This is a genomic window from Phytomonospora endophytica, from assembly GCF_014202425.1.
GTDB lineage: Bacteria > Actinomycetota > Actinomycetes > Mycobacteriales > Micromonosporaceae > Phytomonospora > Phytomonospora endophytica.
Genome location: NZ_JACHGT010000004.1, coordinates 449,095 through 562,318, shown reverse-complemented (window position 1 = coordinate 562,318; position 113,224 = coordinate 449,095). Strand labels below are relative to the sequence as shown.

At 71.0% G+C, this 113,224-nt stretch carries 104 protein-coding genes, 1 tRNA gene and 1 pseudogene (1 of these 106 cut by a window edge); 53 read left to right on the top strand and 53 right to left on the bottom strand.

The window, feature by feature from the left end:
• Positions 1-899: the 5' end (the start) of a putative bifunctional diguanylate cyclase/phosphodiesterase gene (locus HNR73_RS11815; RefSeq protein WP_184787401.1), read on the bottom strand. 1,183 nt of this gene lie to the left of the window's left edge; only the first 899 of its 2,082 coding nucleotides appear in the window; the start codon lies at positions 897-899; the stop codon falls past the left edge of the window.
• A 96-nt stretch (positions 900-995) separates the two neighbouring features.
• A complete protein-coding gene (ligA, locus tag HNR73_RS11810) occupies positions 996-3,134 on the bottom strand; it encodes an NAD-dependent DNA ligase LigA (protein WP_184787450.1) in 2,139 nt (712 codons plus the stop codon).
• Positions 3,135-3,328: 194 nt separating this feature from the next.
• Here ligA and HNR73_RS11805 point away from each other — a divergent pair, with 194 nt between their 5' ends.
• A complete protein-coding gene (locus HNR73_RS11805; RefSeq protein WP_184787400.1) occupies positions 3,329-5,635 on the top strand; it encodes an excinuclease ABC subunit UvrA in 2,307 nt (768 codons plus the stop codon).
• Between the two features lie 26 nt (positions 5,636-5,661).
• Here the strand turns inward: HNR73_RS11805 and HNR73_RS11800 are convergent, their stop codons facing one another.
• The 8 genes from HNR73_RS11800 to HNR73_RS11765 form a co-directional block, all read right to left on the bottom strand.
• The gene (locus HNR73_RS11800; protein ID WP_184787399.1) at positions 5,662-6,144 is read right to left on the bottom strand and encodes a type III secretion system chaperone family protein; all 483 of its coding nucleotides are present in this window, start codon (positions 6,142-6,144) and stop codon (positions 5,662-5,664) included.
• 65 nt (positions 6,145-6,209) lie between these two features.
• Positions 6,210-6,749 (bottom strand): RNA 2'-phosphotransferase, encoded by a 540-nt coding sequence (locus tag HNR73_RS11795; RefSeq protein WP_184787398.1) that lies wholly within the window; start codon positions 6,747-6,749, stop codon positions 6,210-6,212.
• 132 nt (positions 6,750-6,881) lie between these two features.
• Positions 6,882-8,078, bottom strand: a complete 1,197-nt coding sequence (locus tag HNR73_RS11790; protein WP_184787397.1) for a S8 family peptidase — start codon at positions 8,076-8,078, stop codon at positions 6,882-6,884.
• Positions 8,079-8,336: 258 nt separating this feature from the next.
• Complete coding sequence (locus HNR73_RS11785; RefSeq protein WP_184787396.1) at positions 8,337-9,563, bottom strand: S8 family peptidase; 1,227 nt, start codon at positions 9,561-9,563, stop codon at positions 8,337-8,339.
• 116 nt (positions 9,564-9,679) lie between these two features.
• Positions 9,680-11,554, bottom strand: a complete 1,875-nt coding sequence (locus tag HNR73_RS11780) for a S8 family peptidase (protein WP_184787395.1) — start codon at positions 11,552-11,554, stop codon at positions 9,680-9,682.
• 325 nt (positions 11,555-11,879) lie between these two features.
• A complete protein-coding gene (locus HNR73_RS11775; RefSeq protein ID WP_373316647.1) occupies positions 11,880-13,442 on the bottom strand; it encodes a S8 family serine peptidase in 1,563 nt (520 codons plus the stop codon).
• A 344-nt stretch (positions 13,443-13,786) separates the two neighbouring features.
• On the bottom strand, positions 13,787-14,161 hold the full coding sequence (locus tag HNR73_RS11770) for a PH domain-containing protein (protein WP_184787393.1): 375 nt from the start codon (positions 14,159-14,161) through the stop codon (positions 13,787-13,789).
• Positions 14,162-14,260: 99 nt separating this feature from the next.
• Positions 14,261-15,178 (bottom strand): haloacid dehalogenase-like hydrolase, encoded by a 918-nt coding sequence (locus HNR73_RS11765; RefSeq protein ID WP_184787392.1) that lies wholly within the window; start codon positions 15,176-15,178, stop codon positions 14,261-14,263.
• A gap of 159 nt (positions 15,179-15,337) precedes the next feature.
• Between HNR73_RS11765 and HNR73_RS11760 the strand changes: the two genes are divergently transcribed.
• Positions 15,338-16,348, top strand: a complete 1,011-nt coding sequence (locus HNR73_RS11760) for a GNAT family N-acetyltransferase (RefSeq protein ID WP_184787391.1) — start codon at positions 15,338-15,340, stop codon at positions 16,346-16,348.
• 8 nt (positions 16,349-16,356) lie between these two features.
• On the opposite strand, the gene HNR73_RS39040 is transcribed toward HNR73_RS11760, so the two are convergent.
• Positions 16,357-17,184: a DoxX family protein gene (locus tag HNR73_RS39040; RefSeq protein WP_203686869.1), complete on the bottom strand. Its 828-nt coding sequence runs from the start codon at positions 17,182-17,184 to the stop codon at positions 16,357-16,359.
• 73 nt (positions 17,185-17,257) lie between these two features.
• On the opposite strand from HNR73_RS39040, the gene HNR73_RS11745 reads away from it, so the two are divergent.
• Entirely contained in the window at positions 17,258-18,136 is an 879-nt protein-coding gene (locus HNR73_RS11745) for a sigma-70 family RNA polymerase sigma factor (protein ID WP_184787390.1), read from the top strand.
• Here the strand turns inward: HNR73_RS11745 and HNR73_RS11740 are convergent.
• The 3 genes from HNR73_RS11740 to HNR73_RS11730 form a co-directional block, all read right to left on the bottom strand.
• Positions 18,133-18,924: a thioesterase family protein gene (locus tag HNR73_RS11740; RefSeq protein ID WP_184787389.1), complete on the bottom strand. Its 792-nt coding sequence runs from the start codon at positions 18,922-18,924 to the stop codon at positions 18,133-18,135. The two genes, HNR73_RS11745 and HNR73_RS11740, sit on opposite strands and share 4 nt — an antisense overlap.
• Before the next feature lie 154 nt (positions 18,925-19,078).
• Entirely contained in the window at positions 19,079-19,288 is a 210-nt protein-coding gene (locus HNR73_RS11735; RefSeq protein ID WP_184787388.1) for a hypothetical protein, read from the bottom strand.
• Between the two features lie 249 nt (positions 19,289-19,537).
• Positions 19,538-20,143 carry a hypothetical protein gene (locus HNR73_RS11730; protein WP_184787387.1) on the bottom strand — a complete coding sequence of 202 codons (606 nt, stop codon included), beginning with the start codon at positions 20,141-20,143 and terminating at the stop codon, positions 19,538-19,540.
• A 116-nt stretch (positions 20,144-20,259) separates the two neighbouring features.
• Here HNR73_RS11730 and HNR73_RS11725 point away from each other — a divergent pair, with 116 nt between their 5' ends.
• The 5 genes from HNR73_RS11725 to HNR73_RS11705 are packed head-to-tail and all read left to right on the top strand — an operon-like array spanning position 20,260 to position 25,247.
• Positions 20,260-20,619 carry an ArsR/SmtB family transcription factor gene (locus HNR73_RS11725; protein WP_184787386.1) on the top strand — a complete coding sequence of 120 codons (360 nt, stop codon included), beginning with the start codon at positions 20,260-20,262 and terminating at the stop codon, positions 20,617-20,619.
• A complete protein-coding gene (locus HNR73_RS11720; protein ID WP_184787385.1) occupies positions 20,616-21,245 on the top strand; it encodes an SRPBCC domain-containing protein in 630 nt (209 codons plus the stop codon). The genes HNR73_RS11725 and HNR73_RS11720 overlap by 4 nt, the downstream gene beginning before the upstream one ends.
• A 10-nt stretch (positions 21,246-21,255) precedes the next feature.
• On the top strand, positions 21,256-22,158 hold the full coding sequence (locus HNR73_RS11715) for a TolB family protein (protein ID WP_203686864.1): 903 nt from the start codon (positions 21,256-21,258) through the stop codon (positions 22,156-22,158).
• Between the two features lie 22 nt (positions 22,159-22,180).
• Positions 22,181-23,800: an Hsp70 family protein gene (locus tag HNR73_RS11710; RefSeq protein WP_184787384.1), complete on the top strand. Its 1,620-nt coding sequence runs from the start codon at positions 22,181-22,183 to the stop codon at positions 23,798-23,800.
• Between the two features lie 16 nt (positions 23,801-23,816).
• Positions 23,817-25,247, top strand: a complete 1,431-nt coding sequence (locus HNR73_RS11705) for an outer membrane protein assembly factor BamB family protein (RefSeq protein ID WP_184787383.1) — start codon at positions 23,817-23,819, stop codon at positions 25,245-25,247.
• 9 nt (positions 25,248-25,256) lie between these two features.
• On the opposite strand, the gene HNR73_RS11700 is transcribed toward HNR73_RS11705, so the two are convergent.
• The 5 genes from HNR73_RS11700 to HNR73_RS11680 all read right to left on the bottom strand — a co-directional run bounded on the left by HNR73_RS11700 (position 25,257) and on the right by HNR73_RS11680 (position 27,975).
• The gene (locus HNR73_RS11700; protein ID WP_184787382.1) at positions 25,257-25,499 is read right to left on the bottom strand and encodes a hypothetical protein; all 243 of its coding nucleotides are present in this window, start codon (positions 25,497-25,499) and stop codon (positions 25,257-25,259) included.
• Position 25,500: 1 nt separating this feature from the next.
• Complete coding sequence (locus HNR73_RS11695; RefSeq protein WP_184787381.1) at positions 25,501-26,703, bottom strand: hypothetical protein; 1,203 nt, start codon at positions 26,701-26,703, stop codon at positions 25,501-25,503.
• A 179-nt stretch (positions 26,704-26,882) separates the two neighbouring features.
• Positions 26,883-26,954 (bottom strand) — tRNA-Val (locus tag HNR73_RS11690).
• A 69-nt stretch (positions 26,955-27,023) separates the two neighbouring features.
• Positions 27,024-27,488 carry a peroxiredoxin gene (locus HNR73_RS11685; RefSeq protein WP_184787380.1) on the bottom strand — a complete coding sequence of 155 codons (465 nt, stop codon included), beginning with the start codon at positions 27,486-27,488 and terminating at the stop codon, positions 27,024-27,026.
• A gap of 58 nt (positions 27,489-27,546) precedes the next feature.
• Positions 27,547-27,975 (bottom strand): DUF3052 domain-containing protein, encoded by a 429-nt coding sequence (locus HNR73_RS11680; protein WP_184787379.1) that lies wholly within the window; start codon positions 27,973-27,975, stop codon positions 27,547-27,549.
• Positions 27,976-28,192: 217 nt separating this feature from the next.
• On the opposite strand from HNR73_RS11680, the gene aceE reads away from it, so the two are divergent.
• On the top strand, positions 28,193-30,931 hold the full coding sequence (gene aceE, locus HNR73_RS11675; protein WP_184787378.1) for a pyruvate dehydrogenase (acetyl-transferring), homodimeric type: 2,739 nt from the start codon (positions 28,193-28,195) through the stop codon (positions 30,929-30,931).
• An 84-nt stretch (positions 30,932-31,015) separates the two neighbouring features.
• Here aceE and HNR73_RS11670 read toward each other — a convergent pair whose 3' ends face one another.
• Positions 31,016-32,290: a hypothetical protein gene (locus HNR73_RS11670; RefSeq protein ID WP_184787377.1), complete on the bottom strand. Its 1,275-nt coding sequence runs from the start codon at positions 32,288-32,290 to the stop codon at positions 31,016-31,018.
• A 175-nt stretch (positions 32,291-32,465) separates the two neighbouring features.
• Between HNR73_RS11670 and HNR73_RS11665 the strand changes: the two genes are divergently transcribed.
• Positions 32,466-33,191, top strand: coding sequence for a VOC family protein (locus HNR73_RS11665; RefSeq protein ID WP_184787376.1), 726 nt, complete (start codon positions 32,466-32,468; stop codon positions 33,189-33,191).
• Here the strand turns inward: HNR73_RS11665 and HNR73_RS11660 are convergent.
• Positions 33,188-34,048 (bottom strand): GNAT family N-acetyltransferase, encoded by an 861-nt coding sequence (locus tag HNR73_RS11660; RefSeq protein WP_184787375.1) that lies wholly within the window; start codon positions 34,046-34,048, stop codon positions 33,188-33,190. The two genes, HNR73_RS11665 and HNR73_RS11660, sit on opposite strands and share 4 nt — an antisense overlap.
• Before the next feature lie 76 nt (positions 34,049-34,124).
• Here HNR73_RS11660 and HNR73_RS11655 point away from each other — a divergent pair, with 76 nt between their 5' ends.
• From HNR73_RS11655 to HNR73_RS11630, 6 genes are all read left to right on the top strand, one after another.
• Positions 34,125-34,664: a GNAT family N-acetyltransferase gene (locus HNR73_RS11655; RefSeq protein ID WP_184787374.1), complete on the top strand. Its 540-nt coding sequence runs from the start codon at positions 34,125-34,127 to the stop codon at positions 34,662-34,664.
• Positions 34,665-34,737: 73 nt separating this feature from the next.
• Positions 34,738-35,064, top strand: coding sequence for an ArsR/SmtB family transcription factor (locus HNR73_RS11650; RefSeq protein ID WP_184787373.1), 327 nt, complete (start codon positions 34,738-34,740; stop codon positions 35,062-35,064).
• The gene (locus tag HNR73_RS11645) at positions 35,061-35,270 is read left to right on the top strand and encodes a hypothetical protein (RefSeq protein ID WP_184787372.1); all 210 of its coding nucleotides are present in this window, start codon (positions 35,061-35,063) and stop codon (positions 35,268-35,270) included. The genes HNR73_RS11650 and HNR73_RS11645 overlap by 4 nt, the downstream gene beginning before the upstream one ends.
• 119 nt (positions 35,271-35,389) lie before the next feature.
• Complete coding sequence (locus tag HNR73_RS11640) at positions 35,390-37,531, top strand: MMPL family transporter (RefSeq protein ID WP_184787371.1); 2,142 nt, start codon at positions 35,390-35,392, stop codon at positions 37,529-37,531.
• A gap of 98 nt (positions 37,532-37,629) precedes the next feature.
• Positions 37,630-38,415 carry an NAD(+) diphosphatase gene (locus tag HNR73_RS11635; protein WP_184787370.1) on the top strand — a complete coding sequence of 262 codons (786 nt, stop codon included), beginning with the start codon at positions 37,630-37,632 and terminating at the stop codon, positions 38,413-38,415.
• 71 nt (positions 38,416-38,486) lie between these two features.
• Complete coding sequence (locus HNR73_RS11630; RefSeq protein ID WP_184787369.1) at positions 38,487-39,245, top strand: hypothetical protein; 759 nt, start codon at positions 38,487-38,489, stop codon at positions 39,243-39,245.
• A gap of 82 nt (positions 39,246-39,327) precedes the next feature.
• Here HNR73_RS11630 and HNR73_RS11625 read toward each other — a convergent pair whose 3' ends face one another.
• Positions 39,328-41,595, bottom strand: a complete 2,268-nt coding sequence (locus HNR73_RS11625) for an immune inhibitor A domain-containing protein (RefSeq protein WP_203686862.1) — start codon at positions 41,593-41,595, stop codon at positions 39,328-39,330.
• An 89-nt stretch (positions 41,596-41,684) separates the two neighbouring features.
• Positions 41,685-42,956, bottom strand: coding sequence for a Gfo/Idh/MocA family protein (locus HNR73_RS11620; protein ID WP_184787368.1), 1,272 nt, complete (start codon positions 42,954-42,956; stop codon positions 41,685-41,687).
• 58 nt (positions 42,957-43,014) lie between these two features.
• Between HNR73_RS11620 and HNR73_RS11615 the strand changes: the two genes are divergently transcribed.
• Positions 43,015-43,623, top strand: a complete 609-nt coding sequence (locus tag HNR73_RS11615; RefSeq protein ID WP_184787367.1) for a TetR/AcrR family transcriptional regulator — start codon at positions 43,015-43,017, stop codon at positions 43,621-43,623.
• Here HNR73_RS11615 and HNR73_RS11610 read toward each other — a convergent pair.
• Complete coding sequence (locus HNR73_RS11610) at positions 43,620-43,940, bottom strand: winged helix-turn-helix domain-containing protein (RefSeq protein ID WP_239122350.1); 321 nt, start codon at positions 43,938-43,940, stop codon at positions 43,620-43,622. The genes HNR73_RS11615 and HNR73_RS11610 overlap by 4 nt on opposite strands.
• Entirely contained in the window at positions 43,933-44,541 is a 609-nt protein-coding gene (locus HNR73_RS11605; RefSeq protein ID WP_184787365.1) for a hypothetical protein, read from the bottom strand. The genes HNR73_RS11610 and HNR73_RS11605 overlap by 8 nt, the downstream gene beginning before the upstream one ends.
• A gap of 160 nt (positions 44,542-44,701) precedes the next feature.
• Here HNR73_RS11605 and HNR73_RS11600 point away from each other — a divergent pair, with 160 nt between their 5' ends.
• Positions 44,702-45,169, top strand: coding sequence for an anthrone oxygenase family protein (locus tag HNR73_RS11600; protein WP_184787364.1), 468 nt, complete (start codon positions 44,702-44,704; stop codon positions 45,167-45,169).
• Here the strand turns inward: HNR73_RS11600 and HNR73_RS11595 are convergent.
• Positions 45,160-45,621, bottom strand: coding sequence for a YkvA family protein (locus HNR73_RS11595; protein ID WP_184787363.1), 462 nt, complete (start codon positions 45,619-45,621; stop codon positions 45,160-45,162). The two genes, HNR73_RS11600 and HNR73_RS11595, sit on opposite strands and share 10 nt — an antisense overlap.
• A 105-nt stretch (positions 45,622-45,726) precedes the next feature.
• On the opposite strand from HNR73_RS11595, the gene HNR73_RS11590 reads away from it, so the two are divergent.
• From HNR73_RS11590 to yaaA, 5 genes are all read left to right on the top strand, one after another.
• Positions 45,727-46,632 (top strand): cation diffusion facilitator family transporter, encoded by a 906-nt coding sequence (locus tag HNR73_RS11590; RefSeq protein ID WP_184787362.1) that lies wholly within the window; start codon positions 45,727-45,729, stop codon positions 46,630-46,632.
• Positions 46,629-47,120: an HXXEE domain-containing protein gene (locus tag HNR73_RS11585; protein WP_184787361.1), complete on the top strand. Its 492-nt coding sequence runs from the start codon at positions 46,629-46,631 to the stop codon at positions 47,118-47,120. The genes HNR73_RS11590 and HNR73_RS11585 overlap by 4 nt, the downstream gene beginning before the upstream one ends.
• A gap of 317 nt (positions 47,121-47,437) precedes the next feature.
• Entirely contained in the window at positions 47,438-48,979 is a 1,542-nt protein-coding gene (locus HNR73_RS11580) for an alkaline phosphatase D family protein (RefSeq protein WP_184787360.1), read from the top strand.
• A 148-nt stretch (positions 48,980-49,127) separates the two neighbouring features.
• Entirely contained in the window at positions 49,128-51,182 is a 2,055-nt protein-coding gene (locus HNR73_RS11575) for a cellulose binding domain-containing protein (protein WP_373316646.1), read from the top strand.
• 115 nt (positions 51,183-51,297) lie between these two features.
• Positions 51,298-52,077, top strand: a complete 780-nt coding sequence (gene yaaA, locus HNR73_RS11570) for a peroxide stress protein YaaA (protein ID WP_184787358.1) — start codon at positions 51,298-51,300, stop codon at positions 52,075-52,077.
• Here yaaA and HNR73_RS11565 read toward each other — a convergent pair.
• The 5 genes from HNR73_RS11565 to HNR73_RS11545 all read right to left on the bottom strand — a co-directional run bounded on the left by HNR73_RS11565 (position 52,074) and on the right by HNR73_RS11545 (position 57,372).
• Positions 52,074-52,394 carry an L-rhamnose mutarotase gene (locus HNR73_RS11565; RefSeq protein WP_184787357.1) on the bottom strand — a complete coding sequence of 107 codons (321 nt, stop codon included), beginning with the start codon at positions 52,392-52,394 and terminating at the stop codon, positions 52,074-52,076. The genes yaaA and HNR73_RS11565 overlap by 4 nt on opposite strands.
• 13 nt (positions 52,395-52,407) lie before the next feature.
• A complete protein-coding gene (locus HNR73_RS11560; protein ID WP_184787356.1) occupies positions 52,408-53,256 on the bottom strand; it encodes an amidohydrolase family protein in 849 nt (282 codons plus the stop codon).
• Positions 53,253-54,242, bottom strand: coding sequence for an aldo/keto reductase (locus HNR73_RS11555; protein ID WP_184787355.1), 990 nt, complete (start codon positions 54,240-54,242; stop codon positions 53,253-53,255). The genes HNR73_RS11560 and HNR73_RS11555 overlap by 4 nt, the downstream gene beginning before the upstream one ends.
• A gap of 183 nt (positions 54,243-54,425) precedes the next feature.
• Positions 54,426-56,978 (bottom strand): DUF4132 domain-containing protein, encoded by a 2,553-nt coding sequence (locus HNR73_RS11550; protein ID WP_184787354.1) that lies wholly within the window; start codon positions 56,976-56,978, stop codon positions 54,426-54,428.
• A 1-nt stretch (position 56,979) separates the two neighbouring features.
• Positions 56,980-57,372: a hypothetical protein gene (locus HNR73_RS11545; protein ID WP_184787353.1), complete on the bottom strand. Its 393-nt coding sequence runs from the start codon at positions 57,370-57,372 to the stop codon at positions 56,980-56,982.
• Between the two features lie 93 nt (positions 57,373-57,465).
• On the opposite strand from HNR73_RS11545, the pseudogene ybiA reads away from it, so the two are divergent.
• Positions 57,466-58,016: pseudogene (gene ybiA / locus HNR73_RS11540) on the top strand (riboflavin biosynthesis intermediates N-glycosidase).
• A 28-nt stretch (positions 58,017-58,044) separates the two neighbouring features.
• Here ybiA and HNR73_RS40675 read toward each other — a convergent pair.
• Together HNR73_RS40675 and HNR73_RS11530 are read right to left on the bottom strand one after the other, a co-directional pair.
• Entirely contained in the window at positions 58,045-58,845 is an 801-nt protein-coding gene (locus tag HNR73_RS40675) for a MerR family transcriptional regulator (RefSeq protein ID WP_203686860.1), read from the bottom strand.
• Positions 58,846-58,876: 31 nt separating this feature from the next.
• Positions 58,877-59,296, bottom strand: a complete 420-nt coding sequence (locus HNR73_RS11530; protein WP_184787351.1) for a GNAT family N-acetyltransferase — start codon at positions 59,294-59,296, stop codon at positions 58,877-58,879.
• A gap of 95 nt (positions 59,297-59,391) precedes the next feature.
• Here HNR73_RS11530 and HNR73_RS11525 point away from each other — a divergent pair, with 95 nt between their 5' ends.
• Complete coding sequence (locus HNR73_RS11525; protein WP_184787350.1) at positions 59,392-59,778, top strand: hypothetical protein; 387 nt, start codon at positions 59,392-59,394, stop codon at positions 59,776-59,778.
• 214 nt (positions 59,779-59,992) lie between these two features.
• On the opposite strand, the gene HNR73_RS11520 is transcribed toward HNR73_RS11525, so the two are convergent.
• Positions 59,993-60,535, bottom strand: a complete 543-nt coding sequence (locus HNR73_RS11520; protein ID WP_184787349.1) for a hypothetical protein — start codon at positions 60,533-60,535, stop codon at positions 59,993-59,995.
• A 125-nt stretch (positions 60,536-60,660) separates the two neighbouring features.
• Here HNR73_RS11520 and HNR73_RS11515 point away from each other — a divergent pair, with 125 nt between their 5' ends.
• From HNR73_RS11515 to HNR73_RS11470, 10 genes are all read left to right on the top strand, one after another.
• Entirely contained in the window at positions 60,661-61,419 is a 759-nt protein-coding gene (locus HNR73_RS11515; RefSeq protein ID WP_184787348.1) for a (Fe-S)-binding protein, read from the top strand.
• A complete protein-coding gene (locus tag HNR73_RS11510) occupies positions 61,416-62,870 on the top strand; it encodes a LutB/LldF family L-lactate oxidation iron-sulfur protein (RefSeq protein ID WP_184787347.1) in 1,455 nt (484 codons plus the stop codon). The genes HNR73_RS11515 and HNR73_RS11510 overlap by 4 nt, the downstream gene beginning before the upstream one ends.
• Positions 62,867-63,487 (top strand): LutC/YkgG family protein, encoded by a 621-nt coding sequence (locus HNR73_RS11505; RefSeq protein ID WP_184787346.1) that lies wholly within the window; start codon positions 62,867-62,869, stop codon positions 63,485-63,487. The genes HNR73_RS11510 and HNR73_RS11505 overlap by 4 nt, the downstream gene beginning before the upstream one ends.
• 121 nt (positions 63,488-63,608) lie before the next feature.
• Positions 63,609-64,469, top strand: a complete 861-nt coding sequence (locus tag HNR73_RS11500) for a hypothetical protein (RefSeq protein WP_184787345.1) — start codon at positions 63,609-63,611, stop codon at positions 64,467-64,469.
• Positions 64,470-64,578: 109 nt separating this feature from the next.
• Positions 64,579-64,926 (top strand): YbaB/EbfC family nucleoid-associated protein, encoded by a 348-nt coding sequence (locus tag HNR73_RS11495; protein WP_184787344.1) that lies wholly within the window; start codon positions 64,579-64,581, stop codon positions 64,924-64,926.
• A gap of 8 nt (positions 64,927-64,934) precedes the next feature.
• A complete protein-coding gene (locus tag HNR73_RS11490; protein WP_184787343.1) occupies positions 64,935-65,300 on the top strand; it encodes a YbaB/EbfC family nucleoid-associated protein in 366 nt (121 codons plus the stop codon).
• Between the two features lie 11 nt (positions 65,301-65,311).
• The gene (locus HNR73_RS11485; RefSeq protein WP_184787342.1) at positions 65,312-66,313 is read left to right on the top strand and encodes a hypothetical protein; all 1,002 of its coding nucleotides are present in this window, start codon (positions 65,312-65,314) and stop codon (positions 66,311-66,313) included.
• A 78-nt stretch (positions 66,314-66,391) separates the two neighbouring features.
• On the top strand, positions 66,392-67,552 hold the full coding sequence (locus tag HNR73_RS11480; RefSeq protein ID WP_184787341.1) for a PucR family transcriptional regulator: 1,161 nt from the start codon (positions 66,392-66,394) through the stop codon (positions 67,550-67,552).
• Positions 67,553-67,640: 88 nt separating this feature from the next.
• A complete protein-coding gene (locus tag HNR73_RS11475; protein WP_184787340.1) occupies positions 67,641-68,456 on the top strand; it encodes a glycoside hydrolase family 16 protein in 816 nt (271 codons plus the stop codon).
• Positions 68,457-68,520: 64 nt separating this feature from the next.
• Positions 68,521-68,961 (top strand): nuclear transport factor 2 family protein, encoded by a 441-nt coding sequence (locus HNR73_RS11470; RefSeq protein WP_184787339.1) that lies wholly within the window; start codon positions 68,521-68,523, stop codon positions 68,959-68,961.
• Positions 68,962-69,595: 634 nt separating this feature from the next.
• Here the strand turns inward: HNR73_RS11470 and HNR73_RS11465 are convergent.
• From HNR73_RS11465 to HNR73_RS11450, 4 genes are all read right to left on the bottom strand, one after another.
• On the bottom strand, positions 69,596-70,705 hold the full coding sequence (locus HNR73_RS11465) for a hypothetical protein (RefSeq protein WP_184787338.1): 1,110 nt from the start codon (positions 70,703-70,705) through the stop codon (positions 69,596-69,598).
• Positions 70,706-70,856: 151 nt separating this feature from the next.
• A complete protein-coding gene (locus HNR73_RS11460) occupies positions 70,857-72,935 on the bottom strand; it encodes a S9 family peptidase (RefSeq protein WP_184787337.1) in 2,079 nt (692 codons plus the stop codon).
• A 33-nt stretch (positions 72,936-72,968) separates the two neighbouring features.
• On the bottom strand, positions 72,969-73,268 hold the full coding sequence (locus HNR73_RS11455) for a cupin domain-containing protein (protein ID WP_184787336.1): 300 nt from the start codon (positions 73,266-73,268) through the stop codon (positions 72,969-72,971).
• Between the two features lie 39 nt (positions 73,269-73,307).
• Positions 73,308-73,850 carry an NUDIX hydrolase gene (locus HNR73_RS11450; protein ID WP_184787335.1) on the bottom strand — a complete coding sequence of 181 codons (543 nt, stop codon included), beginning with the start codon at positions 73,848-73,850 and terminating at the stop codon, positions 73,308-73,310.
• A gap of 63 nt (positions 73,851-73,913) precedes the next feature.
• Here HNR73_RS11450 and HNR73_RS11445 point away from each other — a divergent pair, with 63 nt between their 5' ends.
• Positions 73,914-74,624 carry an arsenate reductase/protein-tyrosine-phosphatase family protein gene (locus HNR73_RS11445; protein WP_239122347.1) on the top strand — a complete coding sequence of 237 codons (711 nt, stop codon included), beginning with the start codon at positions 73,914-73,916 and terminating at the stop codon, positions 74,622-74,624.
• 16 nt (positions 74,625-74,640) lie between these two features.
• Positions 74,641-76,155 (top strand): DUF1707 SHOCT-like domain-containing protein, encoded by a 1,515-nt coding sequence (locus HNR73_RS39035; protein ID WP_203686858.1) that lies wholly within the window; start codon positions 74,641-74,643, stop codon positions 76,153-76,155.
• Here the strand turns inward: HNR73_RS39035 and HNR73_RS11420 are convergent.
• Positions 76,152-76,673, bottom strand: coding sequence for a GNAT family N-acetyltransferase (locus tag HNR73_RS11420; protein WP_184787333.1), 522 nt, complete (start codon positions 76,671-76,673; stop codon positions 76,152-76,154). The genes HNR73_RS39035 and HNR73_RS11420 overlap by 4 nt on opposite strands.
• 41 nt (positions 76,674-76,714) lie before the next feature.
• The gene (gene hrpA / locus HNR73_RS11415; RefSeq protein WP_184787332.1) at positions 76,715-80,611 is read right to left on the bottom strand and encodes an ATP-dependent RNA helicase HrpA; all 3,897 of its coding nucleotides are present in this window, start codon (positions 80,609-80,611) and stop codon (positions 76,715-76,717) included.
• Positions 80,612-80,777: 166 nt separating this feature from the next.
• On the opposite strand from hrpA, the gene HNR73_RS11410 reads away from it, so the two are divergent.
• The 5 genes from HNR73_RS11410 to HNR73_RS11390 all read left to right on the top strand — a co-directional run bounded on the left by HNR73_RS11410 (position 80,778) and on the right by HNR73_RS11390 (position 85,783).
• On the top strand, positions 80,778-81,941 hold the full coding sequence (locus HNR73_RS11410; RefSeq protein ID WP_184787331.1) for an acyltransferase domain-containing protein: 1,164 nt from the start codon (positions 80,778-80,780) through the stop codon (positions 81,939-81,941).
• Positions 81,938-82,894, top strand: coding sequence for a beta-ketoacyl-ACP synthase III (locus HNR73_RS11405; RefSeq protein ID WP_239122346.1), 957 nt, complete (start codon positions 81,938-81,940; stop codon positions 82,892-82,894). Before HNR73_RS11410 ends, HNR73_RS11405 begins: the two co-directional genes overlap by 4 nt.
• 44 nt (positions 82,895-82,938) lie before the next feature.
• Complete coding sequence (locus tag HNR73_RS11400) at positions 82,939-83,181, top strand: acyl carrier protein (protein ID WP_184787329.1); 243 nt, start codon at positions 82,939-82,941, stop codon at positions 83,179-83,181.
• Positions 83,178-84,398, top strand: a complete 1,221-nt coding sequence (locus HNR73_RS11395) for a beta-ketoacyl-[acyl-carrier-protein] synthase family protein (RefSeq protein ID WP_184787328.1) — start codon at positions 83,178-83,180, stop codon at positions 84,396-84,398. Before HNR73_RS11400 ends, HNR73_RS11395 begins: the two co-directional genes overlap by 4 nt.
• A gap of 587 nt (positions 84,399-84,985) precedes the next feature.
• On the top strand, positions 84,986-85,783 hold the full coding sequence (locus tag HNR73_RS11390) for a hypothetical protein (protein WP_184787327.1): 798 nt from the start codon (positions 84,986-84,988) through the stop codon (positions 85,781-85,783).
• A gap of 44 nt (positions 85,784-85,827) precedes the next feature.
• On the opposite strand, the gene HNR73_RS11385 is transcribed toward HNR73_RS11390, so the two are convergent.
• The 5 genes from HNR73_RS11385 to HNR73_RS11365 all read right to left on the bottom strand — a co-directional run bounded on the left by HNR73_RS11385 (position 85,828) and on the right by HNR73_RS11365 (position 91,069).
• Positions 85,828-87,399, bottom strand: a complete 1,572-nt coding sequence (locus tag HNR73_RS11385) for an ABC transporter permease (protein ID WP_184787326.1) — start codon at positions 87,397-87,399, stop codon at positions 85,828-85,830.
• Positions 87,396-88,301: an ABC transporter ATP-binding protein gene (locus tag HNR73_RS11380; protein ID WP_184787325.1), complete on the bottom strand. Its 906-nt coding sequence runs from the start codon at positions 88,299-88,301 to the stop codon at positions 87,396-87,398. Before HNR73_RS11380 ends, HNR73_RS11385 begins: the two co-directional genes overlap by 4 nt.
• 369 nt (positions 88,302-88,670) lie before the next feature.
• Positions 88,671-89,303 carry an MBL fold metallo-hydrolase gene (locus HNR73_RS11375; RefSeq protein ID WP_184787324.1) on the bottom strand — a complete coding sequence of 211 codons (633 nt, stop codon included), beginning with the start codon at positions 89,301-89,303 and terminating at the stop codon, positions 88,671-88,673.
• Between the two features lie 9 nt (positions 89,304-89,312).
• Entirely contained in the window at positions 89,313-89,867 is a 555-nt protein-coding gene (locus tag HNR73_RS11370) for a hypothetical protein (RefSeq protein WP_184787323.1), read from the bottom strand.
• 53 nt (positions 89,868-89,920) lie between these two features.
• Entirely contained in the window at positions 89,921-91,069 is a 1,149-nt protein-coding gene (locus HNR73_RS11365) for an FAD-dependent monooxygenase (RefSeq protein ID WP_184787322.1), read from the bottom strand.
• Positions 91,070-91,168: 99 nt separating this feature from the next.
• On the opposite strand from HNR73_RS11365, the gene HNR73_RS11360 reads away from it, so the two are divergent.
• Entirely contained in the window at positions 91,169-91,777 is a 609-nt protein-coding gene (locus tag HNR73_RS11360) for a TetR/AcrR family transcriptional regulator (RefSeq protein WP_184787321.1), read from the top strand.
• A 453-nt stretch (positions 91,778-92,230) separates the two neighbouring features.
• Here HNR73_RS11360 and HNR73_RS11355 read toward each other — a convergent pair whose 3' ends face one another.
• Positions 92,231-92,563, bottom strand: coding sequence for a hypothetical protein (locus tag HNR73_RS11355; RefSeq protein WP_184787320.1), 333 nt, complete (start codon positions 92,561-92,563; stop codon positions 92,231-92,233).
• Between the two features lie 534 nt (positions 92,564-93,097).
• Between HNR73_RS11355 and HNR73_RS11350 the strand changes: the two genes are divergently transcribed.
• The 3 genes from HNR73_RS11350 (at position 93,098) to HNR73_RS40670 (ending at position 95,952) form a co-directional block, all read left to right on the top strand.
• Positions 93,098-93,589, top strand: coding sequence for a DUF3145 domain-containing protein (locus HNR73_RS11350; RefSeq protein WP_184787319.1), 492 nt, complete (start codon positions 93,098-93,100; stop codon positions 93,587-93,589).
• A 140-nt stretch (positions 93,590-93,729) separates the two neighbouring features.
• A complete protein-coding gene (locus tag HNR73_RS11345; protein WP_239122345.1) occupies positions 93,730-95,259 on the top strand; it encodes a glycoside hydrolase family 3 protein in 1,530 nt (509 codons plus the stop codon).
• A 57-nt stretch (positions 95,260-95,316) separates the two neighbouring features.
• Complete coding sequence (locus HNR73_RS40670) at positions 95,317-95,952, top strand: hypothetical protein (RefSeq protein WP_184787318.1); 636 nt, start codon at positions 95,317-95,319, stop codon at positions 95,950-95,952.
• A gap of 48 nt (positions 95,953-96,000) precedes the next feature.
• On the opposite strand, the gene HNR73_RS11335 is transcribed toward HNR73_RS40670, so the two are convergent.
• Complete coding sequence (locus HNR73_RS11335) at positions 96,001-96,579, bottom strand: TetR/AcrR family transcriptional regulator (RefSeq protein ID WP_184787317.1); 579 nt, start codon at positions 96,577-96,579, stop codon at positions 96,001-96,003.
• 77 nt (positions 96,580-96,656) lie between these two features.
• Here HNR73_RS11335 and HNR73_RS11330 point away from each other — a divergent pair, with 77 nt between their 5' ends.
• Entirely contained in the window at positions 96,657-97,073 is a 417-nt protein-coding gene (locus HNR73_RS11330) for a VOC family protein (protein ID WP_184787316.1), read from the top strand.
• A 1-nt stretch (position 97,074) separates the two neighbouring features.
• Here HNR73_RS11330 and HNR73_RS11325 read toward each other — a convergent pair whose 3' ends face one another.
• Positions 97,075-98,325, bottom strand: coding sequence for a glycosyltransferase 87 family protein (locus HNR73_RS11325; protein WP_184787315.1), 1,251 nt, complete (start codon positions 98,323-98,325; stop codon positions 97,075-97,077).
• A 248-nt stretch (positions 98,326-98,573) separates the two neighbouring features.
• Here HNR73_RS11325 and HNR73_RS11320 point away from each other — a divergent pair, with 248 nt between their 5' ends.
• Positions 98,574-99,185, top strand: a complete 612-nt coding sequence (locus HNR73_RS11320) for a carbonic anhydrase (RefSeq protein ID WP_184787314.1) — start codon at positions 98,574-98,576, stop codon at positions 99,183-99,185.
• Between the two features lie 74 nt (positions 99,186-99,259).
• Here the strand turns inward: HNR73_RS11320 and HNR73_RS11315 are convergent, their stop codons facing one another.
• The 3 genes from HNR73_RS11315 to HNR73_RS11305 form a co-directional block, all read right to left on the bottom strand.
• Complete coding sequence (locus HNR73_RS11315; RefSeq protein ID WP_184787313.1) at positions 99,260-100,186, bottom strand: carbohydrate ABC transporter permease; 927 nt, start codon at positions 100,184-100,186, stop codon at positions 99,260-99,262.
• Positions 100,183-101,166 (bottom strand): carbohydrate ABC transporter permease, encoded by a 984-nt coding sequence (locus HNR73_RS11310; RefSeq protein WP_184787312.1) that lies wholly within the window; start codon positions 101,164-101,166, stop codon positions 100,183-100,185. Before HNR73_RS11310 ends, HNR73_RS11315 begins: the two co-directional genes overlap by 4 nt.
• Before the next feature lie 72 nt (positions 101,167-101,238).
• Positions 101,239-102,567, bottom strand: a complete 1,329-nt coding sequence (locus HNR73_RS11305; protein WP_184787311.1) for an ABC transporter substrate-binding protein — start codon at positions 102,565-102,567, stop codon at positions 101,239-101,241.
• A gap of 270 nt (positions 102,568-102,837) precedes the next feature.
• Between HNR73_RS11305 and HNR73_RS11300 the strand changes: the two genes are divergently transcribed.
• The 3 genes from HNR73_RS11300 (at position 102,838) to HNR73_RS11290 (ending at position 105,695) form a co-directional block, all read left to right on the top strand.
• Complete coding sequence (locus HNR73_RS11300) at positions 102,838-104,199, top strand: GH1 family beta-glucosidase (RefSeq protein ID WP_184787310.1); 1,362 nt, start codon at positions 102,838-102,840, stop codon at positions 104,197-104,199.
• Entirely contained in the window at positions 104,200-105,201 is a 1,002-nt protein-coding gene (locus HNR73_RS11295; RefSeq protein ID WP_184787309.1) for a LacI family DNA-binding transcriptional regulator, read from the top strand.
• Between the two features lie 125 nt (positions 105,202-105,326).
• Positions 105,327-105,695, top strand: a complete 369-nt coding sequence (locus tag HNR73_RS11290) for a nuclear transport factor 2 family protein (RefSeq protein WP_184787308.1) — start codon at positions 105,327-105,329, stop codon at positions 105,693-105,695.
• A 109-nt stretch (positions 105,696-105,804) separates the two neighbouring features.
• Here HNR73_RS11290 and HNR73_RS11285 read toward each other — a convergent pair whose 3' ends face one another.
• Positions 105,805-106,386: a dihydrofolate reductase family protein gene (locus tag HNR73_RS11285; protein ID WP_184787307.1), complete on the bottom strand. Its 582-nt coding sequence runs from the start codon at positions 106,384-106,386 to the stop codon at positions 105,805-105,807.
• 195 nt (positions 106,387-106,581) lie between these two features.
• Here HNR73_RS11285 and HNR73_RS11280 point away from each other — a divergent pair, with 195 nt between their 5' ends.
• On the top strand, positions 106,582-109,227 hold the full coding sequence (locus HNR73_RS11280; RefSeq protein WP_184787306.1) for a helix-turn-helix transcriptional regulator: 2,646 nt from the start codon (positions 106,582-106,584) through the stop codon (positions 109,225-109,227).
• On the opposite strand, the gene HNR73_RS11275 is transcribed toward HNR73_RS11280, so the two are convergent.
• Positions 109,224-109,721, bottom strand: a complete 498-nt coding sequence (locus HNR73_RS11275) for a GNAT family N-acetyltransferase (RefSeq protein ID WP_184787305.1) — start codon at positions 109,719-109,721, stop codon at positions 109,224-109,226. The two genes, HNR73_RS11280 and HNR73_RS11275, sit on opposite strands and share 4 nt — an antisense overlap.
• A gap of 72 nt (positions 109,722-109,793) precedes the next feature.
• Between HNR73_RS11275 and HNR73_RS11270 the strand changes: the two genes are divergently transcribed.
• Entirely contained in the window at positions 109,794-112,913 is a 3,120-nt protein-coding gene (locus HNR73_RS11270) for an ATP-binding protein (protein ID WP_444544131.1), read from the top strand.
• Positions 112,914-113,224 lie beyond the last annotated feature (311 nt).

Below are 113,224 nucleotides of genomic sequence, written 5' to 3'. Positions count from 1 at the left end.
GCGTGCCCCATCGCGTCGTTGACGGCCTTGAAGCGGTCCAGGTCGCAGACCAGCAGCGCCACTCCGCCACCGCGCTCGCGGTACCAGGCGATCTCGGCGTCGACCCACCGCTGGAGGGCCGTGCGGTTCGGCAGACCCGTCAGCGGGTCGGTCCGCGACAGATCCTCCATCTCGTTGGACAGGCGCGCGTTCTTGTACACGCCGTACAGCGGCAGCGCGATCAGCGGCGTCAGCCAGACGTTGTTCATCGCGGCCGTCAGCAGCACCGGCCCGAGCGCGAGCAGGGCGGCGTCACCGAGGGTGTCGTTGCCCAGGTGCCCGAGGAATCCGCGCCAGAACGGCCGCCCGAAGCGCAGCCACACGGCCAGGCTGACCATCGTGTGGTTCACCAGCAGCCACGCCAGGGCACTGGCGACGACGGCGACGAGCGTCTCCGGCTCGATCGGCAGCGCGACGTTCGGCGCGACCATGTCGCGCCCGTTGATCGCCACGAGCACCAGCCAGGCCGCGCTCAGCGAGAGCGTGTACTGGGCTGCGTTGAACCCGGCGCGCCAGACGGTGTAGCGGCAGCGCCAGGAGGACACGGCGGTGGCCAGGATCTGCACCACGATCGCCGGCCCGAGCCCCCATCCGAAGATGATGGCGTAGCTGAAACAGGTCGACATCACCACGATCGCCGACTGCCGCGGACCCGGCGGCGACAACGGCAGGGCGTCGACCACCACCGCCAGGATCGCCAGCGCCCAGAAGGCGGCCGGAGCGGTCGCCACGACATCGGAGATCGACGGCGTGGTCAACGCCAAGATCACCGCACTGGCCGCCATCACCAGACCGACGTACCCGAAGAAGACCCCGGCTCGGTTCGGTGGGGCGGTGTTGCGGAAGTTCATCGACGTCATAAGCCCCTCCCAGACGTCGAAACCGGCAACTGACACGCGTCAGCCAGGATCGTGCCTCCTAGTCCTACCGCGATTCCCCCCATTGAGCAACGACGATCATTCCGCCTGGTGACGCGCGAGTCGCGCGGCGGCCTCCGGCCCCTCGGTCAAAAGAGCCGTGAAACCGGCCTCGTCGAGGACGGGAACACCGAGCTTGAGCGCCTTGTCGTATTTCGAACCGGGGGACTCGCCGACGACCACGAAGCCGGTCTTCTTCGACACCGAACCCGACATCTTTCCGCCCGCCGCCTGCACCAACTCCGTGGCACCGTCCCTTGAGTACTGTTCGAGGGTACCGGTCAAGACCACCGTGACGCCCTCCAGCGAAGGGCCGTCGGACTCCACCCGTTCGTCTTCGGTTCGCACGCCCGCCGCGCGCCATTTCTCGACGATCTCGCGGTGCCAGCCGACGGTGAACCACGCCGCCAGGGACTCGGCGATGCGCGGTCCGACACCGTCGACGGCGGCCAGCTCCTCCACCGAGGCGTTCATGATCGCGTCGAGCGAGCCGAGCTCGCGCGCCAGGTCCCGCGCCGCCGAAGGCCCGACGTGCCGGATCGACAGGGCCACCAGGACCCGCGCGAGGGGAACGCTCTTGACCTCTTCGAGGTTGGCCAGGAACTTCTGGCCGTTGGCGCTGAGCCTGCCGTCCTTGGTGACGAACAGCGGGCAGGCGAGCAGCTTCTCCTCGGTCAGCGAGAACAGGTCACCCTCGTTGGCGACGACTCGTGAGTCGAAGAGGGCACCGGCCGACTTCTCCCCCAGCACCTCGATGTCGAAGGCGCGGCGGGCGCCGACGTAGAGGATCCGCTCCTTGACCTGCCCGGGGCAGGACTCGGCGTTCGGGCAGCGCTGGTCGACGTCGTCGGCCTTCTCCCGGTGCAGGGTCGTCCCGCACGACGGGCAGGTCGTCGGCATGACGAAGGGCCGCTCGGCGCCGGTGCGGGCCTCGGTGACGGGCCCGACGATCTCGGGGATGACGTCGCCGGCCTTGCGCAGGACCACCCGGTCCCCGATCAGGACGCCCTTGCGCTCGACCTCGTCGGCGTTGTGCAGGGTCGCGTAGGTGACGACCGAACCGGCGACCTTCACCGGCTCCAGCACGGCGTAGGGGGTGACCCGGCCGGTGCGGCCGACGTTGGTGCGGATGTCGATCAGCGGGGTCGTGACCTCCTCCGGCGGGAACTTCCACGCGATCGCCCACCGGGGCGCCTTGCTGGTCGACCCGAGACGGCGCTGGATGGCGACCTGGTCGACCTTGACGACGACACCGTCGATCTCGTGGACCAGGTTGTGCCGCTTCCTGGCGTACTCGGCGATGTAGGCGCGCACGCCCGCCAGGTCCGGGACGACCTTGAAGTACCCGCTCGTCGGCAGGCCCCAGGCCGTCAGCGCGGCATAGGACTCCGACTGCGCCGAGGGCGTGAACCCGCGGGCGGCGCCGACACCGTAGACGGTCATCCGCAGCGCGCGCCTGGCCGTCACACGCGGGTCCTTCTGCCGCAGGCTGCCCGAGGCGGTGTTGCGCGGGTTGGCGTAGGGCGGCTTGCCCTCGGCGACCAGGGCGGCGTTGAGGTCGGCGAAGTCGGCGACCGGGAAGTAGACCTCGCCGCGGACCTCGATGAACTCCGGGACCGGGAACTCCTCGGTGCCGGTCAGTCGGTCGGGGATCCCGGCGATCGTGCGGACGTTGGCGGTGACGTCCTCGCCGACGCTGCCCGTGCCCCGCGTGGCGCCGCGCACCAGGCGGCCGTTCTCGTAGGTGAGGTTCAGCGCCAGCCCGTCGATCTTGAGTTCGCAGAGGAAGTCGACCTGCGGGATCTGGGCGTGGATTCGCTCGGCCCAGGCGGCGAGCTCCTCGTCGTTCATCGCGTTGTCGAGGCTGAGCATGCGCTCGGCGTGCGTGACGGAGGCGAAGTCGGTGGTGAATCCGCCGACCTTCTGGGTCGGCGAGTCCGCCGTGACCAGCTCGGGATGGGCCTCCTCGATGGCGGTGAGTTCGCGCATGAGGGCGTCGAACTCCGCGTCGGAGATGAGCGAGGCGTCCCGCACGTAGTAGAGGTAGCGGTGCTCGTTGATCTCGGCGGCGAGGGCGGCGTGGCGCGTGCGCGCGGCGTCGGCGTCCCGCGGAACCGGCGTGCCGGCGCCCGCCGCCTGGTCCGGGGTGGAGCTCGCATCACTGTTCACGCCGAACATCATCGCAGGAACGTGCGACATTTCGTACCGCCCGTGGCCTGGGCCTCAGCGTTTCCGGGCGCCTCGTCGGTCCCTGTACGTGGCATTCGGAGCCCGGGGAGGCGAAGCTCACCCCTCGCGGAGACCGGAAAACTACTTCGTACGGTGTACGATCGAATTTTGCGATCACGCAGGCAACCAGCGAGAGGACCCCAGTGACCGCCACGCAAGGCTCCCCCGCGAGTTCCGGGCACGCCGACATCCGCATCACCGGCGCCCGGGTGCACAACCTCAAGGACGTGTCCCTCGTCGTCCCGGCGAACAAGATCACCGTGTTCACCGGCGTCTCCGGCTCGGGCAAGTCCTCGATCGTGTTCGACACGATCGCCGTCGAGGCCCAGCGGCAGCTCTACGGCACCTTCAGCTGGTTCATCCGCAACCAGCTGCCCAAGTACGAGCGCCCGCACGCCGACACCATCGAGAACCTGACGACGCCGATCATCGTCGACCAGAAGCCGGTCGGCGGCAACGCCCGCTCCACCGTCGGAACCATGACCGACATCTACGGGATGATCCGGGGTCTGTTCGCCAAGTGCGGTGACCCGGTCACGAACAACGTCGGCATGTACGGCTTCAACGACCCGCAGGGCATGTGCCCCGAATGCGACGGGATCGGCCGCACCATCCGCCCCGACCTCGACCTCATGCTCGACCGCTCGAAGTCCCTCGACGAGGGCGCGATCCTGCTGCCCGGCTACAAGGTCGGCGGCCTGGAGTGGCAGGCCTACGGCAACTACGAGGGCCTCGACCCTGCCAAGCGCCTGAGCGATTACCGCGAGGAGGAGTGGAACACGCTCCTGCACGGCTCCACGGGCAAGGTCGAGCTGCGCATGAAGAACGGCAACTTCAAGGCCAACTACGAGGGCGTGTACGCCAAGTTCGTCCGCCAGGGCGTCAAACGGGACCTGAGCGGCCTGAGCGAGCGCACCCGCGAGAACATCCAGAAGTTCCTCACCGAGGGCGTGTGCCCCGCCTGCGACGGCGCCCGCCTCAACCCGCAGGCCCTGGCCACCACCATCGGCGGCCGCAACATCGCCGAGTGGTCGCGGATGCAGATCACCGACCTGATCGAGGTCCTGGCGGCCATCGCCGGACCGCCGGAGGCAGCGGGCCCGGCCGGCCCCATCGCCGAAGGCGCGCGAGTGCAGCTCCAGCGCGTCGCCGACATCGGCCTGGGCTACCTGAGCCTCGACCGGGCGACCTCGACGCTGTCGGGCGGCGAAGGTCAGCGGCTGAAGATGGTCAAGCACCTGGGCAGCAGCCTGACCGCGGTCACCTACATCTTCGACGAGCCGAGCACCGGCCTGCACCCGCGCGACGTGGGCCGCCTCAACGACCTGCTGCGGGCCCTGCGGGACAAGGGAAACACCGTCCTGGTCGTCGAGCACGACCCCGACGTCATCGTCATCGCCGACCACGTCGTCGACGTCGGCCCGGCGGCCGGCGCGCACGGCGGCCGGATCGTCTTCGAGGGCCCGGTGGCGGCGCTGAAGGAGGCCGACACGCTCACCGGGCGCGGCCTGAGCCGCGCGGGAGCGGTGAAGGCCGAGGTGCGGCGGCCCACCGGCAAGCTCAGTGTCGACAACGCCGACCTGCACAACCTCAAGAACGTGTCGGTCGCGATCCCCACGGGCGTGCTCACGGCCGTGACGGGCGTGGCCGGGTCGGGCAAGAGTTCGCTGATCTCGGAGGTCTTCATGGCCGCCTACCCCGAGACCATCTTCGTCGACCAGTCGGCGATCGGCGCGTCCTCGCGGTCGACCCCGGCGAGCTACCTCGGGATCATGGACCCGCTGCGGAAGGCCTTCGCGGCGGCCAGCGGAGCGGCGCCCGGCCTGTTCAGCTTCAACTCCACCGGCGCGTGCGAGCAGTGCCAGGGCAAGGGCGTGATCATCACCGAACTCGCCTACATGGACCCGATCACGACCCACTGCGACGGCTGCGACGGGCGCCGGTTCAAGGAGTCGGTGCTGGAGCACCGGCTGCGCGGCAAGTCGATCGCCGACGTGCTGGAGCTGTCGGCCGAGGACGCCGTCGGCTTCCTCACCGAGAAGCCGATGCTGACCAAGGCGCGCACGCTGGTCGACGTCGGCCTGTCCTACCTGAGCCTCGGGCAGCCGCTGAGCACCTTGTCGGGCGGCGAGCGCCAGCGCATCAAGCTGGCCACGCAGCTGCACCGCACGGGCGGGGTGTACGTGCTGGACGAACCGACGACCGGGCTGCACATGTCCGATGTGGACACCCTGCTGGCGTTGATGAACGGCATGGTGGACAAGGGGAACACGGTCGTGGTGATCGAACACAACCTGGACGTGATCCAGCAGGCCGACTGGGTGGTGGACCTGGGCCCCGACGGCGGCAAGGACGGTGGGGAGGTCGTGTTCACCGGCACTCCGGCCGCGCTGCTGGAGTCGACGGTGTCGCTGACCGGCGAGTACCTGCGCAGGTACCACGCGGCCTAGGCGCGGCGGCCGGGGCCTGCGGTGGTCTAGCAGGTCCCGGGCGTGCCCGGGCCGAGCTTCTCCTGGAGCATCTCGTCGACGTCGAGGCAGGCGCCGATCCAGCGCTTCAGGCTGTGCTCGATGTGGTCGCGGGTGACGCCGAAACCGGCGTAGAGGAAGATCTCGCCGACGCAGCTGAGGGTGCCGTCCTCGAAGGTGTGCGTGTGGACCTTCGGCCAGAGGGTCCGGCGGTTCCAGTCGTCGACGGCGCTGAGCAGGCGGCGGCGGTCGTCGGCCTCGTAGCGGCGGTCGTAGAAGGTGCGTACGGAGAAGACACGCTCCTCGCCCTCCTCGCGGAACATGAAGTAGACGCGGACGTCGTCCCAGTAGGCGAGGACGTCGCCGTCGTCGTCGACGGCGTGCTTGATGTCGAAGCCGGTGAGCAGTTCGGCGACCGTCTCCTGGTCGAGGTAGATCGCGCGTCCGGTGTGGCCGGCGGTCGTCGGGGACAGGGGGTGATCGTCGTTCACGGGTGTTCCTTCCGGGGGGATCGGTCCATCTTCGCCGATCCTGTCAAAAGGGTCCGACAGTGCCCTCAGGGTGCCCGCAGGTACGTGGCGGGTACGTGCTCGGCGAGCCAGACGCCGTTGGCCGAGACGTAGAACTCGTGGCCTTCGGCGGCCATCATCCCGGCCAGGACGGTGAGCACGACGGGTTTGCCGTGCCGGGCGCCGACGCGTACGGCCGTGTCGGTGTCGGCCGACAGGTGCACGTGGTGGCGTCGCCCGCGGTCAAGTCCTTCGGCGAGGATCGCCTCCAGGTTGCGGGTCGCGGTGCCGTGGAAGAGGAGCGCGGGCGGTTCGGTGGCGGCCAGGGCGAGGTCGATCGCGATCGAGTGGCCCTGGTTGGCGCGGATGCGGCCGTCGGCGATGGTGAAGCGGCGCTTGTCGTTGCCTTCAACGACCTCGTCGAGTTCGGCGCGGGTGAGGGGTCTGCCGCGTGTCTCCAGTGCGGCGAGGAGTTCGTCGACGCCGACCCAGCCCTGCGCGTCGAGGGTGAGGCCGAGCCGGGAGGGGTCGTGGCGGAGGGTCTTGGACAGCATCTTGCTGGTGGAGATGAGTCTTTTCGGTTCCATGCCGTCAGATTAGGGAGCGTGGCCACGGTGGCGCGAGGGAAAATCGCGTCCACTGTGGACGGCGGGGTCGCGGCACGAGGGCGGCGGCCCGCGCGTGCGCGGGCCGCCTCGTCTCATCGATCCCTCGCGGGCCTAGATGAAGCCGGTGTACAGGAGCTTGTTCGGCGAGCCGGCTCCGGGGTTGGTCACGACACCGTTGGTGGCGTTGTTGACCAGGGCGTTGCGGACCGTCGCCGGGGAGGCCGACGGGTTGTTCTGGAGGTACAGCGCGGCCGCGCCCGCCACGTGCGGGGACGCCATCGAGGTGCCGCTGATGGTGCTGGTGGCGGTGTTGGACCCGATCCACGACGACGTGATCCCGCTGCCGGGGGCGAAGATGTCGACGCAGGTGCCGTAGTTCGAGTACGAGGCGCGCGCGTCGGTGCTGGTCGTCGCGCCGACCGTGATCGCCGCCGGGGTGCGGGCCGGCGAGTAGCTGCACGCGTTGGCGCTGGAGTTGCCCGCCGCGACGGCGTAGGTGATGCCGGCGTTGATCGACGCGTTGACCGCGTTGTCGATGCTGGTGCTGGCACCGCCGCCGAGGCTCATGTTCGCCGCGGCGGGACGGACGGCGTTGCTGGTGACCCACTGGATCCCGGCGACGACGCCGGCGGTCGTGCCGGAGCCGGAGCAGTTGAGCACACGCACGGCCACCAGGCGGGCGGCCTTCGCGACGCCGTACTGGCTGCCGCCGATGGTCCCGGCGACGTGTGTGCCGTGACCGTTGCAGTCGGTGGCGTTGTTGTCGTTGTCGACGGTGTCACGCCCGTGGGTGGCACGCCCGCCGAAGGTCGTGTGCGTCGTCAGAATGCCGGTGTCGATGACGTACACGCGCACGCTGGAGGCGGTGTTGTTGTAGGTGTAGCTGTTGGTCAGCGGGAGGTTGCGCTGGTCGATGCGGTCGATGCCCCACGACGGGACGGGCGACTGCGTCGCGGCCGTGGTGACGACCTGGTCGGCCTCGACGAAGGCGACGCGCGGGTCGGCGGCCAGGCGCCGGGCCTGCTGCTCGGTCATCTTCGCGGCGAAGCCGCCGAGCGTCGTCGGGTAGGTGTGGGTGATCTCACCGGCGTAGCGGTCGGCGAGCGTCGCCGACATCGCGTCGACGCCCGCCGAACGGGTGTCGGCGAGCTTGACCAGGTAGTGGCCTTCGATCACGCCGGGGTTCTGGGCTCCGATGACGACGCCTTCGGCCTGCGCGGGCGCCGCGCCCATGAGGGCCGCCGCGACGATCGCCGTGACGGCGACGCCGAGGCCGGCGGTTAAGCGACGGAGTGCGGTTCGAGACATTGTGGTCCTCCTTCGCGGCCCGGCTGGGGGTGCGCCGGGCACTGCCAGCAGGCTATTGGAAACACACAGGTGCGACAAGAGGTGACAGTCAGCTGATTTGTGACAGATTCGGCGCTCACCGTGTGCTATCCCCCGCAAAAGGGCACAGTGGACGGACCCCTGACGAAAGGGGTCCGTCCATGGTGTGCGCTCGCCGGCCGGGTTCGGGCCGCGACCGCCCGAGCCGGGGCGGTGGCCGCGGGCCGTCGCCCGGCGCGGTCAGCCGCTCGGCGTGGCGATGGGATCGGGTGGGATGAAACCGATGTAGAGCAGGCAGTTGGGCGAGCCGGTGCCGGCTCCGGTGATGACGCCTCTGGTGCAGTTGGCCGACAGTGCCGCCGACACCTGACCGGGCGTGGCGGTCGGGTAGCGGTGCAGGTAGAGCGCCGCCGCGCCGGTCACGAAGGCCGCCGACATCGACGAGCCGCTGAGCGTCGCCGTGGCCGTGGTGCTCCCGATCCAGGCCGAGGTGATCGACTGGCCGGGCGCGAAGATGTCCAGGCAGGTGCCGTAGTTGGAGTGCGAGGCACGCGCGTCGGTGTTCGTGGTCGCGCCGACGGTCATCGCGGCCGGGACGTGGGCCGGTGAGTAGTTGCAGGCGTTGGCGGCGCTGCCGCCCGCCGCGACGGAGTAGCCGACGCCGGACGCGATCGAGTTGTTCACGGCCGTGTCGAGGGCCGCCGACGCTCCCCCGCCGAGGCTCATGTTCGCCACGGCCGGCTTGATCGCGTTCCGCGTGACCCAGTCGATCCCGGCGATGACGCCGGCGGTGGTGCCCGAGCCGTTACAGCTCAGGATCCGCACCGGAACGATGGTGACCTTCTTGGCCACGCCGTACTCGGTCCCGCCGACGATCCCGGCGATGTGCGTGCCGTGGCCGTTGCAGTCGTCGGGATTGCCGTCGTTGTCGATGAGGTCGACACCCGCGGCGACGCGCGTCCCGAAGGTCTTGTGTCCCCTGTAGACGCCGGTGTCGAGGATGTAGGCCCGCACGCCCGAACCGTCGTTGGGGTAGCGGTAGTAGCCGTCGAGCGGAAGACTGCGCTGGTCGATGCGGTCCAGGCCCCAGTTCGGCGGGTTGGGCTGCACGCCCTGCGCGGTGACCGTGCCGTCGGCCTCGACCGAGGCCACCGCCGGGTCGGCGGCCAGCCGCCGCGCCTCGGCGTAGGTCATCGCGACCGAGAAGCCGCGCATCGCCGCGGTGTAGGTGCCGGTGACCTCGCCACCGTATCGAACGGCGAGGCCGTTCGCCGAACCGGCGACCGCGGTCGCCGCGGTGCCGGCGGCGAGCGTGACGATGTAGTGCCCGCCGATCGCGGTGGGCCCGCCGGCCCCCAGAACCTCGCCTTCGGCCTGTGCCGGGCCGGCCAGGAGCGCACCGGCGATCGCCGCGGCCGCGGCGATGCCGAGGACGCGCGTGGCGCGGCCGGATCCCTTGTGTGTCATGTGTTCGCCTCCCGTTGACGGGCCGGACCGGGATGTCCGGTCCCGGCCCGTCGTCGTGGCGGGCGGCGGTCCCGTGGTCGCGGGACCACCGCCCGCGCGATCGTGCGCCGAGCCCCTTAGAGGGTCAGCGTCCAGGTGTTCAGGCGGCCGGAGTCGCCGGAGTAGACGTCGCGGACCCGCAGGGTCCACGTGCCGTTGCCGGCCTCACCGGAGAGGTTGACGGTGTAGGTCGCGATCACGTTGTCGGCGCCGTCGAACAGGCTGCTGTTCTTGAGCCGGTAGGCGGTGCCGTCGGGGGCGATCAGGTCGATGACCAGGTCACCGCGGTAGGTGTGGGTGATGTTCACGGCCACCTTCGACGTCGCACCGCCGTTGCGGTTGCAGTTCGAGATCGGGATGGTGCTGTTGACCGTCGCCAGGTCGGCGATCGGTGTGGCCGTGCCGTTGGTGCCCGAGCAGCCGCCGCCGCCGGTGCCGTTGACGGTCAGCGCGTAACCGGCGCTGTGCGTCGCCGCCGTGCCGGTGCCGGTCAGCGTGATGTTGGCCGTGCCGGTCCCGGCGGTGGCCGAGGCGCTGAAGGTCACCGTCGAGGTCTGGCCGGAGGTGATCGTCGACGGGCTGAAGCTCACCGTGACGCCACTCTGCTGGCCGGACGCCGACAGGGTGATGCTCTGGGCGCTGCCGTTGGTCGTGGCGGTCGTGATCGTCGCCGTCGTCGACTGGCCCTGGTTGATGGTGCCGCTGGTCGGTGAGACCGACATGCTGAAGTCGTCACCGGGCGGCGGGCCGCCGATGAATCCGGTGTACAGCAGCTTGTTAGGCGAGCCGGTGCCCGGGCTGGTGACGACGCCGTTGGTGGCGTTGTTGACCAGCGCGTCGCGGACCTGCTGCGGTGTCGCCGAAGGGTTCGCCGACAGGTACAGCGATGCCGCGCCGACGACGTGCGGTGTCGCCATCGAGGTGCCGGAGATCGTGTTCGTCGCGGTGTTGGAGCCGATCCAGGCCGACGTGATCGACGAGCCGGGCGCGAAGATGTCGACGCAGGTGCCGAAGTTGGAGAACGACGAGCGGGCGTCGGTGTTGGTCGTGGAGCCGACCGTGATGGCGTTGGCGACCCGCGCGGGCGAGTAGTTGCAGGCGTTGGCGTTGTCGTTGCCGGCCGCGACACCGTAGGTGACGCCGGAGGCGATCGACGCGGTGACGGCGTTGTCGAGCGTGGTGTCGGCGCCGCCGCCGAGGCTCATGTTGGCCGAGGCGGGCTTGATCGCGTTCTGCGTGACCCACTCGATGCCCGCGACGACACCGGCGGTCGTGCCGGAACCGGAGCAGTTCAGCACGCGCACGCCGACGAGCTGGACGCTCTTGGCGAGGCCGTACTGGCTGCCGCCGACGGTGCCGGCGACGTGCGTGCCGTGGCCGTGGCAGTCGGTGGCGTCGTTGTCGTTGTCGACGGTGTCACGCCCGGAGACGGCCCGGCCGCCGAAGGTCGTGTGCGGGAAGTTGATGCCCGTGTCGATGATGTAGGCGTGCACGTTGGCCGCCTCGTTCGGGTACGTGTAACTGCTGTCGAGCGGCAGGTTGCGCTGGTCGACGCGGTCGAGTCCCCACGACGGCGGGTTGGGCTGCACGCCGTCGATCGTCACCGTCTGGTCGGCTTCGACGTAGGCGACCGCCGGGTCGGCGGCCAGGCGCCGGGCCTGCTGCTCGGTCATGGTCGCGGCGAAGCCGTGGACCGTGGTCGGGAACGTGTAGGTGACCGTGCCCTCGTACTCACCGGCGAGGGCCGCCGCGCTGGCGTCCACACTGGACACCGACACGTCGCGCAGTTTGACCAGGTAGTGCCCGGGAATGACGTCGGGCTCGTGGATGCCGAGGATCGTGCCTTCGGCCTGTGCGGGGGCCGAGCCGAGCATCGCCGCGGTCAGCGCCGCGACGGCGGCCAGGCCTAAGCCCGCGGCTAAGCGGTGCCTGAGGGACTTCGTTTCTCGCATGGGAGGGTCCTCTCCGAGTGGCGCGTCCGAAACGGGGTGGATTCGGGCGTCGACAGCAGACTATGAGAACGCGCGGGAGTGGACAAGAGCTGACGCAAAGTCAACTTTCACCGGACAGTGAATCCGTTCGGGAACTTTTCGATGACCATGGGTGGCGGCGGCCTCGACCCTCGCGGCCGTGAGGGTTTCGGCGTCCGGACCGCAGGAACGGCGGTCCCGCGTCGCGGGACCGCCGTCTCGTGCTCACGCCGGCACGGTTTCCGGAGAACTTTCGGGGCTTTCCATCGGCGTGCCGGCGTGCGTCACTCCCGTGTGGACTCGGGCGCTACAGCGCCAGGGTCCAGGAGTTGAGGGTTCCGCTGTCACCGGAGTAGGCGTCGCGGACCCGCAGGGTCCACGTGCCGGCGCCGGCCTCACCGGACAAGTCGACCGAGTAGGTCTCCTTGACGTTGTCGGCGCTGTCGAAGCCGCTGTCCTTCAGCGTGTACGACGTGCCGTCCGGCGCGACCAGGCTGATCACCAGGTCGCCGCGGTAGGTGTGGGTGATGTCGACGGTCACCGTGGAGGTGGCCGCGGCGTCACGGTCGCAGGTGACCGCGACGGTGCTGTCGGCCGTCGCGGCGTCCGGCAGCGCCTTGGCCGTGCCGTTGGTGGCGCCGCAGTCACCCGGCTCCGGGTCGGGGTCGCCGCCGCCGTCACCGGCGACGTTGAGCAGCTGGTTGATCGAACCGGCGCCCGGGTCGGTGACCTTGCCGCTGGAGGCGGAGTCGACCAGGGCGTCGCGGACCTGCTGCGGGGTGGCCGTCGGGTTCGCCGAGAGGTACAGCGCGGCCGCGCCCACGACGTGCGGCGTCGCCATCGACGTGCCCGAGATCGTGTTGGTGGCGGTGTTCCCGCCGATCCACGAGGACGTGATGTCGCTGCCCGGGGCGAAGATGTCCAGGCAGGTGCCGTAGTTGGAGTACGAGGCGCGCGCGTCGTTCGACTCGGTCGCACCGACGGTGATCGCGGCCGGGGTGCGGGCCGGCGAGCTGCCGCAGGCGTCGGCGTCGTCGTTGCCCGCGGCGACACCGTAGGTGACACCGGCGTTGATCGACGCCGTGACGGCGTTGTCGAGGCTGGTGCTGGCACCGCCACCGAGGCTCATGTTCGCCGCGGCGGGCTTCACCGCGTTCTGCGTGACCCACTCGATGCCGGCCACCACGCCGGTCGTCGAGCCGGAGCCACCGCAGTCGAGGACGCGCACCGCGACCAGCTGGGCGGCCTTGGCCACGCCGTACTCCGAGCCGCCGATGGTCCCGGCGACGTGCGTGCCGTGACCCTGGCAGTCGGTGGCGTCATCGTCGTTGTCGACGGCGTCGAAACCGGAAACCGCTCGCCCGCCGAAGGTGCCGTGGGTGAGGTTGATGCCGGTGTCGATGACGTAGACGTGGACGTTGGCCGCGTCATTGGGGTAGGTGTAAGCGCCGTCCAGCGGCAGGTCCGTCTGGTCGATGCGGTCGAGACCCCACGACGGCGGATCGGTCTGCGTGCCGGTCAGCGACACCTTCTGGTCGGCCTCGACGTACTCGACGCGCGGGTCGGCGGCCAGGAAGCGGGCCTGCTGCTCGGTCAGGGTCGCCGAGAAACCGCCGAGGGTGTTCGGGAACTTCGCGGTGACATCCCCGTCGTACCGGGAGACGAGGGTGTCGGCCGCGGCGTCCACTCCGGACACCGACATGGTGTCGCGCAGCTTCACCAGGTAGTGCCCGGCGATCACGTTGGGCTCGTTCATGCCGAGGATGGTTCCCTCGGCCTGGGCGGGGCCGCCGCCGAGAACGCCGGCGGCGAGCGCGGCGACGGCCGCGAGCCCGAGACCGGCCGTTAAACGGCGGCGAAGGGACGAAATGTCTCTCATCCGAAAGACCTTTCTTCTAGGGGGCGCCCGGCATGGGCCATCCGGGCTGTGCCGAGATTAGGGGCGCCCGGGTGGCTTGTACAGACGTGTCCGCCACTTCGTTACCGGCGAGTAGCTTTGGGCCGGACGTTTTCGCACGCCACGGCACGAAACCCCGGAGGCGGCTGTGACTCGAATCACTGCAACCGAAACGATGGTCGAGTCGTCCACAAGCGACCGTCCACCTTGTTGCCGGGCCGGGATCGCGACGACACCCCCGATCCCGCCGACCGTCCCCTGTGGACGGCGAAGGCCCGCACGCGATACGCGTACGGGCCTTGATGCCGGGGATCCGGCTACACGGTGATGTAGTGCAGGATCACGTTGTGGGCGTGCTTGGTCTTCTTGTCACCCCGGAAGTCCACCTCGTAGATGTGCTGCCCGACGTGGACCGCGATCGAGCCCGAGGAGAAGAACTGCCCGGCGATCGAGCGGTTGCTCACCACGCTCACCGAGCTGATCTTCGAGTAGGGGACGCTGGTCAGCGCCTCCTTCTTGCCGACGAAGGACTTGTCCATCACGATCACGCGACGGTCGGTCAGGCCGATGAAGCCCGTGCCGAGACCGATCGCGTCGTAGACCGCGATGATCTGCTCGCCTTCGAGGAGCGCCTCCTGGACCTGCTTGAGCTGTTCCTTGCGGTCGTAGATCGGCTCCACCTGCGTGGTCATCGCGCACCCTCTCGTCGCCCGGTCAACCGCGCCACCGTACTTTGGGCGCGCAAAGGGCGGCAACCGCTGTGCGTGAAGGGATGCGCACTCCCGGCTCGGTCAGAAGACGGTGTCCCAGTCGTCGCGCACGCTGATCAGCGTCCAGCCCTCGGTGTTCGCGTGAGCCAGGGCGTCCTCGGCGCCGACGGTGTAGGAGAACTCGCGGGCGGCGTCGTCGTGGTCGACGAGCAGGCGCAGCGCCGGCAGGCCCTCCCCACCGGTGAAGCGCAGCAGCGGGATGTCGCCGTTGGAGTTGCCGACGGTCAGGATCGGCCGCCGCCCGACCCGGCTCCAGAAGCGGCCCGGCTTCTTCGCGCCCTCGTCGAGGAACTCCATGCCCTCCTTGCAGAGCCGGCGCCCGTCGTCGCGGTAGCGCACGCCGGAGGTCCCGCCGACGACCCGCTCGGGCGGGACGCCGTGCAGGCGCGCGGCGAGGGGCCGCGCGAAGTCGCGGTCGCCACCGGCGGCGATGTAGCAGGTGAAGGCGTTGGAGTCGAGGTACCGCAGCAGTTCCCGCATCGGCGGATAACCGCAGTGCAGGTACGGGCGCTGGAGCACCGGGTGCGCCGCCGAGGACAGGAAGAGCGCGACCTCGTCGGCGAAGGCGCCGACATCGACGCCGTCGAAGGCCGTGCCGACCGCTTCGGCCACAGTGGACAGGTCGGTGTCGTCGCCCCGGTAGTGCCGCGCGACGGCCTCACCGAACCAGGTCAGGTCGTTCTCGGCGGCGGCCCGCCAGGGCTGCCTCCCCCGCACCGACGGGTCCTGTTTCGCGCGCTCGACGAAGCGGCGGGTGAGGAAGTCGAGCTGTACCGGCAGCGGCTTCTCGCACCAGAGCGTCCCGTCGCTGTCGAAGGCCGCCACCCGCAGTTCGGGCTCGACGAACTCGCGCGAACCGGGCGTCGTGACCCGCGTGACGAAGCCCGTGATGGCCAGCCACGCGACACCGTGTCGCCAGCCGTTGCCGAGTGTGTTCATCGCCGGATCCCCCATGACGTTGTGTGCCCCAGCCCTCCTCCATCATCCACAATCGACGGCCGTGGCGGGCACGGTCGGCGCGGCGGGCGAAAAAGCGCTCGCCCTCCCCGCCGCCGTCCCGCAGGATCGGTCGACGTTCCCACGCGACCGAAGGACCCCATGGACATCCGCCAGATCGACCCGCACGACGACGCGACCTTCACCGACTGGTACGCGGCATTGCGCTCCGGGCTCGTCGCCGGCCGTACCGCACCCATCGTGTTCGCCCGCGAAGAGGTATCCGCCTCCCTGCGCTCCCCGAGCCCCACCAAGAAGCGGCTCCCCTTCGCCGGATTCCACGACGGCCGCATCGTCGCCGGGATGATCCTCGACCTCCCGCAGGCCGAGAACCTCGATCTCGTCGAATGGACCCTCGCCGTCCCGCCGGAACATCGCGGGCACGGGCACGGCGCCGCCATGTTCGCCGAGGGCCTCGCCCACGCCCGCCGCCTCGGCCGCACCGTGCACAACAGCGAGGTCGACGTGCCCGCGGGCCAGGCCCTGGAGGACAGCCCCGGCTCCCGTTTCGCGCTCGCCCACGGCTTCGCCAGCCTGCACACCGAGGACCGGCTCGTCCTCGACCTGCCCCTCGGCGACGGCGAACTGGAGCGGCTGCGCGTCCACTCCGCCGTCGCCCACGACGACTACGAACTGATCACGTGGGTGGGCGCCTGCCCCGACGAGCTCATCGACGGCTACGCCGAGATGCGCACCATCATGGGACACGAGGTCCCCACCGGCGAGATCGAGCACGAGGTGATCGTGTGGGACGTCGAGCGGCTCCGGACCGGCGAACGACGCCTCGCCGCACAGGGTTTCGCGTCGATCACGACCGTGGCGCGGCACACGAGCGGCCGCTTCGCCGGTTACAGCCTGATGTTCGCCGGCGAGCACAGCCCCGAAGGCGTCTACCAGGACGACACCCTCGTCCTCGACGGCGACCGCGGGCACCGCCTCGGCGCGGCCTTGAAGGTCCGCAACCTCGAAGAACTCGCCGCGCGCTTCCCCGAGCGCCGCCACGTGCACACGTGGAACGCCGAGAGCAACGACGCGATGCAGCACATCAACGCCGACTTCGGTTTCCGCGCGGTGGAGACGATGCACGAGTTCGAGCTGCGCGACGAGGGGTGACGAGGGCGTCAGGCACGGCCGGTGCGCACATCACCGAGCACGCGGTCCGGCGGGCGCGCGGCCCACGAGACGAGCACGGTCAGCGCGAACAGCGACGTGTACACCACGTGCCACGACGCCGACCCGGAGAACGCGTGCGACACGGCGGCGCCGGTGAAGTTGAAGAACGCGCCCGCGTAGGCCCATTCCTTCAGCCGCCCGAACCCCGGCGCGAGGAACGCCGCCGTGCCGAGGACCTTCCACGCCCCGATGATGTAGAGGAAGTAGGGCGGGTACCCCAGCGCCACCATCCCCGCGAGGGTCTCCTCGCGATGGAGCAGGTCGGCGATGCCACCGCTGAACAGCGCCCCGACGAAGGCCACGGTCGTCACCCAGTAGACGACCGTGGTCGCGGTACGGCGGGCCGGGGCCTTCGGCAGGAGACGCGCGAAGGCCCGCCCGTACGGCGCCGGATCCCGCCGGGACTCCGGACGCAGCGCCCACGACACCGCGGTGATCAGGGCGAAACCGAGCGGCCCGAAAGCCGCGGCGGTCTCGCCGACGGCCAGGTGCGAGACGAAGGCCCCCGAGTATACGAACACGACGCCCGCGTAGACCCACTCCTTGAGCCGCGGCAGTCGCGGCAGGATCAGCACGATCGCGCCCGGGATCTTCCAGACCCCGAGCAGGACCGCGACGTACCAGGGATAACCGAGCCGGACCTCCAGCACGTCACGGACGTAGTCGGTGCGCAGGACGTCCCAGACACCGCCGAGGGCGGACTCCGCGGCGATGATCAGTGTCGCCGCCCAGTACCCGTAGGCCCGGAGGCGCGAACTCTCCACTGCTTCGATCATGATTTGCTTGGCTCCTGTCGGTCGCGATGTGGACGCTCACCCCACTGACGAAGCCCGACGGGAGAACCAGACCGTGCACGAGAAGGAATTTCTGGCGGCGCGCCTCGACGAGCAGCGCGGCCACCTGCGGGCCGTCGCCTACCGGATCCTCGGCTCCCTCAGCGAGGCCGAGGACGCCCTGCAGGAGACCTGGCTGAAGGCCTCCCGCGCCGAACTCGGCGAGATCGACAACCTCCCCGGCTGGCTCACGACGGTCCTCGGCCGCGTGTGCCTCGACATGCTGCGCGCCCGCAAGGCCAGGCGGGAAACGCCCCTTGACGACGAGCCCGCCCCCCTCGTGCGGCTCGTCCACCGCGCCGACCCCGAGGAGGAGGCGCTGCTCGCCGACTCCGTCGGGCTGGCGATGCTCGTCGTGCTCGACACGCTGTCGCCCGCCGAACGGATCGCGTTCGTGCTGCACGACATGTTCGCGGTGCCCTTCGAGGAGATCGCGCCGATCGTCGACCGCGGCACGGCCACGACCCAGAAGCTCGCGAGCCGGGCCCGGCGGCGGGTGCGCGGCGGCGACGCCGGACCCGACCCGGACCTGGCCCGGCGCCGGGCCGCGATCGCGGCCTTCCTGGCCGCCGCGCGGGACGGGAACTTCGCCGCCCTGCTGGAGATGCTCGACCCCGACGCGGTCTTCCGCGCCGACGCGACCGCCGTCACGCTGGGGTCCCGCGCCGAGCTCAAGGGCGCGGCCGCCGTCGCCGAGGCATTCTCCGGCCGGGCACAGGGCGCCTGTGCGGCCCTGCTGGGCACGGCCGCCGGCATGGCCGCCGGTGTCGTCGTGGCGCCGCTGGGCAGGATGTCCATGGTGCTCGCGGTGACCTTCGCCGGCGACCGGATCACCGCGTTCGACGTGATCGCCGACCCCGCGCGCCTCGCCGGCGTGACCGTCGCGGCGGGCTAGGACGAACGCGGCCGGATCGTCAGCGCCTGCCTGGCGTAACCGAAATGGCCGCGTGTGTCATGCAGCGCGCTCGCCGTGACGCCGAGTCCGGCGGGCCCGAAGACGACGGTGGTGTCGAGGCCGAGCCACTCGCCGGACGGCTGCCGGAAAAGATGGATCGTCAGGTCCAGGTTCGGGAACAGCCACACGTCGGGGCTCTCCCGCACCGACAGCCCGTTGGCCGTGTCGACCAGGCCCATGAGCCTGGCCAGGTCGCTCACCGGCTCCCCGGCCACGATGGACGCCGAGGTCCGCACCCAGGAGGTCCCACGTCCCGGTTTGGGTACGGCGACCGGGCGCACGTCGAGGGAACGGATGTACCCGCCGGGCCACACGCCGGTCAGGTCGAGGGGTTCGAGCGTCTCCGGGGCGGGCAGCGGATCGGCCTCGCCACCGGCCACGGCGGCGGTGTCGGTCACGATGGAACGCCAGACGCGGGCGTGCACGGCGCTGCGCCCACCGGACACGACCGTGACCTCCAGCAGTTCGATGGTCCGGCCCGGGCGCACCACGTCGACGGTGACCTCGAAGTCGTCGAGGTCGAGCACACCGAGGATGTCCACACCGACGCGGCTGATCGCCATGCCGTCGTCGCCGCGCCCGGCCCGGAAGCGCTCGACGGCGTGCACGATCAGGCCGTTCATCGGGCTGATGTGCTGCTCGGTCGTCCGCCAGGCGCCGCCGGTCAGGGGAGTCGGGCGGAACCGGCGCTCGTCGAGCCGGACGAAGTAGGCGTCGTCGGTGGTCACGGTGTCTCCGGTTCGGTCGGACGGTCGCTCGACCGAACGTATGCGAACGCGGCCCGCCCCGGGCGGATGTGTCGCCCGAAGCACAACGACCGGCGCGAGAAAAAACGCGCGGCCGGGCTCACGCCCGCGCCACGCGTCGTCGTTTACCGGCTCGTCAGCCGCGCTCGTCCCGGCCGGCCGTCTCCGGCCCCACCGCGTCGAGCGGCGTCGGCGGGGTCGTGCGGAGCTTCTCGCCGATGGCCTTCTCGGCGCGCGGCGACTTCTTGCGACGCTTACGGTGCTTGGCGACGTACGCGCCGGTGCCGACGGCCGCGGTGCCGAGCACGGCTCCGGCGACGACGGCCCACCACTTCTTGACCTTCAAGACTCGGCCCCCTTCGTTCAGCGCCAACGTACCGCCGACCTGCGACATCCGCCGGACGTCCGGACGAGGCGGCCTCCGCCGCGAGAACCGGTACATGCTGACAAAAGGGCCCGCCGAGAACAGCCTTCCCGGAGAGGTTTCCGCAGGTCAGGCGAGTGTCAAGGTCAACTTCGCGAAGACGTCGGCCGAGCCGGGCCATAGCTGAACCTCTGTGCCCGATGTCACCGGTCCGGGGGACCGCCGATAGAGCTAGATCACTCCCGCGAGCAGTGTCCGCGCGGTTTCGGCGACCGCCTCCCCGGCCTGTTCGGCCGCGCCCGGATGCACGTAGTAGTCGACCCAGAACAGGTCGGCGCCCCTCCGCGCGACGACCGACCCGTGCGCGGTGCCGCCCTCGCCCTCGTCGCTGTAGGCGGCGCACGCTTCGTCCCCGAGGCCGGGCAGACCGCTGCTCGGCCCCGCCGTGAACCCGGCGGCGCACTCGCTCACGAAGGTCTCCCCCGCCCGGTCGGGCCCCGAGGTGAAGCCGATCTGGCCGTAACGCAGCAGCCGCGCGCGCAGGAAGCCGTAGTCCTCCGAACCCGCCGGACGACCGTCGGCGGTCGAGTGGACACAAGAGGCGTCGGGGCCCGAGGTGTAGGTCGCCTCGGCCTCGACCTCGTCATGCGGCACGAGACGCACGGGCAGGTCGCCGAGCACGACGCACAGGTCGGGTGCCGCCGCGGGCGGATGGTCGCGCTCGGCGTCGCGCTGCACCAGAAGGTAGACGGCGAAGGCCGCACCGACCACGACGACCACCACCAGGGGGATCAGGCATCCCCACCGGGGACGTATCGGTTTGCGCGTGCCGGGCATCTCGCCCCTTTCGTCAGGGAGAGCCTAGGGCGGGGCGGCAAGGCCGGTGGTCGTGTGGGCACAACCAACTCTTCTAAGCCGTCACTTATATAAGTGAGCAGTGATACAGTGCCTTCATGCACGCCTTCGATGTGCTCGGCGACCCGGTTCGGCGACGCATCCTCGAACTGCTCGCCGAGGGCGAGCTCAGCTCGGGCGCCGTCTGCGCGGTCATCCGCGCGGAGTTCGGCATCTCGCAGCCGGCCGTCTCGCAGCACCTGCGGGTCCTGCGCGACAACGGCTTCGCCGTCGTCCGGCCCGCCGGCACGCGTCGCCTGTACGCGGTCCGGCACGAGGCCCTCCGCGACGTCGACGAGTGGCTGGAGCGCTTCCGGCGCTTCTGGACTCCGCCGCTGGCCGCGCTCGCCACCGAAGTCGCCCGGGGTAAACGTCGGCGGCGCCTCGCCGCCGAGGACAACGAGAAGGAGACACCATGAACGTCGACGTCGACACGCAGATCAGCGCCGTGACCCGCAAGCTCGGGGACCGTCCCGGTGAGGACGGGGAGCTGCTGGAGATGACGATCAGCCAGGCCTACGACACCGATGCCGCCGACCTGTGGGACTGCGTCACCAACGGTGAACGCATCGCCCGCTGGTTCATGCCGGTCAGCGGGGATCTGCGGCTCGGCGGGAAGTACCAGCTCGAAGGCAACGCCGGCGGCACGGTCGACAGGTGCGACCCGCCGCGCTCGTTCAACGCGACCTGGGAGTTCGGCGGCGGGGTGAGCTGGATCGAGGTCGTGATCACCGCCGAGGACGACGGCCGCAGCCGCTTCACCCTCGTCCACACCGCGAAGGTCGACGAGCAGTTGTGGGACGTCTACGGGCCGGGCGCGGTCGGCGTCGGCTGGGACGGGATGGTTCTGGGGCTCGGGCTCTACCTGGGCTCCGGCGAGGCGAACGACCCCGCGGAGGCCGAGGCGTGGTCGGGCACCGACGAGGGCAGGCGCTTCACGCGGCTCAGCAGTGACGCGTGGGTCGAGGCGGCGATCGCCTACGGCCGCGACCCGGAGAAGGCACGCGCGGCGGGCGAGAAGACGGTGGAGTTCTACACGCCCTAAGGTCGTGCGCGTGACGACCGGAACGAACATCCGCCCCCTCCGTCCCGGGCAGCGCGCCCGCCTCCTTGTCGGCGACGTCGAGGGCGGTCCCACGAGGCTCGTCCACGAGTGCGCGGGGAGCGCCCTCGAAGCGCCGAACTGGTCGCCGGACGGGCGGTGGCTCGTCTACAACCACGACGGGCTCCTGTACCGGATCGCCGCCGACGGGTCGGGCGGTCCGGAACGCATCGACACCGGCGGGGTCACCGACGCCAACAACGACCACTGCCTCTCCCCCGACGGGGCCACCGTCTACCTGTCGGCGGGCGACTGGCACATCCACGCCGTGCCCTTCATCGGCGGGGAACCCCGCCGGGTCACCAACGAGCACGCGCCGGGCCCGTTCCGGCACTTCCTGCACGGTGTCTCCCCCGACGGTTCCACGCTCGCCTACGTGGGCGTGGAACCATTCGAGGGCGACGAGTGGGGCTACCGCAACATCTTCACGATTCCCGCCGGGGGCGGCGCCGACACGCGCCTGACCGACTCCGCCGCACCCGCCGACGGACCCGAGTACAGCCCCGACGGCGAGTGGATCTACTTCAACTCCGAGCACGGCGCGAAGGCCCCCGGGCACGCGCAGATCTTCCGGATGCGGACCGACGGGTCGGGGCTCCAACAGCTCACCGCCGATGAGCGCGTGAACTGGTTTCCCCACCTGTCCCCCGACGGTTGGCACGTCCTCTACGTGAGTTTCCCGCCCGGGACGCTCGGGCATCCCGCCGACGTCGAGGTGATCCTGCGCGTGATGGGCCCGGGCGGTGAGGACCCACGGGACGTCGTCGCGCTGTTCGGCGGGCAGGGCACCCTCAACGTCAACGGCTGGGCCCCGGATTCGCGCCATTTCGCCTTCGTCGACTATCCGGCGGTGTGATCGAACCCCCTAGGATTTCGCGGTGACCGCAACGCGATTGGCCGTCGACTACGGCACCTCCAACACCGTCGCGATGCTCGATTTCGGTGACGGCCGGATCCGGCCGCTGCTGTTCGACGGCTCCCCACTGCTCCCTTCCGCGGTCTACGCCCAGGCCGACGGCGACGTGCTGACCGGCCGGGACGCGCTCCGCAGCGCCCGGCTCGAACCCGCGTGCTTCGAACCGAACCCGAAACGGCGCATCGACGACGTCGAGGTCCTCCTCGGCGAGCGCTCCTGGCCGGTGCTCGAACTGGTCGCGCGGACTCTCGGGCGTGTCGCGGCGGAGGCGACGCGGACGGCCGGGCCGGTGTCGTCGCTGGTGATGACCTGCCCGGTGGAGTGGGGTCCGGTGCGGCGGCGGGTGCTGGCCGAGGCGGCCGAACGGGCGGGGCTGCCCCGGCCGGAGCTGCTGGCCGAGCCGGTCGCGGCGGCGGCGTACTTCGCGGCGAAGCTCGACCGGGAGGTCACCGGCGGGCGCAGCGTCGTCGTCTACGACCTCGGCGGCGGGACCTTCGACGTGTGCGTGGTCCGCCGTGACGGGACGGGTTTCAGTCCTCTCGCCTACCGGGGTGTCGACGACTTCGGCGGCGTCGATCTCGACGCGCTGGTCGTCGAGCAGATCGCCGGTGCGATCCGGCCGGCCTCGCCCGAGACGTGGAGCCGCCTCGCCGCGCCGGGAAATGCCGCCGACCGGCGGCATTTCCGCGCCCTGTGGGACGACGCGCGCGACGCCAAGGAGGCCCTGTCGCGGCAGTCGAGCGCGCAGGTCTTCGTGCCCCTCGCCGACCGTGACGCGCAGGTTTCCCGCGAGGCCTTCGAGTCCTCGGCGAGCGAAGCGCTCGGCCGGACCGTCGAGGTCACCCTCGCGACCGTCCGCGAGGCGCAGGTGCGGCCCTCGGACGTGGCGGGGCTGTTCCTGGTCGGCGGTTCGACGCGCGTGCCGATGGTGGCGACACTGCTGCACCGGCGGCTCGGGATGGCGCCGACCCTCCTGGAGCAGCCCGAGACGGTCGTCGCCGAAGGCGCGCTCGTCGCGACCGCGACCGCGACGGTGACGGCCTCGGCGGCCGTGGAGGCCGCCCCGCGGTCGCGTCCCGCGCCGCTCCCCCTCGCGCCCCACTACGCGCAGCCGATCCCGCGTCAAGCCGCGGTAACCGAGCAGGACCCACCGGTGGAGGCCCCTCGGGTGGCCGGTCCCGAAGGTCCCCCGCGCGAGGAACGAAAGCTCTCGCGCTGGATGGTGCCGTCCATCGGCATGGCCTTGGCCCTCATGGGCGGGACGCTGCTCATGGGCACGCCCTGGGCGCCCGGGGCCGGGCAGGTGCCGCTCATGATCGCCGGCTGCGCCGTCGGGTCCACGTTCTTCCTCGCCGGCGGGATCATGACCTGGTTCACGCCGAGACTGCCGTCGGGGGCGCGCTTCTGGGTGCCGGCCGGATACCTGCTGTTCGCCGCCTTGTGGCTCGCCGCTCCGCTGCTGGAATCCCGGCTCCCCGCCGGTGCCCTGCGGGTGTCGGCGGCGATCCTGGCCGGCACCGGCGCGGTGCTGGCGCTGGTCACCGCGGCGACCCTGAAGGCGGGCCGCGAAGCACGACGTTGAGATCTACGATGCGTGGATGCCCGAAAGTCACATCGACCTCGACGTGCGCGAACCCGACGCCGAGACGCCCGGGCGACGTCGGCCGCTGATCTTCGCCGCCGTCGGCTTACTGCTCGCCGGAAGCGTCGCCTGCGGCCTGGCGCGCCGCCCGCCGGAGGAACCGGAGACCGCGCACCTGGTCGAGGCGGCCCCGCTGTGGACGGCCGCCGTCGACGAGGCCCTCGGGGAACCGCACGTCGCCTCCTTCAGCGAGGAAACCGTGCTCGTCACCGCACAGCGGGGGCTGGTCGCCTACGACCGCGCCACGGGTGCCGTGAAGTGGCAACGGCGGCTGGAGGAGCTCATCGCCTCGCCTTACGACGGCGAACTGAACCGGGACGCGGCCGCCCGTGTGGCGACGGTCGTCGGCGACGCCGTCGTCCTCGACGCGCAATGGGCCCTGGAGGCCGGGTGCAGCGACTACCTGGTGCTCGACCTTGCGACGGGCGCGGTCCGTTTCGCCCTGAAGCCCGGTGACGACGCCCAGTGGTTCCAGGGCCGGGTCACCTCCGGGGGAATCGTGTCCGTCGACTGCGACCGCGACGTGTGCGTGACCTCCGCACACGACCTCGCCGACGGGTCGGTGCGCTGGGCGCTGACGCACGCCGCCGGCACCCAGATGGCCTGGCCGGCGCGGTACCCGGCGTGGGAGCACCACGCGCCCGGCGGGCGGATCCAGCCCGACGTGGCCGCCGTCGGCGACGAACCCTCGTACCTGCTGTTCGTGGACCCCGAGCGGACCGCCCACGTCGAGGCCGTCGACATCGCCACCGGCGAACTCGCCGGTGAGTGGACCACCGACGTGGACACGGCCTCGAACTACGTCGTCGTGGGCGGCGCCGTACTCGACGCCCGGCCGGGGCGGGTGCGGCGGATCGACCCCGTCGACGGCGGCGAGCTGTGGCGCATTGACACCTTCCGCGAGGACTCCCTGCTAAGCACCGACGGGGTCCTCCTCGCGGGCGGGAAACTCCTCGACAGCGCCGAGGACGGCACGCGCACCCGCTGGATCGACCTCGCCGACGGCACCGCCGGCCCCGCGTACGCCGCCGAGCACCCCGTCGTGCTGCGCTCGGGTGTCGGCGTCGTCTCCGACGCGGCAGGCGTCACGGGCGTCGACCTCCTCACCGGCACGACCCTCTGGCACACCGCCGTCCGTCCAGGACCATGGGAGACCTTCCGCGAACGCGACGCCTTCGCCGATGACGACACGCTCGTCCTCGTCGGCCGCCTCGGCGCCGAACAACGCGCGACCCGCTGGATCTACACCGTCGATCTCGCGACGGGACACGTGCGCGGCTTCGGTGGCGCCACCGCCGTCGGCCACGACGGCGGGCAGGCGCTGACGTCGAGTTTCCCGTGGGAGCGGCCCACGGAGTACACGGTGAGGCTGGTGGAGGTCGGGTAGGCCCGTCCGTCAGCTGAGCGGCCGCAGGCCGAGACGGGAGCGGGCACTCGACTGGAGCAGCCACAGCAGTTCTTCCGTGCGCGCGGCGGCGGCCTCGTCGGTCACCTCGGCCACGTCGCCGGATCGCCACGCCGCGAGGACCGCCTCGCCGATCTCCCGCGGAGTCCGGTCCACGAGCCGGTCGGGGTTGACGGCCAGGGTCGGCAGGCCGTCGGAGCCGGTGCGCAGGCCGGTGTCGATGTCGTCGGTCATGTCAGTTCGTCCACAGCAGCGGCGGGAAGTCGCGGTCGCTCAGGCTCTCCAGGCAGAGCTTGATCGCGGGCTGGACGCCGTCGGTGTACCGGTCGACCGCCCTCTTGACCGACAGGCACCCCATGACGAGGAGTTCCAGGCCGTTCCACAGCAATCCGAGGGCCGCGGGGCCACGGATCCGGTCCCACAGCGCCGACGCCGCCAGCGCGCCCTTGACGGCGTTGTACAGCGCGGTGCCGTCGGGGGGTTGCCCCAGCGGCCGCTCAACGCCGGGGATCGAGGTTACGACGGTGATGAAGGGGACCAGCTCGTTGCCCGCGACGATGGCGGCCAAGCCCGCCTTGAACTGGAAGGCCGTCATCGCCGCACAGAACGCGATGTCGTCCAGGGCGGCGAGCGAGTCGGTGTTGAGGCGGCCGAATTCCGGGTAGCCCTCGTTCTCGACGGAGACCTCGAAATTGCCGATGTGGATCCGGGCCAGCTCCGCGGCCGAACCGTCCCAGGTGACCTGGACGTCGTCCATGCCCCGGCCCGTGTTGTCGGCGACGGCGGCCGTCGCGGCCCGGAACAACTCCCCCGCGGCCACGGCGTTGGCCAGGCCCTCCCACGGGCCCTGGTAGGCGAGGATGTGGTCGTCGAGGTCGATCCCGCAGCTCTTCAGCCAGTTCTTGGCGTCGGCGAACGGCCCCCCGCTGCCCATGGCGGTCAGCAGCCCGTCGAGGGGAATCCGCGGATCGCTGTGGTAGATGCCGGCGTAGGCCTCGTCGTAGTCCCCCGACCGGTGCTCGAACGGTCGCGAACTCTGCTCGGGCGCGTTCCGCTGCGCGTTGTCGTTGTCGTCTTGGCCTTCGGCGTAGACGTCGTCGACCTTGCGGCGGTTGTCCTCGTCGGCGTCGGCGTAGGCCTCGGCGATCTCCTTCAGAGCGAGCGAGTAGTCGCGCAACCTGGTCTCCGCGGCGTTCAGCGTCTTGCGCATCTCGCCGAGCAACCGGTCGTGGTCGGCCGCCCAGACGGACGTGATGTGCCCGTGCATGCCCAGGACGTGCTCGGCGCCGCCGCCGTCGCCGCCCCCGGCGCTGTTCCAGGCCAGGTCGCCGAGGTACCCGAAGACGCGGGAGGCGTCCGCCTCGCTCGTCAGCTTGAGCTGCCGGGCGTAGGCCTTGAGGTCCAGTAGATCGACCGCGAAGGCTCCATCGGTGGGCATCGCACGGCTCCTTTCGGTTCGTCCGGCCTCGACGATCTCTTGGAGCGCCACAAATACGCCACATTCCGGCCACGATGAACCACGACGTCCGGGAGACGACGGGCACAAAAAGGCCGCCGCCTCCATCTATCGAGGTCAACGGCCGTGCATACCCCACTCACGGATGCTGGGGGAAAGTGTGCGCGCGGCAGGTTTCGAACCTGCGACCCTCCGCTTGTAAGGCGGATGCTCTCCCACTGAGCTACGCGCGCCGGGGTCGGACAAGCCTACCCACCGGCTCCCGGGCGTCGCCGCCTGGGAGCCGGTGGGTGGCCGGTGGTTCAGGCCGTGAGCTCACCCAGGGCCTTGGTCCAGGCGGTCTGGTCGCGAGGCTCGCCGGGGAGGTTCATCTCGGCGAAGCGGACGACGCCTTCCTTGTCGATCACGAAGGTCCCCCGGTTGGCGAAGCCCTTCTCGTCGTTGAAGACGCCGTAGGCGGTGGCGACTTCGCCGTGCGGCCAGAAGTCCGACAGCAGCGGGAAGTCGAAGCCCTCGCGCTCGGCCCAGACCTTGTGCGTGAACGGCGAGTCGACGCTGACGGTGAGCACCGCCACGTCGTCGCTCTGGTACGCCGACAGGTTGTCCCGGACACCGCACAGCTCGCCCTCGCACACACCGGTGAAGGCGAGCGGGTAGAAGACCAGCAGGACGTTCTTCTCACCGCGGTAGCCGGCGAGGTTCACCTCCTGGTTGTTCTGGTCCTTGAGCGTGAAGTCAGGGGCCTTTCGGCCCACCTCGATCGGCATGCTCACTCCTCTGGGGGATTCGGTCGTCGGTCACGGGGGAGCCTACGTCCGGCGCCGGTCAGCGCCGTCCGCCTTTCGGGCTCACCAGACGCGTCGCGATCCAGTCCTTGCCGGCGTTGACGTTCGAGGTCTGCTGGAGACCGACCGTCTGCGCCGCCTCGGCGATATCGCTGGGCTCGATGTGGCCGTCACGTCCCGCTTTGGGCACGAGCAGCCATACGACGCCCGACTCGGCGAGGGACGTCCGAACGTCGACCAGCACGTCAACGAGGTCGCCGTCTTCGTCCCGCCACCACAGGAGCACGGCGTCGACGACCTCGTCGGTGTCCTCATCGACGAGCTCCTCGACCCGTTCGATGATCGCGTCGCGGAGGTCTTCGGCCACGTCATCGTCGTAGCCGACCTCCATAACGACCTGTCCCGACTCGATGTTGAGCCGGTCCGCCAGGCTCTGGACTTCGCCCGCCTGGCCAGCCGTCGCGCTCACAGTGTGGTGCCTCCTTCAAGTACGCATGGGTTCTTTCGGTCATCGCGCGCCCTGAGAATAGCGAAAGACCGCCCATGCGTGGTTGAGGAATGCCCGCCAGCCCGACGTGTGGTCGCCGTCCCAGTAGATCGGGTCCTCACGCTACCGGTCGCGGCCACAAGAGGCAGGATGGGGAGCGACACCGTAGTCCACATCGTCGAGTAATGAGGGAACGCCCGTGTCCACCGAACGTAAGCGCCCGGTTATCAGCGACGGTCTGCCAAGCCAGCTGCCCGACATCGACCCCGCGGAGACCGCCGAATGGCTGGAATCCCTGGACGGCCTGCTCGACGAGCGCGGCCGGCAGCGAGCACGGTACGTCATGCTGCGGCTGCTGGAGCGTGCACGGGAGCGTCAGGTAGGCGTCCCCGCGTTGACCAGCACCGACTACATCAACACGATTCCGCCGGAACGTGAACCCTGGTTCCCCGGGGACGAGCACATTGAGCGCCGGATCCGTGCCTTCATCCGCTGGAACGCCGCGATGATGGTCCACCGCGCGCAGCGCCCCGGCGTCGGTGTGGGCGGTCACATCTCCACGTATGCCTCCTCGGCGAGCCTGTACGAGGTCGGTTTCAACCACTTCTTCCGCGGCAAGCAGCACCCCGGCGGCGGCGACCAGATCTTCATCCAGGGGCACGGCTCCCCGGGCATCTACGCCCGCGCCTATCTTGAGGGCCGGCTCACCGAGCACCAGATGGACGGTTTCCGCCAGGAACTGTCCCACCCGGGCGGCGGCCTCCCGTCGTACCCGCACCCCCGCCTGATGCCCGATTTCTGGGAGTTCCCGACGGTCTCGATGGGTCTCGGCCCGCTGTCGGCGATCTACCAGGCGCAGTTCAACCGCTACATGCACCACCGCGGCATCAAGGACACCTCTCAGCAGCGCGTGTGGGCCTTCCTCGGCGACGGCGAGATGGACGAGGTCGAGTCGCTCGGCGCGATCCACCTGGCCTCGCGCGAGGAGCTCGACAACCTGACCTTCGTCGTCAACTGCAACCTCCAGCGCCTCGACGGGCCGGTCCGCGGCAACGGCAAGATCATCCAGGAGCTGGAGTCGATCTTCCGCGGCGCCGGCTGGAACGTCATCAAGGTCGTCTGGGGCCGCGAATGGGACTCGCTCCTGGCCGCCGACACCGACGGTGCGCTGGTGAACCTCATGAACACCACGCCCGACGGCGACTACCAGACGTACAAGGCCGAGTCGGGCGGCTTCGTCCGGGAGAACTTCTTCGGTCGCGACCCGCGCACGAAGAAGATGGTCGAGGCCTACTCCGACGACGAGGTCTGGGGCCTCAAGCGCGGCGGACACGACTACCGCAAGCTCTTCGCGGCCTACAAGGCGGCGACGGAGCACACCGGTCAGCCGACGGTCATCCTCGCCAAGACCATCAAGGGCTGGACGCTCGGTTCGCACTTCGAGGGCCGCAACGCCACCCACCAGATGAAGAAGCTCACCGCCGACGACATCAAGACCTTCCGCGACCGGCTGTACATGCCGATCCCGGACTCGGACCTGAGCGACCCGTACCTGCCGCCGTACTTCCACCCGGGCACCGACTCCGACGAGTACCAGTACGCCATGGAGCGCCGCAACGCGCTCGGCGGCTCGGTCCCGTCGCGCAACACGACGGTGATCCCGCTGAACCTGCCCGAGAAGAGCGTCTACGACGTCGTCAAGCGCGGTTCGGGCAAACAGAAGGTCGCGACCACCATGGCCTTCGTGAGGCTCCTCAAGGACCTCATGAAGGACAAGGAGACCGGGCAGCGGTGGGTGCCGATCATTCCCGACGAGGCGCGCACGTTCGGTATGGACGCGATGTTCCCGACGGCGAAGATCTACTCCCCGCACGGCCAGAACTACCTCTCGGTGGACCGGGACCTGTTCTTGTCGTACAAGGAGGCCGAGAAGGGGCAGATCCTGCACCTCGGCATCAACGAGGCCGGGTCGACCGCGGCGTTCACCGCGGCGGGGACGTCGTACGCGACGCACGGCGAGCCGATGATCCCGATGTACATCTTCTACTCGATGTTCGGGTTCCAGCGCACCGCCGACTCGCTGTGGGCGGCGTCGGACCAGATGACGCGCGGTTTCCTGCTCGGCGCCACCGCCGGGCGGACCACGCTCAACGGTGAGGGTCTCCAGCACGAGGACGGGCACTCGCTGCTGATCGCGGCGACGAACCCGGCCGTGGTCGCCTACGACCCGTCGTTCGGGTTCGAGATCGCGCACATCGTCGAGGACGGCCTGCGCCGCATGTACGGCGAGAAGCAGGAGAACGTCTTCTACTACATGACGGTGTACAACGAGCCGATCTTCCAGCCGGCCGAGCCCGAGGGCACCGACGTCGAGGGCATCCTGCGGGGCATGCACCTGTACGCGCCCGCCAAGGGGCACCCGAACCTGCCGCGAGTACGCCTGCTCGCGTCCGGGACGGGCATGCAGTGGGCGCTGAAGGCGCAGGACCTGCTCGCCGCCGACTGGGGCGTGGCCGCCGACGTGTGGTCGGTGACGTCGTGGACGGAACTCCGCCGGAACGCCGTGGAGTGCGAGGAGCACAACCTCCGCCACCCCGACGTCGACGCGAAGGTGCCGTACGTGGCGCAGCGCCTGGCCGACAGCGACGCGCCGGTCGTCGCGGTCAGCGACTTCATGCGGGCCGTGCAGGACCTGATCGCGCCGTGGGTGCCCGCGCCGTACCTGTCGCTGGGGACCGACGGCTTCGGCCAGTCCGACACGCGGGGTGCGCTGCGCAGGCACTTCAACGTCGACGGCGAGTCGATCACCGTGGCCGCCCTGCAGCAGCTGGCACGGGCGGGCGTCGTCCCGGCCGAGGCGGCCGTGCAGGCGGCGAAGAAGTACGCGATCACCGACGTCACGGCCGCGGACGCGGGCGAGACCGGCGGGGATTCGTAGGCGGGTCTCGCGAGGCCGCGCGCGTGCGCGGGCGCGGTGAGCGGTAGTGGTTGCGGAGGGCGGTCCGGGAGGGCCGTCCTTCGCTTATGTTCGGCGCCGGTTCGAATGTGCGGGGAGGACCGTTGTCATGTCGTTGATCCATTCCGGCTCGCTCGGACCTCGTCGTGGCGGATCGGCACCCTCGTACTTCCACTTGTCGTTCGGTGCGGCCGCCGCCCCAATGCCGAAACACCACCCGGTGACAGTCCGGCGCCAGGCGTACCACGACTGGCCGTCGTCGGAAACAACGAGTGTGAGGTCAGGCGCAACCGGGAGACCTTCACCCGAGTAATCCTCTGGGTGCCGGTCGACCAGATCGGCCAGGTACCTCTGACCATTCCGGTAATGCCCCAACTGACGGTTGAACAGCAAGGTCAGCACCCGCTTGGTGCGGTCGAACTCACGACGGTCGAGCCTGCGACCGCGCTCATCGAGCTCATCTGTACCCGCGTACCTCTCGGCGCGTCGAGCCTCTTCTTCACGTTCGTGGCGTTCACGCGCGGGCGCCGCGCAGAAATCGTCGATCACAGCCATCGCCTCCTTCCAGCCGGTGGCGCGCCCGAGCTCGTAGGCCCAACGATGACGGAATGCCGCGATCCGGCGAAGCCTCAGATGGAGCCGGACGATGAACGCGAGTCGCACGGTCCAGGGGATGCTCTTCCTGCCCGTGGATGCCTTGGCGTGGCTGAACGCCACCCCGTGCTCCAGATAGATGGCGAGCGGGAAGACGAACGGGATCAAGGCGACGCCGAGCCAGATGGGAAGGACGAACTGCTTCCAGGTGGTCTCCCAGTTCACGGTGGGCCACTGGGCGATGAGCTGGAGGATTGAATAGGCCAGCATTGCCCCGAAGATCAACAGCAGAATGTTCTTGGCCGATCTTTTCGCCGCGAGTCCCACTGACGGTTCGAACATCATCAACACGCAGCAGATCGCTACGACCTGAACGACGAGCTCGACGGCCGGCGGGAAGACGAAAACGCTCACCAGCGCCACGGCCATCGCTGAAAATCCCAGCGGGTCGAGTGTCAGGCGAAGGAAGTACCGGCCGTCCTTTGCCGCTTTGACCGAGCTCAGAAATATGCCGAACCCACTGAACAGCAGCCAGAACAGAGTCGCTCCCCAGAAATCCCAGCGCCACAAGCCCGTCCGCAGGCCGAGGAGTACCTCAAGTGTGAAATAGCCCAGGAACAGCAGAACCAGGGGAAGGACCTTGACGAAGGCTCGGCCCAGAACGCGCGGTGGCCCACCACGGACGAGCCCGAACGCGATCAGAACGGCGATGAGGAAGAGGGCGACGATTTCACGGTGGTTCGGCATCAGACCTCGCAGGCACCGGGAATCCAAACGTCCCCCATGCCTGCCTCACCGCCTCGTGTGATCGGCCGGTCCTCCGGGCAGCCGAGCAGCCCTCATGGCCCCGAAAAGCCCCCGCACGCGTCTTCTGCGCCCCCGGAACCACCCTCACGACCGCGAACCCGCATAACATCCCCCCATGCCCCTGCGCCCCGTCCAGGTCAACGTCAAGGCGCGCGAGGCCGCGGCCCTCGGCCGGTTCTGGGCGGACGCCCTCGGCTGGCGCGCCCATCCCGGTGAGACGGTCTACGTCGCGCCGCCCGGGCCGTTCGTGTGGCCGGACCCCGACGGCGGCATCGGGATCGACGTCGTCGGCGTGCCGGACGTCAAAGGGGCGGCGAAGAACGGCGTCCACCTCGACCTCGCGTCCGCCTCCGCGACCGGCCAGACAGCGCTGGTCGCGCGGTTGCGGGCGCTCGGCGCCACGCCCGTCGACGTCGGCCAAGGCGATGTCCCCTGGGCCGTCCTGGCCGATCCGGAGGGCAACGAGTTCTGCGTCCTCGAACCCCGCGACGTCTACCGTGACACCGGGCCGATCGCCGCGATCGTCGTCGACTGCGCGGATCCGCGCGCGATGGCCCGGTTCTGGGGTGCCGCGATCGACTGGCCGGTGCACGAGGTCAACGACGACTTCGCGTCGCTGCGCTCCCCCGTGGCCGTCGGCCCGTACCTGGAGTTCCTGCGCGTGCCCCATGACCGGGCCCCGAGCCGTCTCCATCTCGACCTGCTGCCGTACCCGGGGAGCGAAGGCGAGGTCGACCGGCTACGCGCGCTCGGCGCCACGCCCGTCGACGTCGGCCAAGGCGAGGTCCCGTGGACCGTCCTGGCCGACCCCGAGGGCCACGAGTTCTGCGTCCTCGCCTAGACCGCCTGCGTCACCGGCGCCCAGACGCGGGCGTCGCCGGGCACGTCCACGCCGTCGAGGCTCATGTACGTTCCGTCGAAGCGCGGCGCGATGCCGTGCGAGGCCGTCCACCGCCGCAGCCCGGAACGCGAGTGCAGGACGTCGACGCGGAGTTCGGCGTCGGCGGCCAGCGCGATGTCGGCGATCAGGACCGTCGCGGTCGCCAGGTCGTCGGCGACGACGGGCCCGATGACGAGCTGGTGGGTGTTGCGCCAGGCGGCGGCGTAACCGCGCACGCGCCCGTCCTCCTCCACCACCCGGAAGGCCTCGGAGCGGCGGTGCAGGGCCGTCAGGAGCGCCGTACGGTCCAGGCCGTGGGCGTCGCGGTCGTAGGCGAGGATCTCGGCGACGTCGCGCACCGGCCGGGTCGCCGGTCCGTCGGGCCGCGGGCCGGTGAAGTGCCCGTAGTGCGAGCTGTTGACGTCGATCGCCTGGAAGCCGAGTTTCTCGTACAGCGGCCGCCCCATCTCGGTCGCGTGCAGCGACACGACACCGTCGGCGACCGACAGCGCGTGCGTCATCATCCGGCGCCCGAGTCCGCGTCCTTCGAACCGCGACGCGACGAGCACCATCCCGATCGCCGACGCCTCGGCGCCGTAGCGGGTCAGGGTGTAGCAGCCCGCGAGGCCGCCGTCGGGGGCGTCGACGCCGTAGACCTCGCAGGCGTCGAAGAGCAGGTGCCACTTCGGCTCCTCGCGTCCCCACTCGCGGTCGGCGGCCAGGTCCATGCAGGCCTCACGGTCGTCTTCACCGGTGAGGCGGCGGACCGGCACGGTCGCCGGGTCGGTCCACAGCGTCCGCAGTGGGTCTCGCTCCACGTCGTTCTCCTTCTGGGTCGGCAATGGCGAGAATAGAGCTCCCCACTCGCTTGATCCACTCGATTAGGAGTGCCCCATGGAGACCTACGGCGCCGACATCCTCGACATCGCCGACGAACTCACCGACACCTACGTCGAGGTGTTCACGGCCCCGCCCTGGGACGACCGCGATCCCGAAAAGACCCGCGCGGCCTTCCGTGAACGCATGGAGACCGACGTTCCCCGCCCCGGTTTCCGCGGTTTCGTGGCCCGCTCGGCCGACGGCATCGACGGTTTCGCGACCGGCTGGACCACCCTCGCGCCGTTCCGCACCGACCGCTCCTACGGCCAGGTCACCGAACTCCTCGGCGAGGAGCGTGTGTCGAAGCTCATCGTCGGCGCCTTCGAGGTCGACGAGCTGGCCGTGCGCGAACGCGCCCGCGGGACCGGGCTGGGCCGCCGGCTCCTGGAGACCCTGATCGCCGACCAGCCGAGCGGCGCCTGGCTGCTGACCGCGCGCAAGGCCGTCGACACCATCGCCTTCTACGAGCGGGTCGGCTGGCACCGTCCCGAACCGCTCCCGGGCGTCGTCAACGACATCGTCGTGTTCCTGTCCCCCGGGCACCCCGGGCTCTGAAAGCTCGGGGTCATCCCCGATGTCCCCCGGCCCGGCACCTGCTAGATTCTCTTGGCATGTGCCGGGTTTTGCTATGAGCGATCTGTCGCCGACCGGCGACGAGCTCGCGCGCCTGCTCGCCACGCTCGCCAATCCGCACCGGATGCGGGTCGTGGCCGCGCTGGCGCGCGAACGCCACTACGTCTCCGACCTCGCCCGGAGGCTCGGCATCAGCCGTGCCCTCCTCCAGCTCCACCTCAAGAAACTGGAGGCCTGCGGCCTGGTCACCTCGACGCTGGAACTGTCCGGTGACGGCAAGGCGATGAAGTTCTACGAACTCGCCCCCTTCGACATCCACCTCACCCCCGAGACGGTCGCGCGGGCGGCCGAGGACCTCGCGCAGGAAGGAAGCCCGGAATGACCGGCAACGACTGGATGGAGGTCATCGGCGCGATCGGCGTGTTCACGCTGCTGATCTCGACGGTCCTGGTGACCGTCTGGCAGATCAACGCCAACCGCCGGGCCAGGCTCGCCCTGGCCGCCCAGCGCGAGCGCGACGACAAGGAACTCACCGAGCTGCGGACGCGCCTGGAGCGCGTCGAGGACATCCTCAGGCAGGTCGACTGAGCTCCTGACCAGGCCGGTCCGCCGAGTTGCAGCTCGGCGGTCCGGCGGCGAAAGGGATCCACCCCGCCCTCGGGCGGGTCTTCAACGCGTCACCCCTCCACCTGGAAGGACAGCACCTCATGCTGCCCGAAAGCAAATCGGGCGCCGTCCTGGCGCCGCCACGCCCTCCCGCCAAGGAGGCCTTCGTCGACCGGATCGCCGGCTGGTCGGTGCGCCACCGCGTCGTCGCCGTCACCGGATGGTTCGCGCTGGTCGTCGTGGCGCTGCTGGCCGGTGCGCTCGTGCCCGGAGAGAACGCCAGGGCGACCGATCCCGGCGAGTCGGGCGTCGCGCAGGACGTCCTGCGCGACGAGAACGTCGACGACCCGCCACTGGAGAGCGTCCTCGTGCAGCCGCTGAACGGCTCGCAACCCGACCTCGCGGCCGTCACCGAGCTCGCCGACACCCTCCGCGCCCGCCCCGACCTGGCCGCCGACGTGCGCGCACCCCTCGAAGGCGCCCACCCCGACCTCCTCACCGGCGCCTCGGCCCTGGTCACCTTCCGTGTCGCCGGTGCCCCCGAGGCCGTCCGCGACAACTTCGAGGCCGCGACCGCGCTGGTCGGCGACGTCGCCGCACGCCACCCCGGCACCCGGCTCGCGCAGGCCGGGGACATGAGCCTCTCCACGATCGTCGACGAGAAGCTCAAGGAGGACATGCGCAGTTCCCAGCACTTCTCGCTGCCACTGACCCTGGTCATCCTGTTCCTCGTCTTCGGCGCGCTCGTCGCCGCCGCGATCCCGCTGCTGCTGGCCGCGAGCGTCGTCGCGACCGGCTTCGGGCTGCTCGCCGTCCTCGACAACTGGATCCCCGTCAACAGCGCCAGCTCGGTGATGATCATGCTCATCGGCATGGCCGTCGGCGTCGACTACGCCCTGTTCTACCTGCGCCGGGTCCGCGAGGAGCGGGCCGCCGGACACGGACTCGACGCCGCCCTCAAGACCGCGACGCGAACCTCCGGCCGCGTCATCGTCGTCTCGGGCCTGACGGTGATGCTCTGCCTGGCCGGCCTGCTGTTCACCGGCCTCGACAACTTCCGCGGCCTCACCCTCGGCACCGTCCTGGTCGTCGGCCTCGCGCTGCTCGGCTCGGTGACGGTGCTCCCGGCGACACTGTCGCTGCTCGGCGACAGGGTGAACCTCGGCCGCCTGCCCTGGATCGGCCGCCTCCGCACCGGCGCGGGCGAGTCGCGCGCCTGGGCGGCGATCGCGCGGACGGTCGTGCGCCGGCCGCTGTGGTGGGGCACGGCGGCCGCGCTCGTGCTCATCGTCATGGCGCTGCCCGCCCTGAGCATGCGCCTGCAAAGCCCGGCGCCCACGGAGAGCCTCCCGTCGAGCGTGCCGACCATCGACGCCGCCGAACGCATGCGGGAGGCCTTCCCCGGTGCCCCGACGCCCGCGCGGATCGTCGTCTGGGGACCGCGAGCGCAAAGCGCCCTCACCATCGAAGCCGTCGAAGACCTTCGCGAACGCCTCGGCGTGCCCGTGACCACCGCCTCCGTCGGCGACGTGCTCATCGTCCGAGTCCCACTGCCCGGCTCCGGCAGCGACGAGGCGTCCAACACCGCCCTCGACCGGCTTCGCGCCGAAGACCTGCCCGCCACCCTCGGACGGGTCGACGGGGTCGAGTTCGCCGTCGCCGGCCGAACCGCGCTCGCCCGCGACTTCGCCGAGCGGGTCGGCGAGCGCATCTGGCTCGTGTTCGGGTTCGTGCTGGTGCTGGCGTTCGTGCTGCTGCTGATCGCGTTCCGCTCGGTGGCGGTCTCGGTGGTGTCGATCGTGCTGAACCTGCTGTCGATCGGCGCGGCCTACGGGATGCTCACCTGGGTCTTCCAGGACGGGAATCTGGCCGCACCGCTCGGGTTCGAGCCTTACGGCGGGATCCTGGACTGGTTGCCCTTGCTGTTGTTCGTGCTGCTGTTCGGGTTGAGCATGGACTACCACATCTTCATCCTCAGCCGGATCCGTGAGCGGCTGACGGCGGGCACGCCGGTGCGCGACGCCGTGGTCGGCGGGGTGGCGAGCAGTGCCGGGGTGGTGAGCAGCGCGGCGGCGATCATGGTGGCGGTGTTCACGGTGTTCGTGGCGCTGTCGGCTATCGAGTACAAGATGCTCGGGGTCGGGATGGCCGTGGCGATCCTGATCGACGCGACCCTCGTGCGCGGGGTTCTGCTCCCGGCGGCGATGGCGCTCGTCGGGAAACCGGCGGCTCGTCCGTCATAGCGGGGTGACGGGGGCGCGGCCGACTCCTCACCTCACGGCCGCGCTCCTGGCGCCGTTCGGCGGTTTGTCTTGGCCGCGCGACGGGAGACAATCGCGGCATGCCTTTCGCCCCCGTCACCGCCGCCAGCCGCCAAGCCCTCCCCGACGACCTCTGGATCCCCGTGCGCGGAAAGGACGTCGGTCATCTGCCCGGCGGTGGCTGGCTGACCGTCGCCGACGCCGGGGACGCCACGATGGTCTGCGTGGGGACCGTCGGCGAGCGGCTCGTGTGGGCCGGTGAGGCCGCGGCGGTCGGTTCGTACACGCCGTGGTCGGCGCTGGCGGCCGATCCCGCGCACGAGGCGGGTGCGGTCGTGCGGGCGGTGCAGATCGTCGCCTGGCGGGCCGCGCATCGTTACTGCGGTTCGTGTGCGGCGCCGCTTCTCGACTGCGCGGGTTTCCTGTCGCGCCGATGCCCCAGCTGCGAGCAGCTGTACATGGTGCGGCTCGGGCCGGTCGCGCTGGTGCTGGTGACGTCGGGCGACAGGGCGCTGCTGGTCAAGCACGGCTACATGGCGCACGACATGTGGGCGCTGGTGTCGGGTTACCTGGAGTCGGGCGAGTCGATGGAGGACGCCGCCCGCCGGGAGGTGGCCGAGGAGACCGGGCTGGCGTTGACGTCGCTGACCTACGCCGGGAGCGCGCCGAGCGCGTTCGGTGACCCCGATGTGCTGCTGGTCGGGTTTCGGGCCGAGGCCGCGTCGGCCGAGCTGCGGATCGATCCCGCCGAGATCGCCGAGGCGCGGTGGTTCGGGCGGGCCGAGATCGGCGCGCTCGGGGCCGAGGCCCTGCCGCCGGCGGGTTCGCTGGCCCTGGCGCTGATCCGGAACTTCGCCGCGATGTGATCCACCCCGCCCTGGACTTCCCGAGAGCATTAGCTTAGCCTCACCTTAGCTTCTGTTCCGTGAGGAGTCCGATGACCGTTCTCGCCGCACCGCCGACGCTCGCCGAGCGCATCGCCGCGCAGCTGCCCTTCCCCGCCGTGATGGCGGTGCCGGACGGCGAAGGCGAATGGGTCGGCTTCGACGACCTCCTCACCGGCGACGCCATGCGCGGGCAGTTCGCGCGCCTGGCCGAACGCGCGGGCGCACCCGCCGAGGTCCAGGTGACGCACGTCGTCGGCTGGCTGGCCGCGGCCGTCATCAACCCGCTCGTGGTCGCCCGCAGGACCGCCGGCGTCGTGCCGCTGCTCGACCCCGCCGAGACGATGGTCCGCTGCGACCCCGGCGGCTGGTTCAACGCCGTCGCGATCGGCGACCCCACACCGGCCACCGAAGGCGACCTCGACGCGGTCCTGCTGCGGCACCTGACCGAGCTCTTCGCGCCCGTCGTCGCCTTCGCGCTGCCGCACTCGCGGCTCGGCCGCCGCACGATCTGGGCGGTCATCTCCGACCGCGTCGTACAGGCCCTCTACCCCGCCGACCCCGCCGACCCGGGCGTCCACGAGGCCCGGACGGGACTCGAAGCCCTCTTCGCCGGCTGCGGTCCGCTGGAGCAGCGCCGCCGCTGGACGAGCGTCGTGCTGCCCGCCGGGCGCGAGGCCCTCGCGCCGGTCGCGGCGGCCTGCTGCCTGTCGTACAAGAGCGACGAGGGCGTGTACTGCGAGCGGGTGTGCCCGAAGACGACCGAGGCCGAGCGGGCCGCGGAGATCCGGGAGTTCTGCACGGGTAAGTGACCGGCACCCCGATCCGCGCCACGCTCCTCCGACGAAAACGGCCCCCGGCACGAACACCGGGGGCCGTTCGGCGTACTTCGCGCTAAGACCTCGTCACCGAGATCAGCATCGGCGTCAGTTCCGATCCGTCCCACAGGATGCGGATCTTGACGCCTTCACCGGCCACCTTCACCGAGTGCTGCGGGGACGCGGGGTCCCAGTAGGCGTCGGGGTTGGTGTCGTTGAAGACCGGCACGCCCTTCTGCGACGGGAAGATGACCTTCGCGCCGTTGTTGTAGAAGGTGATCTTGTCGGTCTTGGCGTTGCCGAAGGTCGCGTCGAGCGACTGGTGCGTGTTCGACAGCCGCGTCCCGTCGGGGAACTTCAGGGGCGCGACGCGGGCGTCGACCGGCAGGACCAGGCCGCGGCCCGGGTGCTGGCTGACGTCGTTGTTGCCGACCGTCGTGTCCACGTACCAGATCAGCGCGCCGTCCTGGTACGGGTAGTGGTTGACCTTGTCGAAGGCCGTGTCGAGCCAGCCGCGCTGGTACGGCCCGGTCTTCAGGGTCTTGTCGTAGGACACGTACTTCCGGTTCTCGACCAGATAGAACCGCGCGCTGCTCTCGGTCTCGGTTCCGGTGGTCCGCTTCCAGTTGTAGGCGGTCCAGCCGTTGTCGGCCGACTCGACGTCATCGGTCCAGGTCACCGCACCGTCGGCGGTGACGGCGATGTCGTCGAGGAACACACCGGTGCCGTGGGTGTTGGCGTCGGTGGTGTAGCGGTAGCGGAACTTGACCGGCTGACCGGCGAAGGGCGACAGGTCGTGGGTGACCGCGACGAAGCCGCCGTTGTCGCCCGAGAGCTTGTTCCCGACGTTCTTCCACGTGCCGCCACCGTCGGTGGAGACCTGCGCGAAGAAGTAGTCGTAGTCCTGCTCGGTGTCGAGCCGGACCTTCGCCGTGATCGAGGCGCTGGTGACGCCCGTGAGGTCGATGTCGCGGGTCAGCGCGGCGTTGATGTCGTCGCCGTCACCGCCCATCCACTCCCACGAACCGCTCGCCGGCTTGGTGTACTCCCTGGTCACGTCAACCGGCGGGAGGTTCACCAAGGTCGCCTCCTTGAAGGGGCTGGTGCCCCCGGCGGCGCCGAGCAGGTTGTACGACAGGTTCGTGTCCAGATCGACCACGTCGTAGTCGAGCCAGCCGAGGTACAGCTTCTCCCACGGCCCCATGAAGCCCGGGATCTCGCCGATGCGGTCCTTGCCCGCACCGAGCCACGAACCGGCCGACATCAACGTCCAGTTGCCCGTGCCGTTGTTGCCGCCCTTGGTGTCGTACAGGTCGGGCAGGCCGAGGTCGTGGCCGTACTCGTGCGCGAACACGCCGAGACCGCCGTTCTCGGGCTCGGTGGTGTAGTCGCCGAGCCAGATACCGGTGTCACCGACCGGGACGCCGCCGCTGGGGTTCCAGTCGGGACCGGCCAGGTCGGACTGGGCGAACCAGCTGTGCGACCAGATCGCGTCCTCGCCCTGGGCACCGCCACCGGCCTCCTCGCCTTCACCGGCGTGGATGGCCTGGACGTGATCGACGTAGCCGTCGGGCTCGTCGAAGTTGCCGTCGGCGTCGTAGTCGTAGCGGTCCCACACGTCATAAGGCGCGAGGTAGGCCTTGATCTGCGCCGGCGTCTTGCCCGCCGCGATCTGAGCGTCGTACCAGGCCTGCGCCGTGTCGCGGACGAACGCCCCGTACGCCTCGGCCTCGTCGGCGTTGTAGCCGTAACGGGCCTCGTTGTACGGCAGCGTCACCCAGTCCTCGACGTGCCCCTCGACCGTGTAACGGCCACTGGACTGGCGCAGGTAGAAGTCCGTCATGGACGGACCCTTCTTGCTGAAGAGCATGTCCTGGTAGTAATCCCGGTCGTAGTCGGGCTCCCAGGCCGTGGTGTTGTCCACGTCGCGGTCGGGCTCGGGGATCTCGTTGACCACCGGTCCCGCCTCGCCGCCGTGCTCGGTGACCTCGTCGCCGAACTGGGCGAGCAGCGTCCAGATCTTCTCGGTCTTCGGCTTGCCCCACTGCACCCAGGTGCCGTCGGGAAGCTGCACACCGCTGGACTCGCCGCGCTTCTGGATCGCCGCGTCTCCACCGACGACGGCGTTGATCGCCTCCATGCGGTTGTCGCGCTGCTCTTGCTGTTGCGGGGTGGGGGGCAGCGTCTCGCCCCTCACCGCCTCGGGCTTTGGCGTCGTCCGGAAAGCGCTGACGTCCGCCGTGGTGTCGTCATTGGACGGTGACGCCTGGGCAGGCGTCACCATCCCGAAGGTGAGTACTCCCACCGCGGTGACCGCGGTCAGGAGACGTGTGCGTGGTCGCACCGGGCTCCTCCCCTACTAAGGAACTAGGCTGCTGCAACACCTTCCCGTATGGATCACCGCGAGCGCAAGCTTTTCGGGCACGGGCTTGCCTACAACGCCACGACCTCTCCGGAGGTGCGGGAACGTTCCGCGGCGAACACGATGCGGTGGGTCGCGAGGCTCTCGGCGACGTCGGTGAGGATGAGTTCGGGCCGACCGGCCGAAAGCGCCTCGACGAAAGCCTGCATAAGCCCCAGATCCCCGCCGCCGTGGCCGCCGGAGGCGGAGTGGTCGGCCGGCGCGGTGTCGTGCACGGTCGTCTCGCCGGTGCGGAAGTCAGTGATCTCAATGCGATCCGAGTCGCCGAAGAGCTCGCCGTGGGTGCCGAAGAAGGTGGTGCGACGGCCGGCCATCTTGGTGAACGCGGTGACGGTGAAGGACGCGGTGACGCCGCCCTCGTATTCGAGGTTGACGACCTGGTGGTCGGCGACGTCGTTGTCGCATTTGTAGACACAGCGGCCGTAGGGGCTCACCGCGAGCGCCTCGGTGATCAGTTCGGGGGTGGGTTCGCGGCCACCGAGCATTTTGGACAGCGCGAAGGGGAGGCGCCCGATCTGGTAGATCTTGCGGGCGTCGTACTCGCAGTCGGTCAGCGGGCAGGCGACGCAGGTGTCGGCGGCCGTCGCGGGCTGGTTGCCGGCCTTGAAGTGGTGCAGGCCGCCGAAGGACGACACCCGTTCGGCGGGCTTGCCGATGACATAGGAGAGCCAGTCGATGTCGTGGCAGGACTTGGCCATGAGCATCGTGGCCGCTTCCTTGGTGGTGCGCCAGGGGCCGCGGACGTAGGAGTGCGCGAAGTGGTCGAAGCCGATCGGCTCGACGTGGTCGACGCTGACGATGTCGCCGATCACGCCCGCGCGCAGCAGTTCGACGAGCTTGGTGGTGTACGGGGTGTAGCGCAGGACGTGGCAGACGGCGATCGAGACGCCGTGCTTGACCGAGGCCTGCTCGATGGCGACGCACTCCTCCTCGGTGATGGCCATGGGCTTTTCGAGGAGGATGTCGTAGCCGAGTTCGGCGAAGGCGACGGTCGGTTCGAGGTGGTCGGCGTCCTGGGTGGCGATGATGACGGCGTCGGCCATCCGCGGCCGCGCGGCGAGGTCGCGCCAGTCGGCGTAGAGGTGCTCGGCGGGCACGCCGTGATCTCTTCGCAGGGTCTCCAGGCGGATCTCGTTGGCGTCGGCGGCGGCGGTGATGCGCGCGGGGACGTCCAGCAGGTCGTTCATGCGCGCGTACTGGCCGCCGCGGCCGCCGGCACCGGCGATCGCGATCGTCAGGGGACGGTCGAGGACTGATTTTGAAAGTAGGTTGTGAAACTCCATGCGGCGGAAGCGTAGTCGCGAAGATCACCGAAGGGAAGACGTAAGAGAGGATGTCGTCATGACGGATGCGGGCCGCAGGCGTGGGCGCCCGAGCACGGGCGTGCGCGAGGCCGTGCTGGCCGCGACGGAGGCGATCCTCGGCGAGTCGGGAGTGGCCCGCCTGTCGACGAAGGAGATCGCGCGGCGGGCCGGGGTGGCCGAGTCGAGCATCTTCTACCACTTCGGCGACCGGCTGGGGCTGCTCCAGGCCGTGGTGGCGCTGCATCTGCCGCGTTTCAAGGACGTCGCCGACGGCCTCGTGCCGGGCGAGGGCGGGCTGCGGGCGAACCTGGTGGCGCTCCTCGACGGGCTGGTCGCGTTCTACGCGCGGGTCGCGCCGATCCTGGCGGCGGTGCAGGCCGACGCCGAGTTGCGCGCGCGTTTCGCCGACCGTGGCGCCGGCGAGGTCATCGGCCCGCGTCGCGGGGTCGCGCCGATCGCGGCCTACCTGGCGGGTGAGCGCGAGCTCGGGCGGGTGCGCGCCGATCTGGACGTCGAGGCGGCCGCGATGGTGCTGCTCGCGGTCGCGCATCAGCGGGCGGTGCTGGGGCGCCTGAGCGACGGTCCGGCGCCGGGCGGCACCGGCGACGCCGTGGACGTGTTGCTGGCGGGACTGGCGGCGGGCTAGGGACGGTCGTCGGCGGGGGCCTGTGCGCGGGCGCGCATGAGGTCGAGTTGGTCCCAGTGCCGGGCGGTGCGCTCCCTGCCCTCGGCGGTCAGGGCGACGCTGGTGTTGGGTTTCCTGCGCACGAAGGTCTTCTCGATCGCGACCAGGCCGCCGTCCTCCAGTTTGGACAGATGACTGGAGAGGTTTCCCTTGGTCAGGCCGGTGGTGCGCTGGAGGAAGACGAAGTCGGCGGACTCCACCGAGGACAGCACGGTCAGGATCGCCAGCCGGGCGGGTTCGTGGATCAGCCGGTCGAGGGCCGGTTCGTCGTCACGCATCTCCATGATTGTTCCCGAAGTCGAGATCACGGTACGACCGGAAGGTGAGCACGAGGCGCCGGTGGTCGAAGAGTCCGGCGACCACCGTGGCGGCCGCGATCGGGAAGTAGGCGACGGCGTCCTTGTCGGCGCCCATCGTCCAGAGCGGTAGCAGCGCCGCCACGAAGACCGTCACCCAGATGACGACGTGGTGGGCGCGCAGTCCGGCGGCGATGGCGTAGAAGACCAGCATGCCGACCGCCCACGCGGCGGCGGTGGTGCTGACCGGCTCCAGCGGCGGCCGGCCGAGGACGGCCCGGCCGAGCTGGTCGGCCCCGACGTAGACGGCGAAGCCGACGAGAGCGGCGGCCAGGTACCTCGTCTGCCTGCTGCGCATGTGGACGACCTTTCCGAAACGGTGCCGGTAGTACCGGGCGACCCCGAAGAAGGCCGCGACGGTGAGCAACGGCCCGATGATCCCGATCCAGACGAGCACGGGCGGGTCGGTCAGGTTGGTCAGCCCGACGAGGGCCATCGCCATGCCGAACGGGATCCCGTAGAAGCCCTGCAGGTAGGCGTGCGGGTAGCCGGCCCCGGCCGACTCAAGTTGGCGCCGATCCATGGCATTCCTCCGCAGACTGGTTTGTGCTACAGACCGTACACGCCGAATCAGCTTCCGCAAACTGGTCTGCGATGCCAACCTTGTGGCCCCGCAACGGAAGCGGCTCCCACGCGGTCGGGTACCTTTTACTGAGTCATCACTCAGCAATTGGAGGATCTCCGTGCTCGTCCGTTACGTCAAAGCGCTCGCACTGCTGTCATCGGGACTGCTCGCGGGCGCGTTCATGTACGGGGCGACGAACGTCGCACCGACCTTCCGCGCGGTCCCGCTCGACGTGCGCCTGACCTTCCACACCGCGCTGATGCGGATGAACGGGCCGGTCATGCAGACGCTGATGGGGCTGACGTTCGTCACCGCCGTCGCCCTGGCGGTGCTCTCGCGGGGACGGACGCGGCTCATCGCCGCCGGGGCGGGTGTCCTGGCGCTGGTGTCGTTCGTCGTCACGCGTTTCGGGAACGTCCCGATCAACACGCGCATCAAGGTCTGGGCCGTCGAAGGCGCCCCGGCCGACCACGCCGAGATCCTCGCACGCTGGGACGCGTTCAACTACGTGCGGACCGCGGCGGGCATCCTCGCCTTCGGGCTGCTCATCTGGATCGCGCTGCGGAGACCGTCCACTCAGGACTGAGTGTCGCGGGGGCCGGGCGGCTGCCGGCCCCGCCCGTCCTTCGGCCGCAGGTCGCACAGCTTGACCAGCGCCTCGAAGCCGTCGTCGGTGCCCGGCCAGTGCGCACGGACGGCGGTGATCCCCGCACGGCGGACGACGCCGCGCAGGACCCAGGTGGCGATGATGGCGTCGTCGGCGTAACCGAGGACGGGGATGAAGTCGGGGATCAGGTCGATCGGCAGGGCGAGGTAGACCAGCAGGAGCGCCAGCCGGATCCGGACGTCGCGGGGCATGGCGCGGTCGGCGGCGAGGCGGCGGACGAGGCGCAGGGCGTCGGGCAGCAGCCGCAGCGACTCCTTCAGCAGGCCGCCGCGCGGGCGGACGAGCACCAGCGCGACGACGAGCGCCAGCCAGGCCAGCAGGAGCGCGGCGGCGACACCGATGGCGAGGTCCCACCAGAAAGAGCCGGTCATGGTGCCGCACGGTACCCCGGGTTGACGAAAGCGCGAGGCATCGCCTACCGTCTGATTCATGCAGACATTCGCATGTGATTACATGAGCCGGGGGGCCGTCGCGTTATGGGACACGGCCACGACCACGGAGCCGGCCACGCCGGCGGCCGCCACGCCTGGCGGCTGGCGGTCTCCTTCGGGCTGATCGGCGCCTTCTTCGTCATCGAGCTCGTCTTCGGGCTCGTCTCGGGCTCCCTCGCCCTGCTGTCGGACGCCGGGCACATGGCCGCCGACGTGATCACGCTCGGCACCGCGCTGCTGGCCACACGCCTGGCGACGCGGCCCGACTCGACCGGCCGCCGCACCTACGGCTCCTACCGGGCCGAGGTCTTCGCCTCCGGTTTCGCCGTGCTGGTGATGCTCGGCGTCGCGGTCTACATCGTCGTCGAGGCGATCGGGCGCGCCGGGGACGGCGGCGAGGTCTCCACCGGGCCGATGCTGATCGTCGGCGCGCTCGGCCTGATCGTCAACATCATCGCGATGTTCCTGCTGCGCGCGGGCGCCGGTGAGAGCCTCAACGTCAAAGGCGCCTACCTGGAGGTCGTCGCCGACACCGTCGGCAGCGTCGGGGTGATCGCCGCCGGCGTCCTCGTCGGCCTGACCGGGCAGACGATCTGGGACACCGTCGTGGCGCTGGCCATCGGCGTCTTCGTGGTCATCAGGGCGATCCCGCTCGGGCGCCAGGTGCTCGCCGTCCTCGCCCAGCACGCCCCGCCCGGGATCGAGCCCGGTGTCGTCGGCTCCTCGCTGGCCGACATCGACGGCGTCGCCGACGTCCACGACGTGCACCTGTGGACGCTGACGTCGGGGATGCACGTGGCCACGGCGCACCTGGTCACCTGCGAGGACGCCGACTCCCACGCCGTCCTCGACCAGGCGCGCGACCTACTGCGCAAGGACTACCAGATCGCCCACGCCACGCTTCAGGTCGAGCCCGGGACGCACCGCGGCTGCGACGAGCCGGGCTGGTGAGCGTGGACCGCGCGCTCCCGCGACCGGCAGCCGCACCCGACCTGTCGGCGCTGCCGTTCTTCCTGCCCTTCGCCGTCTACATCCTGCACACCCTTGAGGAGCTGCCGGGCTTCGCCGCCTGGGCGACCCGCCACTTCGGGCCGGAGACGACCTCGACGTTCGCGGCCTACCACGTCCCGCTGATCCTCCTCGTCGGCTACTGCTCCTGGCGTGCGGCCCGCGCCGGGCACGGCGGCGTCTGGATCGTGCTGGCGACGGCGTTCCAATGGCAGTTCGCCATGAACGCACTGTTCCACCTCACGACGTGGATCGCCCTCGGCGAGTACTCACCGGGCGCGGTCACCGCCGCGACGGTGTCGATCCCGGCGACGGGGCTGTACTTCGCGTGGATCCGGCGCACCGGACGGGCGACGACGCGGGAGCTGGTGCTCGGTGTCGCGGCGGGGACGGTGATCGCGGCGGGCGCGGTGGGGTTCTTGTTCTTGTAGGGCGGGGACGGTCGGCCCGGTCGCTTCGGTGGCCGGGCTCCTCGCCGCCGAGGGCGGCCGCCCGCACGATCCACGGTCCGCGCGGTGCCGTAGGCCCGTGTCCCGGCACCCCGCGCGACCCGGCGCCGAGAGAGGCTTCTGCGCGCCGCCGGGTCTCACAAGCCGATGGGCCGTACGCCCCCTCGCGCGATATCGCCCGAGCCCGCGCGCCTCTTCGGTGCCCGAGCCACCGTCGTTCACCTTCCGGACACCTCCACGCCGTCCCCGCCCGATAGAACCGCCTCAACGCACTCGATCTCTATCGACGGGAACCCCTCATGACGACCATCGACCGGCGACGGCTCCTCACCGGCGGTGCCGCCGCGATCGGCGGCGGCGTGCTGCTCGGCACCGGGCTCGGTGCCGGCGCCTACGCCGCGCCCGCCCTCCTGCGCGGGCGCCCCGAACTCACCCACGGGGTCCAGAGCGGCGAGGTCAGCGGCGACAGCGCCGTCATCTGGACGCGCGCCGACCGCGAGTCGCGGATGTGGGTCGAGCTGAGCCACCGTCCCGACTTCAGGCACGCGCGGCTCGTCCGCGGCCCGCGTGTGACCGCCGCGACCGACTTCACCGGCAAGGTCCACGTCGACGGCCTGCGCGCCGGCCGGACCGTCCACTATCGAGTGTGGACTTCGGACGGTCGCCGGGAGAGCGCGTCCGCCACCGGTTCCCTGCGCACCAGCCCCACGCGGCACCAGGACGTGCGCTTCGTGTGGTCGGGCGACCTCGCCGGACAGGGCTGGGGCATCAATCCCGAGCTCGGCGGCTTCCGCATCTTCGACGCGATGGCCGCCGTCGACCCCGACTTCTTCCTCTGCAGCGGCGACTTCAACTACGCCGACGGCGCCCTCGCCGAGACCGTGGCCCTGCCCGGCGGCCGCACCTGGCGCAACCTCGTCATCCCCGAGAAGACGAAGGTCGCCGAGACCCTCGGCGAGTACCGGGGCCAGTACAAGTACAACCTCCTCGACGAGAGGCTGCGCGCCTTCGCCGCCGCCGTCCCGATGCTGCACCAGTGGGACGACCACGAGGTCACCAACAACTGGTACCCCGGCGAGATCCTCGAAGACGCCCGCTACACCGAGAAGCGCGTCGACGTCCTCGCCGCCCGCGCCCGTCGCGCCTTCGCCGAGTTCACGCCCAACCGGCTGTCGGCCGACGGCGAGGGCCGCATCTACCGCAAGATCTCGCACGGTCCGCTGCTCGACGTCTTCGTCCTCGACATGCGCACCCACAAGAACGCCAACGACGCCAACAACGACCCGCACACCCGCTCCGGCGTCCTCGGCCGCACGCAGCTCGACTGGCTCAAGCGCGAACTGCGCCGCTCGACGGCGACCTGGAAGGTCCTCGCCGCCGACCTCCCGCTCGGCCTGATCGTCCCCGACGGCACCGCCCAGGAAGGCCTCGCCCAGGGCGACAACGGGGCACCGCTCGGCCGCGAACGCGAAGTCGCCGAACTCTTGTCGTACGTCAACCGCGCCGACGTCACCGGCACGGTGTGGCTCACCGCCGACGTGCACTACACCGCCGCGCACCACTACGACCCGTCGCGCGCGTCCTTCAAGGACTTCAAGCCCTTCTGGGAGTTCGTCTCCGGCCCGATGAACGCCGGCGCCTTCGGCCCGAACGTCCTCGACGGCACCTTCGGCCCCGAGGCCCGCTTCGTCAAGGCTCCCCCGGCGGCCAACACCTCGCCCGCCGACGGCTTCCAGTTCTTCGGCGAGGTCGTGATCTCGGCGGCGACCAAGGCGCTGACGGTACGGCTGCGCGACCTCGACGGCGCCGTCCTCTTCGAGGTCGAGCTGCCCGCCGAGTAGGCCGGTGCGGGGCCCGTGGGGTGCGGGCCCCGCACCATTTCATCCCCTGGCACGCAAGGCCTCCAGTGGCGTGACGGTGGCTTGACACGTCGTCGCGGGAAGCGGAACGATGATGCGATTCATCGAAACGCTTCGATTGGAGCTCGTGTTGAGAACTCATCGCATCCCCTTAGCCGCAACGGCTCTGGCCCTCGCCGGGGCCGGGCTCTTAGCCCCGGTACCGGCCGCCGCGGCCCCGGCTGTCTCGGTCACCGTCAACGCCAACGGGGGCCTGGCGACCATGCCGGAGACCGGACTCGGCCTCAACCACGCCATCTGGGACGCCGAACTCGCCTCCGACGCCACCGCCGACCTGCTCGGCGCCGCCGGGGTTCGGATGCTGCGCTACCCGGGCGGTTCCTACGCCGACATCTACCACTGGGAGACCCACACCGCCCCCGGCGGCTACGTCGCCCCGGGCACCGACTTCGACGCCTTCATGGCCGCCACCCGGCGGACCGGCGCCGAACCGATGATCATCGCCAACTACGGCACCGCCTCGGCGGCGGAGGCCGCGGGCTGGGTCCGCTACGCCAACGTCACCAAGGGATACGGCGCGAAGTACTGGACCGTCGGCAACGAGAACTACGGCAACGGCCACTACGGCTCGGCCTGGGAGGCCGACGAGCGCCCGCGCAAGGACCCGGCGTACTACGCCGCCGAAGTCGTCGCCTACTCCCGGGCGATGAAGGCCGTCGACCCGACCATCAAGGTCGGTGCCGTGCTCACCATGCCCGGCAACTGGCCCGACGCGATCACCGCCGGCGGCGACGAGGGCAGCTGGAACCAGGTCGTCCTCGCACTGGCGGGTTCGGCGATCGACTTCGCCGACGTGCACTGGTATCCCGGCGGCGGCACCGCCGCCGAATCGCTGACCCGGGCCGAGCACATCGCACCGGCGATGCGCCTGCTGCGCGAACAGATCGCCCGCCACGCCGGGCCTTCGGCCTCACGCATCCAGATCAGCATGACCGAACTCAACGTCGGCGTCGGGCAGAACACCCAGCCGGGCGCGCTGTTCCTCGCCGACGCCTACAGCGGGCTGCTCGCCGAAGGCGTGTTCACCGTGAACTGGTGGAACGTCCACAATGGCATCGGCACCGTCTCGACCGTCGCCGGGCAGACCGACTACGGCGACTTCGGCCTGCTGTCGAGCGGGAACTGCACCGCCGACGGATCGGTCTGCGAGCCCGCCTTCAACACGCCCTTCGCGCCCTACTTCGGGCTATCCATGATGGACAGGTTCGTGCGGCCCGGCGATCGCTTCGTGGCGGCCGGATCCAGCGATCCGCTCGTCTCGGCGCACGCCGCCCGCCGCCCGAACGGCGACCTCGCGGTCCTGCTGCTCAACAAGGATCCCGACGGCCCGCGCTCGGTCGACGTCACCTACACCGGTTACACCCCGTCGGCCGCCGCGCCGACGGTGTTCACCTACACCAACGGCGGCACGTCGGTCACCGAGTCGGCCGGCGGCAGCGCCACCGCACGCACCCTGCCGCCGTACTCGCTCACCACGCTGGTCCTGCACCCGTCCCGGCCGAGCACCGGGGCACCGGGCGCGCCCGGGCAGCCCGTCGCGAACGCGGTCACCGACCGCTCCGCGACGATCTCCTGGCCGCCGAGCGCGGCGGGCGCGGCCCCGGTCGCGAAGTACGAGCTGCACGGGCGCAACGGCGCCGTCGACGAGCAGCTCGGCGAGACGGGCGGCACGTCGCTGACCGTCGGCAACCTCAATCCGGGAACCCGTTACACCGTCAACGTTCTGGCGAGGGACACGGCGGGCCGCGTCTCGTGGGCGTCGCCGCCGCTGAGTTTCACGACCGGGACACCGACGCGCAGCACGTGCGCCGTGCGCTTCACCGCCGGCGGGGACTGGGGCAACGGCTACATCGGCGGGATCGACATCGTCAACACCGGCCCGGCCGTGATCGACGGCTGGACCCTGACCTACGCCTGGGCGAGCTCCTGGCAGCGGATCGACGGTGGCTGGAACGGCGTCTGGGCGCAGGACGGCCGGGACGTGAAGGTCACGCCCGCCGAGCACAACCGGGTGCTGGCGCCGGACGGCGGCGGTACGAATGTCGGCTTCGTCGGGAACTACGGCGGCCCGAACGTGCTGCCGACGGTGTTCAGGCTCAACGGGACCGTGTGCAGCGCGGGTTGATGGGTTAGGAGCCGGACGGGGTCCGTGTGGGAGCGCGCCCCGGCTTCGGCCCGACCCGTCACACCCGCCCCCACCTGCCCATCCCCGTCGCCCTCGGCCCTCATAGACTTTCGGCGTGCTGATCCTCCTGCCGCCCTCCGAGGGCAAGACCGCCACGAAGCGCGGCGCTCCGGTCGACCTCGCGGGGCTGTCGCTGTCTTCGCTCACCGACGCGCGACGGGAGGTCGGCGAGGCCCTGGTACGGCTCGCGACGGACGTGGACCGTGTCAAGGCGCGCGAGGTGCTCGGCATCAGCGAAGGCCAGGACGGCGAGCTCGACAAGGACGCCGCGTTGTTCACCGCGCCGGCGCAGGCGGCGTCGAAGCTCTACTCCGGGGTCCTCTACGAGGCACTGGACCTGTCCACTCTGGACGCGGCGGCCAAGCGCCGAGCGACGGCCAGCCTGCACGTCTTCTCCGGTCTGTGGGGCGTCGTGCGTCCCGGTGACCGGATCCCGCCGTACCGCCTGTCGATGAGCGTGAATCTGCCCGGGATCGGTTCCCTGGCAACGTATTGGCGCAAGCATCTGGCGGCCGTGCTGCCCGGGCTCGTCGACGGCCGGGTGGTGCTCGACCTGCGTTCGTCGCCCTACATCCCGGCGTGGCGGCCGGGTCCGGCCGACGGCGAGGTCGTCACCGTGCGGGTGCTGCACGAGCGGATCATCGGCGGGAAACCGGCACGGACCGTCGTGAGCCACTTCAACAAGGCGACCAAGGGCCGCATCGTCCGCGACCTGCTGATCGCGGGCGCGCGGCCGAGGAAGGCCGCGCAGCTGCTCGACGTGCTGCGCGACCTCGGCCACACCGTCGAAGGGGATGGGCCGGGCCGCGCCGACATCGTCGTGAGCGAGCTCTAGGAGTCCTGCTCGCTGAGCGACCAGACGTGCGCGATACCGGAGTCGCGCCCGTCGTAGTTGTCCTTGACCTCGTGCAGCGGCCCGACCTGTTCCTGCCACGCGACGTTGGCGGGGTGTTCGCGCAGGGCCGCGCGCATCGCCTGGTAGTCCTCGACGTCGATGAGGTGGAACAGGTGGGTGCCGTCGCGCCAGATGCGCCAGTCGCGCACGCCGGCCTCTTTGAGGGCGGCGGCGAGCTCGGCCGGGATGGTCTCGTGGACCTTGTCGTAGTCGAGTTCGCGGCCCGGGTTGAGTCGGGTGTGCAGGGCGATTTCCATGGTGCTCGCGGCCTCAGCCTTCCAGTCCGTAGACCTCGGCGGCGGTTCCGCCGAGGATCCTGCGCCGCTCGGTCGGCGCGAACTCGTCGATGAGCTCGTTGGTGACGTCCAGGACGCGCTGGTATTCGGCGGCGAGGGTGCAGACCGGCCAGTCCGAGCCCCACATGAGGCGTTCTGCGCCGAAGGTCTCGACCGCGCATTCGAAGTAGGGCCGCAGGTCCGCGATCGTCCACTGTGTCCAGTCGGCCTCGGTGACGAGTCCGGAGATCTTGGCGACGACGTGGGGGTGCGCGGCCAGAGGCGCGAGCGCCTCGCGCCAGGCCTTGAAGCCGTCGGCGCCGATCCCCGGTTTGCCGAGATGGTCGAGGACGAACAGGGTCTCCTCGACGGCGCCGGCGAGTTTGGCGACGTAGGGCAGCTGTTCGACGCGGACGAGCAGGTCGAAGGTCAGTCCGGCCTCGGCGACGGCTTGGACGCCGCGGACGACCTCGGCGCTGGCGCAGTCGGCGGGGAAGGGGTCGTCCTGCAGGTGGTCGCGCACGCCGACGAGCTTGTCGGCGCCGGGCAGTTCCCTGTACTCGGCGAGGGTGCGGGCCAGACCGGAGTCGCGGATGTCGGCCCAGCCGACGACTCCGGCGACGGTGTCGTTCTTGGCCGCGATGGCCAGGAACTCGGCGACCTCACCGGTCTTGCCCAGCCCGGCTTCGACCAGGACGGTCTTGCCGACCCCGGCGGGTCCGGTGACCGCGACCAGGTCGTCCACCGTGTACGGACGGCGCAGCGGTTCCAGTTCGGGCTTGGCGTCGAGCCACTTGTAGCCCTTGTCGTACTGCCACAGGTGGTGATGGGCGTCTATGATCATGGGACGGGTGCTTTCTCGTCGAGCATTCCGGCCCGGTGCAGGTCGGACCACAACTCAGCGGGTATGTCGTGGCGGGCCATCGCCACGTTGTCGGTCACCTCTTCTGGACTGCGCGCACCGACGACGATGGCGCTCACGGCCGGATGGGCCAGCGAGAACCGCAGCGCGGCCGCACGTAGCGGCACATCGTAGCGTGCGCACACCTCGCCCATCGCGCGAGCTTTGGCCAAAGTGCCCGCATCGACCGTTGCGTAGTCGTATCGGGCGTCTTCCGACGGATCGGCCAGCAGCCCGGAGTTGTACACGCCGCCCAGGATGACGCCGATGTTCTCCTCGGCGCACAAGGGAAGCAGCTCGTCGAGGCCCGACTGGTCGAGGAGCGTGTAGCGCCCGGCGAGCAGGACGCAGTCGACGGCGTCGGCGCGGACGAAGCGGGTGAGCATCGCGGCCTGGTTCATGCCCGCGCTGACGGCCCCGATGACGCCCTGGTCGCGCAGTTCGCGCAGGGCGACGGCGGCGCCGTTGATCGCCTCGTCCCAGTGGTCGTCGGGGTCGTGGATGTGCAGGACGTCGACGCGGTCGAGGCCGAGGCGGGTGAGGCTGGCCTCCAGGGAGCGCATGACGCCGTCGTAGCCGTAGTCGAAGACCGGTACGAGCCCGGTGTCCTCGGCCCAGGCCTCCTGCTGCCCTTCGCTTCCGGAGACGAGCTGCCGCCCGACCTTGGTGCACAGGACGTATTCGTCACGCGGGCGTTTCCGCAGCGCCTCGCCGGAGCGGATCTCGGAGAGCCCGGCGCCGTAGAGGGGCGCGGTGTCGTAGAGCCGGATCCCGGCGTCCCAGGCGGCGTCGACGGTGTCGGTGGCGGTGTCGGCGCCGACCTCGGCGTAGAGGCCGCCGATCGGCGCGAGGCCGAGCCCGAGTCGGGTCACCGGCAGGCCGCTGCGGCCGAGGGGGACGCGGGCGGTGGGCTCGTACGGGTTCGGCATAGCGCCACAGCATAGGCGCAGGCCGGGACGCCGGTGGAGGCACCCGAGAGACCGGCCCGACTCCGGCGCCGAACACGCCGGCATCCGCTCGGGCGTCCTGGCCCGCGAGGTGGCGCGGGATCGTGGCGGCGAATCCGGGCTCGGCGGTGTCGCCGGGCCCGATACGAGCCCGGCGGTCGTCGATTACACCAGCTGCCTGGTGATCGTCGGATCGGTGATCTTGTCGTCGGCGGCCAGCAGGAACACCTTCGACAGGATCACCCCCAGCATCCCGTCGGCCTCCTCGAAGGGCAGGAAGAGCTGCTTTCCGCCGTGCGGCTTGGCGACGATGCACAGGTAGGAGTCGTTCGGCTCCATCAGGATGTTGCCCGATCCGATGTGGACCTTGAAGGTGCGCTTGTTGCCGCGCACGCGAACGAAACGGTCGCCGATCTCGACCCGGTCGGCGATCTTCGTCCGGGGCAGCAGCCTGCGGAGGGCCTCCCGCCGGATCTGCGCGGCGGCGCCGAGATCGGCGGTGCTCGCGCGACTCCAGTAGTCCCAGTGGTCGCTGTCGCGGCCCGTGTCGGCCCAGGTCGGGTCGGTCGCGATGGAGGTGACGCCGACGGCGAGGTCGCAGTCGCGGAAGGCCTCGGACAAGACCAGGGCGGGAATGTCGCGCAGGGCGACGGACACGCCGTCGAGGGTGAAGTGGACCCGGCCGGTCGAGCAGAGCGCCGGGTTGCCGCCGTCGGTCTCGGTGGCGATGAGGGTGACGTCGAAACTCGCCCGGAACTCGGCGCCACCGGCCTCGTCGCGGTAGACGCGGACGGCCGCACCCTCGTACCCGCCGTCCCAGTAGCCCAGGCTCGGCGCGGACCAGCCGCGCGAGGTGAGCAGGGCCCGCGCCTGGCCGTAGCGCAGAACGTGGGCGGCGAAACGGTTCGAGTGGTCGTGTGTGGACTCCTCGGCGGGGGTGAGGAGGTAGATCTCGCGGTAGGCCTGCTTGAAAGGCTGCCGCAAGCGCTCCTCGGCGAACCGATCGCGCCAGGCGGCGACCTCGTCACGGTCGGCACGGACCGGGTGCCACAGGCGGACCCGGGCGTCGGCGGGCACCACGAGAAGACCACCGTCCACCATGGACAACTCACCCTCGGCGGGCAGCCCGGCCCGCCAGCTCGCGCCGCCGTCGGTGGAGATCTCCCAGATCAGCGCCCGGGTGATCCGGCCCGTCACGGGATGCTCCAGGCAGTACGCGCGCCACTCGGCACCGTCCCAGACCCGGCCCGACCCGAGCGCCTCCTCGATCCGGAAACGCTGCGTGGGCAGCATCTGCTTGAGCTCCTTGACCTCCCGGCGCAGGTCGGCGAGGACGTCGGCGTGGTCGGCGCGAACCGCCATCGGCACCCCGGCCAGGCGCCTGCCGGCGGCGTCGGCGAAGACCAGGCTCACCCCGTCGTCGGTCAGCGCGAGAACGGCGGTGTGCTCGCCGACCGCTTCGCTGCGGACACCGTCGGCGTCGAGGCCGTAGTCGGGGACGGTTCGGTCGAGGAGACGCTCGCGGCTGATCCCACCGCGTTCGGCCACTGTGGACAGTGCTTTGTCGACGGACTTCAGCATCGTCTTACGGCGCAGGCGGGAACGGATCCGCGACAGCTGCGCGACGGCCGCGTCGTCGGCGCGCTCACCGAGCGAACCGATGGCGGCGTTGACCAGGCGCTCACTGCGCAGCTCTCCCCAGCCACCGGCCATCCGGACCGCCGCGGTGACCGCCAGATCCCCCAGCAGCGAGGGGACCCACGCCGCGTCGAGGGTCGCGACCGCCCACACCAGGCCGCGCGCCATGTCGAGATTCCCGCCGTCGAGGTAGACGGGAAAGCCGTAGTCGCCATGGCTCGACGGTGAGACGACGAGTTCTTCGCGGTGGGCGACGAGGACGGTGAGAATCTGGCGGACGGCCTCGTGGACGGGTTCGGCGACGAGCCGGGCGGCCTGCTTACGCCAGGAGGCGGTCGGCCGGGCTCCGCTGCTCACGCCGACGGCGTGTTTGAGCAGCGCGATGAGGGCCCGGTCCTTGACGCGTTCACCGAGGGCCTCGCGGACCCGTGGGCCGAATGCGTCGAGGTCGTTGAGGATCATCGCGGGGAGGTCGTCGGCTTCGTGGCCGAGTCGGCCGGCGAGCTGCTCCAGTTGTTTGACGGTCGTGCCACGACGGTCGGGGTTCATGTCCTCGAAGCACTCGGCGGCGCGCGTACGGGCGGCCAGGATCGGCTCACGGAGGGCACGCAGCTCGTCGTCACCCAGGCGGGCGGCGGCCGACACGGGGAGCTTCAGCACGACCGGCAGGTGGTAGGAGTTCCGGTAGCGGGCGGCACAGTCGAGCAGGACCGAGATCTCCCGCGCCGTCCAGGCGAGCCTGCGCACCGCCACGACGTCGGTGACCGCGTTGCAGAGGTCGAGGTGCGTGCGGTCGGTTCCGCCGGTCCAGCGGTAGAGCATCGCCCACAGGCCCGCCGCGCGAAGGTCCTCGGTGGGCAGTCCGGCGAGCACCTCACCGGCCTTGGTGTCCTTGAGGGGGTGGTTCCAGGCGTAGCGCCGTCCGATCGACGCCTTCCGCAGCGCTTCACCGACCTCGACGACGCGGGTGGACACCGCGGGCCAGTCCGCGAAGCGGTTGACGGGGACGCGGATCGACTCGGCGAGCAGTTCGGCGGCCTCGGGGTCGAGGGGGCCGGTGCCGATGAAGGAGTCGCCCATGTCAGCCGCCCACCAGCGGAACGAGCCGGACGAAGGCGACCAGCGGCTCGGCGTCGAGGTCGATCTCCTCCTCGGGGGACTCGACCTGGCGATCACCCACCAGGACGATGAAACCGTTGCGGCCGAAGGCTTCCAGGGCCGCGTCGGCCTGCTTCTCCCAGTCCAGGCGACGGGGTTTGTCGAGACGGTAGCCGTTGAGCTCGACCTCGGCGTCGGTCGGTTTGACCAGCCCCTGGAAACGTCGCGAAGGGGCCGCGTTGTACCGGGCGACCTCTTCGCGGACGCGCAGGCGGATCAGTTCGCCGACGCTGATGCGGCTCGGCAGATCCGGCACGTCGAACTCGGCCAAGGTTTTCCCGGTCATGCTCTCGTCCCGGAAAGTCACGGTCGCCATGCGTCCCTCCAAAGTAGATTTCGTCGGGCATGATGGCACGCGGCTGGGACATAACCGGATGCCGCCGTCACAGGCCCGTGCCACGCTGTGGGCGTGAACCAGCCGCCGCGTGACCTCGCCGCCGCCGTCGCCGCCGAAGCGGCGGGCGTCCCCGTGAGGTTCCTGCATTTCTGGGGACACGCGCCGTCCGCCGACGGCACCGTGACGGCCTCGTGCCTGAGCCAGTGGTGGCCGGCACCGTTCACCGTGGACGGTGTGACCTACCGGACCTGTGAGCACTACATGATGGCCGCCAAGGCCAGGCTCTTCGACCACGCCGAGATGGAGGCGAAGATCCTCGCCGCCGGGCATCCGCGCACGGCCAAGGGCTTCGGGCGGCAGGTGCGCGACTTCGAGCAGGACCGCTGGGAGACCGAGCGCTTCGAGATCGTCGTGGCCGCCAACGTCGCGAAGTTCGGGCAGCACGCCGATCTGGGCGCCTTCCTGGCCGGGACGCGCGGGCGTGTGCTCGTCGAGGCGAGTCCGACCGGATCTGGGGCATCGGGCTCACCCGGGACGATCCCCGCGCGGGGCTTCCCAGCCGGTGGCGCGGGGAGAACCTGCTCGGCTTCGCGCTGATGGAGGCCCGGGAGCGGCTGTCGTGAAGCGGTACCCGGAGACCGCCGGCGAGGACTAGCCCCAGGTCGCCGTCTCCGGGTCGACGCCGTTGGCGCGCGCGTTGGCGAAGATGACCTCGCGGAGCCACACCACCAGGCCCGGCGCGAGGCCCTCGTAGTAGGCCGCGTAGCCCGGTTCGTCGGCGAACATCCGGCCGAGGCAGACCTGCATCGCGTGCGTGGTGTCGAAGTAGCCCGACATCAGCGCGCGGTGCCGCTCGGCGAGCGCGTTGGCCGCGGGTGAGCCGGGCGCGACGCCGTCGCGCATGGCGGTGGCGAAGTCGGCGTTGAGTTCGGCGGTGGTCGCGGCGGTGTCCTTCCAGTCCTGCGGGGACATGGTGGCGGCCCGTTCGGCGTACTGGGCCCACTGTTCGCCGTCGCCCCAGCGTTCCTCGGCCTGCGCGGTCCAGGCCGGATCCCAGTCGTCGCCGAAGATCTCGACCTGTTCTTCGGGGGTCAGCCGCATGCCGCCGCCGGTGGCGGTGAGCATGCGGTCGACGGCCCGGACCATGTCGGCGAGGCGGTCGGCGCGTTCGACGAGCTGCGCCCGCTGACGCCGGAGGTGGGCGCGGGCGTCGACGGCGGGGTCGTCGAGGAGCCGGCCGATCTCGGCGAGCGGGAAGCCGAGTTCCCGGTAGACCAGGACGCGGTGGACGCGGGCGACGTCCTCGCCGGAGTAGACGCGGTAGCCGGCCCGGGTGCGGCCGCCGGGGCGGACGAGGCCGACGGCGTCCCAGTGGTGGAGGGTCTTGACGCTGACCCCGACGAGGGCCGCGGCCCGGCCGACGGTGAGGGCCGTGTCGTCTTCGCTGCTCACCGGGTCAGTGTCGCGCACGCCGGGGCGGAGGTCACGCCGATTCCGGGCCGTCGAGACGGAGCAGGCCCGCTGTGGTCGGGCGGAAGCCGCAGGAGCGGTAGAAGCCTTCGAGGTGGGGTTCGTAGTCGACGTGCAGCCAGGCCGCGCCGCGCGCCCGCGCGTCGGCGACGGCTTCGAGGACGAGACGCCGTCCGAGCCCGGCGAGGCGCAGGTCGGGGTGGACGGTCGTGTCGAGGAGGAAGGCGTGGGCGCCGCCGTCGGTGGCGACGTTGACGTAGCCGACGGGGTCGCCCTGGCCGCCGTCCCGGCGGGCGATGACCCAGGTGAGGCTGCGGGCGTGGATCGCGGAGAAGTCGATGGGCCGGTGCTCGCCGGGCCAGGAGGCGGCGAAGAGCTCGTTGAGTTCCTCGTCGGTGGCGGGGCCGCGCGCGTGCAGCTCAAGATCGCTCATCGGACAAGGGTCGCATTCGCATACGGCGGGTTCCCGTCACGTCCGGGCCGGGAAATCGACAGAACGTACTTTTGTCGACATTGGTACGAATAGGGATGTTACGGTCTGAGGCGTTGCGGGCGGGCCGCGTCAGCGGCTCGCCGTCCGTCGACCAGGGGGTGGATGTGAACTCGGGCTGGAAGTTCGCGGCCGTCAGCGCCGTCATGACCGGGGCGGTGATCGGTGGTATCGCCGAGGCCGCGGCGGCAGAGCCGCCGATGATGCCGGAGCAAGGAGTCGCCGCCGACCGCGGCGAGGGCTGGCCGGTCGTCCCGTCGGGCTCACCGTCGGGTTCGGGCTCGGAGTCGCCGTCGACGGGGCCGTCGGAGTCGGGCGGTTCGCAGGTCGGGATCGTGGGCGTCGCCGCTCTCGGCGCCGGTCTGATCCCGCTGGGGGCGTGGGTGTGGCGCCGCCGGCGGGCACGACGGGAGGAGCGCGAGTAGGGGTGTGAGGGCGCGGCGTCTCGGGGGCGCCGCGCCTTTCTGTGCGCCGAGCACGGCTCAACGGCGAAGAGGCGCGTACCGGAAGGCTCTGGGTGTGTTCGCGACCATCGAGCTCCGCGACTCCTTCTTCGGCAACGGCGTCACCGTCGCCCTCACGTAGGCGCCGCCGGGCGGGACCAGGCGCGGGAGCGGTGAGGTGAGGATGCCACGTCCCCTACACCCCCTCCCCCCGTCCGAATCCCCTCAGCGCCAGCGATGCCGCCATCGCGATCTCCGAGCCGGCGGGGCGCGTCACGCCCGACAGCCACTCGAACAGCTCCTTGCGCGACTCAGGCCGCGCGTGGCGGAGCAGGGCCCCGACGGTGCGCAGGATGGTCAGGCGGATCACCGGCTCGGGTTCGTCGAGCCAGCGGGTCCGCAGCGCGAGGCACACGTCGTCGGCGAAGTACCGCGCGTCGGCGAGCATGAACACCGCGAGGCGCCGGACCTGCGGATACTCGTGCTCGGCGAGGGTCAGCACCGTCGACAGCGACTGCCGCCAGGTCCGCTCCCAGTACGGCTCCAGCTCTTCCGGGTGTGCCGCGGCGTGGCCGACGACGGCCGCCACCGCCAGCCCCAGGACGCGTTCCCGGAAGGCCGGGTCGGCGTGCACCGCCTTGGCCAGGAGGGCGGGGATGGCCGCGAGAACGGTCGCGTCGGCGACGTCGTGGTTGGCTCGCAGGCGTTGCTCAAGGTCGGCGAGTGCGTCGGGGTACAAGGTCGTCGTCCTTCGGGGGTTTGCCGGGTGTGGTGCGATGATGCCCTACCGGCGCATCCCACGTTTCGGAACCCGCCGGGCACCACCGGCCAAGATCACCGGCCCCGTCGGGCAGGATGACGGCCATGCGCATCGCCCTGTTCATCACCTGCGTCAACGACCTGATGTTCCCCGAAACGGGCAAGGCCGTGGTGCGGTTGCTGAGGCGGCTGGGCCACGACGTCGACTTCCCGGCGGAGCAGACGTGCTGCGGCCAGATGCACGCCAACACCGGCTATCGCGCCGAGGCGGTGCCCTTGGCGAAGCGTTTCGCGGGCGTCTTCGACCCCTATGACGCGATCGTGTCGCCGAGCGGTTCGTGCGCGGCGATGGTCCGTGACTCCTTCCCCGGCCTCGCGCCCGGCGACGGGCGGGTCGCGAGCGTGTCGGCGCGCACCTACGAGCTCTCCGAACTCCTCGTCGACGTCCTCGGCGTGACCGACACCGGCGCGTACTTCCCGCACAAGGTCACCTATCACCCGACCTGCCACGGCCTGCGCATGCTCGGTCTCGGCGACAAGCCGCTGTCCCTGCTGGCCAACGTCCGCGGCATCGAGCTGGCCGACCTGCCGGCCCCCGACGAGTGCTGCGGTTTCGGCGGGACATTCGCGGTGAAGAACGCCGAGGTGTCGACGGCGATGCTGACCGACAAGTGCCGCAACGCCCTGTCCACCGATGCCGAGATCCTCGCGGCGGCCGACAACTCATGCCTGACGCACATCGGCGGCGGCCTTTCCCGGATGCGGGCGGGGATGCGCGTGATGCACTACGCCGAGATCCTCGCCGCGCGGGAGCACGACCGCGGCCCGAGCGCCGGGCACACCGGTGAAGGAGTGCTGCGATGACCATCCCGCACGGTTCGGGGAACCTCGTCGGGCTGCCTTTCCCGACGGCCGCCAAACCCCGCGTCCGCGACATCGGCCTGCGCGCGAACCTGCGGCGGGCGACCGGCACGATCCGCGCGAAACGGGCCGCGGTCGTCGAGGAGGTCGAGCGGACCGGCGACTGGGAGCCGCTGCGCGAGGCGGGCCGCGCGATCAAGGCGTGGACGATGCGGAACCTGCCGGAACTGCTGGAGCGCTTCGAGACGGCGGCGACCGAGGCGGGCGCGGTGGTGCACTGGGCGCGCGACGCCGACGAGGCGAACCGGATCGTCGGCGACCTGATCCGGGCGCGGAACCAGCGCGAGATCGTCAAGGTCAAGTCCATGGCCACCCAGGAGATCGGCCTGAACGAAGCCCTTGCCGCACAAGGCATCGAGGCGACCGAGACCGACCTGGCGGAGCTGATCGTGCAGCTCGCCGGGGACGAGCCCTCGCACATCCTGGTCCCGGCCATCCACAAGAACCGCAGCGAGATCCGCGAGTTGTTCGCCGCGCGTATGCCGGGCACCGACGCGTCCCTCACCGACGAACCGGCCGCGCTGGCCGAGGCGGCGCGACGGCATCTGCGGGCGAAGTTCCTGTCGGCGAAGGTGGCGGTGTCGGGCGCGAACTTCGCCGTCGCCGAGACGGGGACGCTGGTCGTCGTCGAGAGCGAGGGCAACGGCCGGATGTGCCTGACGCTGCCCGAGACGCTGATCAGCGTCGTCGGCGTGGAGAAGATCCTCCCGCGCTTCGCCGACCTGGAGGTCTTCCTGCAGCTGCTCCCCCGCTCCTCCACCGGCGAGCGCATGAACCCGTACACGTCGATGTGGACGGGCGCGACCGACGGCGACGGCCCGTCGGACGTCCACATCGTCCTGATCGACAACGGCCGTTCGGCGACGCTCGCCGACGAGGTGGGCCGCCAGGCGCTGCACTGCATCCGCTGCTCGGCGTGCCTGAACGTGTGCCCGGTCTACGAGCGGACCGGTGGGCACGCCTACGGATCGGTGTATCCGGGCCCGATCGGGGCGATCCTGTCGCCGCAGTTGACGGGGGTGGCGGCGAACAAGTCGCTGCCGTACGCGTCTTCGCTGTGCGGTGCCTGCTACGAGGTGTGCCCGGTGAAGATCAACATCCCGGAGGTGCTGGTGCACCTGCGGCAGGAGGCGCCCAAGAACGCCGCGGAGAAGTCGGCGATGGCGACGATGGGCTGGGTGATGAGGAGCCGCCGCCGCTACGAGGCGGGGCTGCGGGCGGCGCGGATGGGCTCCTCACCGTGGCGCGGCAAGGGTTCGCTGAGCCGTCTGCCGTGGCCGATGTCGGGCTGGACGTCCTCGCGGGACCTGCCGGTGCCGCCGAGGGAGTCCTTCCGGGACTGGTGGAAACGGGAAGCCGCCGAGGGCACCGGAGCGAACGGAGAAGGCGAGTGAGCGCACGCGAGGAGGTCCTGGCCCGCCTGCGCACCGCGCTGCGGGACGCGCCGGTGGAGCCCGAACCGGTCCGCGACTACCGGCGCGAAGGGACCACCGACCCCGAGGAGCTGCGGGCGCTGCTCGTCGACCGGCTCCGCGACTACAAGGCCACCGTCCACGAGACCACCCCCGACGGCCTGCCCACGACCCTGTCGGCGGTCCTGGCCGACGCGACGGTCCTCGCCGTGCCCGCCGACCTGCCCGTCGAGTGGCTGGCCGGGCACACCGGCGAGGTACGCGCCGACCCCGACGTCCCCGGCCTCGACACCAGCGACGCCGTGCTCACCGGCGCGGCCGTCGCGATCGCCGAGACCGGCACGATCGTCCTCGACGCCGGTCCCGCGCAGGGCAGGCGCGCGCTGACGCTCGTCCCCGACCGCCACGTCTGCGTGCTGTTCGCCGAACAGGTCGTCGCCACCGTCCCGGAGGCGATCGCGCGCCTGCGGAGCCCGGCGTCGCCGCTCACCTGGATCTCGGGTCCCTCGGCGACCAGCGACATCGAGCTGCGTCGCGTCGAGGGCGTGCACGGCCCCCGGCGGCTCGACGTCGTCCTCGTCGGCGCAGCGGACGGGTGAGCTGACCGTTCGACCGCTTGCACCCGTGATGCGGCTTTGGCAAACTCCCCGCTACGGCCGGTGACCCGCCACGTCACCGGCGAGGCGCGGGGGACGCGCCGGTCCACAACGGGGGAGTTCGATGTCGAACGGGGAGCTCGTGTCCGTCGCGCCCAGACCACGCCAGGTCATCGTCGCCACCACTTTAATAGCGGTGCCCGCCTTCGTCGCCGTCCTGATCCTGCTCAACCAGGCTGGCCGGCTCGGCGGCTACGGCGGCGGCAATCTGCTGCTGCTGTGCCTCGCGCTGCCCGCGCTGGCGACCGGGATCCTCGCGGTCGGCTTCGCGCCCGGCCGCGACGGGCTGCGCCGCGCCGCCCTCGTCCTCTGCTCGGTCAGCGCGATCCTGACCGGCGGAGTCGCCGTGGTCAGCACGGTCCTCGCCGTCACCAACCTCGGCCGGGACCGCACGGGCCCGTGGAGCGGCCTGCTGACCGCGATACTCACCGCCGCCGCCCTCGTCGGCGCCTTCTTCGCCGTCGTCAACGGCCTCGCCATCCGCATGCTCCGCACCCGCCAGGCCCTCGACTGGTTCGCCGCCGAACACGACGACGAGGCCGAAGAGTGGCGGCCGTCGCGGGCGCTTCTCGTGCTGATGGGCGCCGCCGGAGCCGGCGGCGTCATCTTCCTCCTGGCCACCGCGGGCATCGGCGGGCTCGCCTCCGTCGCCGACAGCGAGAGCCTCGGAGCCTGCGCCTCGGTCTGCGCCGGGATCCTCGCCCTCCCCCTCCTGCGCGGTACCGCCGGGAAACTCCGCACCGCCGCGATCATCACCGGCTCCTTCGGCGCCTTCGTGTGGGCACTCCTGACCCTCCTGACGCTGTTCGGCGGAACACCCCTGCTCGGCCTCGTCGCGCTCACGTTCACCGCCGCCCACATCGCCATGATCGTCCTGCTCGCCCGCACCGAACCCCTCCCCGCGCATGACGACACGTCCGGCTGACCCCGCACCGGCCCCGCGCAGACCCGCCGAGGGTGGGCAACGCGCCCGCCGTGGCATCTTTGGCACACTGACCCACGTCGGATCAACGCGCCGCGCCCCCCAGGAGCCCATGAGCAACACGGAGACGCTCGCACGCGCCGCCGAGGTCGAGGACCTGCTCGGCAGGCTCGGCACGGCGCGCCGCACCATGCTCGCCGCCGCCGAACGCGCCGAGGACCTCCGCGAGCAGATCGCCGACGAACGCGTCGAGGCCCGCTCCCCCGACGGTCTCGCCACCGTCGTCTGCGACGGCCTCGGCAAGGTCCAGCGCGTCGAACTTGACACGGTCCGGTACAACAGAGCGACCGAGGAACAACTGTGCGCAGCCGTCCTGACCGCGCTCAGCTTGGCCCGCGGACGAGCCGAAAAGGTCGCCGCCGACTTCTGGCACGACTACGAACAGACCGCCCGGCGCTAGGAGGTCGCGTGGAGGACACCGATACGTCCGGGGACGGCGCGGCACGTCAGTGCGCCGAACTCGCCGACCGGCTCAGCGCCGCCCGGATCACCGCGACGTCCCCGCGCAACCTCGCCCGCGCGATCTACGACGGGCACGGCCGGGCCGTCAGCCTCGAACTCCGGCACGGCGCCAAGGACCAGCACGGCCCCGAGACGATGGGCGAGATGATCACCTCCGCTCTCCAGGCCGCCGACCGGGCCGTCGACGCCCTGCGCCAGCACGCCTACGACGACGTCCGCGTCGCCGGGGACACCATCGGCAACTGGCGCCGCCACCCCGGCGACCCGGGCTCGGCCGTCGCGTCCGCCTTCGGCGGAGGGCCGCGGTCATGACCCTCCCCGGCATGGACGCCGTTCTCGCGACCCTCCCCGCCGACCTGCGCGCGGCCGCCGCCGACCTGTACGTCAAGGTCGCCGCCATCGCCTGGGAGGCCGAGGAGACCCTCAGCATCGCCTTCCAGGTCCTGCGCGAGGCCCGTGGCGAACCCGAACTCCTCGACACCGGCAGCGAACTCCTCGACCGGGCCGTCGCCGCCGAACTCAACGCCGCCCGCGACGAGATCGGCGCGGCCGGTAATCGCTTCAGCGGCTCCTGGGTCGGCGGAGGCGCCGAGTCCTTCAACGCCTACCTGCCCAAACTCATGGCCGCGATCGAGTCGATGGAGGAATCGGCGGGCAAGACCGCCGAAGCCGTCCGCCTCTTCCGCCAGGCCCTCACCGACCTGTGGCAGCGCATCGTCGAACGCACCTGGCACACCGGCGGCGAGGTCACCGCCGCCGTCGCGCAGGCCGGACGCAACCTCGCCGTCGCCGTCCCGCTCGTCCTCGGCATCGTCGACCGCTACGCCGCCTACGTCAGCGGCATCGCCGCCGCCCTGCTCGAACTCGCCGGAAACGAGTACAAGGCCGGCGAGAAACTCGCCGAGGCGGGCAGCCTGCCCGGCGTCGCCGACGTCGGCGAACCGCGTCTCCCCCTGCCCGCCGACCCGTCCTGGAACGACGCCGACCGCAAGGACAACTGGCGCCCCGGCGGCGAACTGCGCATGGACACCGAGGCGATGGCGACCATGATCGCCGCCTTCCGGAACAACGGCGCGTACTGGGACAACGCCGACCGGCACCAGACCGAGGCCGCCGAGGCCCACCTCACCCCCCGCGCCTTCGGGCTCGGCGTCGGGTTCTACGGCGACGTCCAGCGCGTCATGGCCCGCGACCGGGGGCTCTACCGCGACGCCGACGCCCGCATGGACTCCGTGGCGGGAGCGCTCTCCGAGATCGGCGGGCTGTACGGCATGATCGACGAGGACACGACGTCCACGTTCAACAAGCAGATGGACGACCAGTAGCCCACGGAGCAGTATGTCCGCACTCGGCGGTTGCGACCACCCCGGCTCGACGAGCGGGCCTCATGGCAGGCTGGCGCGATGAAACTTGCTGCCACGATCCGCAACGTCGAGCGGGCGGCCGGGGCGCTGGCCACCCAGAGCGTGGCGCGGATGGACGAGGTTCTCCCGTGGTTCCGGGACCTCCCCGCCGACCAGCGGTCGATGGTCATGCTCGTGGCGCAGGCCGGCGTGCGGTCCTTCGTGGAGTGGCTGCGCAACGACGGCACCGATTCGGCGATCTCCGACGAGGTCTTCGAGGCCGCGCCGATGGAACTCGCGCGCGCGATCAGCCTCCAGCACACCGTCGCGCTGGTGAAGGTGACCATCGAGGTCGTCGAGGAGCAGGTCCCCCAGCTGGCCGCGAAAGGCGAGAGCGTCGAACTCGCCGAAGCGGTCCTGCGCTTCTCCCGCGAGGTCGCCTTCGCCGCCGCGCGGGTCTACGCGCGGGCCGCCGAAACGCGCGGTGCCTGGGACGCGAGACTTCAGGCGCTGCTCGTCGACGCGCTCCTGCGCGGTGAGGCGGGCGACGAACTCACCTCCCGCGCGGCCGCCCTGGGCTGGTCGGACGCGACGCCGGTGTCGGTGGCCGTCGGCCGCTCCCCCGGCGGCGAGGCCAGCGCGGTCCTGCACGCCCTGCACCGCACGACACGGCGGCTGGGCGTGGACGTGCTCGCCGGAGTCCACGGCGACCGTCTCGTGGCGGTCCTGGGGGGTGTGGCGGAACCGCTGGCGACCGTCGAGAAACTCGCCGGGAAGTTCGGCGACGGCCCCATCGTGGTCGGCCCGGCCGTGCCGACCCTGGAGCAGGCGAGCGAGTCGGCCCGCGCCGCCCAGATGGGCTTTCGCGCCGCGGCGGCCTGGCCCGACGCGCCACGGCCGGTGTCGGCGACCGAGCTGATGCCCGAACGCGCGCTGCTCGGCGACCAGCACGCCCGCCAGATACTGAGCACGCAGATCTACACGGCGCTGACGAAGGCCGGCGGCGAACTGCTGGAGACGATGGACGCGTTCATCGCCAGCGGCGGAGTGCTCGAAGGGACCGCGCGGGCCCTGTACGTGCACCCCAACACCGTCCGGTACCGGCTGCGGAGGATCACCGAGGTGACGGGGTTCTCGCCGACGGTGTCGCACGACGCCTTCACGCTGCGGCTCGCCCTTGCGATCGGGCGGCTGGATCCCAGTGGAGAGCTGCCCCGGTAGAAGCGCACATCCCTCCGCACACGGCACTTCCTCCACTGCGGATGATCCACTAGCCTGGCGCGGTCCCTCGACGAAAGGACCGCCGCCCATGCGTTTCACCACGTTCCTGCGAACGGCCGCCGCGGTGGCCGCGACCGCCGCCTCGGTGGTCGTGCCCGCCTCCGCGGCACAGGCCGACTGGGTGTTCAACGACGACTTCACCGGCGTCGCCGGCGCCCAGCCCGCCGCCGCCCGCTGGACCCAGCAGACCGGCTGCCAGTGGGGCGGACGGCCCGCCGACAAAGAACGCCAGTGCTACACCGACGGCGGGCACAACGCCAAGCTCGACGGGAACGGCAACCTCGTCATCACCGCACGGGACGAGAGCACCACGGTGGACGGTGTCACCTACGACTACACCTCCGCCCGCGTCGAGTCGAACACGCTCATCGGCTCCGGCGGCGGCGTCGAGGTGCGCGCCAGGATGTCGGGCTTCGAGGTCGGTGCCTGGCCGGCGATCTGGACACTCGGGCAACCCGAGGACGCGTGGCCGCAGTACGGCGAACTCGACCTCATGGAGAACGGCGGAGGCGGCTCCTGGGTGCCCCAGTGGCACGTGCACACCGCGACGAACGGCAACGGTGCCGCATTCCCCGGCGGAATCGACCCGAGCCAGTGGCACATCTACGAAGTGGAGTGGACCACCGGGCCCGGCGGGACCGCGAAGTTCTCCATCGACGGCGTCTTCATCGCCGAGGAACCCTTCGTGGTGCCCGCGAACTCGCCCGCGAAGATCATCCTCAACGTCGCCGTCGGCGGATGGGCCACCGACCGCCAATGCCCGGACGGAAGCTGGGACTGCAAGGTCGAGCCCGACGCCGACCTGAACAGCACCCTGACCGTCGACTACGCGCGAGCCTGGTGACACCCCGGGGCGGTAGTCTCCTCACTACCGCCCCGACATCCGTTGCGCACGAGGAGGACCCGCCGTGGCCAGACCGATCGAACTCCTCGCGGACATGCACGAGATCAAAGCCGTCGTCGACGGCATCGACAACTCCGTGGACGTCAAGGACTGGGAACACTGCCTGTCGCTGTTCACCGAACACGTGCACATCGACTTCAGCAGCCTGGGCGGCGGGGCCCCGACGGTGGTGCCGGCGGCCGCGCTCGTCGCGTCCTGGCGGACGAACCTGCACCCGGGGAAGTCGAGCTTTCATCTGAGGACGAACCACGAGATCAACCTCGACGGGGATCAGGCGTGGGTGTTCTCGAAGGGCGCCGGGTACAACAAGCTCGGGGACGAGCTGTGGGAGTTCTGGGGGACGTACGAGCACACGCTGGTGCGGACGGCGGGTGGGTGGAAGTGCTCGGCGATGGTGTTCACGCTGACGCACACGCGGGGGCGGGATTCGGTGCGGTTGGGGTAGGGGGTGGGTGAACACCGTGCTCATCGTCGCTTCTCGCGATGGGCGGTGGTGTGCTTGGGGTTGGTTTTGCGCTGACCGTCTCCACCGCTGCGCTGAGGGGTTTGTTTCTTTGGGGGCGGGTGGGGGTGGGGTTGCGTTGCGTTGCCGGGGGCTGTGGTTTCGGGCCGTGACCGGGGCTCTGGCTTCGGGCCGTGACCGGGGCTCTGCCCCGGACCCCGCAAAGGGGCTTCGCCCCCTTGACCCCCGGCCTCGCTCGGGAGACTGGGGGTGCCTTAGCGGTCTCCGGTCGGGTGGCCGGGGCGCGGGCTGAGGTTGTTTGGCACATGCGTGTCTCCGTCTTTTTCGGCCGGTCAAGGGGACACGAAGAACCTGGGGCTGTCAAGGGAAAGAGCGCCCTTGACAGCCCCAGAACCTTCGTGTTGCACCAATCCCTGGCCGAAGCGACGGAGACACAGGTTAGTAGTGGGTGGGTCGCGCTGGCGCGACCTTCAGGGGACGCCGCCAAGCGTTGCGGCTAGCGTGCCTACTCCCCTGATAACGGGAAGTAAGGTGCCCCGCGTTAGAGCTGTGGGTGCGGGTGCGGTCTTGTTGGTGGGTGCCACTTGATGGTCTGGTCTGGTCTGGTTCTGGTCTGTTACGCCAGTTCCCAGAGGCGGGGTCTTCCGGCTTCGTGGTCGTACTGTGGGGCGCGGGTGAGGCCGAAGGTCGACGGGTCCATGTCGTATGTCATCCACCGGCCGTGTCCGAGCACTGTGAGGCGGCGTCCGATCGGTACGGGGTAGCTGATGTGGCCGCGTGGGCGCATCGACGGGAGGTCGACGAGCCAGTGGCGGTCGGGCTGTGACAGGACGTCGCTTTCGTTGGTGGGGGCGAGGACCGTTGTCGCGTCGAGGAATCGGGGCACCCATTGCCAGCGGGACTGGTAGTCGTCGTCCTCCGCCATCTGGGTGGGGCTGACGCCCTCGAACGGGGGCGGCGCGAGCGATGCGAGCAACCCGCCGTCGGCGAGCCTGTGCAGGCCCATTGTCGACCTCCCTTCGTCGAGGGTGAGGTAGTGCTCGCCGGCCCGGTCGGCGTCGGTCACGATGTCCCCGGCAGTCGTCCGCTCGATGTGCAGTGCCGACCCGTCGAAGTGACCCCACAGCAGAGGGTCGCCGTCCAAGCCCATGCGGCTGGGGTCGGGGTGTGCGATGTGGTCCGAGGCGTGGGCGTAAGTCTCGACGTCCGCTTGGGCGAGGACCTCACCTGTCGCCGCGTCCAAGACGAGCCACGCGTGGGTGGGGGCCGCCTTATGGGCGTCGATGATGGTGATGCCCGTACGAACGTGCGCCCAGATCAAACGTCCGTCAGCGGAGAAGTGCGCCGAGCCGGAGCCGGTCGAACGGTGATCGGCGTCGCCTTCGTACTCGGCCTCGTCACGGTGCGGCTCCTGGCAGCGCCATGCCCAGCACGCGTGCCTGTGCTCCCATCGCGTCCGCCCCGAACTGTCCACGGCGCGGAGGGCGTGCGTCCCGCAGAAGACGGCGAGCTCGCCCGACGGTGAGACGGCGGTCGGACACGATGCCCACGGCGCGGGAAACACGGCGGGCATGGCCTCACCGAGGGTGGCGAGCTCATGAACACTGAGAGCGTCGTCGGCACGCACACTCAGCAAGGTCTTGCCGGGATACGCGGTGACGTCGATGCGGCGGCCGTCGTGGAAGCCGGGAAGAACAGCGACGAGGCGAGCGGAGAAAACGTCCATCACCTCATGGTCATATGTGGACGCCACAATCCCGCGAAGTGAGGTCCGGGGCAGGGCCCCCGGCAACGCCCCCGGTCTCGGGGACGCGGATGCCTCGGTGCGAGGGTGAACCCGCGCCTCAAGGAACACGCGCCCCCGCAAACCCCTACCCCTACCCCAGAGCCCCCCTCAACCACTCCACCTGCGCCCACAGCAATCCCTCGCCCGCCGCCGGATCCGTCGGCATGTGCGTCGTCCGCACCAGCGGCAGCACGTCGTGGCGCTTCCCCGCGACCAGCAACGCGTGCGACAGCCGCAGCGTGTGCACGGGGAACACGTTGTCGTCCGCCAGTCCGTGCACGAGCAGCAGTGGCCGCGACAGCTTCGGCGCGTCGGCGATCAGCGACGAATGGTCGTACGCCTCGGGGTGCTCGTCCGGGTGCCCGAGGTGCCGTTCCTGCCAGTGCGAGTCGTACATGCGCATGTCCGTCACGGGCGCCCCGGAGACCGCCGCGTGGAACACGTCGGGCCTGCGCAGAACGGCGAGCGCGGCGAGGTATCCGCCGAAGGACCATCCCCGGATTCCCACGCGGGTCAGGTCCAGTTCCGGGCGCTGCCGTCCGAGTTCCCGCAGTGCGGCGACTTGGTCGGCGAGCACGGGTGTCGCCTTGTCGAGGTACGTCTCGCGGGTGAAGGCCGGGCTGCGTCCGGGTGTTCCTGCGCCGTCGACCACCACGACGGCGAAGCCCTGCTCGGCGAACCACTGCGAGACCAGGGTCGCGCCGTTCTGCACGGCCATGACCTTCTGTCCGGCGGAGCCTCCGTAGGGGTCCATGAGGACGGGCAGGGGCGCGTCGCCTTCCTTGAACCATGATGGGAGGAACAGCGCGGTGTTGAGTTTGCGCTCCCCCAGTACGAGGAGCTCGGGCCTGGAGTCGAGGATGGGTGTCTCGACGAAGGTCTTCACTTCGGCCGCTTCGGCTCCCGCGCGCAGGACACGTACTCGTGGCGCGACCGAGTCGAGCGTCCTCGCGACGTGCACGAGCGTCCCTTCGCCTCCGACGGCGCCGCCGTGCACTCCCGGTTCGACGCTGCGGCGGCGGGCGCCTTCGTCGGGTCGCCATGTCCACAGGTGCGCGGAGACGGGGGCGGTGGAGGCGCTGAAGAGGACGGTGTCGCCGTCGACGCCGAGTACGGCGCGGACGTAGACGCCTTGGGGTGTGACGGCTTCGCCGCCGATGTGGAGGCGGCGGTCTCCGGTGCCGATCCAGACGAGCGCGCCGGTCGAGGTGCGGGCGGGGGTGCCGGGGGTGAGTTCGACCCAGCAGTCGTCGCGTTCGGTGTGCAGTGTCGAGGTCGTCCCGTCGGCGGGGTCGACGGCGAGCACCTGCACGGTCTGCTGGTCGCGGCTCTGCACGGTGATGACGGGGCCGTGGGCGTCCCATCCGGCTTCGGCGAGGTATTCGAATCCCTTGCGGTCCCAGTCGACGGCGACGGGTGCGGCGGATCCGTCCACCGTGTACACGTGGAGGCTCACGTCGGCGTTGGTGCCGCCGGCGGGGGGATAGCGGAACTCGCGGGGCGGGGTGGCCGGTTCGGCGGGGTCGCCGATGTACCAGACGTCGACGGCCGATTCGTCGACGCGGGTCACGAGGAGGCGTTCGCCGTCGGGTGACCACCAGTGGCCGCGTTGGCGGTGCATGGACTCGGAGGCGACGTGTTCGGCGACGCCGAAGCGGACAACGGGCCCGTCGGGTTCGACGATGGCGCGGTCGCCGGAGCCGTCGACCTCGACGACTCGTACGGAACCGTCGTGGGCGTAGGCGACGCGGCGGCCGGTGGGGTCGATGCGGGGGTCGAAGGCGCCGTCGCGGGCGGGCAGGGCCTTGGCCACGCCGGTGGCGATCTCGACCGTCCACAGTCGACCGGCGAGCGCGAAGACGGCCAGGCGGGTCTGCGCGTCCACGCCGTAGGAGGTGATCCCGGCGGAGCGGACGCGGGCGCGTTCGCGCCGGATCCTCTCGGCCTCGGGCAGTTCGCTCTCGTCGGCGAGGGCGGCGGCGTCGACGAGGACGCGTTCCTCACCGGTGGCGACGTCGAGTGCCCACAGGAGGGCGACGGGGTCGTCTCCGGCGCGGGAGCGCAGGTAGAGGACGGTGTTCCCGTCGGCGGAGACGGTGAAGGATCCGGGCGCGCCCGAGCCGAAGTGGCGGGTGCGGCTGAGTTGGCGGGGCAGGGTGTCGGCGGCCATGTCCATGATCCTGACACGCCGTGGGGGCGGGCGTCAGGTCGCGCGGAGTTGGAGCCAGGCGTGTACGACGGGCAGGTCGCCGTGGCCGATGAGGCGGTGTTGTTCGCCGGGTTCGATGATGAAGACGTCGCCGCTGCCGAAGGTGGTGGCGACGCCGTCGATCTCGACGACGCCTTCGCCGTGCAGGACGCAGAGGACCTCGGGGACGTCGTGGGGCGGGTGGTGACCGTCGGCGTCGGTTCCGTCGCCGTCGGGGTCGTGTCCGACGGCGACGGGGACGTAGACCGGGCCGATGCCCCGGGACTCCAGGTCGGCGAGGGTGAGTCTGCGCATGTGAGACACGGTACCGACCCGGGGGCGCCCGCGGCTTCCTCAGTGGGCCGCGTCGCGGGCAAGGTAGGCGGCGAGGACGCGCCGGTTGGCGAGGCGGGCGGGGATGATCTCGGGGAGGGCGTCGCGGGGGTGGAGGACGGCGGGGCCCTCGGCACCGTCGGTGCGGATGTCGCCGCCGGTGACGCGGGTGCGAAAACCCAGGATGTGGGCGTGCCCGAGGGGTGTGCCGGGCTGCTGGAAGCGGGTGAGCTCGTCGAGGATCTCGACGTGGAGGCCGGTGAGTTCGGCGACGGCGCGGGTGAGGCCTTCCTCGGGGCTTTCGCCGTAGTCGAGGAAGAGGCCGGCGAGCGAGGCGGGGGCCTCGGGCGTGCCGTGGGCGGGGTGGGTGAACACGAGCCCGCCGGGGGCTTCGATGACGGCGAGGACGCCGATGGGGCTGTTGGCGTGGTGGATCCAGCCGCAGTCGGGGCAGCCGGGCCGGGTGCGGCCGTCGAAGGGGTCGGTCTGTGCGGTGAGTTTCGCGGTGCAGTGTGGGCAGTGGCGGTAGACGAGCGCGTCGGGGGCGCCTTCCGGGTAGCTCATGCCGGGAGCCTAGACCGGAGAAGGCATATACATCAAGCCACTTTGATGGATTATCCTGGAGGCGTGACGATCGCACCGCCCGACTTCCTCCGCCTCGCCGGCCACCGGCTGCGCTGGGAGCTGCTCACGCTCCTCGCCGACGGCGACCGCCCGGTGCGCGAGCTGACCGCGCTCGCCGGACAGCCGCAGAACCTCGTCTCCTACCACCTGGCGCAGTTGCGCTCGGGCGGTCTGGTGCGGTCCCGGCGCAGCTCCGCCGACGGACGCGACACCTTCTACGCCCTCGACCTGCACCGCTGTGGCGAGCTGCTCACCGGCACCGGCGCGGCCCTGCACGCGGGACTGCGGCTCACCCCGCCCGCTCCCCCGGTCCCTCCACAAGGGACCAGGGTGCTGTTCCTGTGCACGGGGAACAGCGCGCGATCCCAGCTGGCGGAGGCGATGGCACGAGCCGGAGGCCTCGACGCCTTCAGCGCCGGGAGCCACCCGAAACCCCTGCACCCCAACACCTCGCGGATCATGCGCGAGCGCGGCCTGGACCCGTCGGGGCATGAACCGAAGAGCCTCGACGTCTTCCGCGCGGAGCCCTTCGACCTGGTGGTCACCCTGTGCGACAAGGTCCGCGAGGTGTGTCCGGAGTTCGAGGGCGGTCCCCCGCCAGTGCACTGGAGCATCCCCGATCCGGCGATCGACGGGAGCGACGCCGCCTTCGCCGCATGCGCCGAGGAGCTCGCCGTCCGGACCGGTTTCCTGTTGGCCCGGCTGGCCGCCTGAGCCTACGATCGCGCGCATGATGCTCGGATGGTCCGACGAGGGTTCGCCCGCCCTGCGCGCCACGCACGCCGACCGCGACGAACTGCGGCGAGTGCTCGGCCTCGCCCGCGACGAGGGCCGTCTCGACGCCACCGAGCACGACCGGCGCCTGGAGGCCGTCCGGGTCGCCAAGACCCGGGCGGACCTGGCGGCGACCGCCGTCGACCTGCCCGCGAAGAAGGGCATGCGGGAGTGGCTCGACGACGCCCGGATCCGTTCGGCCGACCGGGAACTGGCCGCCGGAGTCCTCACCGAGGGCGCGGCCTCGGGACGCCTGACGGCCGAACGCTACGCGAACCGCTCGGCCGGGCTCACCGAGGCCGACACCTACGCGCGGCTCAAACGGCTCCTGCACGGCCTGCCCGGCTGGCCCGGCACGGACGGGAAACGCCTGCTGCCGACCATCACCGAACGCGAGTCGGTCGCCGCCGACCTGTCCCGGGCGGTGTCCGACGGGCGCGTCGCACCCGGTGAACACGACGCCCTGGCCGCCGAGATCGCCGCCGTGGGCACGGCCGCCGAGCTGGCGGAAACCGCCCGGATCATCGCCCGGCGCGCCTCCTACGCCGACCGGGCCGCCACCGCCGACCGGCTCACCGAGGCCCTCGCCGACGGCCGTCTCGACCACGAGACCCGCGAGGCCCGTGCCGAACGGGCCGCGGCCGCCCGCACCACCGCCGACCTGGCCGCCCTCACCGGCGACCTCACCGGCAAGGCACGGCGGCTCTCCAACGCCGACCGGACCGAGACCGCCGCCGTCCTCAAAGGCGCGCTCGACAACGGCCGTCTCGACCTCGACGAGTACGACGCGCGCGTCAAGGCCGCCTACGCCGCCACGACCCTCGCCGAGACGAGACCACTGCTCGCCGACCTGATCGCGCCCCCGCGACCGCCCCGGCGCGGGCCCCTCGACCTGGCCTTCGACAGCGTGGTCGTCAACTCCGCACTGCTACCGGCACCGCGCGGCCTCATCGGCCGCCTGCACCCGAAACCGCTGTGGAAACTCGGGCTCCTGGGGACCCTGGCCGGCTGGGGCCTCACCGGCTACGCGCTGGGTCCGCCGCTCCTCGGCCTGACGATCGGCGCCGGCTGGATCCCGGTCATGCTCCTGCTCGTTCTCAACAACAAGATCGCCCACGTCGGCGCCGACGGTGTCAAGGCCCGCGAGGCCGAGGCACTCGCCGCGATCCGCCGCGAACTGAACGCGCACCCCGCGATCGCCTCCTGCGAGACCGAACTGGAGAACACCACGCTGAAGATCGACTTCCGGCCGCACAAGGGACACGAAGGCGTCCCCGAGGCGGTGTTCGCCGCGGCCGAGCGCCTCGCCTGGCGAAGCCGTCTGTACCCGCTGTCGACGCTGGTCGTCAACAACACCGCCGACTTCGGGGAGGGCGGCCTGAAACCGGTCATCCTCGGCCACCGGCGCAAGGAACTCGAACACCACCACGGCAGGCGCCCCTACGGACGCCTGCCCGCCGAGACCGGCTAGACGGGACGCTCGAACAGCAGCTCCAGGCCGTCCTCGTCGTCCATCAGCTCACCGACGTGCACGAAGCCGAACTTCGCGACGGTGGCCAGCGAGGCGACGTTGTCGGGGCTGATGGAGGCACGCACGACATGCGCGTCGGGCGCGTCGGCGGCGCGCTTGAGCATCAGCGTGAGGATCGCGGTGGCGTGGCCCTTGCGGCGCCGGTCCGGTTCGACCTCGTAACCGACTTCGACCATGCCGCGCTCGTCCGGGGGCTCGTGGAACCCGCCGCGGCCGACGATGGTCCCGTCACCGTCGACGGCGACGAACGGGAGCGCCCACGACACCGCGTCCGGATTCTGGGCGAACAGGTCGACGCGGTACTTCCAGGTGCGCTTGTTGCGTTCGCTCACGAGGTTCTCGGTGAGCGGGATGCCGGTGTGGCGGGCCGCTTCGGCGAGGTCGTCGGCGAGGAGCGCGTGGAGAGCGGCCTCCGGGAGCGTGACCAGGCGGAGTACGGGTGCGTCATGTGTAGTCATCGGGGTGATCTTCACCTGCTGAAAGACCCCGCGCAAGCGGGTTAACGGACCGAGGCGATCGCCCGTGCGATGCGCTGTTCGGAGATGGGATAGGCGGTGCCGAGGCCCTGGGCGAAGAAGCTGACCCGCAGCTCCTCGATCATCCAGCGGATGTTCTTGACGTCGACGGAGTTGCGACGTGACGGAGGCAACTCGGCGAGGAGTTTGGCGTAGGCCTCCTCGACGTACTCCATCTGCTCGCTCAGATCGCGGTCGCGGCCCGGGTTCTGGCCGATGCGGTCGAGACGGCGGTCGAGGGCTTCGAGGTAGCGCGGAAGGTGCGCGAGCATGTGCAGGCCGGTGGCCGACACGAAACCGGGGAAGACGAGCCCGTCGAGCTGGCGGCGCATGTCGGTCAGCGACGGCAGCCAGGCGAGATTGCCGGTCCCCTTGAGGCGCTTGTCGAGGCGGTGCCAGACACCCAGGACCTTGCGGACCGTCTGGACGGCCTGGTCGGTGGTGTCGATGAGCTCGGCCCGGAACGCGTCGTGGAGCGCGGTGAAGGAGTCACGGTCCCACACCACTCCCCCGTTGCGGGTGATGAGCGTGTCGGCGGCGCAGGTCACGCAGTCCTCGAAGAGCTCGTTCATCTTCGCGTAGGGGTTGGCCGCCAAGGCCAGCTTCGCCGGGTTCGACAGCCGCCCGAGGACGTGCTTGATCGGCGAAGGGCTGTTGAGCAGGAGCAGGCGGCGGGTACCGGCCCACATCGCGCGGGTCTGCTCGGTCGGCGTGTCCAGCAGGCGGATCGCCACGCTCGCGCCCTCGTCGACGAGTGCGGGGTAGGCCTTGACCTCGTAACCGCCGCGCTTGCGTTCGTAGACGCGCGGGAGAGCCCCGAAGTCCCAGGTCTTGAGGCCCTCACGGGTCACGCTGTCGGCGTCGAGGTTGACCTCGGCGCGGATCTGGCCGGCGAGTTCGGTGCGAAGCGCGGCCAGGTCACGGCTCTCGCCGATGCGCTTGCCCTTGTCGTCGAGGACACGGAAGGTCATCAGCAGGTGCGGCGGGACCTTCGTGAAGTCCCAGGAACCGTGCGGGACCGGAACGCCCGTCAGGGTCCGCAGCGCGACCTCCAGCTCGTCGCCGAGAGCGCGCTCGCCGGGTGTCATGGTGTGCAGGGCGGCACGGGCGTAGTCGGGCGCGGGCACGAAGTTGCGGCGCAGCGTCTTCGGCAGCGACTTGATCAGCGTCGTGGCCAGTTCCTCGCGCAGGCCCGGGATCTGCCAGCTGAACTCCTCCGGCGTGACCTGGTTGAGCACCGCCAGTGGAATGTGGACGGTCACGCCGTCGGCGGCGTCGCCCGGCTCGAACTGGTACGACAGCACCAGACGGATCCCCGCCGCGCTGTCCCAGTGGTCCGGGTAGTCCTCGCGGTCGACTCCCCCGGCGCCCTCGTTGATGAGCATCGACTTCTCGAAGTTGAGCAGGTCGGGCCGCTCGTGCCGGGCCTTCTTCCACCAGGAGTCGAAGTGCCGCCCGGAGACGACGTCCTCGGGGATCCGGGCGTCGTAGAACTCGAAGAGCGTCTCGTCGTCGACGAGGATGTCGCGGCGGCGGACCCGGTGCTCCAGTTCCTCGATGTCGTCGAGGAGGGCCCGGTTGTCACCGAAGAAGCGGTGGTGGGTGTCCCAGTCGCCTTCGACGAGGGCGTTGCGGATGAACAGTTCCCGCGCCACCGGCGGGTCGATGCGGCCGAAGTTCACCTTGCGCCTGGCCACGATCGGGACGCCGTAGAGGGTCACCTTCTCGAAGGCCATGACCGCCGCGGCCTTCTTCTCCCAGTGCGGTTCGCTGTAGGTGCGCTTGACGAGATGACCGGCGAGGGGCTCGATCTGCTCGGGCTCGATCTTGGCGGCGATGCGCGCCCACAACCGCGAGGTCTCCACCAGTTCGGCGGCCATGACCCAGCGCGGGGTCTTCTTGAACAGACCCGAACCCGGGAAGATCGCGAACCTCGCGCCCCGGGCTCCGGTGTACTCGCGCTTGTCGCCGTCCTTGAGGCCGATATGGCTCAGCAGGCCCGACAACAGCGCGGTGTGCACGTTCTTCGGGTCGGCGACGGCGTCGGTCGGATGAACACCGAGCCCTTTGAGGACCTGCCGCAGCTGGGCGTGGATGTCCTGCCACTCCCGGACCCGCAGGAAGTTGAGGAACTCGGCCTTGACCGTGCGGCGGAACTGGTTCGAGGACAGTTCCCGCTGCTGCTCGGTCAGGTGGTTCCAGAGGTTGACGTAGGCCATGAAGTCCGACTCGGGGTCGGCGAAACGCGCGTGCTTCTGGTCGGCGGCCTCACGACGCTCCGTGGGACGCTCCCGCGGGTCCTGAATGGACAGTGCCGACGCGATGATCATGACCTCGCGCACACAGCCGTTGCTCTCGGCCTCCAGGACCATCCGCGCCAGGCGCGGGTCGACCGGCAGGGCCGCCAGCTTGCGGCCCAGCTGCGTCAGGCGCTTGCGCGGATCCGACTGCGCCGGGTCGATCGCGCCCAGCTCGACCAGCAGCTCGACACCGGCCTTGATGTTGCGCTTGTCCGGCGGGTCGATGAAGGGGAAGGACTCGATCTCGCCGAGCCCGGCGGCCGTCATCTGCAGGATGACCGAGGCCAGGTTCGTGCGCAGGATCTCCGGGTCGGTGTACTCCGGCCGCGAGTTGAAGTCGGTCTCGGCGTACAACCGGATGCAGATGCCGTCGGAGGTACGGCCACAGCGGCCCTTGCGCTGGTTGGCCGAAGCCTGCGAGACCGGCTCGATCGGCAGCCGCTGCACCTTCGTGCGGTGGCTGTAGCGCGAGATCCGCGCGGTCCCCGGGTCGACGACGTACTTGATGCCCGGAACCGTCAGCGAGGTCTCGGCGACGTTGGTCGCGAGGACGATCCGGCGCCCCGGATGGGACTGGAAGATCCGCTGCTGCTCGGCGTTGGAGAGCCTGGCGTACAAGGGAAGTACTTCCGTATGCCGGTACTTCTTCTTGTTCAGCGCGTCGGCGGTGTCGCGGATCTCGCGCTCACCTGAGAGGAACACCAGCACGTCGCCGGGGGCCTCAAGGGACAGCTCCTCGACGGCCTCGATGATCGCCGAGATCTGGTCGGGGTCCTCGTCCCGGTCCTCGGCATCGTCCACGATCGGCCGGTACCGCACCTCGACCGGGTAGGTCCGGCCCGACACCTCGATGACCGGCGCGTCACCGAAGTGCTGCGAGAAGCGCTCCGTCTCGATCGTCGCCGAGGTGATGACGACCTTCAGGTCGGGACGCCTGGGCAGCAGCTGCTTGAGGTAGCCCATGATGAAGTCGATGTTGAGACTGCGCTCGTGCGCCTCGTCGATGATGATCGTGTCGTAGGCCCGCAGCATCCGGTCCGACTGGATCTCGGCGAGCAGGATGCCGTCGGTCATGAGCTTGACGAGGGTGTTGTCGCCGACCTTGTCGGTGAAGCGGACCTTCCAGCCGACGGCGCCGCCGAGTTCGGTGCCGAGTTCGTCGGCGATGCGGGAGGCGACGGTGCGGGCGGCGAGGCGGCGGGGCTGGGTGTGGCCGATACGGCCGCGGATGCCGCGGCCGGCCTCCAGGCAGATCTTGGGAATCTGGGTGGTCTTGCCCGAACCGGTCTCACCGGCGACGATGACGACCTGGTGGTCGCGGACGGCGGCGAGGATCTCGTCCTTGCGGTCGCTGACCGGCAGCTGTGGCGGATAGGTGATCTTCGGCACGGCGGAGCGGCGAGCGGCCACCCGGGCCTCCGCCTGCTCTATGTTCGTGGTGAGCTCGGCGAACATGTCCGGGTTCGGCTCGGAGCCGCGCAGGCCGTCGAGCCTGCGGCGCAGGCGCGCCTCGTCGGCGGGCATGAGCTCGGGCAGGCGTCGGCGCAGGGCGGCGAGGGTGAATCGGTCAGGCGCAGTCATGGCCGATCAAGAATAGGCCAGCGCTGTGACGCGGTCGTCTGGTTTTCCGCCGTGCCATCTTGGGCATACCCACCAGCCACGTTTGTAGGAAACCTCTAAAAGACCTGGTTCGATCTCGTAGACGGCGCTCTCGCGCGGACAGTGACAGGTAGGCAACAGTCAACAGGTGCTCGCTCTACTGGCTCCAGGCCAGGGCTCACAGAAGCCCGGCTTCCTGTCCCCTTGGCTCGACCTCCCCGGCGCCCGGGCGCGCCTGAACTGGTGGTCGGCCCTCTCCGGCGTCGACCTGGTCCACCTGGGCACCGACGCCGGCGACGACGAGATCAAGGACACCGCCAAGACCCAGCCGCTGCTGGTCGCCGCGGGTCTCCTGGCCGCCGAGCGGCTCCCGCTGCACGACGTGGCCGTCCTCGCCGGGCACTCCATCGGTGAGATCACCGCCGGCGCGCTCGCGGGTGTCTTCTCCCCCGAGACCGCGATGACCCTCGCCGGTGTCCGCGGCCGCGAGATGGCCGCCGCGTGCGCCCTCGAAGAGACCGGCATGGCCGCCGTCCTGGGCGGCGACCCCGCCGAGGTGACCGCCGCCATCGAGGCCGCCGGCGCCTACCCCGCCAACGTCAACGGCGCCGGGCAGACCGTCGCGGCCGGTTCCTCGGAGGCCATCGCGAAACTCGTCGCGCAGCCGCCCGCGAAGGCCCGCATCATCCCCCTCAAGGTCGCCGGGGCGTTCCACACGCCGTACATGGCACCCGCCCGCCGCACCCTCGAAGCGCTCGCCGGCGGCATCGCCACCCGCGATCCGCACAAGATCCTGCTGTCCAACGCCGACGGCACCGCCGTCACCGGCGGAGCCGAGACCGTGCGCCGCCTCGTCCGCCAGGTCACCTCACCGGTCCGCTGGGACGAGTGCATGACGACCCTCGCCGACCTCGGCGTCACCGCGATCATCGAACTTCCGCCCGCGGGGACGCTTGCGGGGCTGGCGAAACGGGCACTCAAAGGCATGGAGGTGGTCACGGTGAACACACCTGACGACCTCGCCAAGGCGCGGGATCTGATCGCCCGGCACGGCGTGGTGCCGAGCACCCGGCCGTCGGTCCCCTTCCACGTCACCGTCTCGCCTTCGGCGGGACGCTTCGCCCCGGCCGACATCGCCGAGGGCACCGAGGTCTCCCAGGGCGACCTGCTCGGGCGGGTGCTGACCCGACACGAACCGGTCGACCTGGTCGCCGGGCACACCGGCGTGCTCGTCGCATGGCTCGTCTCCGACGACGACCCGATCGCCGCCGGTCAACCGCTCGCCCGCATCCACCCAGGAGGCAACCCGTGACCAACGGCGTCAACGGGACCAAGGTCGTCGGCCTCGGTCACTACCAGCCGTCGAAGGTCCTCACCAACGAGGACCTGGCCAAGATGGTCGACACCAACGACGAATGGATCGTCAGCCGCGTCGGCATCAAGGAGCGCCGGATCGCCGAGGACGAGACGGTGGCCGACATGGCCACCGCCGCCGCCGAGAAGGCCCTGGCCGCTTCCGGTCTCACCGCGGCCGACATCGACTACGTGATCGTGGCGACCTGCACCGCGCTCGACCGGACCCCGAACGTCGCCTCCCGGGTGGCCGCGGGCCTCGGCATCGACGCGCCCGCCGCGATCGACATCAACACCGCCTGCTCGGGCTTCCCGCACGCCGTCGCCACCGCCGACCACGCCATCCGCGCGGGCGCGGCGACGAACGCCATCGTCGTCGGCGTGGAACGCCTCAGCGACTTCACCGACTGGACCGACCGCTCCACCTGCGTCCTGTTCGGCGACGGCGCCGGAGCCGTCGTGCTCACCGCCACCGCGCCCGGCGAGGAGCCCGGCGTCGGGCCGGTCGTGTGGGGCTCGGTTCCCGAGATGAGCGACGCCGTGCGCATCCTCGGCGACCACCCGTACATCAACCAGAACGGCCAGTCGGTGTTCCGCTGGGCCACCACCACCCTCGCCCCCCTCGCCCGCAAGGCGGCCGAGTCGGCGGGCGTCAAGATCGAGGACGTGGCCGCGGTGGTCTTCCACCAGGCCAACCTCCGCATCATCGAGGGCATCGCGAAGCGGCTGGGCGCCGACAACGCCGTCATCGCCCGTGACATCGTCGAGTCCGGCAACACCTCGGCGGCGTCGGTCCCACTGGCGCTCTCCAAGATGGTCGCGCGCGGCGAGATCCCCTCGGGGGCGCCGGTGCTGCTCTTCGCCTTCGGCGGCGGGCTCACCTATGCCGGCCAGATCATCCGTTGCCCATAGACGTCACCGAAGGTGTGACTGACAACCGGAAGGAAGAACCAGTAATGACCCGTGACGAAATCCGCGAAGGCCTTGCCGAGATCCTCGAAGAGGTCGCGGGTGTGAACCCCGACGACGCCGCCGAGGACAAGTCGTTCACCGACGACCTCGACGTCGACTCGCTCTCCATGGTCGAGGTCGTCGTGGCCGCCGAAGAGCGCTTCGACGTCAAGATCCCCGACGACGAGGTCCAGAACCTCAAGACCGTCGGTGACGCGGTGTCGTTCATCGAGAAGGCCGGCAAGTGACCGAGGTAGTCATCACCGGTCTCGGCGCGACGACCCCGCTCGGCGGGGACGTCGCGTCCACCTGGGCGGCCATGCTCGATGGCCGCTCGGGTGTCGGTGTGCTCGCGCAGGACTGGGCCGAACAGCTGCCGGTGCGGATCGCCGCGCAGCTCGCCGTCGACCCGTCCGAGAAGATCGAGCGGGTGCGCATGCGCCGGCTCGACCGCAGTGAGCAGATCGCGATCATCGCCGCCCGCGAGGCCTACGCCGACGCCGGGCTCGAAGCGATCGACGAGGACGTCGACAAGTACCGCCTCGGCGTCTGCTTCGGCAGCGGCATCGGCGGTGCCATCACCCTGCTCGCCCAGGACGACATCCTTGAGGCCTCCGGGCCGCGCCGGGTGTCGCCGCACACCGTTCCGATGCTCATGCCGAACGGCCCGGCGGCCTGGGTCGGTCTCGAACTGGGCGCCAAGGCCGGGGTGCACGCCCCGACCAGCGCCTGCGCGACCGGTAACGAGGCCATCGCCTGGGGCCTTGACATGATCCGCTCCGGCCGCGCCGACATCGTCGTCGCCGGTGGCTGCGAGGCGGTCATCCACGCCCTGCCGCTGGCCGGTTTCGCCTCGATGCGGGCGCTGTCGACCCGCAACGACGAACCCGAGCGCGCCTCCCGCCCCTGGGACAAGGGCCGCGACGGTTTCGTCATGGGCGAAGGCGCCGGCGCGGTCGTGCTGGAGCGCGCCGACCACGCCGCCGCGCGCGGCGCGAAGGTGTACGCGCGCCTCGCGGGCGCCGGTCTCACCTCCGACGGTTTCGACATCGTCCAGCCCGACCCCGAGGGCGGCATCCGCGCGATGCGCTTCGCCCTTGAGGACGCCGGCTTGACCGGTGCCGACGTCAAGCACGTCAACGCGCACGCCACCTCGACGCCCGTCGGGGACATGGGCGAGGTCCGCGGCATCAAGACCGCCATCGGCGACCACGTGCTGCTGACCAGCACGAAGTCGATGACCGGTCACCTGCTCGGCGGTGCGGGCGCCGTCGAGTCGATCGCCACGATCCTGGCCATCAAGAACGACGTGGTCCCCCCGACCATCAACCTCGAAGACCCCGACGACGCGCTCGACCTCGAAGTCGCGCGCGGCACCAAGCGCGAGACGGTCGTCCCGGCCGCCTTGAACAACTCCTTCGGGTTCGGCGGGCACAACGTGTCCCTGCTGTTCGTGAAGGCGTAGGGAACGAGACGTCCCGAGCGTCGCCGAGGCGCCCGTGGAGGGCGCCGGGGGATGACGGCTCGGAGCGAGATCGACGGGACACCGGTGATCGTGTGCCGCTCCGACGCGCGCCTGGCGGGCGGCGCTCGACAGAGGCACGCACACCGTCGAGGGCGTCGACGTGGTCGGCGAATGTCGACGGCGACGGTCCGCGCGTCGGGAAGGGCCGCGCGGATCTCGATCGTGCCGGGCCGGGCCGCCGGTGGCGGGGTCCACGGCCCGGTGCCGACCGGCGCCATGCGTGGGGCGAAGGCCGTGGAGCTCGGTGAGACGCGTCGGCGTGTCACGGAGACCCACGGGAACATTGCGCCGTGAAGGCGGCAGAACGTGACGGCGAGGCCCGGTCCACTGTGGACCGGGCCTCGCCGTTCCTTCTCCACATCGCGGCCGGTCGCCTGTCACGGCTCCGATTCCCCCGTCCCGGCAAGGGTTCGCGGTTAGCACGGCCATCCGGGACCGGTCGTAACGGACAAGCGCCCTGAACCGTTGCAAATCAAGGCACCGTGTGCGACCTTGTGGTTCCGCGACGCCGAGAACCTGGAGTGGGCATGGATACCGAGACCGTCGTGGCGGTGTCGCTGCTCGTCGTCTTCCCCGTCACCGTCGGGCTCATCGCCTTCTTCCTCGCCCGGAGGAAGCAGAAACTGGATCTGGCCGCGTTCGCCGCGCGCCAACCGGCACGGCCGGAGCGGGCGGTGCCAGCGGGCCAACAGCGGCCGCCCTCCACCGTGGAGGAACTGGGGCCGGTCGTGCAGCGGTATGTCACCGACAACAACCGGCGGGCCGTCACCGGGCTGGCCGCGTTCGCGGGCGGCGTCATCGTGCTGGCCTTCGCCATCCCGGTCGCCATCGCCATGATCGACAGCGCTGCGGCGTCGAATCCCTGCGGGGGGATCGTGATCGGCGCGGGTGGGGGCGCCTTCGGCGGCGGCATCGTCCTGGGGATGATGTCGTGGCTCCGCAGGGGCGAGACCTTCGACGTGCACGAGCGCGGGCTCGTCCACTCCTACGCCGGCCGGTCTCGCCTGTTCGGGTGGTCGCAGTTCGCCGACGTGAAGCCAACCCCGTTCAAGGAGGGCTGGTTCGCACGCGTGCTCGGGCGCGAGGGGCACACCCGCTTCCTGACGGGCGACGGCCGGAAGGTCGTCGTCACCGGCTTCACGCCCGGCGTGGAGTTCCTGGTCCACGCCGTCGAGCGCGCGGTGTTCCACGGTGAGACGCCCGGCGCGCCGAGTGTCCCGTGCACGATCTGCGGCGGGACCGGCCGCTACGGCGACGGCGGTCCGTGCGACGTCTGCGGCGGCACCGGGCGCTCGACCCGGTCGGGCCGGGACGTGGTGGGGTAGGGGACGGCCCCGGTCCACTGTGGACCGGGGCCGTCCCGCGCGGTCTAGACGATCGCGCGCCGGCGCAGACCGGCGAGACCCGCCGCGGTCAACGCCACGGCCAGGACCGTCAGGCCGAGCACGGGGACGGCGCTGAACTCTCCGCCCGAGATCACCTTCGGCAGGTAAAGGAAGGGGATCACGGCTTTCGAGGTGGCATAAGGAATCCCGACGATCGGGCCGAGGATCTCCCCGAAGAGGTTGACGAAGAGGAAGGCGCCCCAGCAGATCCAGCCCGCGGCCTTCGGCAGCAGCCCGAAGGCCAGCACGCCGATCCCGGCGAGCACCCACACGGCCGGGACCTGGAGCACGACGGCCCCGAGCACGCGCCACGGGTCCCCGGCGACGGCGCCCATGGCCAGACCGCCCGCGGTCAGGATCGCGGCCGAGCCGAGCGTGGCGATCAGCAGGTGCCCGGCGGCCCAGCGCAGCCGGGCGACGGCGCCGGTGAGCAGCAGTTCGGCGCGGCCGGTGGTCTCCTCGGCGCGCATCCGCAGGACCGCCAGCAGCGGGTAGAGGGCGCACACGTAGCCGAGGCTGAGGGCCATCAGCCACAGGTAGGTGTCGACGAGGTCGGTGTGGCCGTTGTCGGCGTAGCGCTCGAAGAACTCGCGCATCGAGTCGCCCTGCTTGTCGGCGAGGCCGGGGATGGCCGAGGCGAGCGCGCCGAAGGCGACTCCGGCGACGGCGAAGCCGGTGACCCAGCCGGCGAGCAGGCCGCGCTGGACGCGCCAGGCGAGGGCGAGCGGGGAGCGGACGCGGCCGTCGGCGGGGCCGGGCTTCTGGGCGAGGAGTCCGGCTCCGAGGTCGCGGCGGGCACGGAGGGCGAAGGCACCGACGGTGAGGGCCGTGGTGAGGGCGAGGCTGAGGCCGAGGACGGTGAGGTCGTCGGTGGCGTAGGGCTTGACGAGGTGGCTCCAGCCTTGCGGGGAGAGCCATTTCAGCCATTCCCGGCCGCTGCCGTCGGCGAGGAAGCGGAGGACGTAGCCGACGCCGAGGGCGAGTCCGGCGAGGCCGACGGCGGTGCGGGCGCCGTCGGTGAGCTGGGCGGCGAGTCCGGCGACGGCGGCGAAGACGATGCCGACGGCGGCCACGGCGAGCCCGAAGGCGAGGGAGCCTTCGGCGTCGAAGCCCTGCTTGATCATGCCGAGGGCGGTGATGAGGCCGGTGAGGAGGCTGGCGGTCCAGGTGAAGCCGAGGGCGGCGGCGAGCGGGGCGGCACGGCCGACGACGCCGGAGCCGAGGAGTTCGGCGCGGCCGGTCTCCTCCTCGGTGCGGGTGTGGCGAATGACGGTGAGGACGGTGACGAGTCCGATGAGGACGAAGACGGTGTCGGCGATCTTCCACACCGTCATGCCGGCCAGGGTGGGCGCGTAGACCTGGCCGGAGAAGGCGAGGAGGGCCTTGTTGCCGGTCATCTCGGTGGCGAAGTCGGCGATCGTGGCGTCGGAGGTGAAGGTCCGGGCGTAGCGGGCGGCCTGCCCGGCGGACAGGGAGCCGAGCAGGAGGATCCACAGTGGAGCGAGGACGCGCTCGCGGCGGAGGATGAGGCGGATGAGCCTGAGGGTGCCGGTCATCGGACCGTCGCCTCGCTTTCGTAGTGACGCAGGAAGAGCTGTTCGAGGGTGGGCGGCCGGCTGGTGATGCCGCGGATGCCGGCGCCGGCGAGGAGGGTCATGGCGGCTTCGAGGTGCCCGTCGTCGACCTGGAAGGCGACGGTGTCGCCGTCGGTGGTGACGTCGTGGACGCCGGGGAGCGCGGTGAGGCCGGGTGCGGGTGCGGCGAGGGTGGCGGTGACGGCGGTGCGGGTGAGATGGCGCAGGTCGTCGAGGGTGCCGGTCTCGACGGTGCGGCCGTTGCGGATGATGCTGACCCGTTCGCAGAGGGCCTCGACCTCGGAGAGGATGTGGCTGGACAGCAGGACCGTGCGGCCCCGGTCGCGTTCGGCGGTGACGCAGCGCTGGAAGACGGCCTCCATGAGCGGGTCGAGGCCGGAGGTGGGTTCGTCGAGGACGAGCAGTTCGGCGTTGGAGGCGAAGGCGGCGACGAGGGCGACCTTCTGCCGGTTGCCCTTGGAGTAGGTCCTGCTCCTCTTGCGGGGGTCGAGTTCGAAGAGGTCGAGGAGTTCGGCGCGGCGGGTCTTGTCGAGGCCGCCGCGGACGGCGCCGAGGAGGTCGATGGCCTCGCCGCCGGTGAGCTGCGGCCAGAGGTTGACGTCGCCGGGGACGTAGGCGATGCGGCGGTGCAGTGCGGTGGCGTCGCGCCACGGGTCGCCGCCGAGGAGGACGGCCTCGCCGCCGTCGTCGCGCATGAGGCCGAGCAGGATTCGGATCGTCGTGGACTTCCCGGCGCCGTTGGGGCCGAGGAAGCCGTGGACCTCGCCTTCGCGGACGCGAAGGTCGAGTCCGTCGAGGGCGACCGTCGCGCCGAAGGTCTTGCGAAGCCCGGTGACGGCTATCGCCGCGTCACTGGTTTTCATGCTTCACACCTTTCAGTATCTAGTGAACGTTCCGAACGACGCTGACGCTACACCCGTCTCCGGGAAGACTCCAGTGGGGTGTGGCGTGACGTGCGTCTACATCCCTTGATGGGCAAGGGATGCGGTTCGCCCGAAGCGGGCTCGGCCGGCGACGGGGAGCTGCACGTCGCTTACCGCGAAGGGACGCCGAGGAGTGGGAGACCTGGACGCGGCCGACGATCCCGCGGCCGCTCGGAGAGGGTCACGAGGACGGGATGATCGCGGGCGAGCCGGGCGTCGGCACCTTTCAGAACCGATGCGCGAACCGGGCGCCGCCGGCGGTTTCCGGGCGGAACCGCCGGCGGCGCTGGTGGGTATGCGGGAGCCCGGTCAGACCTCGACCGAGCCGCCCACCGGGATGCGGCTGTAGACCGTGCGCCCGGCCATGTCGAACCAGCGGTCGACGAGCCCCTGGCCGGGTTCGCTGAGGATCGCGTCGTGGATGGGATGCGCGCGGTGCGGGCGGACGGCACGCACGAAGTCGAGGGCCTCCGACAGCTTCAGCCACGGCGCGGCGGCCGGTACCAGCAGCGTCCCGACGGGGACGCCGGGCTCGTGCAGCGAGTCTCCCGGGTGGTAGACGACTCCGCTCGGGGCGTCGACGAGGAAACCGAGGTTGGCGCAGCCGGGTTTGCCCTCGTAGATCTCGGCGTGCTCGCCGCCGACCGCCTCGACGAGGAAACCGCCGACCGTGCGGTTCTCGCCGGCGCTGATGGGCGAGACGGCGTCGCCGAGGTCCCCGAGCTGTTCGGCCACGTCGGGGTGGGTGTGGATCCGCACGCCCTTCTTGACGGCGCCGGCGAGGAGTTCGGCGTTGAGGTGGTCGTAGTGCTCATGGGTGACCAGGACGTCGGTGACACCGTCGAGGGCCTCGGGTTCGGTCCAGACGCCGGGGTCGATGACCAGGGCTCGGTCCCCGTCGTCGAGACGGACGCAGGCGTGGGTGAACTTGGTCAGTCGCATGGCCCCAGACTAGGCAACCCGCCCGACGCCGGGTCCCAGCTTGGCGAGTTCGGCCACGAGCCTCTCGCCCGCGCGGCCGTTCGCCGACAGGCGCACGCCGCCTCCGTCGCGGCGGACGACGTCGACGACCGGCCCGGGGTGGACGCGAACCTCGGCGATGGCCGAGGCGGGCGTGAGGTGACGGTCCTTGAGGGGTTTCCCCCAGAGTTTCCCGAGGGCCCTGCGAACCGGCCGGAAGAACAGCAGCGGGAAACCGATGACGACGACCGGCAGGACCGCGAGGAACACGACGTAGCCGACGGCCTCGATGACGAGCTGCAGGAGCGCGGGGATCCCGCCGATGATCCCGGCGATGAGGAGGACCGCGCCGAGTGGCGCGCTGCCCGAGCCGAGCTGGGCGACCCCGAAGAGACCGACGACCAGCAGCCACAGGGCCGACAGGCCCACGACGCGGTCGTCGTCGAGGAAGTCCCACCTGCTCCGCGGGCTCAGGTGCAGACCCCGCGAGGAGGCCTTGACGCGCACGCTCCCGCCGGGCTGGGCGTGGACACCGCTGACTGACATGCCGGGAGGGTAGAGCGGGCCCGCAAGATCGCGCGGAGCGGGCCCGCCGAGGGTCACACCGGGGCGGGACGGCGGCGGCCTGCGGCCAGTCGACGTCCCGCCGCGACGACCGGCGACAGCCTCGTCGCGAGGTTGCGGACGGCGACGCCGGCGCGCGTGCCGGGCACGAGCAGGTGGGACGCGAGGCCGACGTTGCGCAGCCGAGGGCCGACGACCTTGCGGTGACGTTCCTCGTAGCGCCGCAGGGCGGCGGCGAGGTCGCCGCCCGCGCTCAGCTCCTCGGCGAGCGTGCGGGCCCCGACCATGGCGCTGCTGCTGCCGTCGCCGAACAGGGAGACCGAGGAGGAGGCATCGCCGAGCAGGGTCACCCGGCCGCGCGTCCAGGAGTCGATCTCGACGCGGCTGACGGCGTCGAAGTAAAGGTCCTCACCGGCACGCACCCGGTCGAGCAGTTCGGGGACACGCCAGCCGTCGTGGGCGTAGGCGGCGGTGAGGATGTCCCGCTGCCGCTCGATGTCGCGGCTGTCGAGACCGGCCACCGGCGGGTGCCGGAAGATGAAGGCGGCCAGCGCGCGCCCGCGTGAGGGGTGGAGGGCGAGCATGCGCCCGGGCACGTTGTACATGATCACGTCGCGCCCGATCTCCTCGTCGACGGGCATTCCGGCCACGTACATCCCGATGCCGCGCACGTAGTCGGCCTCCGGGCCGAAGGCCAGGCGGCGGGTCGTGGAGTGCAGACCGTCGGCGCCGACGACGAGACCGAAACGCCTCGGCGCGCCTCGCCGGAAGGTGACGTCGACACCGTCGGCGTCCCGGCTCAGGGAGGCGATGGAGTCGCCGAAGACGTACTCGGCGTCGTCGCGCCCGGCCTCGTAGAGGACCGAGGCGAGGTCGCCGCGCGGGATCTCGACCTCGCGACTGCCGCTCGCGCCCTGGAACGCGCGCATGTCGACGTACCCGGCCGGGCGGCCGGAGGGGCCGAGAAGGCGCAGGCCGTCGACGTCGGTGGCGGCCTCGCGCAGGCGGCGCATGACACCCATGCTCTCGGCGACGTCGACGGCCTCGCCGCGCACGTCGACCGGGTTGCCGCTGGAGCGCAGGTCGGCCGCGAGTTCGACGACGGTCGGGCGGTGGCCGGCGCGAGCGAGGAAGTGGGCGAGGGTCGGACCGGCGACGCCCGCACCGGAGATCAAGACGTCCATGAGGGGTTTCCTTTCGGGGTGGCTCACCGAACCATAACAGCATCGAGTGCAGACTTGCAATGAATGCAGCTTCGCAACCGATGCAGTAGACTGCCCCGCATGACGACCCTGCGCGACCGCAAGCGCCTGCGCACCCGCCGTGCCCTCGTCGAGGCGGCCACCGAGCTGTTCGAGACGCGTGGCTACGACGAGACGACCGTCGCCGACATCGCCGCCGCGGCCGAGATCGGCACGCGGACCTTCTTCAGCTACTTCGCCTCGAAGGAGGAGGTGCTGTTCCCCGACGCCGACGCGCGCGTCACCGCCGCCGTCGACGCGATCGCGACCCGCGCACCCGGCGAGACGCCCGTCGAGGTGCTGCTGCGCACGATGCGCGACCTGGGGACCGCCGCCGACGAGATGGTCGGCCGGACGGCGGCCCTGCGACTGCGGCTGACCCGGACCGTCCCCGCCGTGCGCGGCCGTGCGCTCCAGATCCAGCTCGACGCGCAACGCGAGATCGCCCGGCACCTCCGGGAGGCGTTTCCGGACGACCTCGACGCGGTCGGCGCGGGGGCCCTCGTCGGCGCCTTCATCGGCGCGACGGCGGGCGCGCTGCAGGTCCTGCTCGACGAGCCCGGCGCCCTCGACGGCGACCCGGCGGTCCTGCGCGAACGCCTGCAGGCGGCGATGGACACGGCGCTACGGCCGTGGACAGGTGGGGGCTGAGGACGCGGGTGTCGCCGGGATGGCCAGCGCGGGTGACCGTGGGGCGAACGGGATCGGATCGAGCGGGCGAGGGACCACGCGTGACCGAGCCGAAGGGGCGCCTCACCGGTGGGGCGCCGCCGTCACCACCACGGTCGCGCTCCGCCCACGCACGCGTCTTCCCCACGCCACGCCGCCGTGACCGGTGACGGCCCCGTCGCCGCCGCGCCCATCACCGCCATGACGGTCGCGCTCTACCCCGCACGTGCGCCTCACCGCGACACGTCGCGACCAGCGGAAATCCCGTCGCCGCCGCGCTCCGTGGCTCGCCCGCGGGGATACCGCCTCCCCGCACACGCCACCACGGTCGCCCGGAGTTCGGGTCACCGGCGGGTGTTCCACCCGCCCCCCGGGCACGAAAAAACGCGCACCCGGTCTCCCGGGTGCGCGTTCGAGTCAAGACTCAGGCCGCGATCACTCGCCGCCGAAGACCCCCGCGTCGGCGAGCCGCTTCGCCGTCGCGTCCCAGCCGTCCGAAGGGAACGCCGTGGTCAGCGCCTCCAGCTCGGCCTGGATCTTCGCGCCGTGGCCGGCCTCGCCCAGCAGGCGGATCTCCTCGAGGAAACGCTCCGAGTCGGTCGCCGCGTGAACGGTCTTGCCGTTGGTGAGGTTGCGGACATAGGCGTGCTTGCCCTTGTTGAGCGGGATGAGGTACTTGAACTCACCCAGCACGCTCAGACCGCCACCCTGGCCTGCCTGGCCGGCGCGGACCGATGCGCGCGCGGTCTTAGACGTGTTGCTGGCCACGCAGCTACTCCTCACGATTAGGTCTTGCTGAATAGATCTGTTCCAAAGCCTGTCTCAGGCCCGTCTTGAAGCCTCGCCGTCCCGACTACAGACGGACCGGGCAACTCTACCCGTTGACCTCCCCGGGCGGCCAGCGCCACCTGGGGCACCGCCTCGGGCGGGCGGTGTTTCCCGGCACAGTCCCCGCCGAATCGCCCCAAAAGGGCCTCCGCGCGATCCTGCCGAAGCCCCCGGGAAGTCCCCGGCAAGCTGCCGGAACGGTCCACCGCGAGCGCCGGTGCGGGGTCACCCGCAACAGGCGAACTCTACCCGATCAGCCGAGTCCGCTTCCAGCCGACAGCGGAGTGGAGCCGATGGTGACTCCCCGTATCCTCCACCTTGGATAGTCATATTCCTGGCGGCGAATCTCAGGAATCACTGGCGCAACGTGGGACCCATAAGTCAAGATGGGGATCGGCTCGTGGGTACGGGCCGTTCTGCGGTTCGCCAGGTGCGTTGGGGGAAGGCGCATCAAGACAACCCAGGAGGTCTCACGTGCCCACGCGAGGGGTCGTTTACGTCCACTCAAGCCCACCCGCCGTGTGTCCGCACGTCGAATGGGCCATCGCCCGGGTGCTCGCCACCCGCGCGACTCTTGAGTGGACGAAGCAGTCCGCGGATCCTGCGACGCTGCGGACAGAATGCACATGGTCCGGTGCCGCAGGCACGGGATCGCAGCTCGCCGCTGCCCTCAAACAGTGGCCGATGCTGCGTTTCGAAGTCACCGAGGAGCCCAGCGAGGGCGTCGACGGTGAGCGCGTCATGTACGTCCCCGGACGCGGCGTGTTCCGCGCCACGATGAGCGCCAACGGCGATCTCGTCGTGCCGGAGGACCGCCTGCGGGCACTCCTGTCCGGCAACGCCGGCGCCGAGGCGATCCGTCACGGCATGGAGAAGCTGCTCGGCACGTCCTGGGACGCCGAACTAGAGCCCTATCGTCACGCCGGAGACGGCGCTCCAGCGACCTGGCTGACCCAGGTAAGTTAGCCCGGGTGCTGACCCGACGGACATTGTTCGCGATAGCGGGCGTCTCGGCGCTCGCCGGCTGCTCGGCTGAGAAGGAGCCGGCCCCGACCCCTTCCACGACCCCTTCGCCGGAGTCCTCCGCGCAGGCTATGGTGGCCGCCATGACCGACGAGGAACTGCTCGGCCTTGTCCTGATGCCGCACGCGTACGGCAACGACGCCGACGACGTCACCGCCGCCTCCAGGGCCGCCAATCAGGCGTTCGCGGGCGTCGACACCCCCGGTGACATGGTGCGGAAGTACCGGCTCGGCGGGCTGATCCTCATGCGGTTCACCGCCGACGACCCCACGGCGGGCACGAACCCGAGCACGAACCTCGACTCCCCGAAGCAGATCCGGCGCCTCACCGACGGCCTCCAGAAGGCCGCGAAGGACGACCACGGCGGTCTGCCGCTGATCATCGGCATCGACCAGGAGTTCGGCGCGGTCACCCGCATCACCTCCGGGATCTCCCCGCTGCCCGCCGCGATGGGCTTCGGCGCCGCGGCCGACCCCGCGCTGACCACCCGCGCGTGGCAGGGCGTCGGCGGTGAACTGTCGGCGCTGGGCGTCAACGTCGACTTCGCGCCGACCTCCGACGTGATCGCCAACCCCGGTAACACCGTCATCGGCTCGCGCTCCTACGGTTCCGGCCCGCAGGCCGTCGCCGAGCAGGTCGTCGCGGTCCTCGCCGGGTTGTCCGGCGCGGGCCTCGCCGGGGCGGTCAAGCACTTCCCCGGCCACGGCAACACCGACGTCGACAGCCACAAGTCGATGCCCGAGCTCAACCAGAGCCGCGACGAGCTCCTCGCCGCCGACCTGGTCCCGTTCAAGGCCGCGATCGCCGCGGGCGTCCCGATGGTCATGTCCGGGCACCTCGATGTGCGGGCGATCGACCCGGGCGTGCCGGCCTCGCTGTCGTCGAAGGTCCTCATCGACCTGCTCCGCACCGAGCTGGGCTTCAAGGGCGTCGTGGTCACCGACGCGATGCAGATGCAGCCGATCACCGAGCGCCACGGCGCCGGCGAGGCGGCCGTCCGCGCGCTCATGGCCGGCAACGATCTCATCCTCATGCCGCAGAACCTGAAGAAGGCGCACAAGGGCCTCGCCGAGGCCTTGAAGAGCGGGAAACTCCCGCGCGAGCGGCTCGTCGAGGCGGCGACCCGAGTCGTCGCGCTCAAGCAGTGGCTCGCGGGCTTCCCGCGGCCCGAGGCGGCCGACCTCGACGACGTGCTCGGCTCCGCCGCCGACGTCGCCGCGGAGATCTCCGCCGCCGCCGTCACCCAGGTCGCCGGGTCCTGCGGGGTCCGGATCGACGGGCCGGTGCGGCTCGTCGGCGGTGCCGACACGACCCGCGAACGGCTCCGCGCGGCGCTGTCGGCGCGCGACGTCGAGGTCCGCGACGACGCCCGCCGGACCGTGCAGCTCACCGGCTTCGGCGACACCGTCTCCGACGTGGACGTCAACGCCGAGGTGACCGTCTCGACCGACGCGCCGTTTCTGCTGGGAAAGGTGAAGTCGGAGGTCCGGATCGCGGCCTTCGGGACCACCAGGGCCTCGATGGAGGCCGTCGCCGACGTGCTGACCGGCGTGGCGAAGGCGCCCGGCCACCTGCCGGTCACGGTGAAGGGCGTACCCGACAGCAGCTGCTGAGGCGCCTTGCGCCCGCTGCGTACGATGGACGCACCCGAACCCCTGTGAGGCCGTGCCATGACCAATCCGCCGCAGCTGCCGTCGGACGTTCCACTGTGGCCGGAGGAGGCCCGCCCGGCCCCGCCGAGGCCTCCCGCCACGGCCCGCCCGGCCGAACCGACGCCGGGAAACCCCCTGTGGGACCCGCCGTCGCAGCCTCCGCCCCCGCCCGCCCCCGGTGCCGGCAGCTATTCGCTGCCCCCGGCCGAGGCGAGCGGGAGCCGTCGCGGAGGCGGGGCTCCCCCGCCGCCACCGCCGCCGTCGGCCGCTCCCCCGGCGCCGCCCACGCAGCGGCGCAAGAAGCAGGCTCCTCCCCCACCGCCGCCCGCGACGACCGTCGCGCAGCAACCTTCCTATGAGGTCGAGCCGCCCGCGTACACGCCGTCCTACGAGATGCCGAGCTACGAGTCCTCGCGGGAGCCGTACAACCCGCAGGCGCTCGTGCCCGACTACCAGCCGGCCGACTCCTGGCAGCCCCCGCCGCCGCTGCCGCCCGCCACGACGGGCGGTCAGAAGGTCGGGCGGGTCTTCCGGATCTCCTTCGGGCTGCTGTTCCGCGGGATCGGGCGCTGCCTCTGGCTGCTCGGCCGCGCGATCGAGCGTGGTGGGCTGAAGATGGCGCCGCCGCGGCCGAAGGCGCCGCGAGGACGCTAGCCACGTGCGAGCGGGCCCGGCGAAGTCCGGGCCCTTTTCGCGTCCTGCTCAGGCCTCCGGCACGATCCGCTCGCAGAGCCGGTCGATCAGCTCGCCGAAGTCCTCTCCGCGCCACGCCTCGGGCAGCGTCAGGTGCTCCACGATCAGGCCGGTCATCGCCAGGTACAACGCCATCGCGGTGTACCTGTCCCCCGGGAAGCCGCCTTCGGCGTGCAGGCGGAAGTTCTCCGCGAGACTCGCCTCGACGGTGGCCGTCAGGTCCGCGCGCAGGCCGGGTCTGCGGGTCGCCTCCAGCCGCAGTTCGAGCAGGGCGAGGTAGCTCGACCGGTCGGCGGCCACGCGCGCGAAGAGCCCGTGCATGGCCGCGCGGATGGTCTCGCGGTTCGCGGGGGCCGCGGTGTACCCGTCCATCTCCCCCGCTTCGGGCGCGAGCCGCACGTGGATGCGGGCGCCGGCCTGGAGGAGCAGGTCGTCGCGGCCGGCGAAGTAGTTGGACGCGGTTCCGGCGGGCACGCCCGCGGCGACGTCGACGGAGCGGTACGTCAGTCCGCGCGCGCCTTCGGCGGCGAGCACGTCGATGGCGGCGTCGAGCAGGGCCGCGCGGCGTTCGGGATTGGACCTGGCCATGCGGGTGATCCTCTCATCCTTGACACCACTTCGTTTATAGTACTATGGTCGGAGTGGTTACCGACCAAGGAGGAACAATGCGATTCAGTCTCATGGGCACGGCCCTGATGTCCGACGACCCGGCCGGCGCCGCGCGCTGGTTCACCGAGCACTTCGGTTTCCAGGTCGGCATCGACATCGGGTGGTACGTCAACACCCAGCACCCCGACCACCCGGCCATGGCGCTCGACTTCGTCGACCGCGCACACGACTCCCTCCCGGAGGCCCTGCGCGGCAGACTCGTCGAAGGGACCCTGCTGGGTTTCGTGGTGGAGGACGTCGACGCCGAGGAGCGCCGGCTGCGCACGGCGGGCGTGGACATCGTGCTGCCGCTGGCGACCGAGCCGTGGGGGCAGCGGCGATTCCAGCTGCGCGGCCCCGACGGCGTGGTCGTCGAGGTGCTGCAGATGGTGACGCCCGACCCGGCGTGGATGGCCGCGAACGGCTACGCCTGAGTCAGGCCGCCAGCGTCCGCCTCGGGTACGGCATGCGGACCGGTCGCGGCGCACGGTGCGGCAGCGCGGCCACCAGCACGATGATCGCGACCGCGAAGGAGTTCTCGGTGGCGACCCGCAGCGGCCCGTCGGCCCAGTGACTCTCGCTCCAGGGGTCGAAGAACCAGATCGGCGAGGCCACGAACAGGACGTAGGTCGACAGCGCGGCCAGGCCGATCCACGTCGACCGCTGTTCGAGGGCCTTGAAGACCAGCACGGCGATCGCGGGCACGGCCCACACCAGGTGGTGCGACCAGGAGATCGGGCTGATGACGTTGGCGGTCAGGCCGATGATCGCGAAGGCCGACAGCTCGTCGCCCGCCTTGTGCGCGGCCAGCGCGCGGGTCAGCCCGAGGACCAGCATCAGCAGGCCGAAGGAGACCCACAGCAGCAGGGGCGTCGAGGTCCGGTCGTAGAGCCGGGCGAGGAAACCCGCGAGGGACTGGTTCGGCGTGAAGTCGGCGCGCCCGACGCGGGCGGAGTTCCACAGCACCGAGCCCCAGTAGGTCACCGACGAGTTCGGCGCGACCGCGAAGGCCAGGCCCCAGGCGGTCACGGTCGTCGCGGTCGCGACCGCGGCCGCCCGCCAGCGCCGGGCGACCAGCAGGTACACGATGAACAGCGCGGGAGTGAGCTTGATGGCCGTGGCCAGGCCGATGCCGACGCCGGTCCACTTGTTACCCAGCCGCAGCCCGGCCATGTCGGCGAGCACCATCGCGGCCAGGACGAGGTTGATCTGGCCGTAGCCGAGGGTCTGGCGGACGGGTTCGAGCGCGAGGGCGGCCAGGCCGACCGTCAAGACCAGTACTGGAACGCTCCAGGAGCGGCGCCGCGCGAAGGGCGCGAGGATGAAGTAGAGGCAGGCCAGCAGCGCGAACACGCCGGCGAGGGTGGTGAGGACGCCGGAAAGCCACATCGGCCAGGCGGTGATGGGCGCGAGGAAGAAGGCGCCGAAGGGCGGATAGGTGAATCCGAGCCCGTTGTTGGCCTGGAAGTAGGCGTAGAGGTCCTCGCCGTGCAGCCAGCTCGCGATGGCGTTGTGGTAGATGCGCAGGTCGTAGAGGCGATAGAAGGGCACGGCCGCGATGAGGACGGCGATCCACACGACAAGGAGACCGCCGACCGCGACGCGGATCCGGCGACGTCGGCGCGGATCGTCGACTGTGGACGGTTCGGAGGCGGAGGCGGTACGGCTGCGCAGCTCAAGTGGCATGAGGACTTTCCGGACCGTTGGGAGCTTTCCGTTTGGCAGCCTAGACGATGGGGGCAACTCCCGCCGGACGGGATATGGCGTGTTGACCTGCATGAACATTCGTTATGTCGAGTAATGTCCCATTCATGCCTGTGCATCGACATGCCTTGACCTCGCGCGGACATGTGCGCGCGATCACCGCCGCTCCGCATCACAGGGATGCGGGAAAGGCTTGCGACCTTGTCAATCCCGCTGGCAGGATCGGCGGCATGTCGATCAAGCTGAACGCGGCGGAGACCCGTCCCGGCGCCACCGAGGTACTTCGGCGGCTGCAGGAGGGCAACCGCCGGTTCGTCGCCGGCGAGCCGGTACACGGGCACGACGTGGCCGCCGCGCGGCGCCACGCCGAGGAGCAGAACCCGGTCGCCGCGATCTTCACCTGCGTCGACTCCCGGGTCACCGCCGAGGCGCTGTTCGACCAGGACTTCGGGCAGCTGATCGTGGTGCGCACCGCCGGGCACGTCCCGGACCGGGCCGCCATCGGTTCGCTGGAGTTCGCGGTGGCGAAGCTGTCGGTGCCGCTGGTCGTGGTGCTCGGGCACGGGCACTGTGGAGCCATCGAGCTCGGCGTGCAGGCCGCGCGCGACACCATCGGCGGCGTCGCGACGCCCGGTGGTTCGATGTCCTACCTCGTGGGACAGCTGTACCGCTCCTCGGCGCAGGCCCTGCGCGAGGATCCGGAGAACCCGAACGAGGCGGCGATGCGGCTGCAGGTCGTGCACACCGTGGCCGAGCTGCGGGCGGCGAAGGACCTCGGCGCGGCCTACGTGGTCGGCGCGCGTTACGACCTGGAGTCGGGGCTCGTCCGGCTGGTGGACTAGGAGCCCTCTCGACCGTGAAAACCCCCGCCGCCCGGAATGGGCGGCGGGGGTTTCGGTACTGCGCGAGCCGGGCGTCAGCCCTTGACGCTTCCCGCGAGGAGTCCTCGCACGAAATAGCGCTGGAGGCTGAGGAACACGATCAGCGGCACGATGATGGAGATGAAGGCACCGGCCGTCAGCCGCTGCCACTCCTCACCGCGGCTGCCCGCCAGTTCCGCCAGCCGCACCGTCATCGGTGACGTGTCCTGCCCGCTGCCGAACACCAGCGCGACCAGCAGGTCGTTCCACACCCACAGGAACTGGAAGATCGTCAGCGAGGCCAGGGCCGGTGTCACCAGCGGCAGCACGACCTTGCGGAAGATCGTCCCGTGGTTGGCGCCGTCGACCCGGGCCGCCTCGATGACGTCCCCGGGCAGCTCCGACATGAAGTTGTGCAGCAGGAACACCGCGAACGGCAGCGCGAAACAGGTGTGCGCGAACCAGATCTGGATGAACTTGCCCTCGTCCTCCAGTGCGAAGTTGGACGAGAAGAAGCTCAGCAGCGGCACGAGGGCCATCTGGAGCGGCACGACCTGGAGCGCGAAGATCCCGATGAACAGGGTGTCGCGGCCCTTGAAGCGGATCCAGGACAGCGCGTAGGCCGCGAAGGCCGCGAACGCCACCGGGAACAGCACCGAGGGAATGGTGATGACCAGCGAGTTGATGAAGTAGCTGCCGAGCCGTCCCGCCGACGAGTCGCTGAGGAGGACCTCGGCGTAGTTGTCGAAGGTGAAGGACGGGTTGGCGAAGAACGTCCACCAGCCGCTGGTCTTGATCTCCTCGGCCGGCCGGAACGACGACAGCAGCAGACCGAACGTCGGCGTCGTCCACAGGATGGCGATGATCAGCGCGATGACGCTGGCCGTGCGGCTGGTCAGCCGCTTCTTCGCCTTCGCCCGCCTGGTCTCCGGCTTTCCGCCCTTGGCCGCGGGCTTGCCCGCCATGGGAGTCAGAGTGGTCATCGTTCCTCCCGACGGGCGCGCATGGCCCGGACCTGGTAGATGATGATCGGCGTCACCAGCAGGAACAGGAACACCGCCATCGCCGACCCGCGTCCCTGCTGACTCAGCCGGAACGCCTGGGTGTACATCTCGTTGGCGACGACGCTGGTGCCGAAGTTGCCCGCGGTCATGGTGCGCACCAGGTCGAACAGCTTCAGGGCCGCGATCGACATGGTGACCAGGACGACGACGAGCGCCGGCCGGATCGACGGCACGGTGACGCGCCAGAACATCTGCCAGGCGTTGACGCCGTCGAGGCGCGCGGCCTCGACGATCTCACCCGGGATGGCCTTGATCGAGGCCGACAGCACCACGGTGGCGAAGCCGGTCTGGATCCAGATCATGACGATGATCAGGAACAGGTTGTTCCACGGGCCGTTGAGCAGCCACGGCTGGGCGTCCCCGCCGAGCCACACCACCAGCTGGTTGAGCAGACCGATCTGCTCGTCGCTGTTGGCGTTGAAGGCGTAGACGAACTTCCAGATGATGCCCGCGCCGACGAAGGAGATGCCCATGGGCAGGAAGACCAGCGCCTTGGCGAGCGCCTCGGTGCGGGTCTTGTCGATCATGATCGCGTAGATCAGGCCGGTCGCGGTGGCGACCAGCGGGACCAGGATGACCCACAGGAGCGTGTTGCGCAGCACCTGCTGGATGGCGTCATCGCTGAACATCCACACGTAGTTGTCGAACCCGACGGCCTTCTCGCCCTTGCCGTCGAAGAAGGACAGGACGACCGTGCGGATCGCCGGGTAGATCATGCCGATCAGCAGGAGCAGGCCCGCCGGCAGCAGAAATACCATTGCCGCGAACCGGCCCTTGTCGTATCCGGGCAGCTTGTCGACGACGAGCAGCAGGATTCCGACCACCAGGATGAACGCGGCGATGCCGATGCCGAGCTGGGTGAACTTGGGCAGCTCGTCGAGAATGTCGATTTGATCCATGCAAGACCTCCAGCCTCGTTGCCGATAGGTCGTGCGGGGCCCGGAGTCCCAGGCCCCGCACGGGCTAGTCGGCTACGCCGGCCAGGCGCCTTCGATGGCGTCGAGGGCGGCCTTGGTGTCCTTGCCCTCGGCGATCCAGGCGGTCATCTCGGTCCAGAACTTCGACGCGCCCACCTCGGCGGGCATCAGGTCGGAGGCGTCGAAGCGGAACGTCACGGTGGTGTCCCGGAGCAGCTCCATCGAGAGCTTGATGACCGGGTCGGCCGCGTTGCTGATGTCGGCCTTGTTGTTGGCCGTGGTGAACGGGCCCTTCTTCATGCGCTCGTTGAAGAACGTGCCACCGGCGAGGAACTGGCGGACGGTCTCGACCTCGGGACGGTCGGCGAAGGCCGTCACGAACTGGCCGGCACCCAGGAGGGGCTTGTTGGCGGCGTCGTCACCGGGCAGGTAGAACGCGAAGACGTCGCCGTCCTCGGCCACCTTGGTGCCCTCGGGCCACTGCGCGGCGTAGAAGGACGCCTGGCGGTGGAGGCCGCACTTGCCGTCCAGGATCGGCAGCCCGCCGGCCTGGAAGGACGTGGTGGCGATGCTCTTGACGTCACCGACGTACTCGGGGTTGCGCAGGATCGTGCCGACGCGCTCAAGGGCGGCGACGATCTTGGGGTCGTTGAAGGGAATCTCGTGCTTGACCCACTGGTCGTAGACCTCGGGACCGGCGGTGCGCAGGACCATGTCCTCGACCCAGTCCGTGGCCGGCCAGCCGGTCGCCTCGCCCGACTCGATGCCGGCGCACCAGGGGGTGTCGATGCCGTCGGCCTTGATCTTGTCGGTCAGCGTGATGAGCTCGGCCCAGGTGGTGGGGACCGTGTAGCCCTTGTCGGCGAACAGCTTCGGCGAGTACCAGACGAAGGACTTCACGTTGGCGTCGAAGGACGTCCCGTAGAGGGTGCCGTTGACGGTGCCGTAGTTGATCCAGTCCTGGGTGTAGTTCGCCGTGGCGAGCTCTTTGACCTTGTCGCTGGCGGGCTTGAGCTTGTCGGCGAAGGTCGCCATCAGGCCCGGCTGCGGGAAGATCGCGATGTCGGGCGCGTTGCCACCGTTGACCCGGATGCCGATCTGGGTCTCGAAGTCGCCGGTGCCCTCATAGTCGATCTTGATGCCGGTGCAGCTCTGGAAGTCCTTCCAGGACGCCGTCAGCTGGTCGGCTTCGGCATCGCGGACGGTCGAGTAGATGCTGACCTCGGTGTCCTTGTGCTCTCCGTACTCGGCGTACGCCGTGCAGTCCACGTTCGCGCTGTCGTCGGCCTTCCCGCAACCGGTCATGGCCAGCGGGACGCTGACCGCACCGGCGACGGCGATGAGCCATCGGCGTCGGTGGAGGGCCTTGCTCTTAATCGACATCCGTCGTGCCTCCTCTGCGGCCACTGTGGATGGCCGCGCGTGTTCCCTTCCCCGCGCTTCCTTTGGAAGCGCTCTCAGCGAGACTGGTGTTGGGGATGGTCGATGTCAAGGCCTTGTTACGCAATGGTTATCAACCAATTGCCGAGGCCGCTATTGACATCCCGTCGCTCCTCGATAAGAGTCCTGAGAGCGCTCTCATGGATATTGCAAGGGTCCGGCCACGGTCGCCGAACCGTTATCCGCCACCCAACTTCGCCTGCGAGGAGTCACATGTCCGGCTTGCGGTTTCCCGATGGTTTCGTCTGGGGTGCGGCTACCGCTTCTTACCAGATCGAGGGATCGACCGGAGAGGACGGCCGAGGTCCGTCCATTTGGGACACGTTCGCGGCGGTCCCCGACGCGGTGACCGACGGGCACACCGGCGAGGTGGCCTGCGAGCACTACCTCCGGTACGCCGACGACGTCGCGCTGATGAGCTCCCTCGGGCTGTCGGCCTACCGTTTCTCGATCGCGTGGCCGCGGATCCAGCCCTCGGGCAGCGGCCCGGTCAACTCGCGTGGCCTTGACTTCTACGACCGGCTCATCGACGAGTTGTGCGCCGCCGGGATCTCGCCGATGGCGACGCTCTACCACTGGGATCTGCCGCAGGCGCTGCAGAACCGGGGCGGCTGGGCCGCCCGGGAGACCGCCGAGCGCTTCGCCGAGTACGCCGCGGTGGTCGCGGCGAAGTTCGGCGACCGGGTGCGCTCCTGGTTCACCATCAACGAACCGTGGTGCGCGGCCTTCCTCGGTTACGCCTCGGGCGACCACGCTCCCGGGATCACCGCTCCCGCGCAGGCCTTCGCCGCCGCCCACCACCTGCTCCTCGGGCACGGGCTGGCCGCGCAGGCCATCCGCGCGGCCGGTGCCGGCGAGGTGTCGATCGCGCTGAACTGCACGAGCGTGCGGCCGGGCAGCGACAACGACGAGGACATCGCCGCCGTCGAGCAGATCGACGGGCTGTCCAACCGGATCTGGCTGGAGCCCCTGCTGCGCGGGGAGTACCCCGACGACATGCTCACGCTGGCCGAGCGCTTCACGCCGCTGTGGTACGTCAAGTCCGGCGACGGCGCGATCATCAAGCAGCCCCTGGACGTGCTGGGCATCAACTACTACACGCCAACCTGGGTCCGCGCCCGCCGCAACGCGCAGGGCAGCCCGGCCCACCCCGGCAGTGAGGGCATGGACTTCACCGCGCCGAACGGCCCGGTCACCGAGATGGGCTGGCGGGTCGACCCGACGGGGCTGACCGACCTCCTCGTCCGGCTGCACAAGGACTACGAGGGCCTGCCGGTGATGATCACCGAGAACGGCGCCGCCTACGCCGATTCGGCCGTCGTGGACGGCCAGGTGCAGGACGTGGACCGCGTCGCCTACCTCGACGGGCATCTGCGCGCCGCCCACGCGGCCATCTCGGCCGGGGTGGACCTGCGCGGCTACCTGGCCTGGTCGCTGATGGACAACTTCGAGTGGGCCTTCGGGTACACCCGCCGCTTCGGGCTCGTGCACGTCGACTACGCGACCCAGCGCCGTACACCGAAGGCCAGCGCCGACTGGTATCGGAAGGTGATCACCCGCAACGGGCTGGCGTAGATGGTGACGTTGAGGCCGACCCTGGAGCAGGTCGCCAAACTCGCCGGGGTCTCCCGGGCCACCGCCTCGCGGGTCGTCAACGGCGCCGGCGGAGTCTCCGCCGGTGTCCGCGAGGCCGTGCGCGCGGCCGTCGACTCGCTCGGCTACGTCCCCAATCCGGCCGCCCGCAGCCTGGTGACCCGCCGGACCGACTCCATCGCGCTGGTGGTGTCGGAACCGACCTCGCAGGTCTTCGGCGACGACCCGTTCTTCATCGACGTGGTGCGCGGGGTGTCGGCCGAGCTGGAGGCCGGTGACCGGCAGCTGGTGCTGATGACCACGGACACCCCCGCCGGGCGTGAACGCGTGAAGCGGTTCACCAGCGTCCACGTCGACGGCGTGCTGCTGCTCTCCTGCCACGGCAACGATCCGCTGTACTCGGCGCTGGGCAAGCAGGGCCCGCCGGTGGTCTGCGGCGGGCGTCCCCTGTACGGCCCGAGCCTGGCCTATGTGGACGTCGACAACGTCGGCGGCGCGCGGCAGGGCGTCGAGTACCTCATCAAGTCCGGGCGGCGGCGCATCGTCACGATCGCCGGGCCGCAGGACATGAACGCCGGTGTGGACCGGCTGATCGGCTACCGGGAGGCGATCGCGGCCGCCGACCGGCGCGCCATCGTCGCCTATGGGGACTTCAGTCGCGACAGCGGCGAGCGCGCGATGCACTCGCTGCTGGCCGACGAGCCGGAGCTGGACGCGGTCTTCGCCGCGTCGGACCTGATGGCGATCGGGGCGCTGGCGGCGCTGCGCAACACCGGCCGGCGCGTGCCCGACGACGTCGCGGTGGTCGGCTTCGACGACATCGAGCAGGCGCGCTACGCCGAACCGCCGCTGACGACGGTGCAGCAGCCTTCGCCGCTGCTCGGTCGCGAGATGGTGCGGATGATGCAGCGGATCCTGTGCGGGGATCCGCCCGACTCGCCCATGACGCTGCCGACGCAGCTCGTCCTGCGGTCGACGGCTTAGGTACCGGCCCCACCGGTACCCAAGCCCCGGCCGGAAGTACCTATGCGTGACAGATTCCGCGCCGACTCGATCTCCGTAACGTTCAGACCAGCGAGAACGGCTGAACATTCCCGAAGGAGAACGAGATGAACCGCTACGAGACCGTCGCCGCCCAGTACATCGCGGCGTGGAACGAGACCGACGCCGGTGCCCGCGCGGCACTGATCGAGAAGCACTGGGCCGACGGCGCCACCTACACCGACCCGCTGGCCGCGATCGAGGGCCGGGACGCGATCGCCGCGGCGATCGGGGCGGTGCAGGGACAGTTCGCCGGGCTGGTCTTCAGCCTCGGCGGAGCCGTCGACGGGCACCACGACGTCGTCCGCTTCACCTGGCACCTCGGGCCGGCGGGCGAGGAGCCGATCGTCATCGGCTTCGACGTCGCCGAGCTGGACGCCGAGGACCGGATCACCGCCGTGCACGGGTTCCTGGACAAGGTGCCCGCGGGAGTGTGACGCGGGCCGACGGAGGCGGGGCGGTGTGCCGGCCGGTACGCCGCCCGCCCGGCGGGAACGTTCCAGCGCGTGCCGGCACCGCGCCCGCGTCGACCGCCGCCTCGATCGGTCAACGGCGCACCCGATAGCGCAGGTGAAGCACCCGGTCACCCTGGATCACCTCGTCGGGCTCCTCCAGCAGGTGCTGGGCGTGGACCGACCCGAAGTAGCGCTTACCGGAGCCGAACACGACGGGTACGACGTCCATGCGCACCTCGTCGACCAGGCCCGCGGCGAGCACCTGGCCGCCGACGTCACCGGCGGCGACCTCGACGACGCGGTCGCCCGCGAGCTCCTGGGCCTTGGCCACGGCCGCCGCGACGCCGTCGACGAAGTGGAACGGCGCCCCGGGGTCCCAGCCCTCGGGTGCCGGGCGGTGCGTCACGACGACCACGTGGTCGATGCCGCCCGGAGGTTTCCCGTCCCAGCCGTCGGTCATGTCGAAGACGTGGCGGCCGGCGATGGTCGCCCCGATCTGGTCCCAGTACTGCCGGGTGTAGTCGTAGGACGTTCGTGACACCTTCAGCGCGCCGCTCTCGTCGAGGGGCACGTCACCGCTGAGCAACCAGTCGAACAGGGGTCCGGGCCGGTCGTTCTCGTCGGCGATGAAGCCGTCCACCGACACCGTGCTGTACATGACGACTTTGCCCATGAGTGCTCCTCCGCTCGGGATGCCCCCAGGTTAGGGCTTCGCGGGCCGCCGCTCTGGTAAGCAACCAATCGGCGGGCAGTGGCCGGCCGTCGAGTACGTGGCCGGGGTGTTCGCACAGGAGGCGCCGCCGGATGTCGACATATCGGCTCGGGCTGAGCGCGGGGCGACCCGAGATCCCCCGGGTACCTTTCCACCATGCTGCACGGCCGTGCCACCGAGATCGCCGCCATCGACGGCCTCCTGACCGCCGCTCGCGAGGGCCGCGGCGGCGCCCTCGTCCTGCGCGGTGAACCGGGGATCGGCAAGACCGCCCTGCTCGACCACGCCGCCGCGACCGCCGCCGAGTTCGGCGGCCCGCGGGTCCTGCGTGGCCTCGGCGTCGAATTCGAGGCCGAACTGCCCTACGCGGGCCTGCACATGCTCCTCCACGACCGCCTCCCCCACCTGCCCGAACTGCCCGGCCCGCAGCGGGCCGCGCTGTCCACCGCCTTCGGCCTGGCGACCGGCCCGGCGCCGGAGCCGATGCTGGTCGGCCTGGCGACGCTGACGCTGCTGTCGGTCGCGGCGGCCGATGCGCGGCTGCTCCTTCTCGTCGACGATCTCCAGTGGTGGGACCGCGACTCGACGCACGCGCTGCTGTTCGCCGTCCGCCGCCTGCACGCCGACGGGGTCGCGCTGCTGCTGGCGACCCGCGAGGAGGGACCGGTCACCGGCCTCGACGAGCTGCGGCTCGGCGGCCTGGACGCGCGGGCGGCCGGTGCGGTCGTCGGCGACCACTGGGCCGACCTCGACGCCGCCGTCCGCTACCGGGTCCTCGCCGAGTCGCACGGCAACCCGCTCGCCCTGCGCGAGCTGCCGATGAGCCTGACCGCCGACGCTCCGGCGGGAACCGTCCCCCTCACCGACCGGCTGCGGCTGGCCTTCCACGGCACCGCCGCCCGCCTGCCCGCCGCGACCCGCGCGCTGCTCCTGCTCACCGCCCTGGAGACCGGCGGTTCCCTCACGGTCGTCACCGAGGCGGGCGCCGCCCTCGGTGCCGGGCCGGACGACCTGCCGCCCGCCGAACACGCCGGGCTCGTACGCGTCGACGACGGCCGCGTCTCCTTCCGGCATCCCCTGGTCGCCAGCGCCGTGCACGCGGGCTCGGCGCACGCCGAACGCCTCGCTGCTCACCGCGCGCTCGCCGGGGCCCTCGACGCGCCCGAGCACGCCGACCGTCGCGCCTGGCATCGGGCGCAGGCCGCGGCGGGCACCGACGAGGACGCCGCGGCGGCGCTGGAGGCGACCGCCGACCGGGCCAGGGCACGCGGCGGCCAGTCGGCGGCGAGCGCCGCCTACGCCGAGGCCGCACGGCTGTCGGCGCCCGGTGCCGAGCGGGAACGTCGGCTGGTGCTGGCGGCCGAGTCGGCGGCGGAGGCGGGCCTGCGGGAGCGGGCCTCGGCGCTGGCCGGGCAGGTCGCCGACGGTGCGCGGTTGCGCGGACGGCTGGCCTATCTGCGGATCCTGCACGCGTTCTGGTCCGGGGACTACCTCCTCGCACATCGCCTGACCAGCGAGGAGGCCGCGCGGCACGAGCCGGAGCAGGCCGCCGAGCTGCTCGTGCAGGCCCTGCATTTCGCCTGGTACGTCGGTGAGGACGCGGTCGCCGACACCGCTCGCGGGCTCGCGGCTCTCGATCTGCCACCCGGTCCGCGGGCCCGGGTCGCCGCGTTCATCACCGCGGGGATCCTCGACGACGCTCCCCCGGCCCTCGTCGACGTGCCGGAGGCCGCGATCGGGGACCGGCTGATGATGTGCGGGATCGGCGTGCTGCTCGGACGCGACGACGAGGCGCACGCGCTCGCGGATCGGCTGGCCACCGAGATCCGCGCGGTCGGCGGGTGGGGCAGGCTGCCGACGGCGTTGTTCTTCGCCGTCGAGGTCGAGGTCTTCCAGGGGCGTTTCGCCGAGGCGCGCGAGACCGTCGCGGAGGCCATGCGCATCGCCCGCGACGGCGATCAGCCGCAGTGGACGAACCAGTTCACCGCCGTCCTCGCCTATCTCGCGGCCCTCTCCGGTGACGAGGAGGAGTGCCGTGCCCGTGCCGCCGAGGCCATGGCCGACATCGCCGGTGGCGCGATGTCGCCCGGGGCGCCGTGGGCGCGGGCGGCCCTGGCGCGCCTCGACCTCGGCGCCGGGCGGGTGCCCGAGGCCCTCGCCGAACTCGACCGGCTGACCCGGCCGCCGACCCGTCACCACATCTGCACCCTGCGGGCGGTCCCCGACGTCGTCGAGGCCGCGGTCCGGCTCGGCGAACCCGAGCGGGCCGCCGACGCCTTCGGGTACTTCTCGGCTTGGTCGAAGCGCGTCGGCGAGCCCTGGGCACTCGCGCTCACCGAGCGCTGCCGGGCGCTGCTCGCCGGCGACGAGGCCGCCGAGGAGCATTTCCGGGCGGCCTGCGTGCTCCACGACGGCGACCGCCACGAGACCGAGGCGGCCCGGACGCGGCTGCTCTACGGGGAATGGCTGCGCCGGTCACGGCGCAAGGCCGAGGCCCGCGACCACTTCCGTTTCGCCCTCGGCGTGTTCGAGCGCGCGGGGATGCGGGCGTGGGCCGAGCGGGCACGTGTCGAACTGGAGGCGACCGGGCTGAGTGCCGGTGCCCGCGACGAGCCCGGCCCGTTGTCCGCGCTGACGCCGCAGGAGTCGCGGATCGTGCGGCTGGCCGCCGAGGGCATGTCGAACAAGGACATCGCGGCCCGGCTGTTCCTGAGCCCGCGCACGGTCGGCCATCACCTGTACAAGGCCTACCCGAAGCTCGGCGTGCTCTCGCGCGCCGAGCTGTCCGGGGTGCTTGGTTAGGCGCGGAGGTCGAGGCGCCAGTCGTTGCAGCGGATCGGGTTGCCCTTCGGGTACTCGAAGTCGACGGCGGCCAGGAAGTCGAAACCGGCCTTGCGGCAGATCGCGTTCGACGCGGGGTGGTCGATCGAGGGGTAGGCGTGCAGGTAGCGGCGAGTGCCGACGGCGCGCGCCCGCTCGGCGACGGCCACCGCGGCGGCCGTGGCCAGCCCACGGCCCTGCATCTCGGGCAGGATGCCCCAGCCGGTCTCGAAGACCTCGGCGCCCTGCCACTCCTTCTCCCAGAAACCGATCAGCCCGGCCGGCTCGCCTTCGGCGAGGACCACGAACATCCCCGCGCCGGCGGGGTCGAGTTTGAGGTAACGCTCGTGGCGCTGCGCGAGCTTCTCGGGTGTCTCCGGGCCACCGAGATGGTCGGTCATCTCGGGCGCGTTGTTGCGCTCCAGCAGCCAGAAGTCGCCTTCGGCGTAGGGGCGGAGCTCTACTTTCGCGGGCATGTCGGTCTCCACTCATAGACGATCTTGACCGACTGTCGCACGGGCCACCGACATTTGTCGTACCCCTCGGCCATGCTGGACGGTGGGGAGGTCCGGCCCGGCGACCCGACACGAGGAGACGGCGAGCGCGACATGACACCCGAACTGTTCGGCCGCGACCATCCGGCGGCGCTGTTGCGCGCCGAGATCGGGCGGGTGACCGACGGCAACGGCGGCCTGGTCTTCGTGACGGGTGAGGCGGGGATCGGCAAGACGACCCTGGTGACCGAGGCGGCGGAGTGGGCGCGGCAGGCGGGCGCCCTGGTCCTGAGCGGGTCCTGCTGGGATTCGCACAACGCGCCCGGCTACTGGCCGTGGACGCAGGTGATCCGTGCCCTGCACCGGCACGCGCCGCCCGCGCGCGCGGCCGAGCCCGGCTCGGTCGAGCTGACGGCCCTCCTGGAGGAGGGCCAGGAGGCCGACGGGTTCCTCCTCTACGACGCGGTGACCAGCGCGCTGGTCACCGCCGCCCAGTCGCGGCCGCTGGTGGTCGTCCTCGACGACCTGCACTGGGCCGACGCCGCCTCGCTGCGGCTGCTGGAGTTCGCCGCGCAGCACTCGCGTTTCGAGCCGCTGCTGTTCATCGGGACCTACCGGGACGTGGAGGTCGAGGTCGACCCGCATCCACTGCGCGAGCTGATGCTGCCGCTGCTGGGCCGCGCGACGACGCTGACCCTCACCGGGCTCGACGCGGGCGCGGTCGGGGCGATCATGGCCCGCACGACCGGCCGTGAGCCCGCACCCGAGGTGGTCGCCGAGGTGCACCTGCGCACCGGCGGCAACCCGTTCTTCGTGGAGCAGACGGCGAGGCTGTGGCGGGCGGGGCAGTCGGTGTCGGCGATCGCGCCGGGCGTCAGCGACGCCGTCCGGAGGCGGCTGGCGCAGCTGCCGCCGCAGGTCGCGCGGCTCCTGTCGGACGCCTCGGTGCTCGGGCGCCGCTTCCACCGGCAGGTCCTGGCCGCGCTGGTGCGGTCGCCGGTCGCGCAGGTCGACCGGATGCTCGACCAGGCCGTGACCGCACGCCTGGTCGCCGCCGACGGCGGCGGCCGCTTCGCCTTCGCCCACGACCTGGTGCGCGAGACGCTGTACGAGGCCGTCGCCGACGCGCCCGCCCGGCACGCGGCCGTCGTGCACGCCATCGACCACTCCCCCGCGCTGGCCGAGCGGGTCCTCCCCGCCGACCTCGCCGGGCACGCGCATCTGGCCGGTGAGGCGCTCGAAGCCCCCAAGGCGGTCGCGGTCCTGCGCGCCGCCGCCCGCAACGCCGGCGACCGCTTCTCCTTCGAGGAGGCCACCACGCACCTGCGCCGGGCTTTGGAGCGTTTCCCGCCCGAGCCGTCGCGGGAGAAGATCCTCCTCCAGCTCTCGCTCGGCGGCGAGCTGCACCACTGCGGTGCCCGGAACCCGGCCTGGGCGGTCTTCGAGCAGGCCGCCGAGGACGCGCGCGCCATCGAGGACCCCGAGCTGCTCGCGCGCGTCGCGCTGACCGTGCACCGGCAGGGCACGGCCGAGGAGAAGGCCGACTTCAAGACGCGGCTGCTCACCGAGGCGCACCGGACGATGGTGCGCGACGTCACCGCCCATGTCGGCGGCGGCCGCGAGATCGACCACCTCGCGCGCGAACTGGCCGTGCGCGTGTCGGTCCTGGCCCGCCGCGACGGCGACGACGAGGCCCTCGGCTTCGGCCTGTGGGCACGCCACGACGTGATCTGGGGGCCCGGGACCGCGCCCGAGCGCGAAGCCCTGACGCGCGAGATGATCGAGATCGCGCACCGGTCCGGAGACGCCGACCTCCTGGAGTACGCCACGGCCCTGCTGTGGGTCGCGCTCGCCGAGCAGGGCGACCCGCGCTACCTCGCGACGCTCGAAGAGCTCGGCGAGACCGTCCGCCAGGGTTCACGGATGTCGGCCGGGCTGGACATCGACCGCGCGATCATCGCCGCCATGCGGGGCCGCTTCGCCGAGGCAGAGGAGCTGTTCGGGCGCTTCGCCGCCGTCCCGGAGGAACACGAGCACGAGCACTGGGCCTTCATGGGCGTCCACATCACGTGGGCGCGGCTGCTGATCCAGGGCGATCACGAGCGGATCGGCGAACTGCTCGCCGGGCTCGGGCCCGCGGACTACCCGCACGTCGACCTGCTGGCGGCGATCACCGCCGGGCAGCGGGGAGTGGCGATGCCGGTCGCGGCGGAGTACCCGCGCATGTTCGAGTCGCTGGCCCTGCGGGCGCGTGCCGTGGCCGCCGCGATCGACGGGGATCCCGCGGAGTGCGCGCGGATGCGCGAGACGCTGGAGCCGCTGCGCGGGCAGTGGCTGGTGTCGTTGTACGGGTGCGACCTCAGCGGCCCGGTGGCGCTGTGGCTCGGGCGGCTCGCCGCGGCCGTCGGCGACACGGTCGCCGCGCGCGCCGACTACGGCGAGGCCCTGCGCTCGGCCGAGGACATGGGCGCGCGGCCCTGGGCGCTGGAGGCGCGGGCGGCCCTGGCCGTCCTCGCCGTGTCCGAAGGCACGCCCGGCGCCGCCGAGGACGTCGCGGCGGTCGAGGCCGAAGCCGCCGAACTGGGCATGGCGCACCTGACGGCACTGTCCACGGTGGAGGCCGTCGCCGGCGGGGAGTTCCGCCGCGAAGGCGCCGTGTGGTCGCTGGGATGGGAGGGGACGACCGTCCGCGTGCCCGACGCGAAAGGCCTCCACGACATTCACGCGCTCCTCGGCGCACCCGGCGTGGACGTTCCCGCCGTACGACTCCTCGACCCCGCCGGCGGCGAAACCGTCGTCGCCGCAAGAGCCATGGGCGGCGACCCGGTCCTCGACGAAGAGGCCCGCGCCCGCTACAAACGGCGCCTCGTCGAACTCGACGAGGCCATCGACCGCGCCACCGGCCTCGGGCAGGACACCCGCGCCGCCCACCTCGACCACGAACGCGACGCCCTCCTCGACGAACTCCGCACCGCCACCGGCCTCGGCGGCCGCCCCCGCCGCCTCGGCGACGAGGCCGAACGCGCCCGCAAGACGGTGACGGCGCGGATCCGCGACACCCTGCGCAGGCTCGACACGCAGCACCCCCCGCTCGCCGCACACCTGCGCGAGGCGGTGTCGACGGGGGCGGTCTGCCGGTACGAGGGTGAGGGCGGCGTGCGGTGGCGGTTGTAGGGGTGGGGTTGAGGGGTGAGGAGCTTGAGGGCTCGCGGCGGTGAACGGGGGCGGGCGGGGCCTGTGGCAGGCGGGCGGGGGCGTGAGGGCCCGCGCAGGTGCAGGTTGCAGGCGGCCCAGACGCCTGGGGCTAGCGGCGACAGCTCGTGGTGGACGAGGGCTTGCGGCAGGCGGGCGGGCGAGGGCGTGAAGGCCCGCGCAGGTACACGTGACGGGCGGCCCAGGCGCCTGGGGCTAGCGGCGACAGCTCGTGGTGGACGAGGGCTTGCGGCAGGCGGGCGGGCGAGGGCGTGAAGGCCCGCGCAGGTACA

Excerpts from the sequence above, each read along its gene's own strand:
- HNR73_RS11565 (WP_184787357.1), bottom strand. The coding sequence starts at position 52,394 with ATGGAAATCGCCCTGCACACCCGACTCAACCCGGGCCGCGAACTCGAC.
- HNR73_RS11765 (WP_184787392.1), bottom strand. The coding sequence starts at position 15,178 with ATGAACACACTCGGCAACGGCTGGCGACACGGTGTCGCGTGGCTGGCC.
- ligA (WP_184787450.1), bottom strand. The coding sequence starts at position 3,134 with ATGTTCGGCGTGAACAGTGATGCGAGCTCCACCCCGGACCAGGCGGCG.
- HNR73_RS11635 (WP_184787370.1), top strand. The coding sequence starts at position 37,630 with ATGCCTTTCGCCCCCGTCACCGCCGCCAGCCGCCAAGCCCTCCCCGAC.
- HNR73_RS11290 (WP_184787308.1), top strand. The coding sequence starts at position 105,327 with ATGAACCGCTACGAGACCGTCGCCGCCCAGTACATCGCGGCGTGGAAC.
- HNR73_RS11645 (WP_184787372.1), top strand. The coding sequence starts at position 35,061 with ATGACCGGCAACGACTGGATGGAGGTCATCGGCGCGATCGGCGTGTTC.
- HNR73_RS40670 (WP_184787318.1), top strand. The coding sequence starts at position 95,317 with ATGACCAATCCGCCGCAGCTGCCGTCGGACGTTCCACTGTGGCCGGAG.
- hrpA (WP_184787332.1), bottom strand. The coding sequence starts at position 80,611 with ATGACTGCGCCTGACCGATTCACCCTCGCCGCCCTGCGCCGACGCCTG.
- HNR73_RS11475 (WP_184787340.1), top strand. The coding sequence starts at position 67,641 with ATGCGTTTCACCACGTTCCTGCGAACGGCCGCCGCGGTGGCCGCGACC.
- HNR73_RS11280 (WP_184787306.1), top strand. The coding sequence starts at position 106,582 with ATGCTGCACGGCCGTGCCACCGAGATCGCCGCCATCGACGGCCTCCTG.
- HNR73_RS11620 (WP_184787368.1), bottom strand. The coding sequence starts at position 42,956 with ATGGAGTTTCACAACCTACTTTCAAAATCAGTCCTCGACCGTCCCCTG.
- HNR73_RS11365 (WP_184787322.1), bottom strand. The coding sequence starts at position 91,069 with ATGGACGTCTTGATCTCCGGTGCGGGCGTCGCCGGTCCGACCCTCGCC.
- HNR73_RS11270 (WP_444544131.1), top strand. The coding sequence starts at position 109,794 with ATGCTGGACGGTGGGGAGGTCCGGCCCGGCGACCCGACACGAGGAGAC.
- HNR73_RS11510 (WP_184787347.1), top strand. The coding sequence starts at position 61,416 with ATGACCATCCCGCACGGTTCGGGGAACCTCGTCGGGCTGCCTTTCCCG.
- HNR73_RS11720 (WP_184787385.1), top strand. The coding sequence starts at position 20,616 with ATGAACGTCGACGTCGACACGCAGATCAGCGCCGTGACCCGCAAGCTC.
- HNR73_RS11450 (WP_184787335.1), bottom strand. The coding sequence starts at position 73,850 with ATGAGCTACCCGGAAGGCGCCCCCGACGCGCTCGTCTACCGCCACTGC.
- HNR73_RS11375 (WP_184787324.1), bottom strand. The coding sequence starts at position 89,303 with ATGCGACTGACCAAGTTCACCCACGCCTGCGTCCGTCTCGACGACGGG.
- HNR73_RS39040 (WP_203686869.1), bottom strand. The coding sequence starts at position 17,184 with ATGATCGAAGCAGTGGAGAGTTCGCGCCTCCGGGCCTACGGGTACTGG.
- HNR73_RS11330 (WP_184787316.1), top strand. The coding sequence starts at position 96,657 with ATGCGATTCAGTCTCATGGGCACGGCCCTGATGTCCGACGACCCGGCC.
- HNR73_RS11360 (WP_184787321.1), top strand. The coding sequence starts at position 91,169 with ATGACGACCCTGCGCGACCGCAAGCGCCTGCGCACCCGCCGTGCCCTC.
- HNR73_RS11380 (WP_184787325.1), bottom strand. The coding sequence starts at position 88,301 with ATGAAAACCAGTGACGCGGCGATAGCCGTCACCGGGCTTCGCAAGACC.
- HNR73_RS11370 (WP_184787323.1), bottom strand. The coding sequence starts at position 89,867 with ATGTCAGTCAGCGGTGTCCACGCCCAGCCCGGCGGGAGCGTGCGCGTC.
- HNR73_RS11320 (WP_184787314.1), top strand. The coding sequence starts at position 98,574 with ATGTCGATCAAGCTGAACGCGGCGGAGACCCGTCCCGGCGCCACCGAG.
- HNR73_RS11285 (WP_184787307.1), bottom strand. The coding sequence starts at position 106,386 with ATGGGCAAAGTCGTCATGTACAGCACGGTGTCGGTGGACGGCTTCATC.
- HNR73_RS11400 (WP_184787329.1), top strand. The coding sequence starts at position 82,939 with ATGACCCGTGACGAAATCCGCGAAGGCCTTGCCGAGATCCTCGAAGAG.
- HNR73_RS11780 (WP_184787395.1), bottom strand. The coding sequence starts at position 11,554 with ATGCGAGAAACGAAGTCCCTCAGGCACCGCTTAGCCGCGGGCTTAGGC.
- HNR73_RS11555 (WP_184787355.1), bottom strand. The coding sequence starts at position 54,242 with ATGCCGAACCCGTACGAGCCCACCGCCCGCGTCCCCCTCGGCCGCAGC.
- HNR73_RS11550 (WP_184787354.1), bottom strand. The coding sequence starts at position 56,978 with ATGGGCGACTCCTTCATCGGCACCGGCCCCCTCGACCCCGAGGCCGCC.
- HNR73_RS39035 (WP_203686858.1), top strand. The coding sequence starts at position 74,641 with ATGATGCTCGGATGGTCCGACGAGGGTTCGCCCGCCCTGCGCGCCACG.
- HNR73_RS11455 (WP_184787336.1), bottom strand. The coding sequence starts at position 73,268 with ATGCGCAGACTCACCCTCGCCGACCTGGAGTCCCGGGGCATCGGCCCG.
- HNR73_RS11325 (WP_184787315.1), bottom strand. The coding sequence starts at position 98,325 with ATGCCACTTGAGCTGCGCAGCCGTACCGCCTCCGCCTCCGAACCGTCC.
- HNR73_RS11560 (WP_184787356.1), bottom strand. The coding sequence starts at position 53,256 with ATGATCATAGACGCCCATCACCACCTGTGGCAGTACGACAAGGGCTAC.
- HNR73_RS11485 (WP_184787342.1), top strand. The coding sequence starts at position 65,312 with ATGGACGCCGTTCTCGCGACCCTCCCCGCCGACCTGCGCGCGGCCGCC.
- HNR73_RS11610 (WP_239122350.1), bottom strand. The coding sequence starts at position 43,940 with ATGCGTGACGACGAACCGGCCCTCGACCGGCTGATCCACGAACCCGCC.
- HNR73_RS11700 (WP_184787382.1), bottom strand. The coding sequence starts at position 25,499 with ATGACCGACGACATCGACACCGGCCTGCGCACCGGCTCCGACGGCCTG.
- HNR73_RS11670 (WP_184787377.1), bottom strand. The coding sequence starts at position 32,290 with ATGCCGAACCACCGTGAAATCGTCGCCCTCTTCCTCATCGCCGTTCTG.
- HNR73_RS11590 (WP_184787362.1), top strand. The coding sequence starts at position 45,727 with ATGGGACACGGCCACGACCACGGAGCCGGCCACGCCGGCGGCCGCCAC.
- HNR73_RS11730 (WP_184787387.1), bottom strand. The coding sequence starts at position 20,143 with ATGCCCGGCACGCGCAAACCGATACGTCCCCGGTGGGGATGCCTGATC.
- HNR73_RS11385 (WP_184787326.1), bottom strand. The coding sequence starts at position 87,399 with ATGACCGGCACCCTCAGGCTCATCCGCCTCATCCTCCGCCGCGAGCGC.
- HNR73_RS11685 (WP_184787380.1), bottom strand. The coding sequence starts at position 27,488 with ATGCCGATCGAGGTGGGCCGAAAGGCCCCTGACTTCACGCTCAAGGAC.
- HNR73_RS11335 (WP_184787317.1), bottom strand. The coding sequence starts at position 96,579 with ATGGCCAGGTCCAATCCCGAACGCCGCGCGGCCCTGCTCGACGCCGCC.
- HNR73_RS11695 (WP_184787381.1), bottom strand. The coding sequence starts at position 26,703 with ATGCCCACCGATGGAGCCTTCGCGGTCGATCTACTGGACCTCAAGGCC.
- HNR73_RS11705 (WP_184787383.1), top strand. The coding sequence starts at position 23,817 with ATGCCCGAAAGTCACATCGACCTCGACGTGCGCGAACCCGACGCCGAG.
- HNR73_RS11630 (WP_184787369.1), top strand. The coding sequence starts at position 38,487 with ATGACCGTTCTCGCCGCACCGCCGACGCTCGCCGAGCGCATCGCCGCG.
- HNR73_RS11420 (WP_184787333.1), bottom strand. The coding sequence starts at position 76,673 with ATGACTACACATGACGCACCCGTACTCCGCCTGGTCACGCTCCCGGAG.
- HNR73_RS11530 (WP_184787351.1), bottom strand. The coding sequence starts at position 59,296 with ATGAGCGATCTTGAGCTGCACGCGCGCGGCCCCGCCACCGACGAGGAA.
- HNR73_RS11295 (WP_184787309.1), top strand. The coding sequence starts at position 104,200 with ATGGTGACGTTGAGGCCGACCCTGGAGCAGGTCGCCAAACTCGCCGGG.
- HNR73_RS11275 (WP_184787305.1), bottom strand. The coding sequence starts at position 109,721 with ATGCCCGCGAAAGTAGAGCTCCGCCCCTACGCCGAAGGCGACTTCTGG.
- HNR73_RS11760 (WP_184787391.1), top strand. The coding sequence starts at position 15,338 with ATGGACATCCGCCAGATCGACCCGCACGACGACGCGACCTTCACCGAC.
- HNR73_RS11495 (WP_184787344.1), top strand. The coding sequence starts at position 64,579 with ATGAGCAACACGGAGACGCTCGCACGCGCCGCCGAGGTCGAGGACCTG.
- HNR73_RS11605 (WP_184787365.1), bottom strand. The coding sequence starts at position 44,541 with ATGGATCGGCGCCAACTTGAGTCGGCCGGGGCCGGCTACCCGCACGCC.
- HNR73_RS11345 (WP_239122345.1), top strand. The coding sequence starts at position 93,730 with ATGACCGACGAGGAACTGCTCGGCCTTGTCCTGATGCCGCACGCGTAC.
- HNR73_RS11545 (WP_184787353.1), bottom strand. The coding sequence starts at position 57,372 with ATGGCGACCGTGACTTTCCGGGACGAGAGCATGACCGGGAAAACCTTG.
- HNR73_RS11525 (WP_184787350.1), top strand. The coding sequence starts at position 59,392 with ATGTTACGGTCTGAGGCGTTGCGGGCGGGCCGCGTCAGCGGCTCGCCG.
- HNR73_RS11305 (WP_184787311.1), bottom strand. The coding sequence starts at position 102,567 with ATGTCGATTAAGAGCAAGGCCCTCCACCGACGCCGATGGCTCATCGCC.
- HNR73_RS11615 (WP_184787367.1), top strand. The coding sequence starts at position 43,015 with ATGACGGATGCGGGCCGCAGGCGTGGGCGCCCGAGCACGGGCGTGCGC.
- HNR73_RS11785 (WP_184787396.1), bottom strand. The coding sequence starts at position 9,563 with ATGACACACAAGGGATCCGGCCGCGCCACGCGCGTCCTCGGCATCGCC.
- HNR73_RS11650 (WP_184787373.1), top strand. The coding sequence starts at position 34,738 with ATGAGCGATCTGTCGCCGACCGGCGACGAGCTCGCGCGCCTGCTCGCC.
- HNR73_RS11665 (WP_184787376.1), top strand. The coding sequence starts at position 32,466 with ATGCCCCTGCGCCCCGTCCAGGTCAACGTCAAGGCGCGCGAGGCCGCG.
- HNR73_RS11465 (WP_184787338.1), bottom strand. The coding sequence starts at position 70,705 with ATGGACGTTTTCTCCGCTCGCCTCGTCGCTGTTCTTCCCGGCTTCCAC.
- HNR73_RS11770 (WP_184787393.1), bottom strand. The coding sequence starts at position 14,161 with ATGACCACGCAGGTGGAGCCGATCTACGACCGCAAGGAACAGCTCAAG.
- HNR73_RS11300 (WP_184787310.1), top strand. The coding sequence starts at position 102,838 with ATGTCCGGCTTGCGGTTTCCCGATGGTTTCGTCTGGGGTGCGGCTACC.
- HNR73_RS11310 (WP_184787312.1), bottom strand. The coding sequence starts at position 101,166 with ATGGATCAAATCGACATTCTCGACGAGCTGCCCAAGTTCACCCAGCTC.
- HNR73_RS11500 (WP_184787345.1), top strand. The coding sequence starts at position 63,609 with ATGTCGAACGGGGAGCTCGTGTCCGTCGCGCCCAGACCACGCCAGGTC.
- HNR73_RS11515 (WP_184787348.1), top strand. The coding sequence starts at position 60,661 with ATGCGCATCGCCCTGTTCATCACCTGCGTCAACGACCTGATGTTCCCC.
- HNR73_RS11595 (WP_184787363.1), bottom strand. The coding sequence starts at position 45,621 with ATGACCGGCTCTTTCTGGTGGGACCTCGCCATCGGTGTCGCCGCCGCG.
- HNR73_RS11315 (WP_184787313.1), bottom strand. The coding sequence starts at position 100,186 with ATGACCACTCTGACTCCCATGGCGGGCAAGCCCGCGGCCAAGGGCGGA.
- HNR73_RS11580 (WP_184787360.1), top strand. The coding sequence starts at position 47,438 with ATGACGACCATCGACCGGCGACGGCTCCTCACCGGCGGTGCCGCCGCG.
- HNR73_RS11725 (WP_184787386.1), top strand. The coding sequence starts at position 20,260 with ATGCACGCCTTCGATGTGCTCGGCGACCCGGTTCGGCGACGCATCCTC.
- HNR73_RS11640 (WP_184787371.1), top strand. The coding sequence starts at position 35,390 with ATGCTGCCCGAAAGCAAATCGGGCGCCGTCCTGGCGCCGCCACGCCCT.
- HNR73_RS11655 (WP_184787374.1), top strand. The coding sequence starts at position 34,125 with ATGGAGACCTACGGCGCCGACATCCTCGACATCGCCGACGAACTCACC.
- HNR73_RS11390 (WP_184787327.1), top strand. The coding sequence starts at position 84,986 with ATGGATACCGAGACCGTCGTGGCGGTGTCGCTGCTCGTCGTCTTCCCC.
- HNR73_RS11460 (WP_184787337.1), bottom strand. The coding sequence starts at position 72,935 with ATGGCCGCCGACACCCTGCCCCGCCAACTCAGCCGCACCCGCCACTTC.
- HNR73_RS11480 (WP_184787341.1), top strand. The coding sequence starts at position 66,392 with ATGAAACTTGCTGCCACGATCCGCAACGTCGAGCGGGCGGCCGGGGCG.
- HNR73_RS11795 (WP_184787398.1), bottom strand. The coding sequence starts at position 6,749 with ATGGAACCGAAAAGACTCATCTCCACCAGCAAGATGCTGTCCAAGACC.
- HNR73_RS11790 (WP_184787397.1), bottom strand. The coding sequence starts at position 8,078 with ATGTCTCGAACCGCACTCCGTCGCTTAACCGCCGGCCTCGGCGTCGCC.